The sequence below is a fragment of the Rhizobium leguminosarum genome (genome assembly GCF_004123835.1).
In the GTDB taxonomy this organism is placed as follows: domain Bacteria; phylum Pseudomonadota; class Alphaproteobacteria; order Rhizobiales; family Rhizobiaceae; genus Rhizobium; species Rhizobium leguminosarum_M.
In genome coordinates, this window is sequence record NZ_MZMU01000002.1 from 228424 (window position 1) to 342080 (window position 113657).

Here is a 113657-nt window from a genome sequence, read left to right on the forward strand (position 1 = left end):
CCGGGCTTCGATAGGGACCGACAGCCTGGGAGGAGAAGTGCTGTCCGTCGGACCGAAGCGGCTAGGAGGGGAAAGCGCTTCGGTCCATCACGAGGTAATGTCGCAAGGCGGTAAATTCAAGCCTGGCGGTTGCGCGGATGTCGCAGACGAAGTGCCAGACAATTGCAGCCTTCACTCGCACGCGATTAGGGCTAGGCGAGGGGTTGTCCGCGGACAACTTGCCGAGCAGCGATCCCGGCGAGGGAGCTCCGGACCTTCAGCGGGCCGACCTGCCCACCACGAAATGATTGATGAGGGCATAGGGGATCGCGCTGCTGCTGCGCCAAGAGCCGGACACGCGAATGGAGATTGCCGCTTGCCTACCCCTATCCCGACCAAGGGCGTGCCCCCTTGTCTCCACCTGACCGGGGCCGAGTTAGCCGAGATATCGAACAAGGCGATCGATCTGGCGCCGATGACCAACGACGGCGCCAACTCCCAACCATCCGCCGCACATGCGGACGCTGCCGTCGGCTTTCAGCCATCCGCTGCATCATTCGAGGCTTCGGCCTCTGGCCTACAAACCTCAAGAAGGAGGATGAGACGCGCCGCAGGAGCCTCGAAGCACCGAGCCGCCCGTCTACCGATCTGGCCGGACCGAAGCATTGCCGTTGGCCGACAACCTAACGCCGAGCGACGGGCGGCCTCGATTGCCGCCTCATCAAGGAGGCGCAAGACCGGCGAGGATGACGCCGCCGCGGCGCGCCACCGCCCTTGCCGCGGATCCCTTTCGGTGAGCGAAGCCGCAGCGTTGGCAGCCCCGCAGCCTCTTCGAATCGGCGGCGCTCTGCTCCTCTTTAGACGGGAGCAGTCTCTCGGCATAGCGGAACTGCCGGCAGACCGGGCGGAACTCTTGGAGCCAAATACGCCGCGCCTGTTCGGCAAGACGCATGAAAGCGCGCCTCTACGATACTAGGCAGAGCCATCGAGGCGGCATCAATGCCGCAAATCAGCACGGCGATATCAGGGATATTCTCCCGGCGCGAACCAATGCTGCGGAGATCGGTCATGCGCAAACGACCTGGCGGCTACCACGTTGATCATCCGTTGTCCGCGGACAACGGATGATCAGACAACGTTCGGCCTTGCAGCTAGGGTTTACGGATCCGCCTCGGAAAGGTCGCAGGGTCGGTTGCCCATCCGCCATGAAGCCCGGCTTCTGTGTGGTGGTCGGCCGACAGTACGGCTGCCTCGCTGCTATCCGGCTCTTCATACGACCGAGCGGAAGGATCTCGCGGAAGGGGAGGGGCCGTCCTTCTTGGAGATCGGCAGTTCACGGCCGAATTCTTCTGGCGCATCGGCCCATTGCGAACGGGTGGCCTCTGATATCGACCGGCCGGCCGTCAGCCCACCTGACGTAGCCGCGACCACCGCCGATCTGCTTGCACCAGCGAGCCGTGCATATGTGGGAACGGCAGCGTCGGGTCCGCCTTGTCCTGAGATAGCCGACCGCAGCACCAAGACTGCGCCTTCATGTCAGATGGGCCGCGCCCGTCATCGATGCACGTTATTTGATGACATGCAGCCCCTCGCTGCCAGCCAGTGTAGAAGACCAGCGTTCATCCCGGCCGATATGCCGAAAGATCTTCCTGCGCCTTATGAACGGGATGCCGGAGCAGCGCTTGCAGTGACGGCCGGGGAGGGCTGCCTACGGCAAAATAACGCCGGGCTACGAACAGGCCGACGTCCGCAGCGGCGCGTATCGTATATCCGCCTCCTCGCCGCGCAGATCTGCCCACGCGTGGCCACTGGATCGATCGCGGCGCGTTGTGCCGATTGCCGAGACGCTATCCAGCAACCACCGAAGCCATCGAGATCGCGTCCGCAGGCAGGCGGCGTCTCGGCCTCGCCGACGCTTGGTCACGACGTACACCGAACGAAAGCAATCGGCTCGCAGGGGCGGACCCGGTATTTGCCCGTTGATAACGCAAACGGCTATTGCAGGCCATTGTCACCGGCGCTATTGTTTTGCTGGGCTTTGCTGTACAGCACATCGCCTGAGGCGCCGGTCGCCGATAGGCGCCTGCTTCGGATGGCAACAGGTGGAATTCAGATCCAAGCGGCTCCTCCAATTCGGGCTGCGCACCGATCTACGCTTCGCGCGGCTGCCAAGCCACCCCATCGGTAGATTTGTTGAAAAGACCCCCAGCACTGCAGTAACGAAACTAAAGTCCGGATTTGCTTCCGTAGCGGCACGCCACTGCAGCGATATCAATAACTTATGAGCGCAGTGGCGACGCGGCCCAATCGCTCCAATCCCTGCTTCCTGACCCGATTGGAGCAACGAACGATCAGGCCTTGCATCAAATGTCCGCAGGAAAGCAACGGGTTGCATCCTTTAGCGGCACCCTGCGTTATCTCCGCACCATGCCGGAGAACATCCTCATGCCAGATGTACTTCACCTCAAGAAATTCCCCATTGCGGCGACAATGGTGGCCGCAGCGATTGGCGCATTTGTCTTGATGCAGGCAGCTGAGCGCAGGTCGGTCGCCCCGTCTGCGGATACCGGCCGCGCACCTGACGATCATGGCCGCAGCGCCAGCACGCCCGAGGCTATCCCTTTCAGCGGCCTTCGCGACGTGTTCTGGCGCGTCTTCCACGAGGTCCTCGCCGACCGGGTCACACTGATTGCCGCGGGTGTGACCTTTTATCTGCTGCTGGCGCTGTTTCCAGCCATGGCGGCTTTGGTGTCACTCTACGGGCTGGTTGCAGATCCGACCACCATATCCGACCATCTTCGCGAATTGGCTGGCCTCATGCCATCAGGAGCGTTCGATCTTCTTGCCAATCAGATCAAGGAGCTCGTCGATCGGCGCGACGCGACGCTCGGCATTACCTTCTTCGTCGGCCTCGGCATCGCCCTCTGGAGCACGCATAACGGCACGCTGGCGATCTTCGACGCGATGAACGTCGCCTATGAGGAGGAGGAGAAGCGGGGGCTTGTCCGGTTGAACCTGATCGGCCTCTGCTTTACGTTGTGCGCGATGCTTTTGACGGTTGTCATGGTGGCACTCGTCGGGGTCATGCCGGTTGTTCTCTCCTATCTCTGGCTCGATCAGTTCAAGGAGCACATGGCCCTTCTCATGCGATGGCCGGTGCTTCTGCTGGTCGTCGCGGTCGCCGTTACATCGGTCTACCGCTTCGGCCCCAGCCGCGAGCCTGCCAAGCTCCGGTGGATGACATGGGGCGCGGTTCTGACCACGATCGCCTGGGCCGCCATGTCCCTCGGCTTCTCCTTCTATCTGGATCATTTCGCCAATTACAACGCGACATACGGCACGCTCGGCGCGCTGATCGGCTTTCTCATCTGGATCTGGCTTTCCGTCGTCATTCTCATCGTCGGAGGAGAACTCAACGCCGAACTGGAGCATCAGACAGCGAAGGACACGACGACGGGAACGCCGCTGCCGATGGGATCACGCGGGGCCCATGTCGCCGACACTCTGGGCAAGACCATGAGCTGACCGCGATGATTGCTCCTCTCACATGGTTTTGATGTATTCTGCCATTTCTGCAGTCCCGACACAGGAGACGATGATGACCGCCCCGCATCCTTCCAAAACTCATATCGGCAATCATGCCCTGCATCCCGAAACACAGATGCTGAATTACGGCTACGATCCCGAACTCTCGGAAGGGGCGGTCAAGCCACCGGTGTTTCTCACCTCCACCTTCGTGTTCAAGACGGCCGAGGATGGCCGCGACTTCTTCGATTACGTGTCGGGCCGCCGCGAGCCGCCCGAGGGGAAGGGCGCCGGCCTCGTTTATTCACGCTTCAACCATCCGAACAGCGAGATCGTCGAAGACAGGCTCGCCGTCTACGAAGGGACGGAAAGCGGTGTGCTGTTTTCATCCGGCATGGCAGCGATCGCCACCACTCTGCTCGCCTTCGTCCGGCCGGGGGATGCGATCCTGCATTCGCAGCCGCTCTACGGGGGAACCGAAACATTGCTGGCAAAGACTTTTCTGAACTTCGGCGTCGCCGCTTTTGGATTTGCCGACGGCGTCAGCGAAGGATCGGTGCAAAAGGCGGCAGAAGAGGCGATGGCCAAGGGCCGCGTCTCTGTCATCCTGATCGAGACGCCTGCCAATCCGACCAACAGCCTGGTCGATGTCGCAATGATACGACGCGTGGCCGACATGATTGGAGCAAGACAGGGCCATATGCCGATCATCGTCTGCGACAACACCCTGCTCGGACCGGTCTTCCAGCGGCCGATCGAGCACGGCGCCGATATCTCGCTCTATTCGCTGACGAAATATGTCGGTGGTCATTCGGATCTGATCGCCGGCGCCGTTCTCGGTCGCAAGGCGGTGATCAAGCAGATCAAGGCCCTGCGCGGCGCGATCGGCACCCAGCTCGATCCACATTCCTGCTGGATGCTCGGCCGTTCGCTGGAAACGCTGCAGCTCCGCATGGAACGGGCAAACAGCAACGCGCGTGCCGTCGCCGACTATCTGCGCGATCACCCGAAGGTCGAGAAGGTCCACTATCTGCCCTACCACGATCCGGAATCGTCGGCCGGCCGGACCTTCATCGCGCAATGCACCGGCGCCGGCTCCACCTTCTCTTTCGACATCCGCGGCGGTCAGCCAGCCTCGTTCAAATTCCTGAACGCGCTGCAGATCTTCAAGCTCGCGGTCAGCCTCGGCGGCACGGAATCGCTTGCGAGCCATCCTGCCACCATGACGCATTCCGGCGTGCCCGCCGATGTCCGCCAGCGCATCGGCGTTCTGGAATCGACGATCCGTCTTTCGATCGGCATCGAGCATCCGGATGACCTGATCGCCGACCTGGAACTGGCGCTGCAGGCCGCCTGAGACACGGCGGGGAAATCGATGCCCGGCGCCGCTGGGCATCGAGCATGGCGTCACTTGTCGTCGATCGTCAGTTCCGTCTCGTCGGTATCCAGCACGAAGACCGCAAGCAGGCGCGCCGGCTTGGTGTCGCTGGCGTTTGCGCTGACGCTGTGGTGATCGCCGGGAAATTCGGCGAAGCTTTCTCCGGCCTTATACGTTTTCACCGGGCTGTCGTTCACCGCGCTGCGGATCGCCCCTTCGAGAACGGTGGCGTAGATGAAGGCCGAATCCGGATGGGTATGGCCGGGTGACAGGCCGCCGGGCTCATATTCCACCATCACAGCCTTCATGCTCTTGCCGGGAACATTGGGAAGCTTCTGGTCGAAAACGACGCTTACCTTCGCTTTCCCACCTCCGGCGTGAGCCTGAGTGCCGGCGGCAAGGACAACGGCGACGGCCGCTGCTGAGATCATTTTCCTGATCATGTCTGGTCTCCTCAATTGATAGAATGGGTCGACAGGCGCAGCCTCGCTGTCAGGCGCTCTTTTTCTGCGGTGGCTGACGGCTGAGCCAATCGTCGAAACGGATCCGGCCGAGCCGCGCCTTGGGGCCGGTCACGAGCGAATTGTCCTCGAGTTCGACCCCGAAATAGCGGGCATGCGGATCAGCGACCACCTGACGCGGATCGTTCGTCGCCTTGAAGAGACGCGTCACGATTTCGGTGAGGCGGATTTTTTCCGGCCCGCCGATCTCGATCGTGCCGTTGACAGGCGGGGCGAGCGCCACCTCGGCCATGACGTCGGCGACGTCGTCCGAGGCAATCGGCTGCAGATAGGCCGGCGACAGATGCGCCGTCTGGCCGACCGTGTTCGATTGAGCGATGCCGGCCATGAATTCGTGGAACTGCGTCGAGTGCACGATGGTGTAGGCTATCCCGGAGCTCTTGATCAGCTCTTCCTGGGCCATCTTGGCGCGCATGTAGCCGCTGCCCTGCAGCCGCTCCATGCCGACGATCGACAGCGCAATATGATGCTTGACGCCGGCGGCAGCCCCCGCCTTGAGCAGATTGCGGCCCGAGATCTGGAAGAATTCCAGGACGGCCTTGTCCTCGAACGAGGGCGAGTTTGCGAGATCGAGCACCACCTCAGCGCCAGCGAGCGCTTCCGCCAGACCCTTGCCGGTGATCGTGTCGACGCCCGAATTCGGCGAAGCCGCCAACACCTCGTGCCCCTTGTTGCGCAATCTTTCCACGGTCTTCGAGCCGATGAGGCCCGTGCCGCCGATAACGACGATTTTCATGGGTAGTCTCCTTGTCCTTTACGAGGAGTTTCCTCTGTTGACTTGCCTTTGTTGACTTGAATGCGAGCAAGCGACTGCTCGGCCTGGCGAAACCGCGTCCTTTATGAGCGAAGCGACTTCATCGGGACCCTCGCCGGTGCGACCGGTGTAACCGATGGGTAGGAGAATGCGCCCGATCGCGCCGCCAAACCATTCTCCCTCGGTCGCTGTCACCCTATGCGAACGCAGTAGGCTAACTGGCTCTGCGATGAGCCAGTTGGCTGAAATGGAGGAACATCACGTCAACAGGCATCGGCCGAACCTACCGTCAGGGCAGATGACCGACCCAGAAGGCAAGGCGTATTCACTGGTCTGCAAGCCGGTGACTTCCGCCATCAATCCGCACGATGGAGATAAGAATGATCAAGCGTCTGAACTTCATGGCCCATAACAACAGCGGCATCGACGGCCTGGTGGCCGTTGAAGCCTGGATTGCCAGGAGCTTCGATCCGAAGTTGCTCGAACTCGTCAAAGTGCGTGTTTCCCAGATGAACGGATGCGCTCACTGCCTGCACATGCACCGCCAGGACGCGCTGAAGCTCGGCGAAACGGATGACCGGCTGCTGCTTCTGAACGCGTGGCGGGAGTCGCAGCTCTTCACCACACGGGAGCGGGCCGCGCTCGCCTGGGCCGAGGCTCTTACTCAGATCGCGAAAAGCCATGCGCCGGATGATGTTTATGAAGAGGCGCACGCCAGCTTCTCGGATGACGAGTTCGTGGCCCTTTCGATCGGTATTGCGATGATCAACGCCTGGAACAGGCTGGCGATCGGCTTTCGGCTTCAGCATCCAGCAGATCACAAACGCGCCGCCGCCTGACGGCCTTCGCCTGGTCAGGAAAGCTGGGTAGCCTCGAACATCGCCGTAAGCCCGATGCCTCCGCCTATGCCGATCATGGCCAGGCCAGTCGCACTGGGCGCCCAGCTTCCGCGGGTGTTGCGGATCAACTGGCTGTATAGCCGGGTAACAAGGATTGCGCCGGAGGCCCCGAATGGATGGCCGAGCGCAATTGCTCCACCGTCCTTGTTGATCGCGTCGGCAGGGATAGCGAGCTGATCCAGCGATGCCAGAACCTGGGCCGCGAAAGCCTCGTTGAATTCGATGGCATCGATGTCTAAGAGAGAGAGCCCTGGCTGACGCTGCAATAGCTTCCTGGTCGAGGCGACCGGGCCGATGCCGAGTAGATTAGGATCCACACCGGCAGCGGCGCTGTCGATGAAGGCAAGGCCCTTTTCGATGCCGATACTTCTCGCCATTGCGCGGCTCATGACCAGCACCAGGCAAGAGCCGTCGTTCAGCGGGCAGGCATTGCCGGCTGTCACCGAACCATCGGCCAGGAAGACCGGCCGGAGGTTTGCGAGAGCCTCAAGAGATGTGGACGCGCGTGGGCACTCGTCCCGTTCTATCAGACCCTGGCCGGTGGAAATTTCGACAGTCTCGGGTCGAAAGATGCCCGCTTCGGCCGCCTGCACAGCGAGCCGGTGGCTGCGCAGGGCGAATTCATCCTGTCTCTGCCGCGATATGTCGAACTGCCGCGCGACGTTTTCGGCGGCAATCCCCATTTCCGGGTCGCCGATCGTTTCAGGCGAAAACCGGGCGCGCCCATAAAAACGCGGCGGCATCCCATGCGCCTTTGGTCTTTCGACGCGCCATGGCGCGGTGCTGACGCTCTCCACACCGCCAGCCAGAAAGCACGCGCCTGCTTTCGCCTGGATCAGGCGGGCTGCCATGATGATCGCTTCCAGGCCGGAGCCGCATTGCCGATCGATCGAAACACCAGGAACCGCCATGGGAAGACCTGCGGAAAGCGCCGCCAGCCGCGCGATGTTTCCGCCGCCGCCGGCGGCGTTGCCTACCAGCACGTCGTCTATCGTGTCTGGCGCAATTCCCGTTTCGGAAACAATGCGATGAATGATTGGCGCGAGCAGATCTTCCGCCGCCACAGTCGCAAGCGATCCGAAAGCCCGGCCGATCGGCGACCGGTAGGCGGCAACCACGACCGGCTGCCAATCCTCGTCAGGCTGATAGGCGTAGGACACGATCGTCTCCAGAAACCACAGATGTCTCCACTTGCCCCCTCGAGATCTTGCCGCTGCTCGTCATCGGCCAGGACCTTATATGGTAGAATTGCTTGGGGATCTTGTACTTCCCGAGCATCTGTGCGCAATGATCGGCCAGAACTTTTAGGTCCATCGTCTCTCCCGAGACCACGGCGACGATCCGTTGGCCCAAATAGGCGTCCGGCAGCCCGAAGACAACAGCGTCCTCTACGCCGGGGCAGGCTTTGAGCGCGCTCTCGACTTCCGCAGGATAAACGTTGTTGCCGCCTGATATCATCATGCCGCCGGCCCTGCCGATCACCCGCAGCATACCTTTGGCATCGAGTTCGCCGAGATCTCCAACCGTCGCTCCGGCTTCTGTGACTCGGAACGCCTGACCGTCGTCGCCCCAAAGATATCCATCCGCGATCAGGTCGCTGTCGACGAATATGGTTCCCGGCACATCGGTCCCGACATCGTTTTCATCGGGATCGCGAATGGAGATTTCCACGCCGGGATAGGCTTGTCCCACCCGGTCGATCGGAAAATCGATCTCGCCGCCGACAAGGGTAGAGACCGTCATGAAACCCAACTCGGATGCGCCGTAATATTCCCGGATACGGGCATTCGGAAACAGGCGGCGCATGGACTCGACCCCGTTCCGGTCAAGCTTTGCGCCGGCGGTCAGAACGTCGCGCAGGGAGGTCAGAGCAGGTTCGCTTGCGCGGGCCCTTGCAATGCCGGCTATATGGGTGGGTACGGCAACCAGCCGTTCGACTTGCCAGGAGGAGAGTGTGCGTGCCACCGCGCCCGGATCCCATTTCCTGACCGAATGAAAGGTCCCCCCGGCATCGAAAGCTTCGACCAGTGCATAAAGCGCCAGGCCATGCGCGAGGGCTCCCGGGCACATTGTCGACGGCGCGTCTTCGAGCTCGAAAACGACGCGTCCCCGATCGAGGCTCCGGCGCCACTGTTCCCGCGAGCGATAATAGGCTTTCGGCTCGGCCGTGGTCCCTGAGGTGAAGCCGATCAGAAAGATCTTGTCCGCATCGAGCGGCAGCTCGGCTTCCTTTCCCGCTGCGGCAAGATCGAATGCTTCCGCTCCGGCGGCGATAACGGGAATGCCGAATCTCCGGGCAATTTCCGCGCTCGGCCCGGCATCGTCGACAATCAGAACGTCAGGCGCCAGGCGCTCGATGATGCGTTCGATCCTCTCCGCCGGCATCATCGGATCGATGACCGCGCAGGCGTTCGGGAAAGCGGTCGCCGCCGCAAAATACTCGGCAAAGCCGATATGGTTGCCGAGGCTGAGAGCGACAAGCGTCTCCACACCGGGCAGATCGAGCGTGCGGCGGTTCGAGCGGGGGAGATCTCGGAGAAACCGATAGATTGCCTTGGCGCGCACATAGAGCTCGCCATAGCTGAGCGAACGCCCGTCGATCACCAGCGCCGGCTTGTCCGGTGTCTCCGTTGCATGTCGAAGAAGCTGCGCATGGATCGGCATGGACACCCGCTGGTTTGAATGATCGGTCGTCAGCCTGGAGACAGAGCGGCTCTGGTCGCTTCCGGAATCGGTGTCGGGCGGTTGTCGGAGAGGCCGACGCAAACCCAGACGAAATGCGCCGATGCGCAATGAGCGCCATCGCGTTGGCGAAAGAGTTCTATGGCAAAGGACAGGCTCGTGCGCCCGATTTTCTCCACGTCCACCTTTGCCTCGACAACATCGTCAAGGTCGATCGGGCTGTGAAAGGTGATCTCCGCCTTCTTCACGTGATAGGCGACGCCGGAGGAGGTGTGACGGAAATGGCTGAGAATTTGCCGTTGCCGCAGGAACTCGACGACCGCATCCTCGCAATAATCGAGATAACGGGAGTTGTGGACGTGACCATAGATGTCGATGTCTCGCATCGAGACCCGGAACGATGCTAAAGGCCTGTCGTCAACGCTCATTCGATCACCGAAAATTCGACGGGGTGATCTAACCGCAGTGTGTGGGGGATGCAATGCAATATCAGGCGGTCGTGCGAAAATTCGGACCAGCCCAGGACGTCGTCGAGCTCGAGCAGGCTGCGCTGCCGCCGCTGCGGCGCGACGAGGTGAGGGTGCGCCTGCTGGCGCGGGCGATCAATCCGTCCGATATCATCACCATATCAGGAGCCTATAGCGGACGCACGACATTGCCCTTCATTCCCGGCTTCGAAGCGTTCGGCGTGGTCGAACAGTGCGGTGAAGAGGTTCATGGGCTTTCCCCCGGGGCACGCGTGCTGCCGGTGCGCAGCGCCGGTGGCTGGCAGGAATTCAAGGATACCGATCCCGGCTGGTGCCTGCGTGTTCCTGACGAGCTCACCGACTTCGAGGCTGCGACGAGCTACGTCAATCCGATGACGGCCTGGTTGATGCTGCATGCCAAGATCGGGTTGAGGCCGGGCATGCGCATCGCCATCAATGCCGCCGCCTCGTCGATCGGCGCCATATTGATCGGTCTCGCCAATGCCGCAGGCGTGGAGCCGGTCGCCATCGTCCGCAGCGAGGGATCGCTCGAGCGCCTGCGTGGCCGGGTCGAGGCTGTCATCATCGATAGGGAAGAAAGCGAAAACGATCTGGCCGCCGGGCTCGCCGGCCGGCATGGGCTCGACGCCGTGCTCGATTGCGTTGGAGGAGCACGCGCAGCAGTCCTCGCCGGTGCGCTGCGGCCGGGCGGACGCTTCGTGCATTACGGTCTGCTCTCGGGGCAGAGCATCCCGAATTCATTCTGGGCGTCCCATCCCAATATCGCCTTTTCCTATTTTCACCTCCGGGAATGGGTCCATTCCGAAGCGATGGGCGACGTCCAGCACGCCTATTCCGAGGTCGCGGCGCACATCGTTTCGAAGGTCATCGAGACCGAGATACGGGAGGTGTTTCCTTTAGAAAATGTCCGGCAAGCCCTGCAGTCCGCGCTTCCCTTCCGAACGGGTGGCAAGGTTCTGCTCGCCTGACGAACACAGGTCATCGGCACTGCATGTCAATGACCCGCGCCATCAATCAATCCGGGGACGCTCCGATTTCGGCGTTGCCAGCCCGTGTTTGGCAAGCTCCAGGGTCAGGATACGGGTTTCGAGAAGGTTGAAGATGCGCAGGATGGCTTCGATCGCATCGAACGGCTTCGTCAGAAAATCCTTCGCGCCGAGAGAAAGCGCCCGCCGGCGCGTCGGCAATGTTGCATCGGCGGTCAGAACCAGGATCGGCAGATAGCTGTTGTCAGGAATGAGCCTTGCGAAGGTCTCCAGCAAAGCGAAGCCATCGAGATCGGGCATCATCAGGTCGAGAAGAACGAGATCCACCGGATGTTCGCGGAAGAGCCGCAACGCCTCGCGTGGCTCGGTGGTACTGATGAGTTCCTTGAAGCCTTCGCGTTTGAGAATGCGCTCCAGCAGCGACACATTTGCAGGCTCGTCATCGACGATGAGGATCGTCGATCGTCGCACGATATCGGTGGGGTCTGTCATGGGCCAAACATTTCGTCAAAGGCGTGGGAGGATATCAAGCGCGCAATCAATCATAGGCGACGTCTTCATGGTGGACTTTCGACGGAAAGGCCTCGTCTTCGGGTTTCCTGCGTCGCCGCGGGCGCGCGCGGCAAATCGACGTGGAAGGTGGCGCCACCTTCCGGACGGTTGCTGAAGCCGAGCGCGCCGCCCATGGCGTCGATCAGATGCCGCGACAGCGCGAGCCCGAGACCGGTCCCTTCTTGACCGATGCGTTCGGCTCCCAGCCGATCGAATGGGGTGAAGAGCCGGGCAACGCGTTCCGCCGGAATGCCGGGACCGGTATCGCTGACCTCGATCCGAATAGTGTCATCGCCAATCTCGCGGTGGCTGACGGTCACGCTTCCGAGCTGACGATTGTATTTCACCGCATTGGACAGCAGGTTCAAAAACACCTGCAGGAGACGCCGCCGGTCAGCCAGAACCGCGAGATCCCGCTCGGGCTCGACGACGTCTATCCGGATCTGCTGCTTGCCGCAGAGCGGCCGCGCAAGCGACACCGCTTCATCGATCACATCGGCGACGCGCTGCGGTTCGACGGCGAGATCCATGCGCCCGGCCTCGATCCTCGCCATGTCCAGAACCTCGTCGATCAGGCTGAGCAGATGTCTGCCGGCCCTTAGAATTTGCGCGACGCTGTCCCTGGAATCCGCATCGGTGACGTCCATTTCCAGAAGCTGCGCGAAGCCGAGGACGGAATTCAACGGCGTGCGTAGCTCGTGGCTCATTCGCGACAGGAATTCGCTCTTGGCGTTGCTCGCGCGAACCGCATCCTCGCGGGCGGCAAGCAGGGCCTCTTCGATTTGCTTGCGCTCGGTAATATCGCGCGTGATCTTGGAAAAGCCGCGCAACCGGCCCGTCTCGTCATGGAGTGCGGTCACGACGACGTGCGACCAGAATTGCGACCCGTCCTTGCGAACGCGCCAGCCTTCCGCTTCGGTGCGTCCATGAAGAGCTGCTTTGGCAAGCTCTTCCGCCGGAAATGTATCCCTGGTTTCCATGGGATAGAAGCGGGAAAAATGCTGCCCGACGATCTCCTCGGCGCCATAACCGGTGATCCGCTCGGCACCTGCATTCCAGCTTATCACCTGTCCTGAAGTATCGAGCCCGAAGATACCGTAGTCGCTGACGCCTTCGACCAGTTGCCGAAAGCGCTCCTCGCTCTCGGTCAGATCAGCCTCGCGTTTTTTCAGAAGGACGCTTGCATCTTCGAGCGCCTGTCCGAGGCTTCCGAGTTCATCGCGGAAGGGATCCGCCACCGTCACGACCTCGCCTTGCGACAGCCGATGCGCCTCAGCTTTCAGCGCATGCACACGGCGCACAATGCTTGCCGAAAACAGGAAGACGGCGACGAGGGCGCCGGCAAACCCAAGAAAGCCGGCTGCGATCATCAGGCTTCGCGACAGAGTGCGAACCCGGTCCGCGGCCTCGGTCCTCGCGTGAAGCAGATCGGCCTCCCGCCGGCTCATCGCGTCGATTTCCTGTCTCAGCACATCGAGGACCTGCTTGCCCTCGATGAGCTTGGCCGCAAGGTCCTCGCGTCCGCCGGCGCGCAGGATGTCGGCCTGTTTCAGGAGTTGGAGACGATCGACTTTCGCGACGACGAGGGTGCGGATGCGTTCGAGGCGGCTCTTTTGCTCGTCATCCCGCAATCGCCGGCCGACCTCGTCGAGCACGACGGGCAGCCTGTCTTCGGCCCGGTTGAAGGGATCGAGAAAATCGGTTCGGCCGGTCAGCAGATAACCGCGCATCGCGGTGGCCGCTTCGGCGATCGAGGCATGGATCTCCTGAATGCCCGACTGGATCTCGAGCGTGACCCGCACCTGATCCTCGGCAATCCGGCTTTGCCGGTCGGCCACGAAGACCGAGGCGAGAGCTGCGAGCAGCAGCGCCAGCGGCACGGTGATGATGACGATACCCTTCGCTCTCAGCGGCAGATCGGCGAAACGCAGGGTCATGGCTGTTCTTCGCTGGATGTTGCGAGGAGCCCGCCGCGCACGGCCATGACCGCGGCCTGCGTCCGGTCGCCTGCGCCCAGCTTGCCGATGATGCGCTCGACGTGGATCTTCACGGTACCGGGCGAGATCTTCAGGGTTCTGGCGATCTCCTTGTTGGTCAGGCCCTCGGCCACCTTCGACAGGACCTCGCGCTCCCGGATCGTCAGCGTCTCCAGAGCGCTGCTGTTGGTCTGCGGCTTGGTGGCGACGCGGCGCAACAGCTTGGCGACGAGCGGACCGTCGAAGAAGGCGTCGCCCTGAAGGACGCGCCGGATCGTGCGGAGAATGTCTTCCCGGCTGGCGTCCTTGAGCAGGTAGCCCGTGGCGCCTGCTTCGATCGCGGCTTCCAGATAGTCGAGACTGTCATGCATCGTAATGATCATGACGCGTGTTCCCGGCGAGACGCGCCGGATCTCCCTCGTCGCGGCGAGGCCGTCCATGCGCGGCATTCGGATGTCGAGGAGTGCCAGATCCGGTTTGTAGAGCGTACAGGCCTCCACCGCTTCCACGCCGTCGCGCACGTCCCAGGCAATATGAAAATCGTCTTCGCCGCCGATCATGGCGATAAGACCTGCGCGGGCGATGTCATGATCGTCGGCAACGAGAATGGAGGCGCTCATTCTGATGTCGTCTCCTGCCGAAGGGGGGCGACGGCACGGACATGAGTTCCGCCCGAAGACCCGGCCACGATTTCGAAGCGTCCGCCGAGCAGCGCCAGCCGTTCACGCATGCCGACAATGCCGAGCCGCCCGCCCCGCATCTGAACCGGAGGAGGGCACTCCTCGACGATGCCCTTTCCATCATCGATCACTTCGAGATGCGCTTCGCCCTTGCCGTCCTCGAAGAGGCGCACGACCAAGCGGCTCGCCTCGGCGTGCTTGATCACATTGGTGATCGCTTCCTGCGCGACGCGATAGAAGATGATCCCGGCTGATGTCGGCCAGCGGTCGGAGGCGGCATCGAGGTCGGCGATCACTTCGAGACCGGCGATCGCATCGAGACGCGTGCGCAACGCCGCGGCGACACCGAGATCGTCGAGCTCGGGCGGACGAAGATCGGCGATGGCCGCACGAAGATCAGCGACGGAACGGCGCGCGAGCGTTGCGAGTTGGTCGATCTCAGGCTTCAGCGCATGCTTTTCGCCGATCCGGGCCGAAAGATCCTGCAGGCGGTAGCTGAGGCCGGCGGCAAGCTGCGCCGAGCCGTCGTGCAGATCGAGCGCCACCCGCTGCCGCTCCTGCTCCTGCGCCTGGATCAGTTGCGCGACGAGGGCCGCGAGTTCGCTGCGCTGCCGTTCCAGATCGCCGAGCAGCGCCTGCTTTTCCGCCGCCTGCCGCTGGAGATTGCAGGCGTCGGCGAGCTGTCCCGCCACCACCTCCAATGTTTGGCGATCGTCGGCATCGACGCCGAGCCCTCTCGGCGGACCGATCAGCGTCAGGCAGAAACCGGAGTCGTCTTGCGAGGTGAACAAGATGCTGTCGCTTCCGGGGCTCGTCGACTTGCCGACCGTCAGTTGCACAGGCAGCTCTTCCCGCGAGGACGGGAAAACGAGCTCGGCAAAGGATGCTCCCGCGAAATCGGCGAGACGTGACAGAACCTCCAGGGCAGCCGCTTCGAAAGTTCGTGCGTCAAGCAGGTTTCGTGCCTCGATGATGAAGCGCAGACGAGCCGCGCGCGCTTCCGCTGCCCGGTAAAGGGCCCTCAATTCCGTTACGTTCGGCGAATGCGTCGCGCCTGTATCGTGGTTCATGCCTGACGGGACTGCTCCGAGATGAATGACGCGGGCACGATAGTCATTCCGGCGGGAATGTCATCTATGCCGTTCGGCAGACCCAATCGGAGCCACCCGGCAGATGGGGCGGCGGCACTGGGCACCTTAGATGTCGATCATGCGGTCGACCGATGCGATGTCCGCCGGAACCGCCACATAGGAAAGTCAAAATGCGTACCATCATTGCTACCGCCCTCGTTCTCGGTTTCGTTCAGGTCCAGTCGGCTGCGGCGGCTACCGAAACCGCAACCTGTGCGCCGACAAATGAGGCGGAAATCGCCAAGCTCTTCGACCGCTGGAATACCTCACTCGCGACGCTGAGCCCCCAGGAGGTCGCCAAGAATTACAGTGATGACTCCGTGCTTCTCGCGACCTTGTCGGACAAGCCTCGCCTGACCCAGGCGGAGCGGATCGATTATTTCGAGCACTTCCTGGCGAATGAGCCCAAGGGCGATATCGATAGCCGCGACATCAAGATCGGTTGCAACTGGGCCGTCGATACCGGCACCTACACCTTCAGCCTGAAGGATGGCTCGAAGGTTCCCGCCCGCTACACCTATACCTATGAGGCCAAGGACGGGAACTGGCTGATTACCTCGCACCACTCTTCGATGATGCCGGAGAAGTAAGGCCTCATCGTTCTGTTGGTCCGGTAGGGAGATCCCGTGTTCACCCCACGCGGGGTCTCCTGACTGCCAACCACTCGGTCGTCGTTCCCACGAGCTATTGCCTCCGGTCGATGGCAGCGATTCCTTGGCGCTGTGGTCACTTTCTTGCCGAACTAGCAGCAGTACGGGCTCGAACACGACGAAAGAGAGGGCATACCGTGTAAGCCCCCCTCTGGCCTGCCGGCCAGAGGGGGTGGCCATGGTGTCCAGCTGAAAGATGGGTAACACCCTCTCCGTGTTCCCTGCAGAGCCCTGAGTAGTCCGCGCCCGAAGCTTTGACGGCTAAGCGGGATTGGGAGTAGCATCCATGCGGCAGCGGCAAGGTGGTCAAAGCGGCCGGCCCGGTGGAGATCCAATGATGAAACACAGACCTTTCCTCCTGACGGTCGCGGCGCTGGCATTTTGTTCCGCATGGCCAATTTCTGACACCTTCGCTGCGGCGCAACCTCTCTTCTGGAGTGCTTTACGGCCGGCCGATCAGGCCAAAGCGGCAGTTCCGCTGTCGGGCAAGGCGGTGAGCGGCCCACAGGGCGAAACACTCGCCTGGCATGGCGAGGAGCATCCGATCGAATTGACGGGCTTCGTTCTGCCGATCGATCAGGACGGCGATCTCGTCTACGAATTCATGCTGGTGCCTTGGGCCGGAGCCTGCAGCCACATGCCTTCCCCTCCGCCCAACCAACTGGTTCGTGTCGTTCCGGAAGAGCCTTGGCACCTGGCAAGAATGTACGAGACTGTCACCGTGACGGGTACCCTGCGGGCTGGCCTGGATCAGGCGCAATTCTTCATGATCGACGGTGACCGTGTCCTCACCTACGGCTACAGCATAAGCCATGCCCAGGTAGCGACAGCAACGGCGACGACCGATCCCGATCTGCTGTCACTTTCGCCTTTCGGCATCCTGCCTCGCTAAAAGCCCAGAGACGGTGTCGCGATCGGGGCACACTCCTCATTCCTGTGCCTGTCACAGGAATCCAGCCACCGCACGTCTGCGCGGCAAATGACTCTTATCAAAGCAAGGAAGTCTCCCGCGCCGAAGGACTTGGACGCGCTGGATCCCTGTGACATCACTCGGGGAAAGCGCTGAGGGCACAGGGATGACGGAGGAGGGGTAGTGGCCGCCAAATCGAGCATCAGGCGTGTCGAGGACTGGACGGTCGGGCGGTAGGTCCGATCTCCGATAAAAAATGCCTGGGCGCAGCCGAAACTGCGCCCGGGCAAAATGTCGCCGATCAGACGAGGTCGAAACGATCGGCGTTCATGACCTTGGTCCAGGCGGCGACGAAGTCCTTGACGAACTTCCCCTTGGCGTCGGCCTGGCCGTAGACTTCGGCGAAGGCGCGAAGCTGCGAGTGCGAGCCGAAGATCAGGTCGACGCGGGTGCCGGTCCACTTGGCGGCGCCGGTCTTGCGGTCGCGGCCTTCATAGACGCCTTCCTTGCCGGCGAGGGGAACCCACTGCGCGCCCATGTCGAGCAGGTTGACGAAGAAGTCGTTCGTCAACGTCTCGGGACGCGAAGTGAAGACGCCGTGCTCGGGGTCGCCTGCCTTCAGCACGCGCAGGCCGCCGACGAGGACGGTCATCTCGGGCCCGGTCAGCGTCAAGAGCTGGGCGCGGTCGACGAGTGCTTCTTCCGGCTTCATGAACTGATGGCGCTTGCCGTTCACATAGTTGCGGAAGCCGTCGATGCGGGGCTCGAGTGCTGCGAATGAATGCGCATCGGTCTGGGCTTCGGAAGCATCCATGCGGCCCGGCGTGAAGGGCACGCTGACGGCGTTGCCGCCGGCCGCTGCCGCCTTCTCGACGCCGGCAGAACCAGCGAGAACGATCAGGTCGGCGAGCGAGATCTTCTTAGCCCCGGTCTGGGCGGCGTTGAAGTCCTTCTGGATGCCTTCGAGAACGCCGAGCACCTTGGCGAGCTGCGCCGGCTGGTTGGCGTCCCAGTCCTTCTGCGGGGCAAGGCGGATGCGCGCGCCATTGGCGCCGCCGCGCTTGTCGGAGCCGCGGAAGGTCGAGGCCGACGCCCAGGCGGTCGAGACCAGCTCCTGCACGGTGAGGCCGGTGGCGAGAACCTTTTCCTTCAGTTCGGCAATGTCCTTGTCGTCGACGAGCGGATGGTCGACGGCCGGGATCACATCCTGCCAGATCAGGTCTTCGGCCGGAACTTCCGGGCCGAGATAGCGTACCTTCGGTCCCATGTCGCGGTGGGTCAGCTTGAACCAGGCGCGGGCGAAAGCGTCGGCGAACTGGTCGGGATTTTCGAGGAAGCGGCGCGAGATCTTCTCGTAGGTCGGATCGAAACGCAGCGCGAGATCGCTGGTCAGCATGGTCGGCAGGTGCCTCTTCGAGGCGTCGTAGGCATCCGGAATGGAGGCTTCGGCGTTCTTGGCCTGCCACTGATGCGCGCCGGCCGGGCTCTTCGTCAGCTCCCATTCGAAGGCGAAGAGGTTTTCGAAGAAGTAGTTGCTCCACTTGGTCGGCGTCTGCGACCAGGTCACTTCGAGGCCGGCGGTGATCGCATCCTTGCCGACGCCGGTCCCGAACGAGCTCTTCCAGCCGAGGCCCTGGTCCTCGATCGCGCCGCCTTCCGGCTCGGCGCCGATCAGGGACGGGTCGCCGGCGCCATGCGTCTTGCCGAAGGTGTGACCGCCGGCGATCAGCGCCACGGTCTCTTCGTCGTTCATCGCCATCCGGCCGAAGGTTTCGCGGATGTCGCGCGCCGAGGCGATCGGATCGGGATTGCCGCCCGGGCCTTCCGGATTGACGTAGATGAGGCCCATCTGCACGGCGCCGAGCGGCTCTGCCAGTTCGCGTTCGCCGCTGTAGCGCTCGTCGCCCAGCCAGGTTCCTTCAGGACCCCAGAACAATTCCTCGGGCTCCCACACGTCGGCGCGGCCACCCGCAAAGCCGAAGGTCTTGAAGCCCATGGATTCGAGCGCGACGTTGCCCGTCAGGATCAGCAGGTCGGCCCAGGAGATACGGTTGCCGTATTTCTGCTTGATCGGCCACAGCAGGCGGCGGGCCTTGTCGAGATTGGCGTTATCAGGCCAGCTGTTGAGCGGCGCAAAACGCTGCTGGCCCTGGCCGGCGCCACCGCGGCCATCGGTGATGCGGTATGTGCCGGCGCTGTGCCAGGCCATGCGGATGAACAGGCCGCCATAATGACCGAAATCGGCTGGCCACCAATCCTGCGAATCCGTCATCAACGCGTGAAGATCCTTCTTCAGGCCGTCGAGATCGAGCTTCTTGAACTCCTCGGCATAGTCGAAGGCCTGGCCAAGCGGGTCGGCACGGCCGGAATTGTGGTGAAGAACCTGCACATTCAGTTGGTCCGGCCACCAGTCGCGATTGGATCTGCTGCGAGGCGTATTGCCGTGTGCAACAGGACATTTGCCTGCGCTGTCAGTGGGATTGTCCATGATCGTCTCCTTCATTGCTTGATCGTCTGCGCGTAAAAAAGATGAGCCGAGCTGGTGCCCCACTCTCCCCTTGCAGTCTTCATATCGGAAGCGCTTCATAAATTTAAGTTGGATTTACTGATCGTTGCGATAAGCTGAGGTTATGAAGAACCTTACCCTGAAACAGCTGCGTTATTTTGAAGCACTGGCAAGAGATGGCCGCTTCCGACGCGCTGCCGACGCCTGTGCGATCTCCCAGCCAGCATTGTCAATGCAGATCAAAGAACTTGAGCAGGAGTTGGGCGGCGAGCTTTTTGAGCGCAACGCCCGTGAGGTGAAGCTGACCGCTTTCGGTCAGACCGTCGCTCTCAGGATCCGCGATATCCTGCGTGGCGTGGACGAGTTGGCGGAACTGGCGCGCGCCGCGCGGGATCCTTTCCTGACTCGGCTGCGCATCGGCATCATCCCGACGATTGCGCCCTATCTGTTGCCTGCAATCATCAACGATCTGAACAGGAGCTTTGCGGGCATTCGGATCGAAGTACGCGAAACGCAGACGTCGAAGCTGGTTCAAGAGCTGGCGCAAGGTCAGCTGGACACGGCAATCGTTGCCTTGCCCGTGTCGGAACCCTCCCTGGCAGAACTCGAGCTCTTCAAGGAAGAGTTCGTGCTGGTTCGGCGGCCCGAGGACGAGGGTAAGCCGGTGCCCGAACGTGAGGCGCTGCGCGAAATGCGGTTGCTGCTGCTCGAGGAAGGCCACTGCTTTCGCGATCAGGCCTTGTCGTTCTGCAAGATAGGGCAGGCCCGTCCCCGGGAAGTCATGGAAGGCAGCTCTCTCTCCACCCTGGTCCAGATGGTCAGCGCCGGTATCGGCATCACCTTAATTCCCGAGATGGCCGTCCCCCTCGAAACGCGCTCGGCGCATGTTTCGATTTCGCGCTTCCAGTCTCCGCAGCCGTCGCGAACGATAGGCATGATCTGGCGCAATTCGACGCCCATGGCCAAGCAGCTCCAGCAGGTTTCCGAGGCGGTTCGCCGGTCGGCCGACAGCATGCGCGAACAGTATGCCGCCCGGTGATGGACCTTGTATGACCTCGCCTCAAGATCGCCGTTTGAACGTATGCTCCGCTGCCGGAAACTGTCGTGATCGGACTTCTTCGGCATAAGCGGCGGCGGCAGCCGCGATCCTCTTGCCGAGTTCGTCGTAGCGCTTGACGAAGCGCGGGGTGAAATCGTTGAAGAGCCCCAGAATGTCGTCGGAAACCAGAACCTGACCGTCGCAGGCGGAAGAGGCGCCGATACCGATGGCCGGGACGTGCATGGCGGCCGTCACCTCCCGGGCGAGCGGCTCCACCGTGCCCTCGATGACGACGGCAAAGGCGCCCGAGCCGCCAACAGCGTGGGCATCGCGACGGATCTTCGACGTCTCGTGTTCGGTATGGCCGACGGACCGATAACCGCCTGCGGTTTGGACCTGCTGCGGCATCAGGCCGATATGGCCCATAACCGGGATCCCCCTCTTCGCCAGAAAGGCGATGGTCTCGGCCATCTCCTCGCCGCCCTCCAGCTTGACGGCATCGCAGCCGGTTTCCTGCAGGATGCGGACAGCGTTGCGGAAGGCGATCTCCTTCGATTCCTGATAACTGCCGAACGGCATGTCGACGACGACGCAGGCCTTGCCGACGCCGCGCATCACCGCCTTGCCGTGCGCGATCATCATGTCGAGCGTCACGCCGATGGTGGACTCCATCCCGTAGAGCACCATGCCGAGCGAATCCCCGACCAGCAGCAGGTCGCAATGCTCATCGAGCAGCCGCGCCATGGGCGTCGTATAGGCAGTCAGGCAGACGATCGGCTTGCCGCCCTTCATGGCTGAGATGCGCGCTGGCGTAATGCGCTTCTGAATTCCGGCCGCGCTCATCTGGTCACTCCCTTTCCCGGCAAGCCCGGCCCGCCGATAACCCTCTTGTTCCCTACTACCCGGTTGTCTCCGACAACTCGGTTCTCACTGACGACCCTGTTGTCGAGCAGCCGTGTCGAGCCGACCCGAACGAAGAGCGCCACGACGACAGGGGCTGCGATCGACGTGACCGGCCGCAGCGTCGAGGCATCTCTGACGGCGACGACCTCGGGCTTTGCCAGAGGCTCTCGATTAAGAAATGCCGTGAGCCTTGCCTCGAGTTCCACCGGATCGGTCAGGCCGCCGGCGACCAGACGCTCGGCCTCGTCAAGGGTCTGAGGGACGATCACCGCGGCACGCCGCTCCGCCTCGCTGAGATAGACGTTGCGCGACGACAATGCGAGGCCGTCGCTGTCCCTGACCGTCGGCACCGATATCACGCGCACCGGCAAGGCCAGATCGTCCACCATGCGCTTGATGATGACGACCTGCTGGTAATCCTTCTCTCCGAAATAGGCGGTCTGCGGCTGCACGATGTTGAAAAGCTTGTTAACGACAGTGGCGACGCCGGCAAAATGCCCCGGCCGCACCGCCCCTTCGAGTTCGCGGCCGAGATCGGGAACGTCGACGACGGTCAACATCGGGCGGGGATACATGTCCTCGACGCCAGGCGAAAAAAGGAAATTGACGCCGGCTTGCCTCAGCATGGCGGCATCGCGTTCCAGATCGCGCGGATATTTGCTGAGATCTTCCGCCGGGCCGAACTGCAGCGGATTGACGAAAATCGAGACGACGACGATGTCGTTTTCGGCGCGAGCGCGCGAGACGAGGTCCATATGACCGGCATGGAGATAGCCCATCGTCGGAACAAGGCCGACGGTTCGCCCCTGCCGCCTCAGCGCGTCGAGCGTGTGGCGTAGCTCGTCAATGCTCGAGAAAACCCGCATATATCCTCCCCTGGACCGGTCACCCCATCTTGGGCGCGGATAAGAAGTGTAATCGATGCGGCAGGTCAATGCATATTCCTCGATAAAAACGATTAGATGAAACGCCAGCCGATGCCACCGGACCATATCAGCCCCGGGGAACGGATTTTCGTCACTTGGCTCCTGTTGCGCGTCTCGCCTGCTTGCAGTGGAACCGACGATGTGCGACTTCCGTTACTTGCCCTGTCCGTCAAGATACCATCACAGTCGATCGCTATGGACGTTACATGGAGGACGCATGGACAAGCCCTGGAAGATCAGCCGCGGACCGATTGCGGCAACCGAGCTCGACGTGGAGAAGGCAAACGCGATCAATGTGCTGTTGATCCGGCCGGTCGGCGTCCTTCCGGCCAAGGCGGGAGATCCGGTCCTTCCTTTTGCCGTCGGCCTTTTCAACGAACTCCGCCCGCTCCTGAAGCCCGATGCCGGCGTCACGACGCTCAGGCGGGCGACCGCGGCCTATGTCCACTGCCGGCGCTACTATTTCGCCAGCGCCCAACCCGATTCCATGCGCCATAGTCTTGACGGTGAACCTGTCGAACCACTGTCGTCCGAAGACCGGCTGGTCGCGCAAAAGCGCTTCCTGAGCCTCAAGCAGACCACCGGCAAAGCCGACGCGCCCGAAGAGACAGCACCGGTCCCCGCTCCCCTGTTGAGCAAAAGCGAACAGATCCGCGCAGCCCTCCTCGGCAAAAGGAACGCCGCCAGCTAGAGCAGGATGACATCAGCGTCTCATATCCGGCTTGCAGTCATTGCGTGGTCTTGCGTAGCGCGACCGTCATTCAAAGGACGACGTAGTCGCTCGATGAGCTTGGCCGCATCGGGGGCGCGGAAAACGCGCCCCCGGCCGGCGCCGGCCGAAGGGGAGGGGCAGTCGGCCGGGTCAGTTCAAGGGCGCTTCGCCTGATGTGATCCGCTGCTCGTCCTTTCCAAACAGGTGGACGGTATCGTGGATCGGCGCGATCCTCAGCACCTCTCCGGGGGCCGCCCTGATCCGTTCCCGGAAGACGCAGGTCAGCGTCTGCGTTCCCAGCCGGACGATGACGAGCGTTTCCGAACCCGTCGGCTCGACGACCACCGTCGTGACCTCGATGCCGCCTGGGTCGAACCGGATATGTTCGGGACGAATGCCGTATGTCACGGCTTCAGGCGGATGCCGGTCGCTCGGAAGGAGCAGGCCGTCGGCGGTTCGAAACCCGTCTTCCGTCATGTTGCCGCTGATGAAATTCATCGCCGGGGAGCCGATGAAGCCGGCGACGAAAAGATTGTTCGGGCGATCGTACAATTCCAGCGGAGAACCCGACTGCTCGATCAGGCCGTCCTTCATGACGACGATCTTGTCGGCCATGGTCATGGCTTCGATCTGGTCGTGGGTGACATAGATGGTCGTCGTCTGCAGCCGTTGATGCAGTTCCTTGATCTCCGAGCGCATCTGCACCCTGAGCTTGGCGTCGAGGTTGGACAGGGGCTCGTCGAAGAGAAAGACGGCCGGGTCCCGCACGATTGCCCGCCCCATCGCCACACGCTGTCTCTGGCCGCCCGATAGTTGCTTGGGATATCTCTCCAGGAGACTTTCGAGACCGAGGATCTTCGCGGCATTACCCACCCGCTGATCGATCTCCGTCCGCGGCATCCGTTTCAGCCGCAACGAAAAGCCCATATTCTTCGCAACCGTCATGTGCGGATAGAGCGCATAATTCTGAAACACCATCGCGATGTCCCGGTCCTTGGGCGCAAGCTCGTTGACGATATGCTTGCCTATCTGGATCTGCCCTGAGGTGATGCCCTCCAGGCCGGCAATCATCCTCAAAAGCGTGGATTTGCCGCAGCCCGAGGGGCCGACCAGAACGACGAACTCGCCGTCGCCGATGTCGACCGATACGCCTTTGATGGCTTTGAACGCGCCGTAATCCTTGCGCGCATTGTTGACCGAAACATGGGCCATTACCGTCCTCCCGAAATCGCTGTCAAAGTCCGCTCAGGACATTTCTCAAATAATCGAGGCCGAGGCGTTCGCCGTCTTTGCGCGCGGCTAAATCCTTGCCCGGCCAGCCATAGGCGGCATCCTCATGTTCGATCGACAGCGTGCCGTCGAAGCCAGCCCCGCGGGCCTGGTGCAGAAACCTCGGCCAATCGATGAGGCCGAGCCCGGGCAGCTTGTATTGCCACCAGCCCTTGCCGTGATAGCCGACAGCCTGCAGGCTCTCCCGATCGATTGCCGTATCCTTGGCATGAAGGATGGCGATGCGATCCTTCACCGCCTCCATCGCCTGATAGGGATCGACGCCGATGCGAATGAGGTGCGAGGGATCGAATTCCAGGCCGAAGCGGCGGTTCTCGATCCTTCGAAAAAGCTCCTGCCATCCTTTGGGCGTCGTTCCGATGAAATTGTCCTTCGGACCGGGCCAGTTCTCGATTGCGAAGGTCAGGCCATAGGGCTGCGTCTGCGCGATCAGCCCGCTGGCGAAATCGGCGAAGTCATCATAATTGGCTTCGTCGCTTGCGGTGTCGTCCCGGCCCGGGAAGATCACGAAGATCGGGACGCCCGCTTGCCCGATCGCGCCGGCAAATTCGGCGGTCTTTTCCCGAAGTGCCTTTCGTTTTGCCCGGTCGGCATCGAGTTGATTGCCGAAATAGGTGATCGACGACACGAAGAGGCCGCGGCTACGCACGAGCGCGACGGCGGCCTCCACCCGATCGGGCGTCTTGATATGGCCGCCGACGTCGATCTCGATGGCGTCGAAACCGGCCGATGCGGCGAAATCCACCACTTCCTCCAGGGGGCGATCGTTGAATGTCGAAGTGTAAAAGCCGATCTTCACCAAAATCCTCCCGTCTTCACCAAAATCCCTGGGGCCTTTGCCGGCCGTTTCAACTGTTCAGGCGATCCATGTTCTTGAGTGGCGAACGTGTGCGTTGAGCGGCGTCCGCCGATGCGAGCATGAGGGCTGCTGCCATCGGCATGGCCGCCGCTCCCATGGCAGAGGCATCCTCTCCGAGCGAAGCGCGATGAAGCGAGGGAAGGTTGGTGTCCTCGGCGTCGAGATGCTCGTGCACATAGCGCAGCAATTCGTCGACGATGCGGATCGGCAATCTGCCGCCGACAAGGACGGCGTCGGGGTCGACGACCATGCCGATATGTTTGACGGCGACTGCCAGATGCGCGCTCATTTCCTTCAGCCACTGCGAAACGAGGCGCCTGCCATGCGCATCCAGCGTCAGCAGATCGTGCGGAACACTCACCTCGACGCCGTGTTGCGCGAGGAAATCATAGAGGAAGAACAGCGAGAATATCTCGCCGAGAAGCTGGACCTTATGGGCCTTCCCGTCCCCGCCGTCGGCGATCGGCAGCCAGCCGATTTCGCCGCTGAGGCCCATGGCGCCACGATGACCGTTGCCATCGAGCACGAGGCCGCCGCCCGGGCATGGATTGATGGCGATGTAGAAGAAGCTGCTGCTTTCAGCACCCAGACCGTAATCGAGTTCGGCAAGGGCTGCCGCATTGGCTTCGTTTTCGATGAAGACCGGATGCTGCGTCAGGTTCTCCAGCGCCGCGCGCACATCGAATGCCGTCCATTCCTGATAGGCCTTGGGCTTGCCGAGGAGCGAAATCTCGCCAAGCCAATCCGGCATCGCCAGACCGATACCGGCGAGGCGCGCGTCGTCGATGAGGCGGCTGCGCTGGAAATGCGAAATCGCATCGGCCGTGAGCTGCAGGAATTCCGCCGGCAGGATGAAGCGTTTCTCGTGATGCACGCGGGCGCGGACGTTGCCGACGGCATCGACAGCCAGGATCGTCAGATGGTCGCGATCGATGTTGATGCCGATGGCAAAACAGGCGTCCGGATTGATTTCGAGTTCGATCGCCGGCTGGCCTCTCAGCCCATGCCGCCGGCGGGCTTCCATGATCAGGCCCTCGTCCAGCAGGCGATCGACGATCCGGGCGATTGCCGGTTTGGTAAAACCCGTCCGCCTGGCGATTTCGGCCCGCGAAATCGGCGCCTGACGGTGAATGCAGCGCAGGACGACGGCCCTGTTGTGCTCACCTGCATCTTCGACATTGGCGCCGGTCAGATCCGGGGACAGCCTGGCGCCGAGTGTCTGGTTCATGCTCGAAATCCTTCCTTGCGCATAGCCTGAACCGCTCGTCATCCCTTGACCGCGCCGCTGGTCATAGCACCGAGGATCAGCCGCTGGAGCGACAGAAAGGCGACGATCGCCGGAACAACCGCAATCAGGCAGGCGGCGGCAAGCAGCTGGATGGACGAGTCGGTTTGCATGCCGCGGAAGTTAAAGATGCCGACGCCGATCGGCATCAGGTCATTTTTCGTGAGCAACAGAAAAGGCACCAGAAATTGCGACCAGCCGGCAATCACCGTGATGATAAAGACGGAGGCTATCCCCGGCGCCGATAATGGCAAAATGATGCGCCAGAAGACCGAGAACCTGTTGCAGCCGTCGATCATGGCGGCTTCGTCGAGGCTGCGCGGGATGCCGTCGACCGAACTCTTCAAGAGCCAGGTCGCCAATGGAACGCCAAGCGCGATATAGACCATGACGACGGCAAAATGCGTATCCAGCAGGCCGAGGCGGTTCATGTAGCGGTAGAGCGGCACCATGATGACGAGCGGCGAGATCATCTGGAAAAGCAGCAGCCCCATCATCGACAGGCCCTTGCCCCGGAACTGAAAGCGGGAAAAGGCGTAAGCCGCGGGCAGTGCGACGATCAGGACGCCCAGTCCGCTGAGGGCGGCAAGCTTGAGGCCGTTCCAGAGATAGATCGGAAAATAGCTGTTGTTCAAAACGGTGATGAAATTGTCGATGGTGGGATTGTTGGGAATATACCGCGCCGCTCCGCGATAAATCTCGCGCTTGTCGCGCATCGCCATCGACAGGAGATAGGTGAGGGGACCGGCGAAGAATACGAACATTACCAGCATGAACAGATAGCTCATGGCATCGCCGAGCCGTGTTCCGGTCCGTCCGCTCATTGCTCTTCCTCCTTCGGCAGGAACGACGCATAGATAAAGGCGAGCCCGAGGCTGATGATCAGCATGAGCACAGAGAGCACGCTGCCGCCGGACAGGTCGTAGTTTCTAAAGACGATATTGAAGACGTAGAGCGAGATGACCTCGGTCGCACGCCCCGGGCCGCCGCCCGTCAGCGTAATGATCGCATCGAAGGTATTCACCGTCTGGATCGTGATGAGGATCATGTTGACGAGGATCGCCGCGCGCAGCTGCGGAAGCGTGACGAAGAAAAACTGCTGCGATGCCGTCGCACCGTCGACCTCGGCCGCTTCATAGAGCGAGGGATCGATCGACTTCAGCGCCGCATACATGACGACCATCGAAAATGCTGTGCCGCGCCATATGTTGGAGATGAGGGTGGACCACGGCGCAATAGCGGGGTCCGAGAGCCAGGCGACGGTCGGCATGTGCATCAACCGCAGAATGCTGTTCAGCGCACCATAAGGCGCTTCGGAAAAGAGCATCTGCCAGATGATGCCGCCGGCAATTCCGGGGACGACCCAGGCAACCAGCGCCGTCGTTCTGAGTATGGTGGTGCCGAACAGGCCGCGCTTTTCGCCGCGGATGACCACCACGGCGACCGCAAGACCTAAAATTTGCTGGCCGATGACGCTGCCGCCGACGAAGATCAGGGTCGCCCATAAAATGTCGGGCAGCTGCGGCGAGCTCAACGCATTGGTGATCGACCCCAGCGTATAATCCTGATTGTCGCCGATCAGCGTGGCATTGGTGAATGAAAGCCTGAAAACGTCGATGACGGGGTAAAGGTAGAAGATGCCGATGACGACGATCACAGGCATGATCCAGGGCAGGGGCGCACCGGCGAAACGGCGCATGAACGTTCTGCTTTGAGGCGGGCTGTCAGCCTCGATGGCAATGGGGCTCATTGGCTTCTCTGTCCGGGGTTGGCATTTGAGCACGACTGACCTGTTCGTGCCGGTGGCTGCCCCTCACCCTAACCTTCTCCCCGCAAGCGGGGAGAAGGTGGCGGCAGCCGGATGAGGGGCAGGTCGCGATTTAGCCGTGACATCACAGACGCTTGTAAGCCTCCAATGCTGCGTTGAAGGCGGCATTCAAAGCGTCTTCCGGCTTTTTGGTCCCTGAGAGCACGTCGCCCATCATAATCTGGATCTGGTTGGAGATTTCAGGATAGATCGGCACGCCAGGGCGTGCCTGTCCGTCGACCAGAGCCTTGGCGAAGGTCTTGTTGGCTTCGGTGGAGAAGACCTCATATTTGTCGAACAGCGACTTCCTGGTCGGCAACTGCTGCTGCAGCGCGTTTGCCGGCCCCATATAGACCTCGCGTGCGAGGTTGGCGCACATCTCGATCTTGTCCTTGTCCTTGCTGAAGGAGGCGATCGTCCAGCCGCCGGTGCCGGTCGAACGCTGATCGGCGCTGGGACCGGGGATCGGCGAGAAGGTCCAGTTGTTGAACTCGTCCTCGTCGAGCGTGGCCTTCAACTGCGCATATTGCCAGTTGCCGCCGATGAAGAGAGCCGTCGTCGCCGCTGCGGCCGCAGCATTCATATCGTCGTAATTCGCGATCGTGCTGACGCGCTTGGGCGCGGCACCCGAATCGACGAGATCCTTGAAATAATTCAGCGCCTTCAGGAATTTCTCCTTGTTCTCGCCTTCGCCGAACACTGGCTTGCCCGAGTCGTCGACGAGCTTGCCGCCGAGCGCCCAATAATTCGCGAGCCAGTCGAACGTCGTCCCTTCCCAGCGCCCGCCGTTGAAGAGAACGCCTTCCATGCCTTCTTTGGTGGAGGCGAGCGCGGCCTTTTTCAGATCGTCCCATGTCTGCGGCGCATCCGCCACGATCGACTTGTTGCGGTAGAGCACACGAAGGTCGGTATCCCACCACCAGGCGCGGACCTTCTGGTCCTTATCCGTGATGCCGCTGCGGATGAAGGGGAACAGGTCATCCACTTCCTCCTTCGAAAAATACGGTGTGAAGTCCGCAAGAACATTATTGACCATGAACTGCGAAAGAACGAACGAGTCGACCGCAGCGCAGTCAGGCGCGTTGCCGGCTTTGGCCTGCTCCAGCATCTTGGCCTGTTCGGTTCCAATGTCCGAGGACATGAATTGCAGCTGCAATTTCCAGTCCGGATGCTTTTTGATGAAATCGACGAAGAGCTTCTGGTAGCCCTCGGCGATCGCCGGATCCGAATTGTTCGGACTATCGTTCGTCAAACGGACGACGAGGGATTTTGGCGCATCGGCGAGGCCGATCCTGTCCTTAGTGGCAAGTTCCTGGGCAAATGAAACAGATGCTGAAAATAACAGTGTGCTCAGCGCAAATGCGCTGACGGTGGCGCTCTTCATGATGGGTCTCCTCCCCATTTTGAACGGATACAGCCTTGGCGGTCAGTTGACCTCTCCTCATTTCCGTGCTGCATTAATTAGATTAAGTTACTTTGATTTGATGTCAAGCCACAGCTTGGGAGGACAGAACCTGGGAGGTTGAGATGCTGGCGACAATCAACAGCAGCTAGTGCACAGTTCCGGAAAATCGAGATCGATTTTCGGAAAAGGATCCGCGCCGTGAAGTGATGAAACGTCCTGTGGGCGCGCGGCGCGTCCAAAGCAATTTTCCTGAAGAAGAGCACGAGGCAATCGCGGATGGCTGCGATGGCGTGAGTGTGGTTTTGCCCCGACTGAACTGCGGCGGGGAAGTTAATTCTATGGAGGATAGGATGCGTCTACTCATTCTCGGTACCGGCGGAATGGCCAACCAGCATGCCGCCAACTTCAGGGCAATCGAAGGCGTCAGTGTCGTCGGCGGCGTCGATGTCGTCCCGGAAAGGCTCGCGGCCTTTTGCACCGAACATGGCATCGCCAATCACTTCACGACCCTCGAGGATGCTCTCGCCTGGGGCGAGTTCGACGCAGTGGCAAACGTCACGCCGGACCGCATTCACCACCCGACGACGCTTCAGGCCATTGCCGCCGGCAAGCACGTCTTCTGCGAAAAGCCGCTCGCCACCGATGCGGTCAAGGCCATGGAGATGACCGAGGCCATCGAGCGATCGGGCAAGGTCGGCATGGTCAATTTCACCTATCGCAATTCGCCCGCCCTTCAGAAAGGCCGGCAGATGGTACTCGCCGGCGAAATCGGGGAGGTCAGGCACGTCGAGGCATCCCATCTGCAAAGCTGGCTGGTCGGTCGTCACTGGGGCGACTGGAAGAGCGAAAGCAAATGGCTGTGGCGGCTGAGCAAGAAGCATGGATCCAACGGGGCGCTCGGCGATATCGGAATTCACATTGTCGATTTTGCATCATACGGTTCAGGGCTCGACGTCGCTCATGTCTTCGCGCGGCTGAAGACCTTCGACAAGGCGCCAGGCCACAAGATCGGCGAGTATGATCTTGATGCGAATGACAGCTTCACGATGAATGTCGATTTCACCAATGGCGCGATCGGGACGATCCAGGCGACGCGCACGGCGGCCGGACAGATGGATCAGCTGCGCCTCAGGGTCTATGGCGAAACCGGCTCGATCGAGATGATCTACGACACCGGAAAATCGACGCTACGCGCCTGTCTTGGAGAAGACGTGCACACGGCGACCTGGCGCGACGTCCCCTTCGATCCGGTCGAGACCAACTACCAGCGTTTCGTCCAGGCCGTACGGGCGGGCAGGACCCAGGAACCCTCGTTCCGGCGGGCGGCCAATATCCAGAAAGTCCTGGACAAGGCGCTGGCCTCCGATCTCAGCCACGCCGATGAAGCGCTCGCCTGACCCGGCCATCAGGCCGAAGCCGGCGGCAGCAGCAAAGTGTTGAGGAAGGGCAGGAGTGCTGCCCCGAGCGCAACGCCGCCGCCGCTGAAGCTTGCGGGTTTCATCGGCGAAATCCAGGGCGTCAGCAACGGCCTCGTCGAGGTGTCGCGCCGCTCGATGGAAAGCTGATGGATCAGCGCTTCGATCACGCCCTGCGGCAGATCGCTGCCGATCATGACGACGCTCGGCGCGAGAAAACCGGCCATGGCGATGATCGGGTCGAGCAGATGGCCAGCGGCCTCCCGTATCCATTGGGACAGTGACGGCGAGGAGATTTCCTCGCCCTTCAGCAGGCGGGTGAATGCCTGGTCGCCGATCCGTGATCGCAAGGACTCGAAACCGACGACGGTATTGAGCTGGACATTGTCGGGACCGGTCAGCATTTCGCCGATGCTGCCTGCCCGGCCATGCACGCCGGAATAGGGAATACCGCGAATGAGAAAGCCGGCCTGAACGTCGTCGTCGATGATGATCATCGCAAGTCCGCCTTCCCTGCCGGAGCTGCCGATCGTGCGCTCGGCGAGAAGGCTCGCCGTGCACTCGTTCTCGACATAGGGACGCGCGATCGTCGACATCACGGCGATCTGATCGCTTTGATCCTCTGTCCAGTCGTTGGCGGCGATGCCGAGCCCCATGATCGGCAATGTCGCGTGGCGATCGACCATATCCCTGACGGCCGCATGCACCAGGCCGACTTTGTCTGCGGGGTCCAGCTGGATATAGACCCGGTCATGGACCTGGCCACTCAGATCGATGAGCACGGCCTCACCACGCCTTGGGCGAAGCTTGACGCCGATCGAGAAAGCACCTTCCGGGCGCAAGGCAAACTCGGTAGCGGTGGCCCCTCCGCCGAGGCCATTGCGACGGTTGGAGGTGACAAGTTTTTCCTCGGCCAGCCGCCGCAGAATATTGGTGATGCCGGGCCCGGTCAGGCCGCAATGCCGGCCAAGCTCCATCCGCGTCAGCGGGCCATGGCGGCGGATGGCTTCCAGGATGACGCGAATATTCCGGTCGGCGATCTCGCCCGACCTCAGACCCACCGTTTTGGCGCGCGGACCGCCCATCTCCTGGGCGTGAAGCCGACGCGGCCCTGACCGAAGATACCGCATGACCGTCTTTCCTAGAGCACTATTCGGTTGTGTATCACGCTGGCAGGTGTTCGTAACGATTTTCCAGTAGATGCTTGTAACGAAGGGCCGCGGCTCTACACAGTTAAGATGTGCTCGGAATTACTTGCGTGGAGAGTTGAATTCAACCGATGACTGATGAACATTCTCCCGCCGCCGACAGCGACCCAAACGCCACCCAGCCAATTCTCGTATTGCGAGGGAGCGTTAGATACCTCTTCATGTTCCTTGGCGTCATGGCGCTCCTTTTCGTCTACCTCTCACTTATCGCCCTTGGGCAGATCGAAATGAGCAGACCTACTAGCGGTGTTGGAGAGGGCCTGTTCGCGATCCTGTTCCTCGTCGTCATCGTTTATGTTGCGGTAAAGGCTCGGCAGGTGGACTTCCGGAAGCCCACAATGGTGATCGGGCCCGACGGTATCGCTGGTCAAAAGCTGCCGAAGCTCATCCCTTGGTCAATGATCGAACGCGTTGATATCCCTCAGGCCGGGCAGGCGGGATTTATCTACCTGACTGTGCGCAAAGATGCTGATCCGGAGATACTTGAACAGTTGCGCAAGCGGCAGCCTCTTGAAAGGACCGTCGCGATACCGCACAGATGGGTTCCGGGGTTCAGTTCAAGCGAAGTCAAGGACATCGTGAATCGCTACTTTGAACGCTCACGACAAAGCTGAAGCGGAATGAATATTTGCTTCCGACGGCTCATCTGCTGATGTCGCTCGTCGAGCAGCCATTGCCTCTAATAGCTGCAAGGACGATCGTTGCCGAAGCCGTCGCGGCAGGCAGGTCTGAGCCCATAGTCGACGCTGCTATATCCAACCGAGCCGGTTTGCATCGAGTCATTCGAGGTCGTCGTGCAGGATGACGACGATACGGCAACCACGATGACGGCTGTCGCGGCTGTCAATAATTTGCGGACGTGAAGCATCCCACCCTCCCCAGCGCTGCCTGAAATCTGCGATATCAGTGCAATTCTCGGTCAAATAGGGCCGACCGGGGTTTCGATAACTGTTGTTGTTGATCAAGATCTCGTTATTCCGTGAAGGCCCAAGCGTTTCATTCAATCATGTCGCGGCCGCAAAGCAGCGTTTCGCATACCTTTCCAGCACCCGCGTTGAAGCGGACGATGAGATTTCCAGGTAATCGGGATTGATATTCGCGTAGCCGCGACGGGTTCCACAAACAGTTCCGCCATCGGCGAAAATCTCGACGATTCCGCAATCATGAAACAGACGCAGGTCCTTTCCGTCGCCAAGCTCCGCCACGTAATGGATCGAGCCGTCGTCCTGGGCGAGCCGGATCGAGAGGATACCGCCAGCGACGCCCACCTCGAAGGCAAGTTCGCCGCCCTGCGTCGCAACGACCTTGCTGCCTTCCAGGACTCCGGAAAGGCGGATTTCAATGGGAGCCATCGGTAGCGAGAATTTGCCGCTTTGGTCCTCGACGATAGGGCCAGCGGCAAACTGATCGTCGACTTCGATCGTCGGCAGCATGCGCAGCCTCTTCCTGTCTTCACTCAAACTTAGAACACGTGGTAGGGACATCTCCCCGGAATAGGCTGAGCCCTCGGGCTTGCGATATTCCCAATTGAAAAGCCAGGCAAAGGCGATCTGGCGCCCTCCCGCTTCGAAACTCTGCATCGCGTAATAATCGGTGCCGAAATCCAGCAATTGCAGTTCCTGCATGTCGGGTACGAAGCAGTCGTCGATAAACTCGCCGATCAGGGCATAAAGGAGATTGTGGCGCCGTGTTCGTGGCTCGACATGGCCAACAAAGCCCATCACCAGAACCCACTTTTCCTCCAGCCGAAAGAAATCCGGGCATTCCACCGCACGCGCGCCTTCCTGGCGGAAGTTAACCGGCGCACGGTAGAGCGGCCCGAGATATTGCCAATCGAGGCCATCGCCGGAGCCGAACAACAACACCGCGGGATCGCCTTCGATCGATGCGCCGAGTATCATGCGATAGGCGTTGGCTGCGTCGTCCCACCAAACCTTTGGATCGCGGAAGTCGTGCTCGACCCCATCGGGACGCTCTTCCAACACAGTTACAATGCCTTCCGCCTTCATCATCAGCCGATCTGGGCGCGCTATTTTCTGAATTTCCCGATAGCCCTTGAAAAGGTCATAGGCAGGCAGACGCTCGGTGTAAAAGAACATCAAACTTCCATCTCGATCCCGAAAGGCATTGCCGGAGAATGCCCCTCCTGTGGCGCCAAGACGCCACAGGTTCTGTTCTGGATGCAGAAATACCGGCATGTGAAGCCAATTGACCAGATCGCGGCTGGTGGCATGTCCCCAGTGCATCGGTCCCCAATCACTGCCGCTCGGATGGAATTGATAAAAAAGGTGCCATAGCTCGTCGGTCTTGCAGAGACCTACGGGGTCGTTCATCCAATGCCTGATTGGCGAGAAATGAAGCGCTGGACGATCCGGATCGGACCGAAGCCAATCTTCAATTTCCGCGCCGGTACGTTGAAGTATCCCTTTTTCCGAGAATTCAAACACGGTTATACCGGTCTCGTTCACGGTTTGAGGCTGATATCCATAGGCCCACAGAACAGCGTCCGGCGCATTGGTGACAATGGTGACCTCGCAAGCTTCCCTGTGGTGATATTTGAAAAACTCCGGATGGATGGCAAATGACCGAACCTGCCAAACCGTTTTCCCGTCAATGTCTACGCGAAAAAAGCCGCCGCCCGCGGCCCAAAATTCCAAGCGGTACCCAGAGGGTAGGAACAGGTTTTGCTTCATCAACGGGTCATCTTCCCGGTCCATTTGGTTCGCCATGAACACAACTCCGAATAGTCACTGGATTTTCGACCGACGGCCTAGCTATGCTCGGTCTAGTGAAACTCTGCCGACGGTTGCCCAAGAACTGGAGTGCCCCGGAAAGCATTCGCTGTTCTGTCCATCTCGACCTGTTCGACACTTCCTGAATCCAGAACTGTATTCCGCACCGAACCCCTTTGCACCCGTACTGCCGTTACCTCGAGCACCTTCAAATTGTCCGTTGAAAGCAATGCGCCCACTTGTGTTGAAAAACAGGCGCTGTTTGGTGCGTCGTTGATCTGCGACATTTCGGTTGTGGCCACGATGTGATTGTTGGCGATGTAGTTGCCGCTGCCGGAAACGACATTGATGATCACAGGCTTTGCGGCGAGAGGCTTGATATATTGAGCATCGATCGTTTCTGAAATGTGGTTGGCGATTACCGAATTGTTGCTGCCATCAATGTGCAAAAGTCCGAACAGGTCATCCAGGCCGTTATCGTACTTCTGCATGGGCGCCCACGGCTCGCGATCTCGCAAGAAGTGATTTGAGGAGACCAGGTTTTCGCAGCAATTCGCAGCAAAAACCAGCATTCCGGGATAGAAGGAATGGAATCTGTTTCCTGTGATCGAGGAACGCATCACGCCGGAAAAATAGACGCTGCTCGCGCCTCGGGGGAAGACGTTGTTTGAAGAGACCAGGATGCCGCCGTAATTTTCAGCGTAGACGGAATGTCCCCTATATCCGGCTCCTACAAAATTATTCGCTATCCTCGAGGCCTGCCCCATACCTTTCAATTCGATACAGTTGCCGCACTCTGCAATGAAATTATTGTCTATCGCCAGCGCATCCGCGTCATGAACAGTCACTCCATGTTCCAGATAGATAAGGCCCATCCCCGTTATTCGGAATGAGTCATTGGCGCTGCCCACATAGATTCCCGTTTTGCCATTCCTGTAGGTATTTTCCGCATCATTCTGCCCCGAACCGTCGTCCATGAAGTGCAGGCCATCGATGCAAAAATCGGCAAACTCCACAGAGCTTATGCGAGGATTGCCGGTGCGCTTGACGTAGAACGCGGCTCCGGCGGCCTCACCGTCGGCGGCTTCCGGAGACATGTCCACACATATGCGACTTCCGCCCGGCCACACTTCGCGCCACTGTGCCAGTTCGTCTGCAGGTGTGTTGAAACGGATGCTCGAAGACGTAAAGCCATGTCCCGAGCCGACAATCTTCAGATAGCTCAGGTCTATCACGACCTGGGTGACAAGACGATAATCGCCTGGCGGAATATAGATCACCGCTCCAGGCTTTCCGCCGTCATTCTGGTCGCCAACCGCTTGCCTGCTTTTAATATCCGCGATGATGCTATTGATGACCGATCCAATGTCCTCATAGGGGTTGCCTACGGGATATTGTGTTACGTCGTAAAAGTTTTCACTTACCATTGCTAAGGTCTCCTCGGTCATTTCCTGCTCCACAGCGAGAGCATACCGATGTTCTTGATTGGCTTGTTGCTCGCAAGCCGCCTGGGGAAATGCGTTCAACCGGCTCTCTTGTTCGAGTTTGGAGCAAGAGCCTGAGCACCATCACCAGATGCTGGTGCGGCTGCCGGGTTGAAAGAAATGGAGTTCGTCGGCATCGACAGCGATGCGCGCGATGTCACCTGCGCGTACTGTGCTCTTCGGAGAAAAACGGGCTACAGCAGCCTTTTCGTTGCCGATGTCGGCGACGGCGTCCGGGTCGCCGGCATCAACCCGGGTGGCGTCGATATTCAGATGCACCATGGATTCAGAACCTAGCGCCTCGACAAGAGTGACCGGGGCCGAGATCTCGGCCGAAGAGGGCCGGATTGCGGCATCGTTCATGTGCTCGGGCCGGATACCGACAATGAGCTGACGGTTGGACGCACCGTTGAGCGAGGGGCGGTCTTCGAAGACCCGGTCGGGGATTTCTAGGCTGTTGCTGCCCAGGGTCAGCGTCCTCCCATTCAGAACGGCCTCGTACAAATTCATCGAGGGCGATCCGATAAAGGCGGCGACAAAGACATTGTCAGGGCGATTGTACAGGTTTTGCGGTGTGTCGACTTGCTGCAGCACACCGCCTTTCATGACAGCAACGCGGTCACCCATCGTCATCGCCTCGACCTGGTCGTGGGTCACGTAAATCGTCGTGACATTCAGTTTTCTCTGGAGGCTGGCGATCTCGGCGCGCATCTGCACGCGCAGCTTGGCATCGAGGTTCGACAGCGGTTCATCCATCAGGAAGGCCGCTGGTTTGCGGACGATCGCCCGTCCCATGGCGACACGCTGACGCTGGCCTCCTGAAAGGAGTGCCGGCCTGCGGTCGAGCAAAGTCGTCAGTTCGAGGATGCGGGCTGCTTCGTCTACGCGGCTGGCAATCTCGGTCTTCGGCAGGCCTGCCATCAGCAAGGGGAAGGCAATGTTCTCCCGCACGGTCTTGTGCGGGTAGAGCGCATAGGACTGAAAGACCATGGCGATGTCGCGATCCTTGGGATCGACATCGTTGACGAGCCTGTCACCGATCCTGAGTTCACCGCTCGTAATGCTCTCCAGGCCAGCAATCATCCTGAGCGCCGTCGATTTCCCACATCCGGACGGGCCGACGAAAACCATGAACTCGCCATCCCTGATGTCGAAGCTCAGATCGTGCAGAGCGTGAAAGCTGTTTCCGTAGACCTTGTTGATATTGCGCAGTTCTATGCCGGCCATGCCTTTGCCTCCCTCATCCCTTTACAGCGCCGAAAGTCAGGCCACCGACGATCTGTTTTTGCAGTGCGAGCGTTACGATGATGACCGGCAGCGAGTAGAGGACGGCTGCCGCGGTCATCGCCCCCCAGGCAAGCCCATAGACCGAATTGTATTCGGCGATGACGATCGGCGCCGTTTTGGTCGCCTCGGACGTTAGCAGCAGCGCGTAGAGGAACTCGTTCCAGCTTGTGATGAAGGTAAAGAGCGCGGTGACCGCTATTCCCCCTGTCATGACCGGAAGCACGATCTTTCGAAACGCCTGGAATCGTGTACAGCCATCCATGCGCGCCGCTTCTTCGAGCTCCTTCGGTATGCCCTCGAAGAACGCGGACATAAGAAGCAGTGCCAGTGGTACCGCAGCCGACGTGTGAGCGAGCACCAGGCCTGGAATGGTATCGAGCAGACCCACAGATTTCAAAAGCTGGAACAGCGGCACTCCGAGCGCCACCGACGGCACCATGCGCGTCACCAGTGCGAAGAGCAGGAAAATGGTGGTGATCCGGCGCCGGTACTGCGTGGCGACGTAAGCAGCAGGCACGGCCACCGAAAGCGAGAGAGCAGTCGTCAGCACCGCGACGGTGAGAGAATTGACGAAGGCTCTCGGCAAAGTGGAGGATCGCAGCACTTCGCGGAAGTTCTCGAACGAGACAACGGCGGGAAAGAAGCTTGGCGGGATCTGCTGGACATCAGCCGCCGGCTTGATGGAGGTCATCAGGAGATAGATGTAAGGCAGCGCGTAGGATAGCACCAACACGAGGGCTGCCGCGTTGATCAGGATTCCGCTGACATTGAGGCGGGGAGCTCTACGCATGGACCGGCCTCCATATCTTCCAATAGGCGACTGCCGCCAAGAGCATCATGACGATGAGAAACAATGTTCCGGACGCGGAAGCCTCGCCGAGATCGCCGAACCGAACCATGCGCTGGTAGATGTTCATCGAGAACACTTCGGAAGCATGACTGGGACCACCCTGCGTCTGTATCCAGATCAGGTCGAATGTCTTTGCAGCATCCACGCCCCGCACGATCACCACGACGGCGATCACCGGCCGCATGAGGGGAAGGGTGACATGCCAAAAGCGCTTGAGCGCATTCGCGCCGTCGATCCGCGCTGCCTCCAGCAGGTCTTTTGGGATGTTCGTCAGCCCGGCATAGGACACAAGGGCGACAAAGGAAGTCGTCAGCCAGATGTCGGCAAAGGAAACAGAATAGATGACGATATCTTCGCTGGACAACCATGCGATCGCTTCTGGATCGCTAATCAGACCCAAACGGACGAGCCCGTAGTTCAGGATGCCGATATTGCCGACGAGCAGAAACCGCCAGAGTAGACCCGCGACGATGGGCGGAACCATCAGCGGCAGAGCGAAGATCGTGCGATGCCACCGCGATTGACCGGCAAGCGCCGAAAAAATCAGCGCCGCACAGAAGCCAAACGTGAACTCGAAGAACAGCGCGAAAACCGAATACTGAACGGTCCGCAGAGCGCTTTCCATGACACGTTTCGACGTCAACGCATCGACATAGTTCTGCAGCCCGACCCATTCGCGAATATGGGGCGTGATCGTATCGACCTTGAAAAAGGAATCGAAGACCAGGAGCCCCACCGGGTAAGCGACCAGCACGCCGAGGATGACGACAGCAGGCGCGAGCATGCAAAGTACAAATCGGTCTTCGCCCGACATGTCCGTCTCCGAAAGCTAAGGGGTGGGGCATATTTTGCCCCACGATGTGGAGGAATGTACGAGGCTAGTTGAGAATGTCCTCGATCGTTTCCTTGGCTTCCGTCAGGACCTCGCCGACATCCGCCTTGCAGGTCAGCGCCTGCTGGATAGCTGGGAGAACAGCTTCATCGACGATTTCCTGATATTTTTTATTGATCGGCCGGCCCTGGGTGGCAGGCGCGCTCAGCGTCTCAAGAAGTGGAGGGAAGTGCTCATAGCCGGCCTTGCCTGAATAGCTGCGATAGGCGGAATTCGTCGCAGCAAGGCCGAGGGGAGCTTCGATACCCAGGGCATTATTGGCGATAGCAAACGAGATGAATTTTTTCGCTGCATCCTTGTGCTCAGATGTCGAGGGAACGACGTTGTACCAAGGCCCGGGAACAGCTGCGATCCCGGCGTCGCCGGCCAGCATCGGCACCACGCCGACCTTGCCGCTGACCTTCGAATCCGGAGGCGTCATCTTGTAGGCGTGCGCCCAGAACTTCATCATGGCTGTTTTGCCCTGGTAGAACAGGTTCTGCGCCTCGCCCCAGCCGATTTCGTTCACGTTTTCAGGAACGGAATGATCAATGCAGTGTGGCGCGATGTAGAATTCAAGCGCCTTCTTGTGCGCCTCATTGTCGATAATGACCTGCCCGTCCTTATCGAGGATCACCCCTGGCGAACCCGCCTGCAGCACATGTGCCATCCATTCCTCTGAAAACGTGCCGATGGTGTCGGTGCCCCAGAAATCGGTCTTTCCATCGCCGTCAGTGTCACGCGTGAAGAATTTCGCAATGTCGCGCCACTGCTGCCAGGTTTTTGGCGGCGCAAGAGGATAGCCATACTTGGCCTGAAAAGCCTCTCTTTCCTCAGCCTTATCAAACAGATCCTTGCGATAGAACACGATCTCGGCATTGGCCCAGGCAGGCATACCGATCAGTTTGTCACCGACCTTCGCGTCGGCAAGCAAGGAAGGCGGCAGATCTGCGCGAACCGCATCGGTGAAAAGAGCCGAGAGATCCTCGACGTGGCTCGCAAATTTCGCATTCCACACGACGTCGATCGTCACGACATCGAACGCGGAAGAGCCTGAGGCGATTTCGGCTGAGAATTTGTCAAAGACACCCTGATAGGGAACGGTCGTGAAGTTCACCTTGATGCCGGTTTCGGCAGTAAACTTCTCGGCGACCGCCTTCTGCAACATTTCCCCGCCGCCTTCGACCAAGATATTGATGGTTTCGGCATTGGCAGTGGCGGCCATGAAAACAAGCGCGAGTGCGCTGGCACCAAGCAATTTCTTCATCGATTCCTCCCTGTTGGCTCGTTGCACTTGCATTGAGCCCTCCTTCTTGTGCGAAGGTAGTCCTCGTATGACGACGTTGTCAATATGCAATGACGACGTTGTCAGAAAAATATGTCGACGTTGTCATGCGTCTGGTTTAAAACGAATCCCGACAAGGAGATTGGCGTACATGGTGAGCATAGTCAGCGTCGCGAAAGTGGCCGGAGTTTCCAACAAAACTGTGTCTCGGGTCATTAACGGCGAACCATATGTGACCGAGGAAACGAGGGAGAGGGTCGAAAGGGCAATTCGAGACCTTGGATATGTGCCTAATATGGCCGCGCGCCAAATACGCTCAAGTCGCTCCAACACATTTGGTATCATCGCTGACTACGTGTCGACGACGCCTTATTCAGTGGATATCGTTCGCGGGATCCAGGATTGGGCCAATGCAAACGGCAAAACCATTCTGATGGCAAACACCGGCGGTGCGTCCGAACAGGAAATTAAAATTTGGAAAATGTTCCAATCGCATGGCATTGACGGTGTTCTCTACGTAACGATGTACCATCGCATCATTGACCCCGAAACCGGTGACGTCGGTATCCCCACAGTCATGATCAACTGCCGACCAAAAACGAGCGAATTGTTGCCGTCGATCGAGCCCGATGATTATCAGGGTGCGCGAGATCTTACCCGCTATCTGCTTGAAAGGGGCCATCGAAAGATCGGCTACATCCGGCTTAATCCCATTTTGTTGGGGGCGGAACTGCGCCTCGATGCTTTCCGCAAAACCACCGGAGACTTTGGCCTTGCGGCGAGCGACCTAAGTATCCGTCTAGGCATGGAAGGACCGGTTGGAGCAGAGAAGAACTACGTTTTTGCCGCAGCGACCGAGATGCTTCAACAAAGAGATCGACCGACCGCAATCATGAGCGGCAACGACGAAATGGCGATCCAAATCTACATCGCGGCCATGGCATTGGGTCTCCGGATTCCCGAGGATGTCAGTATTGTCGGCTTTGACGATTTCCGGACGGTTTCCCTGGCGCTGAGGCCGGAGCTGACCACTGCCGCTTTGCCATATTACGATCTCGGTCTGCAAGGGGCGGAATTGTTGAATAGCGTGGTGGCGGGAAGCGACGTTTGCCCGAGCAGTCGGGTTATGTCCTGTAATTTGGTGGAGCGACTTTCGGTGTGCTCCTTGTAATCTAACCTCATGCACGAGAGCGTCTGGTCGAGCAAGCGGCTTTCGCAAGAACATGGCGTGACGGCGACATCTGGTAAACCCGGAGCGGTTTACTTCTTCCGGGCTTGACGCCAAATCAAAGTTACTTAATCTAAGACTCTGCAAGCCCGCTTGGAGGAGGGGGCCGGGCAATCGCGATGTCGGTCGCGCCATCTTCATCTCCCCCAAAACCATGACCACGACCCCAAAAGCATGACGACAAGATTGTCAGCCGTCGATTTTCAACAGGATAAGCCATGCCTCTGACCATTGCCCAGCGCCTCGATCGTCTGAAAGTTCGCATTGCCGAGTTGGCGCATTGGCGAGATCGACAAAGTGCCGTGATCGACGGCTGGACTTTCGAGGGCGAGCCGATCGCACATCACCAGGATTGGCCGCACCGCCAGGGGGCAGTGCATTTTGCCGCGACCGCTGAAGCGCCGGAGGCGTGGCCTCTCGCGGACATTCGCCTGCAGCTCGATCTCGGTGGCGAGAGCCTGATTACGCTGAGCTATCCCGATGGAGAAACGGAAACATTCGGTCTCGATCCCTATCATCAGGAATTCCCGGTGAAGGGTCGCCGCTTTTCGATCGCGACCGAAACCATTGCCCGCTTTCCATTCGGCGAGCCCAATCGCGCTCCGCGGTTCAACAAGGCCCGATTTATCTGGCTCGATGGCCCGGCTCACCGCCTGCATCTTCTGTTGAAGCAGGTGGCCGAGGCAATCGATGCGCTCGGTGAACATGAAGTCGTGCCGCACCTGATGGATGCCGCCGAGCATGCATTGCGCAGTCTCGATTGGCCGTCGGATACGGCGGCTTATATCTCCCGCACATCTGGCGCGGTCATGCAGCAGAAGATCTGGGAACTGCCGGAGCTCCAGGAAAATCCGGCGGGTCTCACGGAAGAGGAAAGCGCTTCGGCAGCCGCAGCCTTCGATGCCCTGATGGCAAAGCTGAAGAAACTGCAGAAGCGCTTTCCCCCGAATGGAGAACTGCTGCTGACGGGCCATGCGCATATCGATCTTGCCTGGCTTTGGCCTTATCGCGAGACACGGCGGAAAATGCGGCGCACCTTCAATACGGCCCTGTCGCTGATGGAGCGCTCCGAGGATTTCCGCTTCAATCAATCGACCGCCCATTATTACGCGCAGATGGAAGAGGAAGACCCGGAGCTTCTCGAGCGCATCAAGAAGAAGGTCGCGGACGGAAAGTGGGAAACCGTCGGCGGCATGTGGGTGGAGCCCGACACGAACATGCCGACCGGCGAAAGTCTCGCCCGTCAGGTTCTCTATGGCCAGCGTTATTTCGAAAAGACCTTCGGCACCCGCCATACGGTCTGCTGGCTGCCCGATTGCTTCGGCTTTTCAGGCGCGCTGCCGCAAATCCTGAGGCAGGGCGGCATCGACAGTTTCTTTACGATCAAGGTCAATTGGAGCGAGACCAACCATATTCCCTCCGATCTCTTCTGGTGGAAGGGTCTCGACGGCAGCCGGGTGCTGACCCATACGTTCGACAATCCGATGCAGGGTTATAACGGCTTCGTGCAACCCGATTGCTACGTGCCGACGTGGAAGAATTTCCGCGGCAAGACGCAGCACGATACTTCGCTGCTGGCCGTCGGCTACGGCGACGGCGGCGGCGGCGTCACGCCGGAGATGGTCGAGCGCGAAGTGCAGCTGCGCGATTTCCCGGCAATCCCGCAGGCGCGCTGGGGCACCGTCAAAAGCTATTACGAGCAGGCGCACCGCACCGCAGGGGAAAAGAGCCTTCCGGTGTGGGACGGTGAAATCTATCTCGAACTGCACCGCGCCACGCTGACGTCGCAAAGCGGCGTCAAGCGCAAACATCGCCAAGCCGAACGTGGCCTGATCACCGCCGAAACCATCGCTTCGCTGGCGCATATGCTCGGAGCAGACAGGCCCCGAAGCCTCGAAGCGGATTGGCGTGTGGTGCTGAAGAACGAGTTTCACGACATTCTGCCGGGTTCGAGCATCCGCGAAGTCTATCAGGATGCAGAGCAGGAGCTGGACGGCGTTATCGAACATGCCAAGGCCGAACAGGCGGGGGGATTGCAAGCGCTGTCGGCCAAGCTTCCGAAGGGCGGGGTTGGCGATGCCCTCGTCGTCGTCAATCCGTCTCTTGCGCCGAGGCCGCTCAGCGCGACACTCTCCGACGGTACGGTCGTCGCGGCCGCGGATCTCGTCGCCCCCTTGTCCGTTGCGGTCTTCGACAAGAGTTCCCTCAAGCCGGCGGGCGGGCTGAGGGCTGGCCCCGACCGTCTCGAAAACGAGTACCTCTCCGTCAGCATCGGCAAGGACGGGGCCATCGCCAGCCTCGTTCATAAGGCCACGGGCCGGGAAGCGGTCGATGGCTCGGCAAACCAGCTCTGGGTCTATCCTGCCGACAAGCCGCGCAATTGGGACGCCTGGGACATCGATGCGGATTATGCCGAAAAGGCCGTCCGCCTCGACGCGCCTGATAGTATCACCCTCGTTGAAGACGGGCCGCACCGCGCGGCGATCCGCGTCGTTTACCGCTACCGGAATTCAAGCGTCACGCAGACCTATGTGCTGACGGCCAACGCCAGGCGGCTCGACATTGAAACGACGATCGACTGGCATGACCGCCGCACCCTTTTGCGAACCCTGAACCCGGTCGCCGCACAGGCCCGCAAGGCGACCTTCGAATGCGCCTTCGGCATCGTCGAGCGGGCAACGCACACGAATACGTCCTGGGAGCAGGCGATGTTCGAGGCCGTCGCGCACCGCTTCGTCGATATCAGCGAACCGGACTTCGGGATCGCGCTGCTCAACAATGCCAAATACGGCCATAGCGCCCGCGGCAACGTGATCGGCATGAGCCTCGTGCGCGGGCCGATCTATCCGGATCCGCTGGCCGACGAAGGTGAACAGAGCTTCACCTATGCGCTGATGCCGCATGAAGGCGCCTGGCATGAAGGCGGCGTTCTCGACGAGGCGATCGATCTCAACCAACCGCTCGTCTCGGCTGAATCCAGCGGCCTCTCCGCCGGCACTTTTGCGCCGCTTGCGGTCACCGGCATCCCCGTCGCGTTCTCAGGCCTGAAGCCGGCGGAAGAGGGCGACGGCCTCATCCTGCGCCTCTATGAACCAGCCGGGCGACGCGGTGGGCTCTGCCTCGACCTGCCGTCCGGATGGGCAGCATCACAGCCGCTGAACATTCTCGAAGAGCCGATGGAGCGGAAGGGACCTGCCGACATCATGCCATTCGAAATCCGGACCTGGAAGCTGCGAAAGAGCTGATGTTCCTTTCCGCGAAGATCACGCCTCGCCGCTTCGATGTCGCGAGGCGTTACGGGTCTCGCCAATGGGACAAACTGGACAAATGGGTGATTTGAGACTATATCAGCCCCTATAAGAATGGAGATAGTTTCATGGCCGGTTCCCATGTGCAGCTGGATCGTGCTCGTCAGGCGCAGGTCGCCGATCGTGTTGCCGCCAAAGTCGCCGATGTGCTGAAAGCCGACGCTACATTCGAGTCCGGCTCGGTTGCCCTGTCCGCCAGAATTGCGGGAGCCGCGGCCGCGGCCATTGTCAATCTTCCCGTTAGCGCGCGACGCGAACTCAGTAAGCGACAGGGCGAACTTGCCCGCCGCATTCGTGGTCTAGTGGAGACCTTCACCGATGCACCTGATGGCGGCAAGATCGCGCTTGATATTCCGAAGGCCGCGGAACCCTCCAAAGGCGAAGGGCTTGGGAAGATCGCCACGGCGGCGGAAGGCGAGCGATTGCTGGGCGAGCTTGCAGTTGCCCGCAAGCTCGAGGATTGGGCGGGGCCGGTTGCCGGCGCAAGCGAACTCCAGCGCGATTTCGGAATTGCGCGCTCCACCCTCAATCGCTGGCAGCATGCCGGCGAGGTCATCGCGCTGCTGAAAGGAACGAAGAAGCACGTCTATCCGATCGAACAATTCATCGACGGGCGTCCGGCAAAGGGCATAGGAACGATTGCCGCTCTCGTTTCCAATCAGCGGGTGGCATGGCTGTGGCTCAGCCAGCCGAACCCCATGCTAGGCGGGCGAAGGCCCATAAACCTCTTGAAACAGGATAATGCGGACGAGGTCGTCGACGCGGCCCAGACCTATTTCGCCGCGCAATGACGCCGACAAGGCCGTCCTGCAGCGCCTCGCCGTTCGCGCCGACGTCACCGACTATGTCAGAATCATCTCGCGCGCTCACGCCGCGACGCCTCTCGGTATGGGCTTCGGCAAGACTCGGTTTTCGAGCCCGAGGGATAAGTTCCGGTTGCTCTATCTCGCTCAGGATCCGGCGACGGCGATCGCGGAGACGATCGTCCGTGACCGGTTTCAAGGCAAGGCCGAGCGATTGATACTGCGGGAGGAGTTCGACCGCTATTCGATCGCCGTTATCCGAAACCCCAATCCGCTTTTCCTGCTCGACCTGCGCAACGAAGGCGCAAACCTGCTCGGGGTCTCGACAGATGCCGTTCGAGCTAGGGCACAGACCAGCGGACGCCGGCTCAGTCAGGAAATCTACGATCGCACCGATTTCGACGGCATTCTCTATATGTCCCGGATCACCAACAAGCAGTGCGTTGCCGTCTATGATCGCGCTACGGCCAGCATTGAGGCCGACAGCCCCGCATGGGATCTCATCCGCTTGTCCGCGCTCGGCCGCATACTCGATGCCTTGCACCTCACGGTCATAGATAGGGGAATGATGTCCAATCGGTGAGAAAAGACGCGAGGCGCTGTCGCACCTCGGCGTTCGGCCGATCTCGATCATCGCGATAAACTTGCAAGCAGCAAGCCAAAACTCAACCCTCCAAACCGAGGCTCGCCAGCAGCCGGCCAACATAGGCTTCCAACCCGCCGACCATATCGAAGCGCGCGGGGTCGCGCAGCCAGAGCATCTGAAGGCCGTCCATCACGGCGATCAGTTCGGCCGCCATCGCTCTGCCATCGATCTTGCCGTCTATCGACCCATCGGCAACGGCCTGTTCGAAGGTCGCGGCGATGTCGTTCTGCAGCTGCGTGGCGCGATCGAGAAACCATGCCTTGGCCGGGTGATCCTTCATCAGGCTCTCGGCATTCAGGATGGCGAAGGCCCTGATGACCTCAATCATTTCGGCGTTGCGGCGGAAGACCTCGACCATGCCCTTGAGCAAGCCGCGGAGATCGGAACGATGAGGGCCGATGAAGCTTTCGCTTTCGAGATCGCGCTTGTCCAGAATGGCGAGCAGCAGATCGACCTTGGTCGGGAAGTGGTGCAGCAGGCCGGGCAGCGACAGGCCGACGTCGCGGGCCACATCGCCGATGGCGGCATTCTGGTAGCCGTTTTCGGCGAAGCGCCGCATCGCTGCCGTCAGGATTTCTGCGCGGCGCGCTTCGCCCTTGCGAGATCTGCGCCGTCGCTTTTCGTCCTGTCCGGTCTTCGATTCGAGAAATTCTGCCATCGCCTCTTCCGCCTGCCTCCTTCTCCCGCCCTCAATCCATACATCACGGCTCGACAGTTGACATCTTAAAAATACCGAGTAATCGGTAGGTTTAAGAACTGCGTGGCGCGTGGGGAAGTTGGCGCCGCCGCCGGATGAATTGGCAGCGAGCATGCTCGGCCAGCACTTCGCAATGCCCGAATTCCATTGAAGGGGAGGTTTGCATGATCGATTCCATTCTCGACAAGATGACGCTCGAGGAGCAGGTCTCCCTGCTGTCCGGCGCCGATTTCTGGACGACGGTTCCCGTCGAGCGTCTTGATGTGCCGAAGATCAAGGTGACGGACGGACCGAATGGCGCCCGCGGCGGCGGTTCGCTGGTCGGCGGCGTCAAGGCGACCTGCTTTCCTGTGGCCATCGCGCTCGGCGCCACCTGGAATCCCGATCTCGTTGAGCGCATGGGTGTGGCGCTTGCCCAGCAGACGAAGAGCAAGGGCGCCGCCGTGCTGCTCGCGCCCACGGTGAATATCCATCGTTCCGGCCTCAACGGGCGAAATTTCGAATGTTATTCCGAGGATCCGATGCTGACCGCGGAACTGGCCGTCGCCTATATCAAGGGCGTGCAGAGCCAGGGGATCGCGGCGACGATCAAGCACTTCGCCGGCAACGAATCCGAGAGCGAGCGGCAGACCATGTCTTCCGATATCGACGAACGGACGCTGCGCGAAATCTACTTTCCACCCTTCGAACAGGCGGTCCGCCGCGCCGGCGTGATGGCCGTGATGTCCTCCTACAACCGCCTCAACGGCACCTATACCAGCGAGCATCAGTGGCTGCTGACCAAGGTGCTGCGCGAGGAATGGGGATTCGACGGGATCGTCATGTCCGACTGGTTCGGATCGCATTCGACGGCCGAGACGATTAATGCCGGTCTCGATCTCGAAATGCCCGGCCCGGCGCGCGATCGCGGCGAGAAGCTGGTTGCAGCCGTGCGTGAGGGCAAGGTCGAGGCGGCGACCGTGCGGGCGGCGGCGCGACGCATCCTGCTTCTGCTAGAGCGGGTCGGCGCGTTCGAGAAGAAGCCCGACCTCGCGGAGCAGGCGATCGATCTGCCGGAAGATCGGGCGCTGATCCGGCGTCTCGGCGCCGAAGGCGCAGTTCTGCTCAAGAACGACGGCATACTGCCACTTGCCAAGACGTCGCTCGACCGGATCGCCGTCATCGGACCCAATGCCGCGAGCGCGCGCGTAATGGGCGGCGGCAGCGCCCAGATCGCGGCGCATTACACGGTCAGTCCGCTCGAAGGGATTCGAGCCGCCCTTTCCAATGCCAACAGCGTCAGCCACGCCGTCGGCTGCCGCCACAACCGTCTGATCGAGGTGGCCAAGGGAAAGATCACCGTCGAATATTTCAAGGGGCGCGGCTGCCGGGGCACTCCGCTTCACGTCGAGACCGTCGACAAGGGCGAGTTCTTCTGGTTCGAGCTGCCGTCAGGCGAACTCGACCCCACCGATTTCTCGGCGCGGATGACGATGCAATTCGTGCCGGAAGAGAGCGGCGATCATGTCTTCGGCATGACCAATGCCGGACTGGCGCGGCTCTTCGTCGATGGCAGGCTCATGGTCGATGGCCATGACGGCTGGACGCGCGGTGAAAACTATTTCGGCACGGCCAATGATGAACAGCGCGGCACGGTAGCGCTCGATGCGGGCAAGGCCCATGCCGTCACCGTCGAGTATGACCCGCCGGTGGCGAACGGGGAGGGGATCAACCTCACGGCCATTCGCTTCGGCGTCGAAAAGCCCTTGGGCGAGGCCGATATCGAGGACGCCGTCGAGACGGCGCTGAATGCCGATGTGGCGCTTCTCTTCGTCGGCCGCGACGGCGAATGGGATACCGAAGGCTTGGACCTGCCCGACATGCGGCTTCCGGGTAAGCAGGAGGAACTGATCGAGCGGGTTGCTGCCGCCAACGCCAACACCGTGGTCGTGCTACAGACCGGCGGTCCGGTGGAAATGCCCTGGCTCGGCAAGGTTCGCGCCGTGCTGGAGATCTGGTATCCGGGGCAGGAGCTGGGGAATGCCGTCGCCGATGTCCTGTTCGGCGATGTCGAGCCCGGTGGGCGCCTGCCGCAGACATTCCCGAAGGCGCTTGCCGACAATTCCGCCATGACAGGTGATCCAGCCGTCTATCCGGGTAAGGATGGACATGTGCGCTATGCCGAGGGCGTGTTCGTCGGCTACCGTCATCACGATACACGCGCTATCGAGCCGCTCTTCCCCTTCGGTTTCGGCCTTGGCTATACGCGCTTCAGCTGGGGCGAACCGCGCCTGTCGGCGAGTGAAATGGGTCCCGAAGGCGTGACCGTCAGCGTCGATCTGACCAATATCGGCGACCGGGCCGGGTCGGAACTGGTCCAGCTCTATGTGCGTTCGCCAAAGTCCAAGCTGGAGCGGCCGGACAAGGAACTGCGCGCCTTCGCAAAGCTTTCGCTGCTGCCCAATGAGACAGGGACGGCCGAAATGAAGATCCTGCCGCGCGACCTCGCCTATTTCGACGTCGAGGCCGGCGCCTTCCGCACTGAGCCCGGCGACTACCAGCTGGTCGTGGCGGCCAATGCCGCGGATATCAGGTTCGTGGTCGATCTGCCGTCACCACTCGACACTCTGCTGCCGCCCTTGCACCAAGCGACCAGCCTCATCGGATAAACCGCCTCGTTCACCGTTCCGGCCCCATCCGATTCACAAGGTTCGCGCTCGCAATCCCAGCGCGAACAATCGCTCCACTCATGTTCACCGAGCCCGGATCCGCGAAGTCATCCAAGGACGCGAGCGTCGTAGCCCTTTCCCGACGAGGCTTGCCGTGCCGCCCCCGCCATCCAGGGCTTTGAGCGCGGCGAGGATGTCGGCATAGCGAACCGGACACTGCACGCCTGGCGGCTGCCGCAGCTCCGGAACGGACTCCACCGCATAGAGGTCCGAAGCCCACGACGCCAGGATCGCTCTCTTCTCCTGCGCAGAGATGTCGGCGGCGAGAACTTCGTTCGGAGAGCTGAAATGGAGATGGGGATGAAGAATGTGCGAGGCGGAGATCGCCTCGATGACGCCATCCGGAGTGGTCGTGCTGATGCTTTTGCTGGTCATGAACTTCTCCCAAAAATTTCCACACAAGCGAAGAACATCTTCAGGCACCATTCGATTTAGGTGAAGGAAAACAGCGTTCAAGGGGCTTGCGGTCTGCCTGAAGCGTCGACCAAAAATTTTTTAGATGTCCTCTTGAATCGAAAAACGCTCGAAACCAGATCATTTTCGTCGGCAGCGCAAAGGCGGGTCGACCAGACCGGGGACGTGTTTTCGACGCGTCTCCATTCCATGTTGCTTTACGGAGGATATGGCTATGAGAAACGAACTTGACTTCGCACCCCTTTACCGGTCCAGCATCGGCTTCGACCGCGTCTTCAATCTCCTGAACAATGCGCAGCGGCTACAGGCGATCGAGACGTGGCCACCCTATGACATCGTCAAGACGAGCGAAGACGACTATCGCATTCAGATGGCAGTCGCCGGTTTCGCCGAGGGCGATCTCGAGATCACCCAGGAGCGGAACGTGCTCGTGGTGAAAGGCCAGAAGACCGAAGGGAAGGATGGCGAATATCTGCATCGCGGCATAGCCGGGCGCGCGTTCGAACGTCGCTTCGAACTCGCGGACCACGTCAGGGTCGAGAATGCGTCGCTGACGGTATTCTCTCGATCGCGCTGAAGCGTGAGGTGCCGGAAGCCATGAAGCCGCGCAAAATCGCAATCGGAGATGGCTCCTTTCAGCAGGCGCCTCTTCAGATCGAAGCCGAGCGCCAGGTGGCTTAAGGAGCGCTTCTCGATGAAGTCCCAGAAAAAGCCGTTTACCGTCGAAATCAGGAAACGCCGCGGCGGCAACGCGAAAGACGGAGGAAAGCGTGCGATCGCGAAGCTGCTGGAAAAACTCCACTCCGGAACCGAAGTTCCGGCAGCGCGATCCTGAAACGGCTAGATGCCAGGAGGGCCGGCCAAGGTGCCGGCCCTTTGTGCGTCGGGTCGCACGCTGGCTTCCACCTCACGCCAGCAATAGTGACGCCCCCTAGTCTGTCGCGCGACATCGTCCCGGCGCAAACTACGTCGCATCATTTCTCTTCAGCCTTCCTATAACGCGCGTTGCCACGAGATCAGGCGGCGTCGGGCTGCGTGCGAAGATTAGAGACGACGCGCCGGTTCTGCACTTTGCAGGAGCGCTCCTTGCAATCGCGGACTTCGCGCTCGTTCCCGTAACCCTTGGCCCACATCCGCTTTGCATCCACGCCCTTTGAGATAAGATAAGCCATTGCCGCGTCGGCACGCTTCTGCGACAGCGTCTCCATGTTGGACGCGGACCCTGAATCGTCGGCGAATCCTTGCAGCTTGAGCATCCAGGTCGGGTTGTTGTTGAGCCAGCTGGCTTGTTTATCCAACGTCGCCATGGCGACGGAATCGAGCTTGGCAGAGTCCTGCGTAAAATAGATCCGTCGGCCGACATTCAGGATAAAATCTTCCTCGCTGCCAGCCGCGACGTTTTCGAAACCAGGCGCCGGATCGTTCGTCTGGCCGGTCATTGGCACCGCCGCAGGTTCTTCCAGCGAGGCGAGTTCGGTGGTGGAGCAGGCGGCAAGCGCCAAGAGCATTGTCGCGGCGAGAAGGCGCCTGGTAAATCCGGTCGCAATAGAGATCAAGGTGATATTCCTTATTCGGCCGGTGTTGTCTGGCTGACTTGAGTGGCGCTTTCAGCCTGGTCTGCAATATGCGGCAGAACCTGCACCGCAGTGCCGATGGGGCAACGCTGGTAAAGATCAATGGCGTCTTCGTTAAACATGCGGATACAGCCGCTGGAGGCATCCTTGCCGATGCTCCAAGGCTCCAGCGTGCCGTGGAAGCGATAGCCGGTGTCGACGCCGTCGCGATGCAGGTACATGGCGCGGGGACCGAGTGGATTTTTCGGTGAGCCTCCCGCCACGAATTCGGGCAGTTCCGGATGGCGCTTGCGCATCTCCGGCGGCGGCGTCCAGCGCGGCCAAAGTGATTTGCTGTCGATCGTCGCGCGGCCAAACCATTTGAAGCCCTCGCGACCGACGCCGACGCCGTAGCGGATGGCCGTCTTGTTCTCCATGATCACGTAGAGAAAGTGGTGCCTCGTATCGACGACGACGGTGCCGATCGGCTCGCTGCTGAAATATTTGACAACCTGGCGGTGCCACTTCTTGTCGATCTTGGTGAAGTTGGTCCTTCGGAACGTCACGCCGTTGTCGACGGTAGTGCCGTCAAAATAGGAAGACGCCGCGGCAAATGCCGGTTTCCGGACTGCACCGGCACCAAGTAACGCCAATCCACCCAGCACAATATTTCTGCGAGTCCACGGCATCGGCAATATCCCCCCTTAAAGCCAAGCAGCGAAGCGTCAGTAAATCAGATTTTTCATTTGCCACAACAGAAAAATCATCTCCTCCCTAAAGGCGGAGATCGGGTCACGGGCCTCCTGTGTCTGGTATTGCCCCATCGTTACTCTGGAATACCGCGGCGCTTCGAGTTAAAGGGCCGGGCATTCGTCTCCTCTGAAGATCGGCATGTACTCTTTCCGCAACCGCCTGCGAGTCGATGCTCTTCACACGCGGCAGTTCCGTTTCTTGTGCGAATGCCTCCACAAGATCACAAAGCATCTCTCGCACCACGCCAGGGACCACATGATGGGGCAAATGCCCGACACCTTCCAGCAATCTGACGATCGGCCCCGGATGCTTCCTGCAAAGCCAATCAATATGCCAGTTCGGTGAAATCACGCGATCCGCCATCCCGAAGAGAACGTGCAGGGGAAGATCGCCACGCAGATCTGGAAGGCCCTCCATGTCTCGGTTGAAGGCGCGCAACTCGTCGGCCATCGTGCGGATGGTAATGGGATTGACCACGTGTGAGGCCGGCAGGCCCGAGAGATGAGAAGGCAGGGGATTGGGAAAAGAGGACGACCTCAGACCTCGATCAAGAAAGAATGCTGGCCAACGGCCGATGACGTGCTGGCGGATCAACGGCCCGACCACCGGAGCGACCGCCGATCTAAGCACAATCAATGGCTTCGATGGCACAGGCGCGCAACATGGGGAAATGAGAAAAAGTCCGCTGACGAGGTCTGGTCTTCTTGCAGCAAGGTGTAACGCCGCTGCGCTGCCGATCGAGTGCGCCACGATCCTCACCTTCGGCAGGTCAAGAGACGCGAGAAGGCGTTCAAGCCAGAAGGACTGTCCCTCAGGTCCACGCTCAGCCGGTGCAAGCGGCGTGCTCAGTCCATAGCCAGGCCGGTCGGGTGCAATGATCCGGAAATCGCTGTTGTCGAAGGGAAGCAAAATTTCCTGCGCAAGGCTGCCGCAGCCATGCAGGAGGACGACTGGAATGCCATGTGAGTTGCCACCGTCGAGGATGTGAACATCCTGATCTTCAACGTGAATTGTTGTTCCGAGCGTCGGCTGGAGTGGCTTCACTAACATGAACCGCATAACTGAAATCGGAAGAAGAAGTTCCGGCCGGTTGCGGAACGGCGCCTACGGCAATGAGCCGTCAGAGTAGGATGGAAGGGAGGCCCAGCGTTGCCGCCTTATCTGTGCTACCATCATCGCGGTCTCGAAGCGGAAAGATCGAATGCTCCTTCAGCGTGTCAGTTTCTATGTGCTTCTGGTCCTCGTGACCATTGCGTTCGTCGCCGTCGTGCTACCGTTCTATTTGGCGATATTCTGGGCAGTTGTCCTCGCTATCATCTTCTTCCCGCTTCACGCCCGTATCGAGGCTCGGCTGGGTGGGCGGGGAAACCTTGCTGCAGCGCTGTCTCTCTACTAGGCATCAATGGTTTCGTGATCGGGCCGCTGATAGCCGCTCTCTTCATCGCCGCTTGGGGAATATTCGTGGAGGAGGAGGGCACGTCGGATTCCTGACGATGCGGCCGGAGCATTTAACGATGGCTTCCGGAACTTTCGTCTCCCTGACTGGTTTGATAGATTCGAACCATCATCATGGGGGTGGAGCCATGAGCGCTTGGGGTGTCGCCGTCTTCGATAAGACGCTGCAAACCACAAATATGCGGTACGACGATCTGATGGCCGAGCAGGGACCTGATCGGCAGCTCGTCTGGCATGTGCTCGGCGCGGTTCTTCATACGCTGAGATATCGTCTGCCGGCTGCGCAGCAGGAGCCGCAACCACACCGTTTCTGAAACGACTCTCACCGGAACATTCGACGCCCACTAACCGCAAAAGGCAGGAGGAAAGACCATGAAAGTGTCAGAGATCATGTCGCGCGATGTAGAAATCGCTAACCCTAATCAGACGATAGCCGAGATCGCGAGATGCATGGCCGACAGGCAGATCGGCTTCCTGCCGGTCGGCGACAACGACCGGCTCGTCGGAACCATCACGGACCGCGATCTCGTCGTGCGCGGGCTTGCCGACGGACTCGGGGGCGATGCAAAGGTGCGCGAAGTCATGTCGCGCGATGTCAAATATTGCTTCGAAGACGAAGATGTCGACGACGTGACCCGCAATATGGGGCAGGTCCAGGTCCGCCGCCTTCCCGTCGTCAATCGTGACAAACGCCTTACTGGCGTCATCTCGCTCGGCGATGCGTCCCTGGCGGACACCGCTGCAGCGGGAGCCGGGTTGAAAAAAGTGTCCCGACCGGGTGGCGCTCATGCACATTAGAGCGGGATGATTTTAGGCCTGAATTAAACAGTTAGAGCATGGTGCCTCCGGCGCCATGCTCTAACAGCAGCAAGGGGCAGCATCGGATGCGCGCCGCTCTAACCGATTTTGATTTCCACCTCCGGATAACATTCGCTTCTGGCCAGGAAACGACGTTGATTTCGTGCCAAGCCCGGCGCAGACGATCTAACCTTTCGTTTTTACGCAATTATGGACGAAACACCGCTTCGCAGTTTTTCCGAAATTGCTCTCAGCAAACTCAGGGGAAAAGATCGGGGAGTTCGGAGCGTGCGATGCGTCGCAACCTGACCGCTTCTGCCATCTCTATCGAGCGATAGGGAAAGCGCAAACGGGTGCCCACGGGTCCCCAATTGCCGATCGCACTTAAAAGTTTGTCGAGGGCGGCGTTCGAATAGCCAAATTCCTGGCGAAACGGGACGATATGCGCGTCCACAAATGTGCAGATGCGTCGCTCCAGATCGAGTGCGGCGTCGACATCGTTTCGCATCGAGACCGTCCAGGCCTGAGCACCACGCGGACTAAGGCAGGCCACATTGGAAAAGGAGCCTGCTGCCACACCTTCCTTGGTGCCGGTTGCGAGATGATGGCCGGGGACGAAGAGCGAAAGCCCGGACAGATGCCGGCGTGCCTCGACATACCAGGAGGCGTCGCCATCGGCGAGCTTGATGCCGATCACCTCAGGCACTGCCGCGCAGACCATGCCGAGCTCCCTTGGCGCCAGCACGCGTTTTGCATGCGGCGGATTGTAGAGGATGAGCGGAATGCCGTCGGCAGCCTCGGCCGTGCGTGTCAGGAAGTCGACCGCTTCGGCATCGGTGAGCGGCCACCAGTCCGGCAATATGAGCTGAATGGCGCGGGGATCGAGCGCGGCGGCGCGGCGGACGCGATTGAGCATGATCAGCGGGTCGGGCTGGCAGGCGCCGATGACGAATGGCGTTGAAGATGCCTTGCAGCGCTCGGCCAGCATTGCCTGGATTCTGTCGAACTCCGCCTCCGTCTGATTGTGGAATTCGCCGGCGGTGCCATTTGAGTAAATACCATCGACGCCGGCATCGATGAGGATGTCGATCTCTTCGCCGAGCTTGTCGAATTCAATGCTGTCATCGGCCGCGATCGGCAAAAGCAGGCTCGCCCAATTTCCGCCGATGGCGGGACGCGGCGTCTTCCCATTCATCTGTTTTTCTCCGGTGGATGACGGATCAGTTGAGGTCGTCGCGAATGCAGGCCTTGAAGTGGCCCGGCGCGATTTCCCGCAATTGCGGAACAGCGTCGGCGCAGGCCTCGAGCGCGCTCGGACAGCGCGTGCGAAAAACACATCCGCTCGGCGGATTGGCCGGACTTGGAATATCGCCCTTCAGGATCTGCCTGGCACGGCGGGCGTCCGGATCGGGCGACGGAATCGCTGAGAGCAGCGCGCGCGTATAGGGATGCTGCGGTCTCGCATAGAGATCGGCACTCGGCGCGATTTCCATGATGCGGCCGAGATAGAGCACGATCACCCGGTCGCAAATATATTCGACGACGGCAAGGTCATGCGAGATGAACAGCATGGTCAAGCCAAGCCGCTGCTGCAGGTCGCGCAGCAGGTTGATCACCTGCGCCTGGATCGACACGTCGAGCGCCGAGACCGGCTCGTCGGCCACGATGAATTCGGGCGACAAGGTCAACGCCCGGGCAATCCCGATGCGCTGGCGCTGGCCACCGGAAAATTCATGCGCGTATCGATTGATTGCGTCGGCGGGCAGATCGACCTCCGCCAAGGCCGACCGCGCCCGCTCGAGCCTGTCGCGGGCGGTGCCGATCCCCTGGATCTGCAAGCCTTCCGTCAGGATCTCGCCGATGGTCATGCGCGGCGACAGGCTGGCGAAGGGGTCCTGGAAAATATACTGCATGCGCGGCCGTTGCCGTCTGAGCGCGGAAGCGGAAAGTGCCGTGAGTTCCGTCCCGTCGAAACGGACGCTGCCTGACGACGGCTCGACGAGGCGAAGGACGGAACGCCCGATCGTGGTCTTTCCGCTGCCGGATTCGCCGACAAGCCCGACGACTTCACCCTTGCCGATATCGAAGGAGATACCCTGGAGAATGTTCAGCCGCGTGCCGCGGGAGGTATAATGTTTCGAAAGGTCGCGGACGGAGAGCAGCGGTGCGCTCATCTAGATCTCCTGCCATCTGATGCAGCGGCTGCGATGCTGCGGATTGACCTGTTCGAGCGCGGGAACGGCAGCGCGACAGGCATCGATCGCGAATTTGCAGCGCGGGGAAAAGGCGCAGCCGCTCGGCATGTTCATCAGGCTCGGGACCATGCCGGGAATGGCCGCAAGCTTTTCACCGGCCAGCTTCATCCGCGCCGCATCGCCAAGGCGCGGCATGGAGGCGAGAAGGCCCATCGTGTAGGGATGCTTGGGATTGCGGAAAACCTCGCCGACCGGTCCTTCTTCGACGATCCGGCCGGCATACATCACCGCGACGCGATGGGCGATTTCGGCGACGACGCCGAGATTGTGGGTGACAAAGAGCATGGCCATGCCGCGTTCGCGCTGCAGTTTAAGGAGCAGGTCGAGAATCTGCGCCTGGATCGTCACGTCGAGCGCCGTTGTCGGCTCGTCGGCGATCAGCAGCGCCGGATCGCAGGCGAGCGCCATGGCGATCGTGGCGCGCTGCCGCATGCCGCCCGAGAGTTCGTGCGGATATTGGCCGGCACGGCGTCGAGCGTCCGGTATGCCGACGCTTTCAAGCAACGCGACGACTGCGTTCATCGCCGCCTTGCGATCGGCACCGCGATGGATGCGGATCGGCTCGCCAATCTGGTCGCCGATGGTGAAGACGGGATTGAGGCTTGACATCGGCTCCTGGAATATCATGCCGATGTCATCGCCCCTGATCCTGCGCATGCTCTCCTCGTCGAGGGAGACGAGATCGCGGACCACGCCGTCGCTCGTCGCAAGGCGGATGCTGCCTGCGGCGATCACGCCGATGTTGCGGGTGAGCAGCCGCATGACCGACAGGCTGGTGACCGACTTGCCGGAGCCGGATTCGCCGACCAGCGCAAGCGTCTCGCCGGCGGCAACGCTGAGGTCGATATCGTTGACCGCCGTGATCTCGCCGCCACGGATGCGGAAGATCGTTCGCAATCCCTTGATGTCGAGTACGGGTTCGGCGGTTTGTTCCATCAGCCTGCTCAGTTCAGCAGGCCGGTTGCACGCAGGATCTCGTCGATCCGCGCCGTTTCGGCATCGTTGAGAGAGGCACGCGGCCGCGGCATGACGGCGGAATCGATGATGCCGAGGCTGCGCATCGCCGTCTTGAAGGCGCCGATGCCGGCTGCGCCGCCGCTGACACGGCCCTGCGCGACCCAGACGATTTCGAAGAGGCGGCAGAGACGCTCCTGTTCCTTCTTCGCGGCGACCCAATCACCGCGCTGGGCAGCATCCCAAAGTCGGACATAGCCGTGCGGATCGACATTGGCGATACCGGGAACGACGCCGTCGGCGCCCATCAGCAGGGCGGTGTCGACGACGATCTCGGAGCCGGTCATCAGGAAGACGTCCTTGTGTTCGGCAAGATCGAGGAGCGCATAGCGGAAGTTGCCGTCGTCGCCGCTGGAATCCTTGAGACCGATAATGGCGCCTTCCCTGGCGAGCGTGACCACGGTCTGGCGCTGCAGCTTGACGTGAACGCAGACGGGAATGTCGTAGGCGATCAGCGGTACGTCCACCGCGTCGCGGATATAACGGAAGTGGTTGAGGATCTCGGACTGGCTGGTGACCGTATAGAATGGGGCCGTCACCACAACCGCATCGGCGCCGGCTGCCTTTGCGACCTTCGCATGGGTGATGACGCGATCCGTGGTCGGGTCAATGACGCCGACGATCAGCGGCACGCGGCCATTCACCACTCTGGCCGAATGTTCGATGATGTCTCGCCGCGTCTTTTCGTCATGGAAGATCACCTCGCTGGTCGAGCCGAGCACGAATACGCCATGGCAGCCGGCATCGATCAGATGCTCGAGCACGCGTGTATAGGATGGGTAGTCGACGGTGAGATCCGGATTGAGCGGTGTTACGACAGGGGGGACGACACCTTTGAATTTGGTCATTTTCGCTTCTTTCGATTGTCAGTTCAGTTCGGCACGCGGGTCGAAGGCATCTCTGAGGCCATCGCCAATGAAGTTGATCGCCAGAACGGCAAGGATCAGCGCGGCGCCGGGGAAGAGCCATTGCCACGGATATTGTTCGAGCACGGCGGTTGAGCGGGCCGCGTTCAGCATGTTGCCCCAGCTTGCTGCCGGCGGGGCGATACCAAGACCGAGAAAGGACAGGCCCGCCTCGAGCAGGATGGCATTGGCGATCTGCAGCGTTGCATAGACCACGAGGATATCGATCGAGTTCGGCAGACCATGGCGAAACAGCAGATGTCCGATGCCGGCGCCCATGCCGCGGGCGGCCAGGACGAAGTCGCGTTCACGCAATTCCAGCAGTCGCGAGCGGATCATGCGCGCAAGCAGCGGCCAGGAAAGCAGCGAGATGACCAGCACCGTCGGCCAGATGCCGGTACCGGCAATCGAGGCGAGCACAAGCAGGAAGATGACGGGCGGCAGGGTCATCACCAGATCGACGAAGCGCATCGAGACGGCGTCCGTCCAGCGTCCTGCAAGCGCCGAGATTGCCCCGAAAAGAAAACCGATGACCGCCGAAAGCGCGGTCGACGCGACGGCGACCAGCAGCGAAATCCGGCCACCTTCGAGCACGCGGGCGAAGACGTCGCGGCCAACGCCGTCGGCTCCGAACCAGTGCGTTGCCGTCGGGCCGCTATTCATCGCCAGAAGATCGATGTCGTTCGGCCGGAAAGCCCACCATAGCGGATAGGAGAGGATCAACAGCAGCATTGGCGTGGCAATGCAGACGCCGGCAACGGCTGCGCGGTTGAGCAGAAACCGACTGAAGGCGCGGGCAAGTGGTCCGGGGCTCCGGCGTTCGGAAGAGCGTGCCAGCATGATCAGCCCACCTTGATGCGCGGGTCGACGACCGCATAGGTAATGTCGGTCAGAAGATTGACGACGATAACGCAAGTGCCGATGACGAGCGTCGCCCCCATGATGACGGGGTAGTCGCGGGTCTGCACGGCATCGACGAGCAACAGACCCATGCCCGGCCAGTTGAAGACGCTCTCGATGAAGATGGCGCCGCCGATTGCAAGCCCGATGGTGGAGCCGATCAGCGTGACGATCGGCAGAAGCGCATTGCGCAAGGCATGCTTGGTGATGACCCAGAACTCGCGAACGCCCTTGGCACGGGCAGTGCGCACGTAATCCTGGTTCAGCACTTCGAGCAGCGAAGCGCGCATGTAACGCATGATCAATGCGGCTTGCGCGACAGACAGAAGTGCCGCCGGCAGGATCAGATGGTGGAGGAGATCGCCCACCGAGAATTCCTCGCCCGGCGTCAGCATGCCGCCTGATGGCATCCAGTGCAGGCGGACGGAGAAAATATAAAGGCCGATCAGCGCGCTGAGGAAGGCCGGGCTTGAAATGCCGGCAAGCGCAACCACCGATAAGGAGAGATCGGCAAGCGAATTGCGTCGGACGGCGCCGATCACCCCGAAGGTGATGCCCGCGACGATGGCAAAGGCAAGTGCGGTGCCCATCAAGAGTACTGTCGGGCCGATCCGTGACAGCACCAGGCCCAGAACCGGCTGATCGAGACGCTTGATCGAATAGCCGAGATTGCCGGTCAGCGCCTGCTGCAACCAGCCCAGATACTGCGCGGGCAAGGGCTGATCGAGCCCGAGGCTTCTGCGCAGATCGGCAAGGTCTGACGGCGACATCGGCAGGTTCGGATCGATATAGGCATCGATCGGATCGCCGGGCGTCAGGCGCAGCAGCAGGAAGATCAGCATGCTCAGGGCGACAAGCATGCCTATTCCTATGACCAGGCGTCTGAGACTGTATTGGAGCATGGTTCATCCGTCTTATCAGGGTGGCCGAAGCCACCCTCAAGGCTTTCCCGGAAACCGCCTATTCGGCGATCGACCATTTCTGCGGGTTGGCCTGGTAGGGGCCGCCGCCCGGCGCCGGCGTCCAGACGAAATCCTTCACCTTGGTCGAAACGACGCCGTAGCGGTTTGCCACCCAGAGCGTCGCCCAGGGCAGGTTCGTGTTCATCACCTTGCAGACGTCCTGGTAGGCGGCATCCCGCTTGGTGCTGTCCGGCTCGGCCAAGGCACTATCAAGCGCCTTGGTGAGGTCAGGCATGCGAACCCTGGCGACATTCGGTCCGGCCGGAGGGATCTGCTTTTCGTTGAGGCCGACATTGATGCTTCCGGCATCCGGCCCGTTCTGCAGCCCGGCATAGACCAACTGGAACTGGGCAATATCCGGCGTCGCATTGAGCACGATGCTGTTATAGGTCGGGGCATCGACGGCGCGCGGAACGACGTTGATGCCGACCTGGGCAAGCATCGCCTGCACTGCGGCAAGCACGTTGGTCGCCAGCGGCGTGGTGTAATAGGTCAGAAGCGTGATCGGCTTGCCGCCATTGATCTGGTCCCAGCCGGCTTCCGTCAGCAACTTCTTGGCCTTCTCGGGATCATAGGCATAGCTGTCGATGCCCTGGGGTATCAGCTGTTCGGCGACATAGGCGCAATTGGCAGGCTTGGCCGCACCGCCATAGAGGCTCTGGATGATGGCATCGCGATTGATTGCGTACATCACCGCCTGGCGGACGCGCACGTCCTTCCAGAGCGGGGAATCGTGGTTGAAGCCGAGATAGTTGACGACGAAAGAGTTGCCTTCGATGACCTGGAAGTCCTTGTTGTCCTTGAAGGTCGGCACGTCGTTGGAATCGACATAGGTAAACTGGACCTCGCCGGATCTCAGCGCCGCGATCGCCGCGGCCGGGTTGGCGAAATAGCGATTGATGACGCGTTCCAGTGCGGGCTTGCCACCGCGATAATCGGTGTTTGCGGCAAGTTCGACATATTGATCCGAGACGTATTTGGTGAATTTGAACGGGCCGGTGCCGATCGGGGTGGTAGACCACCACGTGTTCTTTGCGAGCTGGTCGGCCGGAATCGCGGAGAGCGCATGCTCGGGCAGCATCATCACCTTGGTCATCGTGTCGGGAAAACTGCTGCTCGGCGTGCTGAGCTTGATGACAACAGTGTGCTCATCCGGCGTCTCGACCGACGATATGCCCTTCAGCCGGGCAGCGAGCACCGAGCCGGTTTTCGAATCCATCGCAAGGCCCATGGTGAACTTCGCGTCCTTGGCGGTGAACGGTTTGCCGTCATGCCATTTGGCGTCTGCCAGCTTGAACGTGTAGGTCATCTGGTCCGGGCTGACCTCGTAGGAGCTTGCCAGCGCGCCGACGACCTTCTGCAGCTTCTCGTCATAGGTGATCAGCGGTTCGTAGTAGACGCTGAGCCAGGTGAAGCCGGCGGTCGCGGCAAGCGGGTTGAAGTTGCCCTGGAAGCCTCCGGGGCCGACATCGAAGCCGCCCGACAGCGTGGCTGCCTGAGCCTCAGTTGCAACGCCCGAAACGACAAGAGCCGGAACGGCAGCCGTCGACAGCAGGGCGCCAAGCGCGATAATGGATAATTTAGACAGTCTTTTCATGTGTTCCTCCCACGTTTGAACTTGTCTTGTTGTTGGCAATCACCCGGGCAATGCCCTCGTAGTGACGATCCAGGCGTCTGCGCGCCTCCTCCAGATCTTTTGCCTCGATCGCATCGACGATCGCGGCATGGTCGCGCCACGTCGCCATCGGATCGGCATTTTCAAGATTGACGAAATCCGATGCCTTGTAGAAGGCGAGCCAGAAGACATCGATCAGCCGCACGAGCGTTTCATTGTCCTGGCAGCGAAACAGCAGTCGATGGAACAGCTGGTCGTCTTCCGCAAAGGTTTCGCCCCGCTCGGCATGGGCGCGCATCCGATTGACGGTGGCGTGCAGCTCGGCGATGTCGTCCTCGCCGATCACGTCGATCGTTTTGCCGATCAATCCCACTTCCAGCGTACGCCGGATTTCGAGGACCTCCTCGATCTGCCGCAGGGCGCCGCCGAGGCCGTAAGCGAGGTTGTCGAGAAGCGGCTCGAAGGAAAAAGCCTTCACGAAGATGCCGACGCCGCGCCGCGTCTCCAGCACGCCGAGCGATTCCAACGCCTTGATGCCTTCCCTCAGCGAATTGCGGCTGACGCCGAGCTGGGTGGCGAGCTCTCCCTCAGCCGGAAGCAGGGTTCCGGGCGCAAGGCCATTTTCGTCGATATAGGCGCGCAGACTTTCCTGCACGGAGACATGCAGCAGCGGGGCGCGTGTCAGCGGCTTCATCGATTTCAATGTCATGCCCCGGTCACTTTCGCGCATCGCCGATAAGATGGATGTTAGATATCGACTTGTAGGATATCTGTCAACTGGTCAGATTGGAGAGCTGACACCGAACCCGGCTTGCAGCCGTTTGAGGCGGTCGTTTGGGGACAAACAGCTTTAGTCGGAGGCTAGATCGACCTCTGGAGAGTGGACCACCACGCGGTTGCGGCCGGTCTTTTTGGCAAGGTAGAGGGCCGCATCCGCTTGGCGCTGCATGTGCTCTGCTGACACGAGGTCACCGTTTTGCATCAATATCGCTAGTCCGATGCTGACAGTGACCCAGGGACCGACACGGGAGCTAGGATTTGGAAGAGACGCCGCTTCTACTCGGCTGCGAATTCTCTCAGCGACCTCCCCGGCCTCTTGTTCATCAGAGCCTGGGAGAAAGACAAGAAACTCTTCGCCCCCGTACCGGGCGACCTGGTCCCGCTCGTCCCTCATGCTGCTCTGAATGATGCCGGCAACTTTCACCAGGCAGCGGTCGCCTTCGGCATGTCCGAGATTATCGTTGAGATGCTTGAAGTCGTCGACATCGCACATCAGCATCGCCGCGCCGCTCGTTCGTTTCAGGTCCTCATTCCAGAAATGATTTAGCGTTTCCATCATCGAACGCCGGTTGGCGACACCCGTCAACGGGTCGGTCCGCGCCAGCAATTCCAGCTGCGAGTTGGCGTCGGTAAGCTCCGCGAGGCGACTTCGATCTCGCAACTCAAGCAAGAAAGTCTTCTGAGCGAAGATGGTAGCGGTGCGTCGGGCAACGACGGTTGCAGCCACACCGCTTGCGAAAAACAGCGTCCCGGCCAGAGCACTTCCCGCTTCGATGTCTGGATTGCGCAGTTGAAACACAAGGTAGATACCGAGGGCAGCAGGACCGATCGCCATCGCCCAACCGAGTGGAATCGGAAATATGATAATGGCAGTGACGGCCACAAAAAGCATGATGGTCAAATGCCGCTCGTAAAACTCGCCACCAGTGTTAACCCCCACCAAGGCGACCGACAGGAGGATGAGAAAAACAGCCGAAAGGAGGAAGACTCCCTGAACCCACAAAGCATGCGGCCGCAGGAAGGCTATTGCGGCGACAAGAGCCGCAGGGGGAAGGATAGACGCTGGCCAAAGCATCGACATCACGGTTTCGGTCGGCAGCAAGATCGCATTGAGGCCTAACGTCAGGACGTCGAGCACGATAACCCAAACCATCCATGCGCGGATGATCTTGGCGGTCCGCGGCCAGGAGCGTTCGCGAAAAAGCTGGGCCAGTTCCCCATTGAAGTGAATATCACGCGTGCGTCCGCCGAGCAGGCGCTCGACTTGCTCTACAATGGCCGGGCTCAACCTCTGGAGAGGTTTCCGCGAAGACGCCCTTACCGATTTGATAGGAGCTGTAGTTCGCTCGGTATCCATGTGTCGGATCTAGGGAGCAGACGACCGGAGGCAAGACGAGCCGCGAATTCCGCCCCGAAAGACGATATGCTTGCCCTAATGATTTTGTACCAGGGGACGACAGTATGTCGTTAACGTGTCATATCGGGCCAAAGTCTCATTCGTGATAGGCCGAATTCACGGTTCGATTCCGTTCGAGACCGGCAGGTTGACGGTCGTCTCGGTCCGCAGTTAGGTCCTTCCTCGACGGGACAGAACCGCCTGCGTTGGGCAATTCACCTGGCGCAGAACGTTACGAGGCCCCGATGCTACGTGCAACCCCTTCGAGAATGTGGGCACGGAAATTTTATCGATTAAAAGGTGACTAAAATAATCATCTTATGTTGACAAGGCCAATTTCGCTCCATAGGTTCCGCCCGCATCCGTGACGTAGGGACCAGGCAATGGCGCGTGTTTTTTTGAATGTTTCTAATAATCTACCAACAATTTACAGAGAGACGCTATTTGCCACGACAGCGATCCTCCTGATTGGCGTTGCGGTGCCGCCGGCCTTCGCCCAGACCGCTTCCGCAGATGCCAACGCGACTGCGCTGGAACCGATCGTCATTCAAGGTGCAGCCTCTGATAGCAAGACCGACCGGACGTCGGTGACAGCCAAAAACAGCGCCGGCGCAACCAAGATCAGCACGCCGCTCGTCGAGACGCCGCGTTCGATCTCGGTGACGACGGAGAAGGAAATCGAGCAGCGCGGCGCGCAGACGGTCATCGAGGCTGTGCGCTATTCGGCCGGCGTGACGACAGGAACGAGCGGCTTCGATCCGCGTTTCGACCAGGTCTACATTCGCGGCTACAACGCCACGACGGTCGGTGACTATCGCGACGGATTGCGCCAGCCCTATATCAATTACGGCATGTTCCGCACCGAACCCTATCAGTTGCAGCGGGTCGAAGTGATAAAGGGACCGGTTTCCGTTCTTTACGGTTCCGGTTCGCCGGGCGGCCTCGTCAACAAGATATCGAAGCTTCCGACCGAGGAGCCGATCCGCGAAGTCGGCATTAGCTACGGCACCGAGGATCGGGTGCAGGGGATGTTCGATTTCGGCGGGCCGATCAGCGAAGACAACGAGGATTTTCTCTATCGCATCGTCGGCGTCGCCCGCCGCGGCGACACCAATTTCGATATTGCCGACGACCGCTATTTGCTAGCGCCGTCCTTTACCTGGAAGCCTGACGAGGGCACATCCTTCACGGTTTACGGCTTGGCGCAGGCAGATGAGACCGACTCCAATGTCGGCGCGATCACGACCTTGGACGGCAGGATCCTCGATATCAGGGCGAGCGATCCCGACTATGATTACCAGAAGGTCAAGCAGCAGCAGGTCGGCTATCAGTTCGAGCATGAATTCGACAACGGCCTGACCTTCCGGCAGAACCTGCGCTATTCGCACCTCGATCTGGAGGCTCGCTACCTCGGCGTTACCAGCTGGACCGGGACAGTCGCGCATCGTGGCACGAATGCGATCCGGGACGACATGAACGTTTTCCAGGTCGACAATCAACTGGAGGCGAAATTCGACACAGGCCCGCTTGCGCATACGATGCTGTTCGGGCTCGACTACACGAATCTCCAGTCGAGCTTTGGCTATGGCGCCGGAGCTGCCGATCCGGCATTCGACTTCGATATCACCAATCCGACCTATGGAGTCTCGGGCGCCACGCCGGATTATAATGTCTTGGCTTCCGATGCCGACATGCGGCAGGTCGGCATTTACGTCATGGACCAAATCGAGGTCGGAAATTGGCGCTTCAACCTCGGCGGCCGGCAGACCTGGGTGAATCAGACGCGAGATGCGACCTTGCCCACGGTCAGCTCGGAGGAGGTGGACAAGAACGCCTTCTCCGTACAGGCCGGCGCGCTTTACCTCTTCGACAACGGCATCGCGCCATTCGTTTCCTACGCGACCTCCTTCGATCCGGTCACCAACCGATCGGCTACCAACACAATTCTTCCGCCGACGAAGGGCGAGCAATACGAAGTCGGCGTGAAGTACCAGCCTCCCGGCTCGGATATCCTGCTGTCGGCCGTCGCCTATCACATCGTCGAGCAGAATAAACCGAGGCTCGCCGACCCGTTGACATTTGCCTACGATTCTCAGGGAGAGGTGACCGGAAAGGGTATCGAGCTTGAAGCCCGCGCGGCGATCGCCGACGGTCTCGATATTATTGCGGCCTATACCTACAACGACTCCGAAGTGACCGGGGGCAACAACGTCGGAAATACTCCGGCCATCACCCCGACCCATATTGCGAGCCTATGGGCGAACTACACTTTCCAGGAAAGCAACCCCTTCAACGGCCTGTCGGTCGGCGCCGGCGTCCGCTACATCGGTGAGACCTGGACGGATGTCGCCAACACCTCGAAAAATCCTGCGACTTTCTACGTCGATGCATCGGCCTCCTATGATTTCGGCGCTGTCGACAAGAAATACGAGGGCCTGACAGCCGCCTTCAACATCCGCAACATAGCCGATGAGCGCGAAACAGTTTGCGAAGAGGGCTTCTGCTATCTCGGCCAGGGCCGCAACATGACCGGCACCCTGAAGTATCGGTGGTGATACATGGCGGCGGAGACGAATGGAGCGCTCCAGCCGGCGACGTTGATCGCTGAACACCCCGTCGCTCATCAGGCCGTCGATCTAGACGCCCTGGTGGGCGACGGTCCGTTCTCCTATTGCGGTGGCAAGCTCGTCAGTTCCCCACCGCCGGCCAGCACCGTCATTCCCTGCAGGGATCTTTGCGACCGAGCGATCTTCGACGAGATCGTTGACCGATATGCGCAAAAATTTTCAGGCAGCGACCGTCGTGCGATCGTCTCCATGTGGACGCTCTACTATTTCAGCATGCTGACCATCGCCCCCAGCGTCCATATGTTCGTGCACCGCATCGGACTGCCGCTGGGGATCGATCGGCTTTCGCTCGTCTGCAACGAACAGACAGGCGAACCGGAAGCATTCGTGATGTCCGGAGGGCCCAAAGTGACCACCGATCCGGCCGCTGAGCTTCACCGGCTGATGCGCGGTCACGCCGAACCTCTCGTCGCGGCGATTGCCGCCAACGCCGGCGTCGCTCCGAAGCTCCTCTGGAACAATGTTGCGGCCTATCTCTCCTGGATTCTGAAAGAGATCGCTCATCGCCATGAGCCTGACCTCGTCGAAGGCGGCCTGGCGCTGCTGGAAGACACTCAATGGCCGGGCGGCGGGCGCAACCCGATGTTCGGCATGATCCGCATGGCGCGCCAGCAATGCGGGCTCGAATTCGTGCGCCGGAAAGTCTGCTGCCTGCGCTATAATCTGCCGGGCGTCGGCGGCTGCGGCGAAGCCTGCCCGCTGCCGGAGGGGCGCCACTAGCTCCTATCGTCCGCCGCGTGCAGAGACGGGTGCCCTGCGCACCAGTTATTGCCAATGCGCGCCAAGCAGAAAGTCTCGTCGTCTCAAAGCGTAGCCTCACCTGCCTCGACGTCGGCGAGTGGCTTGACCATGAACAGGCATGGATGGTCCTCGTGCCAGAGCTTTGCAAAGACCTCCGCCCGCACAAAGCCGTTCCGGTCATAGAAGCGCCGCGTCGCCTCGAATTGCGGTTCGTCGAGGCCGCGCGGGGCGAGCGTCTTGACCGTCAGCAGCCGCGCACCCGATTCATGGCCGAAACGTTCGGCCGCATCGATGAGATGGCGTCCGGCGCCGCGACCGTGATGTTCGGGTCGTGTCGCGATCAGCGCGATCTCGACGGCGCCGGGCGGGTGCGGCTTCAAGGCCATCAACGCGGTCACGACATCCGCTTCGACATAGCCGAACACCGGCAGATCTTCGATCGCCTGGGCGCTCGCTTCGATAACCTCAGGTTCTGAAAACCAGTCGGGCAAAGCCCCCATGATCGATCGGCAGAGCTCCGCCTTGCCGGTCTGGATCTCAACTGTTCTTCCCATTTTTTCTCGCCTCCGATCGGTCGATTTAAACTTGACTCCTGTTATCACCTTAAAATAGACACTGCAATCAAATCGTGTACTTCAGCTCAAAAAAGGAGCCCAAGACCGAACCGGCCAGCAACGACAGCGCCTGATTTTCCATTTGTAAAAAGGGTACAGGACAATGCACGCATTGCATCGTGATGTGAACGGAAATGCCGTGGTCAACGCCATGATCGAAAACAAGGACAAGCTCCTTAAAACGATTGAAAGCGTTGTCAAATCAAAGTCATATTCCGAGGATATCTTTCAAGATGGAGTCATTAAAGCCTATGGGGTCAAAACCGACGACATTCGTTGCCCGATCGGCTACGCCTTCCGGATGGTCTACAATCTCGCACTCGATGAGAGCCGCCGGCGACGCCAGAAGATGAACAACCATAGGTCGATAGACCAGATTCAAGAGATCACGGCGCCCGTCCCCACCGTGCTCGACCAGCTCGTCGCTGCCGAGACCCTGCGCAATGTGCTTGCCTCGCTCGAGGCGCTGCCGAAGCGAACCAACGATGCCTTCATTCGCCATCGCCTCAACGGCGTGCCGCAGAAGGATATTGCCGCCGAACTCGGCGTCTCAAGGACCCTCGTCAACTTCATGATCAAGGCGGCAGAGGAACATTGCCATCTGGCGATCGCCGAACCTGCCTTCCGCCCCGATCATGCACACCGACAGGAGCCTAGCGTTTCGCCGCGTGCAGCGCCTGCTGCAAATCGCTCCAAAGCAGTTCCGGCTCTTCCAGGCCAACGGCGAAACGAACCGTCTGCTCGCTCACGCCGAACCGGATGAAGGAGGTCATCCGGTCGGGGATCTGCAGCGCGACCTTGGCGGGGACCACCAGCGTTTCTGGCCCCCCCCAGCTGACACCGAGGCGGATGTCGCGAAGGCTATTCACAAAACGTGCGACATCGATATCGGGATTGAGGTCGAAGGCAAACAGCCCGGCATAACCCGTCAGCGTCGCCCGCCCCGGATGGTCCTGAAATGCCGGGTGTCGAACGCGTGCGATCGCGGGATGCTCCTTCAGCCGGTCGGCCAGCAAAAGTCCGCTGCGCTCGTGCTCCTTCAGACGGACACGCAGCGTGCGCATGCCGCGCAACAGCAGCCAGGCTTCGAACGGTGACAGTTTGGCTCCGACATAGGGGTAGGATGTCGCATTGATCCTGGCGATGGCCTCTTTCGAGCCGACGACGACGCCGGCGACCGTATCGCTGTGACCGCCGAGATATTTCGAGGCGGCGTGAATGACGATATCGACACCATGCTGGATCGGTTTCTGAAACAGCGGCGTTGCCCAGGAATTGTCGATGATGGTGGTAACACCGGCCTCCTTTGCCATGGCCGACAGCGCCGCAATGTCCTGAAGCTCGAAGACGAAGGATGTGGGGTTTTCAAGGTAGAGCAGCTTGGCACCCGACAGCGCCTTGCGGACCTCGTCGTGGTCGGCGGGATCGACGAAATCCACCGCGACACCGAGCCTGGCAAGCAGTTTCACCAGAAGGCGGTAGACATCGTTATAGAGATGGCGGACCGCAACGACCCGGTCTCCCGCCTCAACAAGACTGAGAATTGTCGATGTAATGGCGGCCGTTCCGCTGGAGAAGGCACGTCCATCCTCTGCGCCCTCGAGGCGGGCGACCAGGAGTTCGAATTCGCGGACCGTCGGATTGTCGCCACGCGAATAAATGTAGTTGCGCGTGCGGCCGGCGAAAACATCCTCCATCACCTCGTAACTGTCGTAAGTGAAGAGCGACGTTTGGAAGATCGGCGGAGACACAGCGTTGAATGCCGCCGGATCGACAGGCGTAAAGAGATCGTCAGCGACCGCATGGGCGCCAAGGTCGTGCGGGTTGATCGACTGGTTCATGGGTCATCCTCTCATGGACAAAAGCTGGGATATGGACGGATGGAGGTCAGATGGTCGGCAGAGCGCTGCCGGAGCGCGCTGAGCGTCCTCGCCAGGCAGACGGCCGACAGCAGGCCGGTCAAGGCCGAGGCCAGGAACATTGCTGCCAGCAAACCTGAAAAGCCGAAGAACGGCGGCAGAAGAGCCAGCAGCGGAAAGAGAAGATAGCCATTCTGCGCCAGACCGATGACAACCGCCGCTTTCGGTCTGCCCTGGGCCTGGAAGAGGATCAGCACCGTTTGCCGCAGGCCGAACAGCAGAAGGGGAAGATGGGTCGCAATGATCGCCTGCGCTGCGATCCCGATCACCACTGCGTCGCCGGTGAAGAACGAGGCAAGCTCTTCGGAGAAAACGAGCGCCCCCAACCCGTATGCTCCACTCACCGCACTGGTGACCACTGTGAGGATACGGGCTGCCGACAGCATCCTGGCTGTGTCGCCTCGACCCCAGGCAAAGCTCAGGATCGACTGGGCTCCGAGTGAGATGCCGATGACGGGGAGGGTTCCGACCGCCAGCAGCCGCAAGGCAATCCCGACGCCGGCAATGCCGGCTTCTCCGTGATAGGTGCCGGCGAGCGATACCACGGCCGCAATCGCGCCTGCGGTTGCGAGACTGGTCAGCGTCGTCGGTGCGCCCACAGCAAGGACAGGTCTGAGATAACCGATATCTCCCCACCGCCAGCCAAACGTCAGCCGGACCGTGCCAAGTCGCCTGGCGTGGTAGGCAGCATAGATGCAAAGCGCGACGAGCTGGGACAGGATGGTTGCGATTGCAACGCCCTGCAGGCCGAGGCCGAAGCCAAAGATCATGATCGGGTCGAGGATCATGTTCAGCGCAAAGCAGGCAACCAGCGTCCACATGCTGAAGCGGGCATTGCCCTCTGCGATCGCCAGGAAATCGAGAATAATCTGCGCCATCGTCAGCGGCACCGAGACCGCAACGATCATCAGATAATGTTGTGCGAGCGGCTGAAGGGCAGGCGTGGCGCCGAACAGCAGCAAATCTGGAAATGCGACGATTGCGATGGCACTTGCCGCGCCGAAAACGACGCCGGCAGCAAGACTGATCGAGGCAATGGCGCCGGCCCGGGATCGGTTGCCGGCTCCGAGCGTGCGTCCGACCTCCGTTGCGACACCGACGCCGATCCCCTCGCCAAAGGCGGCGATGAGCATGAGGACCGGCAGGACGATCATGATCGCCGCGATCTGGTCTTCACCGATCATCCCGACGAAGATCATGTTGATCGTGTGATGGGCGGCATTGATCGACAGGCCGAACATGGCCGGCAGTCCGAGCCGAAGCAGCAGCCTGAGAAGCTCAGGACTGGCAAGGTCTTCCGGTGCGAGACGCTGCCGTCTCCGGAAGCTGCCGCTGACGTCGCTCATATCGTTCATGATGCAGGCACCCAAAGACGATCGCCGAAGAAACGCTCGCGGCCGAGCATCACCAGGAGCGCTCGCTTGTGCGGAAAATCGAAATGTTTGACCTTGGCAAAACCGGAACGATCGAGGTTGCGGATCTGCTGTTCGTGACTGGCGCGCGGCTCGCCGACGATGCGTTTCGTGCGCGGATCGTCGAGGAAGATGAAATGCATCAGCGAGGGAAGCCATGCGCTGATCCATTTCTTGCCGCGATAATCGGGCTCGCCGATCGCGACATGCCATCCGCGATCATAGTCGTCGGCATCGTAAAAGGGACCGAGCCGGTTCTCCTTGGCCCAGTAGACCTCGAAATAGCCGAAGGGGATGTCGGCGAAACTGCCGATCAGCGGCAGGACATGCGGATCGGCGATCCTCTCTTCCAGGATCTCCCGATGTTTGTCGATCGAACCCGCATCCTCCCAGATCGTGTTGACCTGTTCGTCGTTCATCCAGCGATGAAATGCTGCAAGATCGGTCTCCGGATCGGCCACCGTGAAGGTGATTTCCCGTTCCAGCCAAGGGATGAAACGCCTGTAGATCGTGCCCTTCGGCTTTGCGGGTCGACGCGGATGATACCGGCCCGCGGTCATCTCCTGCACGGGCGGCAGCGGATAGGACAGCTGCGGCAGCCACAGTGAGGGCCATTGCCACAGAATCGCCGAATCGAGCCTTCCGCCTGCATCCGCAATATGCGGCGGGAGGCTTGCCTGATGCCCTTCGAAAACGACTGAGGTGATCGAGCGATCTTCTGCCGTTAAGGCTTCGGCGGCCGCCATGAGAAGCTCCGCCGATTGCACCGGATCGCCATGGTAGAAGGTCACCGACGCGATGCCGGCCTCAACCTCGAATGTGGCTTCGTGGTGGCCGTAAGCGGTCTTGAGGTGGATGAGATTGGGGGCGAGGCTGACGTAGCTGCGCGACTGCAGAGCGCGCCTTTGTTTGACGGCGTCGAAATCCATGACGTTCTCCTTGGCCGGTCGAGGACCGGCCGGGCTTTTGGCGCTGCGAGCATGAAGCGTACTCTTGCGCCGATTTAGTAGAATGACGAACCATCTCTCGCTGGGTTTAGGGGTAAGCGAAGAAATAAATTCTCATCAATTTTCTAAACTGCAGCCTGCCGGATCCGTCACTTGCGCATGACCATCATCACCGCAGGAGCTGCGAATGGATAATCTTGAACCTCACGACGATCTCTGGATCGCCGTCATCGACACCGAGCGTCGCTACTCGGTCTGGCCGCAGGACAAGCGGATTCCCCTGGGCTGGGAGCCGGCGGGCTTTGCCGGTTCGCGCCAGAAATGCCTGGCGCATATCGCTGACGTCTGGACGGATCCGCGCGCCCTCTCCTTGCGCTCGGCAATCGCCGGCGATGCGCGTCTCTGAAAACGGCTGGATGGCACGGATGAACAAACAGATCACAAACTTCGCAGATGCCTACCCGACCGATGTCGCAACGGACGCGGTCTTCGAGAGCTTCCCGCTGACGATCGCGCAGAAGCGTATCTGGTCGCTGGAGCAGATCGGCAACGACACGGTGTTTCCCGACCAGGTCATTTCGCTGCGATTGAGCCCGGCGGTCGACGTCAAGACGATTGCCGGCGCCTGCCGGATGCTCGTGGCGCAACATCCGTCGCTTGCCACCCGGTTCCGCCGGCTGGCGGGCGGCCGCGTCGAGCAATACTGCGGCGCTTTGAACGCAGTGCCGATCGAGATTGTCGGCGAAGGCGCTGCTCTTGCGGAGGCCGATGCGTTGGCCGCCCAGAAAGCCTTCCGCGACCGGCGCTTCGATCTCCTTGCTGGTCCGCCGGCGCGTGTTCAGATTATCTTGCTTGCCGATGGGCAGTCGCTTCTGGCGATCCTGCTTCATCCTGTGATCTCGGACGACCGCGAGAAGTCTATTCTCGCCGGCTCTCTGACGCGAATTCTCGATGGCGCACCTGCCGGCGACACGCAGCCGGCCGAAATCTTGGCCGGAACGCGGGAGGCTGAGTGGCTGCAGACGGAGCAGGCGCAGGAATCCCTCTCCTATTGGCGGAACACGATCGGTCTCGATTATTCGGCCTCGACCTTTCCCACCCGCTTCAACAGCGGCGGGCTGGCAGGTGTGGCGCGCGCTCAGCATCGATTTTCGATCGAGCCCGATCTCTGGGAAAAGCTCGGGCGACATGCGCAGCAAAAGGGATATCAGGTCGAGCGCGTGCTTCACGCCGCCTTTTGCGCGCTGCTGGCGCGCTACAGCGGCAACTATGCTTTGCTGACCGGGCTCCTGATCGCGCGGCCGCAGAAGGAATACCTTGCGAACCGCGGCCGTGCCGAACAGGTTCTTCCCCTCATCCTGTCGCTGACATCAAGAAGCTCTCTCGACGATGTCATCGCGGCGATCTCATCGGCGACGGAGGAGGGCCTTGCCCGGCTCGTGCCGCTGGAGCGCATCACCCAGGAACTGGTCGTCGATGAAGCGGCTGCCCAGGAAGCTGTGGTCAAGGCGCTGTTCGAATTCCGCGAGCCGTATCCGGTCCCCAGGCACGCAACCAATCTGGAACCACTGGGTGCGCGCGCCGACAGCGAGCTTTCCCTGGTGATCGAGGCACGTCTGGATGGGGCTGCATCCGGGCTGATCGATTATGCGCAGGATCTCTATGACAGCGCGCTGATTGCCCGTGTCTCCCGGCATTTCAGCCTCGTGCTCGAGCAGATCGTCGCGCGAGACAACGTGCGGATCAAGGACATCGAACTGGTGGGGAGTGACGAGCTCGACTGGTTGTCGGCGCCTTACGAAGACGAGGTGGTCAACGATGACAGGCCGGTCCACGAGCTGATATCGGCCCAGTCGCGCCAGACGCCGGAGAAGACGGCGATCGTCTATGGTGACGAGGAGTGGAGCCATGGCTGGCTGGAAGCCAGCACCAACCGCCTCGCACATCGGTTGCGGCATCTGGGCGTTCGAGCCGAGGTGACGGTCGCCATCTTCATCAAGCGTTCGCCGGAGGCTATCGTCGGGATCCTCGCGACACTGAAGGCGGGCGGCGCCTATATCCCGGTCGAGCCCGACCATCCGCCGGTCCGCAACCATCACATTCTGCGCGATGGCGGTGTCAAAATCGTTCTGACCCATAGCTGGCTTCGCCATCGGCTGCCGGAAGAGCTCGACACCATTATCCTCGAACTCGACAAGATCGACCTCGACGGCGAGCCGGATGCGCCGCTTAATGTTCCGATCCACAAGGATCAGCTCGCCTATGTCATGTACACCTCCGGATCGACCGGATTGCCGAAGGGCGTGGCCGTCGAGCACGGTCCGCTGACGCACCATCTGCAGAACACCTCGCGTGTCTACGGTATGAGCTCGGCGTCGCGCGAGCTGCCGTTCCTGCCTTTCAGTTCGGATGGCGGGCACGAGCGATGGATGAACCCGCTGATGGAGGGTGGCAGCATCATTCTTCCCGACCAGCCGCTGTGGACGCCGGAAGAGACATTGACGGCCATGCGCAAGCACGGCGCCAACAATGCGAGCATTCCGACCACCTATCTGCAGCAACTGGCGGAATGGGCTGACATTACCGACGGCGCGCCGCCGATGCGGCTTTATTCCTTCGGCGGCGAGGGGCTGGCGCAGCCGACCTTCGATCTTCTGTCGCGGGCGCTGAAATCGGAATGGCTGATCAACGGCTACGGTCCGACCGAAACGATCATGACGCCGATGGTCTGGAAGGTGAGGGCCGGCACGAAATTTCAGGGGGTCTATGCTCCGCTCGGTCGTGCTGTCGGATTAAGGCGGGTCTATGTGCTCGACCCCGATCTCAATCCTTGCCCGATCGGCGTCACCGGCGAGCTCTATATCGGCGGCGAGGGTATCGCACGCGGCTATCTCGGCAAGCCGGACACGACAGCGGACCGCTTCATCCCCGATCCGTTCTTCACGGAGGGCGGCAGGCTTTATCGCTCCGGCGACCTGACGCGTTGGCGTGATGACGGAACCGTCGAATTCGTCGGTCGTGTCGACCATCAGGTGAAGCTTCGCGGCTACCGGATCGAGCTTGGTGAGATCGAAGCGGCTCTGCTTCAGCAACCCGGCGTCGGCGAAGCTCTGGTCGTCCTGCGCGATGACGATGCCGGCGGTGAAAAGGCGCTCGTTGCCTACGTCGTTCCGAAGAAGGACGAGACGTTGAACGTCGAGACGATCCGCGCCGGTCTCGAACGTAGCCTGCCGTCCTATATGGTGCCGGCTGCCGTGGTCGAACTGGAAAAAATGCCGACCAATCCGAACAGCAAGCTCGATCGCTTCGCGCTGCCGGCGCCGCAGCCGGTCAAGCGTGCCATCGTCGAGCCGACGACCGCGCTTGAAGAAGAGGTGCTGGATGTCTGGCGGCAGGTTCTCAAGCTGGAAGCGATCAGCGTCGAGGACAATTTCTTCGCGATCGGCGGCAATTCGCTGGGCGCGATCCGCATCCTTTCGCAGCTGCGGCAGCGCCGGCCGAAAACCCCGCTCACCGTCGCCGATATCTTCAACAACCCGACCATACGCTCCTTTGCCGGCGTGGTGGAGCAGGGCGACGAGCGGGATATCTCGGAAGTGATCGTGTTGCGTGCTTCCGGCGCCAAGCCGCGGCTCTATTGCTTTCCGGGGCTTCTCGTCAGCACCCGTGAATATGTCAAGCTCGTCGATTATCTCGGAGCCGATCAGCCGGCGACTGGCTTCATTTGCCACTCGCTTTCCGAGAAAAAGGCAGTCGGCGCTCCGGTCGAAGAGATCATCGAGAGCTATGTCGATTACATCAGGATGCATAGCCAGGGAGCGCCCTGCTATTTCCTCGGCTGGTCGTGGGGCGGGCTTCTGGCCTACGAGGCCGCCCGCGCCCTCGGTGATGAGGTCGACGTCAGGATGACGGCAATGGTCGACGTCTGCGATCTCGGATCGGAATTCGCGATCGGAGCAAAGCCGAGGTTCCGGCCGGGCGAGCGCGATGAGCTTCATCGAGACGTAGAGGCATGGCTTGGAAAAACGGCGATGCGCCCCGAATGGGACCGGCTGTTGTCGACGATGGACGCGGATACTTACGATCAGTTCCTGCGCTTTGTCGGCGACGAAAAGGACCCGCTTCCAAACGACGGGCCTGATATCAGCAGTCGCGAGCATACGTTTTGGGTGCTGATCGACAATGCCCTGATCTTCCGCAAGCACCGGCTGGTTCCCCACGATGTGCCGATCTATCCCTGGGCTGCCGACGACAGCCTCAACCGCGGCCTCAATCTGATCGACTGGCGCCGCCTGTCGCCGCGGGCGCGTGCGGCCGAAATCATCACCGGCACCAACCATCTGCACATGATCGGGTCTCCCGCCTTCCACTCAAGGCTTGCCCTGCGTCTCAAGGAAACAGAGAAGGATATCGCATGACCGTCGCTTTTGCCCGCAGGGATGCCGAGCCGCTGGATATTGCCGGCATCGGCATCGGCCCCTCCAATCTGAGCCTCGCCTGCCTGTTCGAGTCGGCACCTGAGATCAGAAGCCGTTTCTTCGAGCGGCGAGAAGCGTTCGACTGGCATCCGGGCATGATGATGCCCGGCGTCGAACTGCAATCGTCCTTTCTGAAAGACCTCGTCACCCCGGTCCTGCCGACCAGCCGCTGGTCATTCGTCTCCTATCTGGTTGCCCATAAGAGGCTCTACGCTTTCCTGAACGCCAATTATGAGGCCGTTCCCCGGCAGGAGTTTGCACGTTATCTCGCCTGGGTCGCCAACGGCCTGGACGGGTTGCGCTTTGGCACGGAGATCCGCGACGTCGAGCACCGCGACGACCGCTTCTTCCTGCGGTTCGACAACGGGCAGGAAGAAGCGCGAAACCTGGTGATCGGCACGGGATCTTCGCCCTTCGTGCCCGACTGGGCAAAACCGTTTCTGGGTGCTGATTGCTTTCACAACAGCGAGGCCAAATCGCGTCTCAGCGATCTCGGCGCTGCCCGCATCGTCGTGGTCGGCGGCGGTCAAAGCGGCGGCGAGGTCGTCGAAGCCCTGCTTGCCGATCCCGATTCCATGACGGAGCTGACATGGATCAGCCGGCGTCACAATTTCGAGCCGATCAACGACACGCCGTTTTCGAACCAGGTCTTCTCACCGGAATACGTGCAGGCCTATCTGAAGCTCGGCGGCGAGCAGAAGCAGGCCGCTTTGAAGAACTCGATCCTGACCAGCGACGGCTTGTCGATTTCGACGATTCACGCGATCTATCGACGCCTCTATGCGTTGCGTTATCTCGAGCCGAGCACGCTCAACGCATCTCTGGCCCCAAATCGTGATGTGATCCAGATGGAGCGGAACGGCAATGCCTATCGGCTCATCGTCAGGAACCAATTCGACGGTGGGATCGAGGTGCTGCATGCGGATGCGGTGGTTCTGGCAACCGGCTACCGGTTCCGATTGCCCGATGCTCTCGGCTCGCTGGGCGACAGGATAACGCTCGACAGAAACGGCTATCCGCTTCTCAATGACGACTACACGATGCAGTGGACGGGTCCGAGGGCCAACCGGCTGTTTGCGCAGAATGCAGGGCGATACTCGCACGGTATCGCCGACTCTCAGCTCAGCCTCATGGCCTGGCGCAGCGCAACCATCGTCAATGCGCTTCTCGGCCGGCAGCACTTCGATGCGGAACCCGACAATGGGCAACTCGCCTGGGCGACGGAGACAACTTCCGCACTGCCTCATCAGCTCCGAGCCGGCTATTCGGACGGCATGCTATCGTCCTGAAACAGGCGCGTCGAAATGCCGGGGGACCCGGATTGAGAGCAAGCAGCCAGCGCGACGACGTGCTGGCTGCCGCTTTCGACCAGACGGTGATGCCAGCGCCGATCGCGATCGCCGCCGACCATGACGGGGATGCCATCCTTCCAGGAAAAGGCGACATTGCGGGGATCCTCGTGCAGCCCGACGCCGAGTGCCTTCAGATGGCTCTCCTTCAGGGTCCAAAGTGCAATGGCCGCGCGCCCGCGTTCGGACGCAGGCAATTCCGCGAGCCAGCGCCGTTCGTCTGCACTGCAATAGCTATCCACTGCCGTCGCTTCGATCTCGGTGTCGGCGCGTTCGCAGTCTATTCCCAGGTGGTCACATGCTGAAGCGACAGCAACCGCCACAAGCCCGTCGGCATTGGCGAGGCTGAACTGCAGCCTGCCATCTCCCCCAAGCCTTAGCTTGCCGTGCTTGTCTGCAGACAATACGAGCTTGCTCGGCGATGTCCCGGTATGCATGCTCAACAGCCGCCGCAGGAGATACCGGCCGGCAATGAACGAGGTCCGATCTCGCTCGAACCGGTAGGTCGCGGCGCGATCCCGTTCATCCGACGAGAGCGACTGCATCCAGCGGTTCCAGTCGCCTCCGTTCTCGGAATACTGCCAGAGCGCGATTTCAATGTCGGCAGGTTGGTTTTCTGAGTGCTGCATGGATCCAGTATGTATTCCGCGGACCGATTGGCAAGCATGCAGGTGCTTGCGACGTCACAGACGGCAGGACACCTGCGTGAGCGGATCGGCGGTTCCCGCCCTGAAGGCGATTGGCATTCCAACGCTCTTTCTCCGTGGCGAAGATGACCAGATCGTGCCGATCCGAATCAATGTCGACCGATCCGTTTCTTGGTATCGAAACCTGATGGTGCTGACATTTTCGCTCGCCATGGCTCCTATTTCATTGGCTTTCCAGGAACTCTAAGTCGCAGGGTGTCTAATTGATCGCGGAAGTATGGATCTGCTCAGAAGATCTTAGGAAAGAGAGCGGGACCATTGTTTAGTTAATACTAAATTATTGAATCTGGTGCGAGATCTTGCATCAGCCGGCACGCCGGTCGTCCCAGCTACCTTCGAGGAGACCCGCATGAAGCGCCCGAGTATCAAGCAAGCCCTGATCTTAAAGCTGTCGATCATCAGCCTGTTCCTGGTTGGCCTGTCCTATGTCTCGCTGAGCACGATTTCGACACTTCGCGGCAATACTGAGCAGATCGGGACCTTCTGGATGCAGCGGCTTGTGACGGCTCGCGAGATCAAGGATGACTTCCTCGACCTGAAATTGGTCCATGCCCATTACCTCCTGGAGGATACAGCGGAGGAGCGGAATGTCGGGCAGCAACGAATCGATGCCGCCGTTGCCACGCTCGAGAAAGTTGTCGCCGAATACGAAAAAGGCGTCCGCACCGAGCGGGGGCGCGAACTGATCAATCAGATCAAGCCGGAACTCGCCAAATATCGCGCGCTGGCAGAGCAGATGATTGCGTTTGAAAATGACGGAAAGACGCCTGAAGCAATCCGCTTCTTCAAGGAAAATATGGAGCCACAAGCCGAGCTGGTGAACAAGGCGGTGGCAGATCTGGCTGCTTTTATTCTCAGCCAGGCCGAAGGCTTTGTGGCCGCGAGCGGTGCTTCCGCACAATCCGCTTTCATGCTGACGGCCACGATCGCAGCGCTGGCCGTGCTTCTTGCCGTGGCCGGCATCTTCTTTGCCATTTCGGGCATCGCCAGCCCAATCCGAAGCATCGCCTCCGCTATGAGGCGCTTGTCGGATGGCGATCTTGACAGCGATATTCCCTATGCCGGTCGCGCCGACGAAGTCGGCGAGATGGCCGGCGCGGTTGAAATCTTTCGGCAGAATGCTCTCAACGTCGTCAGGCTCGAGAAGGAAGCCGCCGAATCCCGCAGCGAGAGCGAGGCAGCGCGCGCCGCAGCCCAGCAGCGCGCCGAACGCGAGGCGGAACAATTGCGCTTCGCGACCACAACATTGGGCGAAGGCCTCCGGCGGCTTGCATCAGGTGACATATCCTTCCAGCTTTCGGAGCAATTTGCGGCCGAATACGAAGCCTTGCGCGAAGACTTTAACGCTTCGCTCCGTCAATTGGGCGCGACGATCGGCGCCGTGCTCGAGACGGTATACAGCATCGATAATGGTACCGGTGAGATTGCATCTGCCGCGCAGGATCTTTCCAAGCGTACCGAACAACAAGCCGCCTCTCTCGAGGAGACGGCCGCAGCCCTGGAAGAGATCACGTCGAATGTGACGATGGCGACCAAACGCACCGAGGAGGCGCGCAATGTCGCCAAAGAAGCCGATATCAGCGCTCAGCGGTCGGCAGCGGTCGTCTCGGAGGCGGAAGGGGCCATGCGACGCATCGAGGACAGTTCACAGCAGATTTCGAACATCATCGGTGCAATTGATGAAATCGCCTTTCAGACCAACCTCCTGGCGCTGAATGCCGGCGTTGAGGCTGCCCGTGCGGGTGAGGCGGGCAAGGGTTTTGCCGTTGTCGCCCAGGAAGTCCGTGAGCTCGCACAGCGTGCCGCTCAAGCGGCCAAGGAAATCAAAGGCTTTATTCAAAAGTCATCCGCCGATGTGGAAAATGGCGTGAAACTGGTTCTTGAAACCGGAACCTCGCTCAAGTCGATCGGTGAGCACGTTGTCCAGATCAACCAACTCATGGATGCGATTGCCACATCGGCGCGCGAGCAGTCGACTGGACTTGCCGAGATCAATACGGCCGTCAATCAAATGGACCAGGCGACCCAGCAAAATGCGGCAATGGTCGAGCAATCGACGGCTGCCGTTGCCTCATTGTCCTCCGAGGCAGGCCGCCTGCGGGATCTGGTCAACCAGTTTCAATTGGACGGCGACAAAAGCGCGGCGGACGGGCAGCGCAGCGGACGGGTCTTTGAAGGCAACAGGCCAATCCACTTGGTCGCTTCGCGGCGCGTGACGCAAAGATGAAGCACAACCGACTCCAGATCGAATACACGAGATAACTTGAATGCCGTCCTGATGATTGCCGAGCATATGCATCCAGCGGTTCCAGTCGCGTTCGTTCCCGGAGCACTGGCCAGAGAGCGATTTCACTGCCGGCAGGTTGGTTTCTGATTGCTGCATGGATCCAGTATGTGGCCGTTCCGGCTATTCGGCCGGCGTCACGCGGGTCCAGAACGCGTTGAACACGACCGAATCGAAGAAGGCCGAGGCGCGGACGATACGGCCGTCGCGCATGTCGAGGAACCAGGCATAGGTGTTGGCGTAGGGCTCCCCGTCGCGGGCGATGCCGCGGGCGTCGAAAAAGACGATCACAGTGTCGCCGTCGGCATAGACGTTGCGGATCGCGGGCTTCAGCGGCGCCTTCATGCGGGCATTAAACGGGCGGATCACTTCGCGTAAAAACGCCTCGCGACTGGGATAGGTCTTCGATGCCAGCGAATAGCCCTCGATCGTCCAGCGGGCGTCGTCGGCGAGGAGGTCATAAGGGCTGCCTGTGCCGGCCGCCCACGCTTCAAAGCCAGCCTCGACGGTCGTCTTGTTGCGGCGTTCGGTTTCGGTCAGCGTCTGCGGTGCAGCGCGCGCTTCCAGCCCACCCAGAGCCAATATGGTGGCGGCGATGCCGAGGGCAGCGTTGAAGATGCGGCGGACAAAGGATTCCTGGCTGCGGACTGTTGCGGTTGCGGTGGTGGACATGGGTTCCTCCAAGGATCGGGTTGGTGGCGCGACACCCGCTGGCCGGGTGCCGCTTGCAGCGCTCGCCGCCAAAAACGCTGATCAGATCTGGTTTTCCCAGGCTCTCAGCTGATGCTCCTTCAGCATGTCCTCGACCACCTTCGGAACCACGTTGCGGAACCTGCCGGTGTCGGCCGGGACGACGTCGATCATACGGTCGATCATTTCCTTCGGGTCCATCTTACCTTCGGGGGTGGCGAAGAAATCGTCGAAGCCCTTGCGCAGATCTGCGCGCTTGGTGAAGTTCTTGCTGTCGTCCAGCCAGCGGAACGGATTGTCGGCCATCGTTTCGTTGTAGCCGGTGTAGTAGGCGCCCGGATTGATCGTCTGGATCTTGATGCCATAAGGGGCGAGTTCCTGCTGCAGCGCTTCGGCGATCGCTTCCAAAGCGTGCTTGGTGGAGACGTAGGTGCCCCAGTTGGCCGGAGTGAAGAGGCCGCCCATCGAGGACGTGAAGACCACCTTGCCCCTCTTGCGTTCGCGCACCCATTTCTGCACGACGCCCTGGGTCAGCACCAGCGGCAGGAAAACGTTGACTTCGTAGTTCTTTCGAACGAGCTCGATCGGGATTTCCCAAACCGGGCCGGCTTCGCCCATGCCGGCATTGTTCCAGAGGACGTCAAAGTCCCAGCCCTGCGCCTGCTTGATATCGTAGGGGTCGGTCAGGTCCAGACGCTCGACGCGGAAATTCTTGAGTTCGAGGGCGGCGACTTCCTCACGCAGCGGCGTGACCTGCGACGAGACCTGCGTGGTCGCGATGATGCTGTGGCCGTTCTTGGCCATGCCGATGGCGGCAGCCTTGCCGAAGCCGGAGCCTGCACCGGTGATCAAAATGGTCTTGGTCATGCGACATTCCTTTCGATACTTTGGGGTTGGTCAAAATCAGGGACTGGCACAAGCATCACGCGACGGCTGCAGCCGCTGCCTGCGCGATTTCGAGATCCTGCGGCACCGCTCCGCCGGAAACGCCAACGGCGCCGATCACCGTGCCGTCGCGGGCGAAAAGCGAGATGCCACCAGGAAAGGGAGCCAGGCCGCCGTTGGATAATTCGAGGGCATGGGCGGGAGCGCCGGGCTTGCAATATTCCCAGACGGCCTCGCTTGTAGTTTGAAACAATACCGCCGTCCGGGCTTTGCCCATAGCAAGGTCGATCGAGCCGAGCACTGCGCCGTCCATTCGGCTGAACGCCTTGAGATGGGCTCCGGCGTCCAGGACCGTGATATTGACCGGCACGCCGATTTCTTGAGCCCGCGCCTCGCCTGCGGCGATGATCCTGCGAGCTTGGTCGGTGGTAATCATCTGCCTGCCTCCTCTTTTCGTTTGGGGATGAGTGCTCCCCGTTCGATGAGACAGCTGTAGGCCGGAAAGAGTTTTGCAGTATTTTCAGCTCTTGCTGCGCTATGTGCAAATCTTGCGCTCCTGCGTGCTCGCACGAACGGCGAACTTCTCCGGCAAGCGGATATCGCTAGAGCGGTTCAGCTTTTAACGAAAGCGCAGAACCGCTCTATCCTTTTGTTTTACGCAATTCCGGACGGAAACCCGCTTCGCACTTTTCCTGGAATTGCTCTAACCGGTGATGAGCGTGCGGTACTGGCCGGGCGTCAAGCCGGTCATCTTGCGAAAGACGCGGGTGAAATTCGCCTGCGAGCCGAAGCCGGTATCGAGCGCGATCTCCACGAGCGAGGATCGCGCAAGCCGCAGCTTTTCCTTAGCCGCCTCGATCCGTCGCTCGGTGACGTAGCGATGCGGGGTCAGGCCGGTGGCTTTGCGAAACATACGGGCAAAATGAAAGGGGCTAAGGCAGGCCTCGGCAGCAAGGTCATTCAGCGAGATCTGTGCGGCGATGCGGGCTTCGATGAAATCGAAGACGCGTTGCAGCCTTTTTGGATCGATGGTCGGCACCCGCGCGGCAGGATGCCACCGACCAGACGAATAGGTGCCGAGCAGGTGCGCCACCAGCGCCATCTGAATCCCGTCGAGGAAGAGTCGATCGGTCGCTTCTAAACTTCGATTCAACAAACCGCGAAAGAGCTGACCGATCTGCAACACCATGGGATCGGGGACGCCGCCCGCATAGGCGAGCTGCACCCGGGCCGGATCGATATCAAAGTTCGAAAGCGCGCTCTCACCGACGAGCGACGGCGGCAGGAAGATGTGCAGGGACTCGGGCATGGTGCCAATGATTTCTACATCACTCTCATGGACACCCGCCGGACATATCCAGGCGACGCCGGGGCGAGCGATAGCCTCCTGCTGGTGACCGTCACCAGTCCACCTGATCTTCGACTGACCCGAGAGCAGGACGGCTATCTCCGTGCATTCGAGTGTAAGGTCGACCTGCCAGCCCGGATCGAAACGCCGGAGCTCGACCTGCAGCGATGAGCACTCAACGAGCCCGCCCACTCGCTCGCTGGTCCGATACTTTTTGTCCCCTTGCGATTCTACGAAAGTCATGTCGCATCCATGCCGCGAAGACAGATCTAAACTCGAATTGTTCAGTCTCGGCTGGCCGATTTCCGCCGCCACGCTGCCATCAATCTGCAATCATCTTTGATTTATTAAAGGAATATTTTTCAGGCACGCCGCCCTGCTGTCAGGGGCCCGCGTATTACTATCAGGATTTTGCCTGAAATTCAGGCGAGCGCAAGTCCAATAGCCCGAAGTGATGCTGCCACGGTCTTCCTGCCTCTTTTGTCGCAAGACATCGTGGAAGACGGCGATATTCTCATATCCCGCCGCATCCTGTAGGGTCGCGGGATCTGCGGACCTATGGGAATATTTCAGAGAGATCGATGAAGAAGACCTTCAATCCGGCCTCGGTGCGCCGGCCTTTTGGAAATTACAATCACGGCCTGCTGGTGCCGCCCGGCGCATCGCTTCTGGTCACGTCGGGTCAGCTTGGTATCGGTCTCGACAATACTGTTCCGAGCGATATCAGTGCTCAGGCTGAACTCTGCTTCGAGGCGATCAAGGCGATCCTCGAAGAGGCGGAAATGAGTTTTGCCGACGTCATCCGCATTTCGGGCTTCGTCACCCGCCGTGAGGATTTCCCGGCCTATATGGCCGTGCGAGATCGCTATACGCTCGATCCGAAGCCGGTTTCCACCTTGCTCGTCATCGGCGGCTTTACGCGCCCCGAGTTCCTGGTCGAAGTCGAGGTTACGGCCGCGAAAATCTTCTAAAAGCGCTCCATCGCGCCTCCGACACGGGCGAGGAATTTTGCCCGCGTCTCCGGCGTGCAATTGTTCATGTCGTAATGGGCGAGGAACGTCACCGGCCTCACCGGATTGATCTGCGCCCTCAACACCCTCTTGACGATCTTCTTCGGCGGATTGCCGGCTGCAAAGGCGCGGAAGGGCGTTGCTCCGTAGGTCAGGACGGCTGCAAGCTTGCGGATGTGGCGCAGCCGCGATTCCACCTTGCCGTTGACCAGCTCGAAGGAAACGCCCGGCAGCCAGACTCGGTCGAAATATCCCTTGAGGATCGCCGGAAAGCCGAAGTTCCAGATCGGGGTGCAGATCACCAACCCCTCGGCCGCCTTCAACCTTTCGACATGCGATTCCACCAGCTTCAGATTTTCCGGATAGTCGTGATAGGCGAGTCGGTCGTGGCGCGAGAGCACCGGATCGAACTGCTCTTCATAGAGGTCGCAGCCATCCACCATATGCCCGGCCTTCTGCAGGCTCTCGACGGTTTGCCGGTAAAGCGCCTTGCCGTAACTTTCCTCGACCGGGTGAGAGTGGAGGACGAGAACCCTCATGAGGCCTCCATCAGGGCCGCCAGGCCGGGGAAGAGATAGTTCTTGCCGGCATTGAAATCGAAATCGGGATTTTCCCACGCAATCATCTTGCCGGGATTGAGCAGGCCCTTCGGATCGGTTTCCTGCTTGAAGGCGAGCTGCACCGCGTCGGTGCGCTTCATGCCGCCTTCTTCGAGCGTATAGCGGTGCGGGTTGAAGATCGGGCATCCATTGTCCTGGTGGATCTTGATGATCTCCTCCAGCCGCTCCTCGGTGGTATAACGCACCAGCGGCAGGCCGGAGCACTGGATCTGGCCGTCGAATTTGATGAATTCGAGATGACCCGGCACTTCGTCACCGAAGATCTCCATCATCTTCCGGACCTTGGCGACATGATCGGGTCCCGGATATTGAACCTGCAGATAGGTGAATCTCGGATCGACCTTCAGGGCACGCAATGTCGTGTGGTTCCAGGCGAGCTCATAGGCATGCGGGATGCCGCGCATGCTTTCCACCTTGTCGGAGCGGAACATGATCTCGCCCTTCTGCGCCGCCGTGAAAGCCAGAAAGGCATCCATGGAATGTGGCGCGATCATCAGTACGACGATCGACTGGTCCTGACGGATATAGGGCTTGTGGCGGGTGAAATAGTCGTAAGGGATGGGAGCTGCGATCGGCGCGATCTCCTTGACGAGAATGCCATTGCATTTCGCCAGCGCGTCGGAGAAGCGCACCGCCTCCATGAAATCGTCATAACCGACAAGCACATCGACCCAGTCATAGGCGGGTGCAAGCGGCATCTCGATCTCGGTGATGATGCCGTTCGTGCCGTAGGCGTGGCTCACCTTCTGGAGATCCCAGCCGGTGAGATCGAGCACGCGCGGTTCGGCTTCCATGGTGACGACGCGCAGGCGCAATATATTTCCGAGGTCGCGCAAGCCGCCCCAGGTGATCGAGCCGACGCCGCCGGAACCGCCGGCGATGAAGCCGCCGACCGTCGCCGTCTGCGCGGTGGAGGGGTGGAAGCGCAGCTCCTGGCCGGAATGGGCCTTGGTCTGCTTGTCGAGTTGGGCAAGTACGATGCCCGGTTCGCAGACGACACGGCCGGGATGGATCTCCTTGATCTTGTCCATCGCCGCAAGGTTCAGCACGATACCGCCGGAAAGCGGCATGGCCTGGCCGTAATTGCCGGTGCCGGCGCCGCGCGGCGTGACCGGCACGCCATGCGCATAGGCGACCTTCAGCGTCCGGATGACCTCGTCCTCGGTCTTCGGCGTGACAACGAGATCGGCGGAAACATTGTCGAGCTGCGCCTTCAGGATCGGCGAGTACCAATAGAAATCCCGGCTCTTCTGGCGCACCAGCGCCGGGTTGTCCTCAACGGCGATGCCCTCGAGTTCTTTTTTGATCTTCTGATAATCGGCCATGTCAGGCTCCAACGACGCTATCGAGTTCACGGTAATCCGGCAGGCTGCGGTCGATTACCTTGCCGCGGCGAAGCACGACGCGGTCAGCCTGAGGACGGGACAGGAATTCACTCCAGCGCCGCGCGCTGAAGAGCACGAGATCGGCCGGATCGCCGGCGGCGATACGGCCCTTGTCCGGTCGTCCGACGATGGCGGCGGGCGAGGTGGTGACGACACGGGCGGCGGTATCGAGCGGATGGTCGAGATGCAGGATCCGGACGGCCTCACGGAAGACCTCGACCGGATCGAGATCACCATAAGCATAGAAGGGGTCACGAGTATTGTCGGATGCGACCGCAGTCGCGACGCCGGCGGCGGCCAATTCCTTGAATAGCGTGACGCCGCGCCAGCGCGGGGTGCGGTCGGGATGGCGGTCCTGCAGATACATGTTGCACATCGGCAGCGCGATGACCGCGATCCCTGCCTTGGCGACCAATTCGACGGTGCGCGCGGCGGTGTCTTCGTCCTGGCGGGCGAGCGAGCAGCAATGGCCGGCGGTCACCTTGCCCCCGAACCCGTTGCGCAGCACGGCCTCGGCAATTGCCTTCAGCGTCTCGGCGCCGCGGTCATCCGTCTCGTCGACATGCAGATCGATATTTAGGCCATGCTCCGCGGCAGTCCTGAAGAGCGTGTCGAGCTGCCAGACAAGCTCCGGCCCCATCCGTGTGACGCCGCCAAGCAGGCCGCCGCTCTGCCGGATTGTTGTGACGAGATCGGTAAAGAAGGCGCTGTCTGCCATGGCATCCAGCGGGAAGAGGGCGACCGCCTGCAGTGCGATCCTGTCTTTCCAGGCATCCCGGATTTCGGCAAAGACCTCGAAGGAGATGCGATGCTGCGGCGCAAGCGAATCCAGGTGCGTGCGGATCAGGCTGGTGCCATGGGCATAGGCGGAGCGGAGCGAGAATTCCATCCGCCGCTTGACGTCTGCTGCCGACCAGTTGGCTTCACGGTCGGCCCTGACGGCATCGAGCGCGCCCATGAAGCTGCCGTCGGGATTGGCCTGGCGCGGCCAGATATGGCCCTTGTCGAGATGGGTATGGATATCGGCAAAACACGGCCAGACCATGCCGTCCTTGAGATCGATCCTGGCATAATCGGCGGGTGCGGCGCCGGCCGGCCGGATGGCGGCAATCATGCCGTCGCTGATGACGATATCGACCGTGGCCAGTCCTTCCGTGACCGGCACGCCGACATGTTCGACGGTGATGGCGGGCACTGTCGCATTGCTCAGCACGAAGCGGGCCGCATTTGGCGGGGATATGAAGGAATAGGTCATCAGTTTTCCCGTTTGATGCTGCTTTCATGCCAGCGGTGAAGGCTCAGCCAGGCAATGAGGGTGGTGAGGCCGAAGATCGCTACGCCAAGCATGGAGAGCATCAACAGCGCCGCGAAGAGCCGCGGGATGTTCATCCGGTACTGCGCTTCCAGCAGGCGGAAGGCGAGGCCGGAGCCGGCACCAGCGGAGCCCGCGGCAAATTCAGCGACGACGGCGGCGATCAGCGCAAGCCCGCCACCGATGCGAAGACCGGTCATGAAATAGGGCTGGGCGGCCGGGATCTTCAGATGGATCAGCGTCTGCCAGCGCGAGGCACCATAGAGCTCGAAGAGGTTGATGAGGTTATGGTCGACGCTCTTCAGGCCCTGCACCATGTTCGAAAGGATCGGGAAGAATGCGACGAGGAAGGCGCAGATGAGCAGCGCGACCTGCGTGGAGGGAGCGTAGATCAGGATCAGCGGCGAGATCGCCACGATCGGCGTCACCTGCAGGATAACGGCGAGCGGATAGAAGGCGATCTCGATCCAGCGCGATTGCACCAGGAAGATTGCAAACCCCACGCCGCCAATCAGCGCCAGCATCAGCGAGATGAAGGTGATCTTGGTCGTGACCCAGAGGGCCGGCGCAAGCGTGCCCCAATCATTGACGAAGGCAGCGGCCACCGCGCCGGGACCGGGCAGAATGTATGGCGGAACGCCCGAGAGCACCACGTAAAGCTCCCAAGCGATGATGAGCACGGTGATGACCAGGAAAGGCACGGCGATGCGCAGCGCCAGCTCACGCCGCCGGGCGTTCGCCGGTTGGGAGGCGGGCGGGGATACGGCTTCGGCGGCTTCGATGCTTTCGACGCTCATCAGTGCTCCTCCGATCCGCCCATCGCCTCGATCAGCGAACGGGACGCCTTTTCGCAGGCCTGCCGATATTGTTCCGAGGTTCGATAATGCGAATCCCGCTCGAGGCTGGTGGTCAGCGGAAAATCGGCATGCACGCGGCCGGGTCTCGCCTTCATCACCACGATCCGGTTCGAGAGATAAGCGGATTCGAAGACCGAATGCGTCACGAAGATCACCGTAATCCCGGTCGTCTTCCACAGCCGCAGTACGTCGTCGTTGAGCTTCTGGCGGGTGATCTCGTCGAGCGCGGCAAAAGGCTCGTCCATCAGCAGCAGCTTCGGCTCTGTCACCAGCGCGCGGGCGATCGACACGCGCATCTTCATGCCCCCGGAGAGTTCGCGCGGATAGGCATCGGCGAAATCCTGAAGATTGACGGTCGCCAGCGCTTCGGTGATCCGGTCGCGGGCTTCCGCCTTGGAGATCCCGCGCAGTTTCAGCGGCAGGTAGACGTTGCCGAAAACGGTCTTCCACGGCATCAGCGTCGGCTCCTGGAAGACGAAGCCGATATCGCCTTCAGGCAGGCCCTTCGAATTGATGCGTGAACTTGGCCAGTCGATCTTGCCCGCGGTGATGTCGCCAAGGCCTGCGATGATGCGCAGCGCCGTGGACTTGCCGCAGCCGGAGGGGCCAAGCAGGCTGATGAATTCGCCGCTTTCGACCGTCAGCGACATGCCCGAAAGCGCTGTCGTGCCGCTGGAAAAGACCTTCGACACCGACTGCATGACGACCAGTGGCCGCTTTCTCGCCTCCTTGGAAGGCGCCGCCTTGGTTTCGGCTAGGGACATTTTCTCGCTCATTTATCGAAGGAGTGCGGTCCGCCGCCAGACGAGCGGCGGACCTGGCCTGGGAGGCTTATTTCTTCAGCGCCATTCCGGTGCCCTTGCAGACGAACTTCGTCGTGAAGGCCTTGGTATAGTCGGTGTCGGTCTTGAAGACCTTGATAGCGGTCATCTCGTCGAAGAACTTCTTGTAATGGGCGTCGGTGATGCAGCCGATGCCCTTGTCCAGGCTGTCGCCGGATTCGATGATGCCGTATTCCTTCATCTTGGTGACCGAATAGGCGATCTGGCCGTCCGTTATTTCAGGATTGTCCTTCTTGATCAGCGCGTTCGCCTTGGTGTTGTCGCCGTAGAGGTAATTGTACCAGCCCTCGATCGAGGCATCGACAAAGCGCTGCACGACATCGGGCTTGCCATCGATCATCGCCTGCGTTGTCGTGATCATCGTCGAATAGGGTGAGTAGCCGTTGTCGGCGAGCAGGAAGACCTTTGGCTCGAAGCCTGCCTGCTTCTGGATCTCGTAGGGTTCGGAGGTCAGGTATCCCTGCTGGGCAGACTCCTTGTCTGCGAGGAAGGGGGCGGGACTGAAGTTATAGGGCTTGTACTGCTCGTCCTTGAAGCCTTTGAAGTTGGCTTTCATCCATTCGAAATAGGTGAGGTAGCCGTCCTTGCTGAGGAACAGCGTTTTCAGCTTGGCGAGATCCTCGAACTTGTCGACGCCGTTATCCGGATGGGCGATCAGTACCTGTGGATCCTTTTGGAAGATCGCGGCCACATCGACCAGCGGAATGCCCTGCTCGACGGCGGATATTTCTCCCTGAGGACCGCCCATGTAGAAATCGAGCTTGCCGGAGATCAGCAGCGCGCTGTTTGCAGCATTCGGGCCGCCCTGGACGATGGTGACGTCGAGGCCGTATTTTGCATAGGTACCGTCGGCAACGGCTTGGTAGAAGCCGCCATGTTCCGCCTGGGCAAGCCAGTTCGTCCCGTAGCTCACCTTATCGAGGGCAAGCGCCGGCGAGGCGGCGGCAAGCATCGAGGCAAGGCCGAGGCAGCTCAGAAATTGCATCTTCGTCTGTGCTTTCAACATGGTCGGCAGTTCCCCTTTTTGACCGAGGGAGGCCTTGGTCGGCCTCCTTTTGAGGGAATTTGAGCCATTGCCATGCGCTTTGAAAAGCATCAAAATTCGTGCGCATTGATGCCTTTTCGGCATCTGTCGGAAAGCTGAAGATAATTTGTGCGCCCTGCGCAAAATTTATGCATCGGAGAGACCATGCTGCACTCCAGACGCCTTCTTTACATCAACGAGATCGCCCGTTGCGGTTCGATCCGCAAGGCGGCGGCGCGCCTCAATGTTGCGTCTTCGGCGGTCAACAGGCAGATTTTGGCGCTGGAGGAGGAGATCGGGGCGCCGCTTTTCGAGCGGCTGCCGCGTGGCTTGCGGCTGACGGCTGCCGGCGAACTCTGCATCGAGCATATTCGCGACGTGCTGAAGAATTACGAGCGCCTGGAGGGGCGCATCCGCAGCCTCAAGATGCAGCAGGCGGGCAAGGTACGCATGGTGACGACCGTTGGGCTTGCCGCCGGGCCGCTGCCCGAAATCATCGCGCGCTTTCTTTCAGAGCATCCGCGCGTCTTCGTCCAGCTGCGCAACGATACCGGCGGCACGACGGCCAGCCCCGTTGTATCAGGCGAAGTGGATATCGGTCTCGGCTTCAACATCCCCGCCACGCCCGGCATCCGCACGCTCGGAAATTTCGATATCCCGATCGGTGTCGTGCTGCCGCCGGGGCATCACCTGATTGGTCCCGGGCCGATCAACCTCGCCGATGTCACCCAGGAAAAACTGGTTCTGGCGCAGCCGGGCACCAGCCTGCGCGAAGTGATCAACCTTGCTTTTGCGCGCCTGCCCATCTCGGTCGAGCCGGTGCTGGAAACCAATGCATCGGAGATGCTGAAGCAGCTCGTCAAATGCGGCACCGGGCTGACGCTGCTCAATCCGCTCGACGTCATCACCGAATGCCGGCGCGGTGAGCTCGTCTTCCGGCCGATCGCCGAGCCGCATGCACGTTACCAGCAGATGAAGCTGTTTGCGCGCGCCCGCGCGCCCCTCGACGCGGCCACCAGCCTTTTCGTCGAATATCTGCTCGCCGAACTGCTCGGCCTGGTGCAGGAATTGCAGGCCAAGGGTCATATCCCACCGGATGTGAAACCCGTGGCTGAACCTATTTCACATAGAGATTCGAAAGCGGATAGGCCTTGAGATCCTGGAGCAGCTCGACGAACCCCTTGACCTGATGGCGGCAGATCGCCTCGCCCTTTTCGGCTGTGGCGATCGAGGCATCGCCGACCACGCCGAGGGGATTGAGGTCGTGCGCGATCCAGGCCAGCGAATGCGGCGGCAGAGGCTGAAGATATTTGGATTGCTCCCGCATCCTTTCGGCCTTCGAGGCGAAGTTTTGAGCCTTGTCCATCCGCACCAGCTCGGGGCGGAAGTGCAGCATCAATGACGTCTCGACATCGCCGCCGTGGATGCCGTATTTGCTCTCGTGATCGCTGACCATGCCTTCCGGATGACCGAAACGGCCCCATTGCGTGGAGACCACTGCCATTTGATGGCGCACGCGCAGTTCGCGCGCGACGATGCTCATGATGTCGACATTGCCGCCGTGGGAATTGACGATCACCATCTTCCGCACGCCGGCTTCGGCAACCTTTGCGCCAATCGCCGTCCAGACGGGGATGAGCAGCTCGGCACTGAGCGACAGCGTGCCGGGGCCGTGGATGTGTTCGTTGGCCTTGCCGATCTCCTGTGTCGGAAGGACCAGCATGTCCAGATCCTCCGGCCGCTGCCTCTTCAGCTCCGCCAGCATGCCGGTCGCGATGGCGACATCCGTTGCGATCGGCAGATGCGGGCCGTGCTGTTCCGTCGAGGCGATGGGCAGAACGGCAATCGTGGTCTCGGGGGAGAGGCCGGCAAAATCATATGTATTGAGCTCGTTCCAGTAAAACGGCCTGGGCATGCGGTCTTCCCCTTTCGTCACCTGCTTCGATAGGGAGTAGGGAATAATGATGAGCCCGAAAAGCATCATTTTTTGCGCATGGCGCTGCTTTTTTTCGCGCGCATCGTCGGGCGTTACTCCGGCGACGCTTCCGGGTCCAAGGCAACGTCATTGAAGTAGTGGCTCGGGGAATTCATGAGCCAGATCGATAACCGTATGCAACGGAAGGGGTCTAATCAGGCGGCGGAGTTGCACTACCTCAGCAGACGGCGTTGACGCGCGCCCATGTCCAACGAGCAAAGTGGAACAGTTCATGCCAAGCCAGATACAACTGGAACTTTCCCGTCGAGATCTACTTATCTCGTCGGCCGCAACGATTGCGGTCACCGGAGCCGTCGCGCCCGCGGCGGCACAGTCCCCAGGAAATGACATGGCCTATACATCCAAAGTTTCCTTCGCGGTTAACGGTGAGAAGCGCGATCTCGAGGTCGACAACAGAACGTCGCTGCTCGACGCGTTGCGCGAGCACCTGCATCTCACAGGCACGAAGAAGGGATGCGACCACGGCCAATGCGGTGCATGCACCGTCATGGTCGACGGCCACCGCATCAATTCCTGCCTGACGCTGGCGGTCATGCACGAAGGCGATCACATCACCACGATCGAGGGCCTCGGCCAGCCTGAAAACCTTCATCCGATGCAGGCGGCCTTCGTCAAGCATGACGGCTTCCAGTGCGGCTACTGCACGCCGGGACAGATCTGTTCCTCCGTGGCGGTGCTCGAGGAGATCAAGGCGAACATACCGAGCCACGTCACCGGCGATCTTACGGCCGAGGCGGCCGTCACTGCGGCCGAGATCCGCGAACGCATGAGCGGCAATATCTGTCGATGCGGCGCCTATTCCAACATTGTCGATGCCATTTCGGAAGTCGCGGGGATTAAAGCATGAGAGCCTTCACCTATGAACGTGCCTCATCTGTCGAGGCTGCGGCCAAAGCAGCCGCCTCAAATCCTGAAACCAAGTTCATCGCCGGCGGCACCAACCTCCTCGACCTGATGAAGCTCGAGATCGAAACGCCAACGCATCTGATCGATGTCAACGGTGTCGGCCTCGACAAGATCGAACCCACGCCGGAGGGTGGGCTACGCATCGGCGCCCTGGTCCGCAACACCGATCTTGCAGCTCACGAAACCGTTCGCCGCGACTACGGCCTGATCTCCAGGGCGCTTGTCGCGGGCGCCTCCGGGCAACTGCGCAACAAGGCGACGACGGCCGGCAATCTTCTGCAGCGCACGCGCTGTCCCTATTTCTATGATCCGAACCAGCCGTGCAACAAGCGGCAGCCGGGCAGCGGCTGTTCCGCCATCGGCGGCTTCAGCCGCCAGCATGCCGTCGTAGGCACCAGCGAAGCTTGTATCGCCACTCATCCGAGTGACATGGCGATCGCCATGCGGGCGCTTGATGCTGTTGTGGAAACGGTCAAGGCCGACGGCAGTCGTCGCGCGATTGCGATCGCCGACTTTCATCGGTTGCCCGGCGACACGCCTGATATCGAAACCGTTCTCGAGCGCGGCGAGTTCATCACGGCGGTCCTGCTGCCGCCCCCGATCGGCGGCAAGCACATCTATCGCAAGGTGCGAGACCGCGCCTCCTACGCCTTCGCACTCGTCTCGATCGGAGCCGTGATCCAGCCGGATGGCACAGGACGTGTCGCCGTCGGCGGCATCGCCCATAAGCCATGGCGCATCGAGGCAGCCGAAGCCGAGCTGCCGAAGGGCGCGCGGGCGGCGGCAGGCGTCCTTCTTGCCGACGCCCGTCCGACCGAACAGAACCGTTTCAAGGTGGACCTCGTCGAGCGCACGCTCGGCGCGGTCATTGCCGAAGCAAGGGGTTGAGCCATGCAGTTCGATACGCCAGCGACAACCAACCCGATCGACAATCTGAAGATCGTCGGCCAGCCGATCCACCGCATCGACGGTCAGCTCAAGACGACCGGCCGCGCGATGTACGCCTATGAGTGGCACGATCCGAATATGCGCTACGCCTATGGTTATCCGGTCGGCGCGGCCATCGCCAAGGGCCGCATCACGTCCATGGACGTTTCCGCCGCCAAAAAGGCTCCGGGTGTGCTTGCCGTTGTGACGACGCTCGACATCGGCGAGCGGAAGAAGGGCAAGTTCAACACCGCCAAGCTTTTCGGTGGCGACGAGGTTCAGCACTATCACCAGGCAATCGCGGTCGTCGTCGCCGAGACCTTCGAGCAGGCGCGCGCCGCAGCCTCCCTGGTCAAGGTCGACTATACCGAAGAAAAGGGTGCATTCGACCTCGGCCAGGCAAAGGATTCAGCCGTCAAGCCGGATGATTCGCAACAGCCCGATACCGCGGTCGGCGACTTCGAGGCTGCCTTCAGATCAGCTCCCGTCACTGTTGACGCGTCTTACACGACACCCGACCAGTCGCATGCGATGATGGAGCCGCACGCATCGATCGCAGCCTGGAACGGCGACGAAGTGACCGTCTGGACCTCCAGCCAGATGATCGACTGGTGGCGCTCCGACCTTGCCACGACGCTCGACATCGACAAGGAGAAGATCCACCTCATGTCGCCCTTCATCGGCGGCGGCTTCGGCGGCAAGCTGTTCCTGCGGGCGGATGCCGTGCTGGCCGTTGTCGGCGCGCGTGCGGTAAAGCGGCCCGTCAAAGTCGCCTTGCCCCGCCCGTTCATGATGAACAACACCACCCACCGGCCGGCAACGATCCAGCGGATCCGCATTGGAACTGAGCGTGACGGCAAGATCACCGCCATTGCCCACGAAAGCTGGTCCGGCGACCTTCCGGGCGGCGGACTGGAGACCGCCGTCAACCAAACGCGGCTCCTCTATGCGGGTGCAAACCGCATGACCACGATGCGGCTGGCGACGCTCAACCTCCCGGAGGGCAATGCCATGCGCGCTCCGGGCGAAGCCCCTGGACTGATGGCGCTCGAAATCGCCATCGACGAGATTGCGGAAAAAGTTGGGATCGATCCTGTGCAGTTTCGGATCGTCAACGACACCCAGGTCGATCCGGAGAAGCCGCAGCGGCCTTTTTCCCAGCGCAATCTCATCGGCTGCCTCACGCTCGGTGCGGAGCGGTTTGGCTGGCGTGAAAGAGGAAGGCCGGGTTCCAGGCGAGACGGCAACTGGCTGGTCGGCATGGGCGTCGCCGTCGCCTTCCGCAACAACCTCGTCCTTCCCTCCGGAGCGCGGGTAAAGCTCGACCGGGAAGGCGTCGTGACGGTCGAAACCGACATGACCGACATCGGGACGGGCAGCTACACGATCATCGCCCAGACGGCCGCCGAGATGATGGGAGTTACGATCGACAAGGTCGCCGTCCAACTCGGCGACTCGCGTTTTCCGGTTTCTGCGGGTTCCGGCGGACAGTTCGGTGCGAACTCTTCCACGTCCGGTGTCTATGCAGCCTGTGTCAAGCTGCGTGAGGCCATTGCCAAGAAGCTCGGCTTCAACTCCGAAGACATCGTCTTCGAGAATGGCGAGGTCCGCTCGGGCAATCGTTCGGTGCCTCTTGCCGAGGCCGCCGGTCCGGATGGTCTTGTCGGCGAAGATACCATCAAGTGGGGTGAGCTTACCGAAACGCATCAGCAATCGACATTCGGAGCGCACTTCGTGGAGGTTGGCGTCGACATTGCCACAGGAGAAAGCCGCATTCGCAGGATGCTCGCAGTCTGCGCGGCAGGTCGGATCCTCAACCCGATCACCGCCCGCAGCCAGGTCATCGGCGCGATGACGATGGGGGCCGGCGGCGCGCTGTCCGAGGAATTGGCGGTCGACACCCGCCGCGGCTTCTTCGTCAACCACGATCTCGCCAGCTACGAAGTGGCGGTGCATGCCGACATTCCGCACCAGGAGGTGATCTTCATGGACGAGACCGATCCGATGTCGTCGCCGATGAAGGCGAAGGGCGTCGGCGAGCTCGGCCTTTGCGGCGTCGCCGCCGCGATTGCTAACGCCGTCTACAACGCAACCGGCGTCAGGGTTCGGCACTATCCGCTGACGCTTGACAAGCTCATCGGCGGTTTGCCGGACGTGGCCTGATGATCTCGACGGCGGTCTCGAAACCGGACCGCCGTCGCTTTCCTGTAGGATTTCCAATGGATCAGACACTTGCGCCCATCACGGCGCCAATTCCCGTCAGGGCCTCGTCCACCGACGATCCTGCGGAACTGCTTCGCTTCGCGATAGACGCCCATGGTCTTGGCGCGGCGGCACTTGCCACCCTCGTCGAAATCCGGGGCGGGGCCGCGCGCGCGCTTGGCGCTCATATGGCGGTTGCCGCAGACGGGCGGTTCTGCGGGTATGTCTCCGGCGGATGCGTCGAGGCCGCCGTCGCTTCCGAAGCGCTTCTGGCAATGGCGGAAGGACGGGACCGCACGGTCAAGTTCGGCGACGGCTCTCCCTTCTTCGACATCGTCCTTCCCTGCGGCGGCGGAATCTCAGTTGCAATCCACGTCCTGAAAGATGTCGGAGCTTTGCGGCATGTCCTGGAGCGTCTCGAGCGGCGGCAGGCAGCCGGCCTTGCCTATTCGCCAGAACATCAGACGCTCGAGCCGGTGGACCCACTGCCACGGGCGTGCTGGCTCGATCGAGATTTCCTGAGCGTCTACCGCCCCAGCACGCGCGTCGTCCTTTCCGGCCAGACGATCGAAGCGCAGGCCGTCGCACGACTGGCCGAAGCTTCCGGTTACGACGTGATCGTCGGGAGACAGGGCGAGGGGGGCAGGGTCGCAGCCGACACCATCGATCCCTTCACAGCCGTCGTGCTCCTGCATCATGACCTCGACGCCGAAGCCGCCATTCTCGAGACCGCACTTCACTCGCCTGGGTTCTACATCGGCGCGCTCGGCAGCACCCGGACGCATCGTCGACGTGTCGAGCGGTTGACAGTCATGGGTTTCAGACGCGACGACATCGGTCGTATCAAGGCGCCCATCGGGATGTTCGGCCCGACGCGGGATGCGACCTCGCTCGCCCTGTCGGTTCTGGCTGATATCGCCGCGGCAAGACTGGTGGCTTATGCGTAAGGCGTCAGTCGCGATCGTCATTCTCGCTGCCGGCAAGGCAAGCCGGATGGGTGAGGGTGGGAAGCACAAGCTGCTGGCCGAGTTCGACGGCGTACCGCTCGTGCGGCGGTCAGCATTGACCGCGCTCGGTGCGGATGCAGCGTCCGTTATTGTCGTCACGGGCCATCGCAGGAGCGAGATCGAGGCCGCGCTCGATGGGCTTGCTCTGACTTTCATCGATAATCCCGATTACGCCAGCGGCATGGCGAGCTCGCTCATCGCAGGATTCTCATCGATGGACGCTGACAGCGCCGACGGCATTCTCGTCATGCTCGCCGATATGCCCGGCATTTCCACGACGCATCTCGATGCCCTGATTTCCGCATTTCGCAACGTGGACGGCAAGGCCGTCGTGCGCGCCGTCTCACGCGGCAAGCCGGGCAATCCCGTTATCCTGCCCCATTCTCTCAATCAGGCAATCCTCAGACTTGGAGGCGATGTCGGCGCGCGCGATATCGTCACGGCATCAGGCTTGCCCGTGCTCGATGTCGATGTTGGCGACGCAGCCTTGCTCGATGTCGATACGCCGGACGAGGTATTGGCGGCCGGTGGCGCATTGAACTGACCCCAGGAAAATACAGTGAGATGAGGATGATTTGATGAAACAGTTCGAGCTGGATTCTCCGCGGCTTTGAATTCGCCACTCTCAGCCGCGGATTTGCCAAGCCGTCATTCTGCAGCCGATGTCATCAACGCACCGACCTGAATGCCTCTCGCAGTTCCTCAGCGAAAAGCTGGGGCTGTTCCCAGGCGGCGAAGTGACCGCCCATATCGACACGGTGGTAGTAATGCAGCGTCGGGTAGGCCTTCTTGCTCCAACTCTCCGGCGCCTGGTAGATCTCCTTTGGGAACACGCTGATTGCTACCGGGATCTTGATCTCTTTGGTCTTCTGCGCGTCTGAGCTGAAGTTGTTGTTGTTGTTTTCCCAATAGAACCGCGACGAGGATGCGCCAGTGTTGGTCAGCCAGTACAATGTGATGTCATTCAGCATTTCGTCCTTGGAAAAAACACGCTCGGGAATGCCCTCGCTGTCGCTCCATTGAGCAAATTTTTCGTAGATCCAGGCAGCCAGACCGGACGGCGAGTCGGAAAGCGAGTAGCCGATCGTCTGCGGACGCGTCACCATCATGGCCCCATACGCCGCATTCCGGCCGAAGAAGGTGCTCAACGATTCATAGGCTTCCCGCTCGGGCGCCGAGAGCCCCTCAGGAGCCGGGTCTCCACTGTTGATCGCCTTGGTGAGGTGGCCAGGAATGGTCGCCGGCATATTGAGATGGATACCAAGCAAGCCCTTGGGTGCCTGGCGCGCCAGCGCGTCGGAGATAACGGAACCATGGTCGCCACCCTGGGAAACGTAGTGCGCGTAGCCGAGCCGTTTCATTAGGATATCCCATGCTCGCGCGACGCGGTCGGGACCCCAGCCAAGTTCCGTCGGCTTACCCGAAAAGCCGTAGCCGGGTATGGAAGGGATGACGACATCAAATGCGTCCTCCGCTTTTCCGCCATAAGCAGTCGGATCTGTAAGAGGGCCGATCGCCTTGATGAACTCGAAGGTCGAACCCGGCCAACCATGGGTCAGAATGACCGGAAGGGCGTTGGGATGACGCGATCGTACATGAATAAACTGGATATCGACCCCGTCGATCGTCGTGATGAATTCCGGAAGTGCATTGAGCTTAGCCTCGGCTTTGCGCCAGTCGTAATCAGTGCCCCAGTAACGGACCAGATCCTGGACGCGCGAAAGCTGAATGCCTTGCGAGGCGTCGCTCACCGTCTCCTTGTCTGGCCAACGCGTTTCGGCAATACGCTTGCGCAGGTCGTCAAGCTGTGACTGCGGAACGTGGATCTGGAACGGGCGGATCGTTTCGTCGGCCTCGATCGGCGTCGCCGGCCCATCCGATGTGACGTCGGCGGCACTCGCTGGCACAAGGTAACCGGCTGGGAACAGTAACATTGGTCCAACCGCCATCACCATTGCTCCGCGGGCAAGCCGGCGCCGGGCGAGAATATTGTCAAACTTCTTCATGAGGCACTCCATGTTCTTGTCGCCCAGGGCGACATTTCGTGACGGAGTGATGTCTGACGGGTCTGCGTATCTGGCATGTTTCAAGAAATGCCAAAAACGTATCAGAGTGTGGAGTGGCGGCTACAGAGGGGCCGGAACGCGATCGTCGAGGACCGACTTGGTCCCACGGCGCCTGAACAGGAAATCAAACACCTCATTGCTGCCTGCGGAGGCTGCCCAGCATAGCCTTGAATCCCGCAACCGCCCGCTTCGAAACCGCCCCCGGATTCTCGGCATTGGCGATCCAAAGCGCCATGTGGCTGCTGGCGCCATTGATGAGGCGAGCGGCGGTTTCGGTGTCGATGTCGATGATCTCGCCATCGACCTTGAGACGGTCGAGGCTGCGGGAGAGGGCGGCGATACAGCCGGGGGTGTTCTGCCATTGCGAGATATCGCCGAGTACGGCCGGGCCATCGCGAAACATGATGCGCTGGATTTCGGGCTCAAGCGCCATTTCGATATAAGCGGAGCACTCATCGACAAAGCCCTGCCAGCGCGTAGGAGCGGCGGCCGAGACCTCGTTCAGCCGTTCAGTCATTTCCGCGTCGATTTCCATGATGACGGCCTGGAGCAGGCCCCTCTTGTCACCGAAATGGTGATAGAGGGCCCCGCGCGTCAGTCCCGCTTCGCCGGTGAAATCGTCCATCGAGGCTTCCGCATAGCCGATCGCGCCAAAGGCACGCCGCCCGGCTGCGATAAGTTTGCCGCGGGTCTCTGCGATCATCTCCTGGCGCGGTTTGCGCATTGCTTCTCCATTGGCATACGCCGCGTATCTTTTTCGTTGACATACGGGACGTATGCATTATCTAAACACATACGCTCCGTATATAAGTGTTCTATTCGATAACTGGAAGGATCGTCCCATGTCAAATCCGTATAAACAGATATTCGCGGCACCTGGGGCCAAGGGCTTCTCCGCAGCCGGCTTTTTCGCACGCCTTCCCATCGCCATGGCGCCGATCGGCATCGTCGCCATGCTCTCCCAGGCACATGGCGAATATTGGCTGGCAGGCGCCGTGTCGGCGACCTATGCGCTCACCAATGCGGTGATCTCGCCGCAGATTTCGAGAGCGGTCGACCGGCTGGGCCAGACGGCAGTCGTCGTTCCCACAACTATCGTATCGGTGCTGGCATTCATCGCGCTGATCACCGCGACCAACCAGAACTGGCCGGTGTGGACGCTGTTCGCCTCAGCCTTCCTCGCGGCAGCCATGCCGAGCATTCCGGCGCTGATGCGGGCGCGCTGGACGGAACTCTTTCGCAACCGGCCCGAGCTCAACACGGCCTTCGCGTTCGAAAGTGCCGCGGACGAACTGGTCTATATCGCCGGCGCCTCGCTGTCGGTCGGGCTGGCCGTGGCCCTATTCCCGGAAGCCGGCATGATGGTGAGCACAGCTTTTCTGGCGCTCGGGACGGCCGCCTTCATCGTGCAGCGCGGCACCGAGCCGAAGGTGCGTCATGTCGCCGGCGCGGCTTCGGTTGGCTCCGCGATCCGCCAGCGTCCGGTGCAGATCATCACGCTCGCGCTGATCTTCGTCGGCGCGATCTTCGCAACCGCTGAAGTGAGTGTTGTCGCCATCACCAAGGAGCTTGGTCAACCGAATGCGGCAAGCCTGGTCATCGGTGTCTATGCCCTCGGTTCCTTCCTAGTGGGTTTGACCCTCGGCGCGCTTAATCTGCGCATTCCCTTGCACCGTCAGTTGCTGATCGCTGTTGCAGCCCTCGCACTGACCTCGCTGCCGCTGCTCGTCGCCAGCAGCTCGGTAACCCTGCTTGCTATCGCCGTCTTCGTCAGCGGCATCGCGATCTCGCCGACCTTTATAACTGCCTTCGGACTGATTGAGCGTCGCGTGCCGGAATCGGTGCTGACGGAGGGCGTCACCTGGGTGATGACCGGCATCGGCATCGGTATGGCGCTCGGCGCCTTCGTCTCGGGCTGGGTCGTCGATAGCTACGGTCCCCAGAGCGGATTCTGGGTGTCTGCGGCGGCCGGGGCCGCGACCGTCCTTATCATTGCCCTCGGTCAGCGCACCCTCTCGGGCGAGTGCACCGGCGGGGAAGATTGCGCGATGCTGGAGCCGGCTCAGTAGCAGGGCGGGCGGTAGACAGGAAGGTGGGTTCACCGGCCAACGGTTCGAAACCGTTCAAGGCGAAGGCAGTGGGTTAAGCCGCTTTTCGGGAGAACTCACGAGCTAAGTCGAGGAATGCTCTGATGCCAGCCGACAGATTTCGGCGTCCAGGATAGTATAGGCATAGCCCCGGATACGGCGGTGTCCAATCTTCCAGAACACGAACAACGCGCCCCGCCTCTATGTCCGAGAGAATGTCCTGTTCAAAGAGGTAGCCCACGCCGGCGCTTTCGAGCACGGCAGTCCGCGTAAGGCTGGCCTCATCGAGTGCGATTGGCCCCCGCACGTCTATCTGCACCGGCTCGCCGTCTTTTTCGAACCGCCATCGAAACAAGGAGCCGTCAGGCAGCCGCACGCGGATGCATCTGTGATTGAGAAGATCCGAAGGCACCATAGGCCTACCGTGCTTCTTGAAATACTCAGGAGACCCGACGACAGCGTGTCGTTGAGGCCGCCCGAGCGAAACGGCAATCATGTCGCTGGGAACGAGGCCTTCAACCCTGACGCCCAGATCGAACCCCTCCTTGACGATATCGACCATTTTCCCCTCGGTAACGATATCGACATTCATGTCCGGATAGCGGCGCAGGAACTCCAGCACGAGCGGTGAGATGATGGCGCGCGCCGCAAACGGCGCTGCGTTGATCCGTATTGTTCCGGAAGGAGTCTCGCGATGGGAGCGTACCAGATCCAGAGCAGCATGGAGATCCTGAAGCGAGGGCGCGACCTGCTGCACAAACAACCGGCCGGCGTCCGTCAGCGACACACTGCGGGTGGTGCGGTTGAACAACCGCACGCCAAGTCCCGCCTCGAGCCTGCTTATCGTGTGGCTCAACGCGGTCGTGGACATGCCGAGATCAATGGCCGCTGCTCGAAAAGTCCCGCGCCTAGCAATTGCAATGGCCGCTTCAAGTTCCTTCAGGCTGGCTAGCTCCATTGTCCCGACCTGTGCATCATCGCATGCCGGTTTATCCCACTTATTTATGCAATGGTCGAGGGATAAGTATCGGTTAGGTTATGAGGAGAACACAATGAATATGCCCGGTATCGTAAACACGTACTTTGAAGCAGACCGTCGCAATGACGCGGAGGCGCTGCTGGACACCTTTGCGGTCGAAGCCGTCGTCGAAGACGAAGGAGCGCGCCATCAAGGCGTCGCCGCAATCCGAGAATGGTGGGTGGCTGCGAAGAAGGCGGCTCAGTACGTTGCTGAACCTTTGGAATGCACGGTCGACGGTGACAAGGCGCTCATCCGAGCCAAGGTGAGCGGCCAGTTTCCCGGTAGCCCGGTGACCCTCGCCTACGACTTTGCCATCAAAGACGGCAAGATCGTCAGCCTGGAGATCCAATAATGACTGACTTTCTCAATTTGGAAGGCAAACGCATCCTCATTACGGCTGGGACCAAGGGCGCCGGCGCTGCGACCGTCAGTTTGTTTCGGGAACTCGGCGCGAAGGTGCTGACGACAGCGCGGGCGCGTCCGGAAGCCTTGCCGGATGAATTGTTCGTTGAAGCGGACCTGACCACCGAGGAAGGCTGTGCAATCGTCGCGGATGCCGCGTACCAACGTCTCGGCGGCGTTGATCTCATTGTGCACATGCTCGGCGGTTCGTCAGCGGCCGGCGGTGGATTTTCCGCTTTAACAGACGACGAATGGCAAAAGGAGCTGTCTCTCAATCTGTTTCCAGCTGTTCGACTGGATCGGCTGCTCGTCCCGGACATGGTCGCCCAAGGGAGCGGCGTGGTCGTGCATGTCACTTCCATACAGAGGGTGCTGCCGCTTCCAGAATCGACGACCGCCTATGCTGCAGCCAAGGCAGCACTTTCCACCTACAGCAAGGCGATGTCGAAGGAAGTGGCGCCTAAAGGTGTTCGGGTCGTTCGGGTGTCGCCGGGCTGGATCGAAACGGAAGCCTCCGTTCGCCTTGCTGAGCGCCTGGCGAAGCAGGCCGGAACTGACCTTGAAGGCGGCAAAAAGATCATCATGGATGGGCTTGGCGGCATTCCGCTCGGTCGTCCGGCCAAACCGGAAGAGGTTGCAAATCTGATCGCATTCCTCGCCTCCGACCGCGCTGCTTCGATCACCGGTAGCGAATACACGATTGATGGGGGGACGGTGCCCACTGCATAGGCGCTGCCATGCACGTGCAGATCAGGCGGGTGCTTCCCACCCGCCGATTTGGGAATAGATTGCGTTGCGGAGATGCCGTACGTCGCGGTTCAGCGCGGCCAACTCCTGCGGTGTTTGGGTCGAGGCTGCAAGCAAAGTGTCGCTGAGACAACCTGCCTTGTGCTGCAAGGCGCGGCCTTCTTCGGTCAACGCGATCATCACTTGCCGCTCGTTGTTTAGGTTTCTGGTCCTGCGCAGCAGGCCGGATGCCTCGAGGCGCTTCAGAAGCGGCGTCAGCGTGCTGGATTCCAAAGCAAGGGCGTTGGCAATTGCGCCCACCGTTTGCCCATCTTCGCTCCACAGCACGTTGAGCACGAGATACTGCGGGTAAGTCAGACTCAACTCGTCGAGAAGGGGCTTGTAGGCACGCTGGACGGCGATGCCGGCGGTGTAAATCGCGTAGCACAATTGGTCGTGCAATGGCGGTGGATCGTTGTGGCGTTTGGTCATTCTAAGCTCCTGTCCACATCCATATAACCCCGGTTACGGCGAAAACCAATATCGCGATAAGAATTATCTTGACGCAGGGATTGGGATCTGGCAGCTTACATATATCGCGATAATAGTTATCGCAATAACACAAAAGAAAGAAAAGGCCATGACAAGCAAGACCACGACTACCGTTGCTGCAATCGCAGCTGCCGCCGCATTGTCTGCCGCACTGCCGACGAACGCCGCCGACACCATCCCACAGAACCAGTCCGTTAAAAACGTTGTGCTTGTCCATGGCGCTTTTGCTGATGGCTCGGGCTGGAAGGGTGTCCACGACATTCTCACGAAGCGCGGCTATCGCGTCACCATCGTGCAGAACCCGCTGACCTCGCTCGAAGACGATGTCGCCGCCACCAAACGTGCGCTTGAGCGGCAGGACGGTCCGGTCATTCTCGTCGGACATTCCTGGGGCGGCACGGTCATCACGGAAGCTGGCATCGATACAAAGGTCGCAGGCCTCGTTTATGTCTCTGCTCTCTCCCCGGATGCCGGCGAGACGACGGCTCAGCAATACGAAGGATTTGCTCCCCGATCGGAATTCGTCATCGAGACCACGAAGGATGGTTTCGGATATGTCAGCCCGGAAAAGTTCAAGGCCGGGTTCGCTCATGACGTCAGCGATGCCGATGTTGCGTTGATGAGAGACGCACAGGTCCCGATCAACATGTCGGCGTTCGGCACGAAGCTCGAAAATGCTGCCTGGCGCATCAAGCCGAGCTGGGCCGTCATCGCCACCGAGGATAAGGCATTCGACCAGTCCATGTTGATCCACATGGCAGAGCGCATCAAGGCGAAAATCACCAAGGTGTCTGCGAGCCACGCCCTGTTCATGACGCAGCCGAAAGTCGTGGCGGATACCATTGATGAGGCCGCCAAGGCTGTCTCGGCGAAGAAGCAATGATGGACGCTGCGTCATCGGGACAGTCTTCACTGTCCCGATGACGCTGAGCAGGGCACTCGAACCAGGCGCGGTAGCGGCACGATCGCTGAATTAGAACTATTGCGCGCCTTCGCCGTGAGATCCCCAGCACTTTCACAATTTCTTTGAATTCATTCACCGAGGTAATCACGTGAAGCTGAATAGTCATGACCAAAATGCACCCGAAAATCCGCCCATTCCTCAGCGCGAGGTCGGTGATGTTTTCGACTTCATCGTCTGCGGCGCCGGGTCCAGCGGCTCCGTTGTCGCTGCGCGACTGGCAGAGGATGGGAACGCGAGCGTTCTGCTGCTCGAGGCGGGTGGGGACGATGCGGCCGAGACCGTTACGAACCCTGCGCAGTGGCCGCTCAATCTCGGATCGAGCCGGGACTGGGGCTTTGTTGGACAACCGACCCCCGGCCTAGATGGTCGACGTCTTCCTCTCAGCATGGGCAAGGGGCTCGGTGGCGGTTCGAGCATCAATGTCATGGTGTGGGCCAGAGGACACAGGGGAGATTGGGACCACTTTGCCGCTGAAGCCGGCGATGACGCGTGGGGCTACCAGTCGATCCTCGGCTACTATCGCCGGATCGAAGACTGGCGCGGCGCTCCGGACCCAACGCGTCGCGGCGTGGGAGGACCGGCCTACGTAGCGCAGCCGCAGGCGCCCCAACCGATCGCAGAGGCCCTGTTGCGTGCGGCATCCACTATCGGCATTCCCGTCTACGATAGCCCGAACGGTGAAATGATGGAGGGGCCAGGAGGGGCATCGATCGCTGAACTGCGGATCCGGGATGGCAAGCGCGAATCGATATTCGGATCCTATGTTCGTCCCCTCCTGTCGCGGCCGAACCTTACGGTGCTGACCGATGCGCTGGTCACACGTCTCATCTTCGACGGCAAGCGCGTGATCGGGGTCTACGTTCTTGTCAATGGTCAGCGACGTCGGTTCACGGTGCGTTGCGAGACGGTGCTATCGCTTGGCGCGATCAACACGCCGAAAGTTTTGATGCAGTCGGGTATAGGCCCGGAAGACGAGTTACACGCTCATGGCATTCCTGTCGTTCAGCACTTACCTGGTGTCGGTCGCAATCATCAGGATCACCTCGCATTCGGCTGCACCTGGGCATATCGAAAACCTGAAGCAATCGGTGGTAGCGGCTGCGAAGCAAAACTATATTGGAAGAGCGACTCGCGTCTTGCCCAGCCGGACATTCTTCAGTGCCAGTTGGAGTTCGCAGTGCCATCGCCGATCGAGACGGGTCTCGAAACGCCCGAACATGGCTGGACGATGTTTAACGGTCTCGCCCAACCGCAAAGCCGTGGCCGACTACGGCTTTCCGGGCCGGATACAAACGATCCCATCCTGATCGAACCCAACTCTTTGAGTGAACCAGAAGACATGGCTGCTGCCCTGGCAGCGGTGGAGCTATGCCGGGAATTGGGAAATAGCGACGCTTTCAAGCCCTTGGTAACGACCGAGACTGCTCCGGGTGCGCGCGACCGATCGGGGACGATCGACTTTATACGGCGTTCGGCCGTCACCTATTGGCATCAATCCTGCACAGCCAAGATGGGACGAGACAGCATGTCGGTGGTCGATAACAAGCTCAAAGTGTATGGTATTGATGGCCTTCGCATCGCAGACTCTTCGATCATGCCTCGCATCACCACCGGCAACACGATGGCGCCTTGTGTTGTCATCGGAGAGCGGGCGGCCGATCTGATCCGGGAAATGCATGGCCTTACGGACTCGAGCGGAGGGTTCAATCAGCTCATATGATGAAGAGATTTATGTGGAGCTCGGCGGCGCATGCGTGGGCCGCCGAGCTTTTTTAGCAACGGGTTTGTACTGGTTCAACGCGACCAACCTCACGGCACCTGCGCCCCACTCACCGCGACATAGACCGAATAAACCGACCGCGTCGCCGCAATGAACAGCCGGTTGCGTTGGGGGCCGCCGAAGGTGAGGTTGGCGACGGTCTGCGGTACGCGGATCTTGCCGACCAGTTTGCCGGTCGGGTCGAAGCAATGCACGCCATCGGCCGCGCTCGACCAGAGGTTTCCGTTCACGTCTGTGCGGATGCCGTCGGGAATGCCGTTGTCGATGAGGCAAAAGACGCGGCCGTTCGTCAGCCTGTTGCCATCGACCACGTCGAAAGCGCGGATGTGACGCGGCAGGCTTTCGTCATGGCTGGCGGCCGAATCCGCCACATAGAGGATTGTCTCGTCGGGAGAAAAGGCGAGACCGTTCGGCTGAGTGAAATCCGTGACGACAGCCGCAAGCTCGCCGCTCGTTGGATCGAGCCGGTAGACGTTGCGGGTCGGCTGCTCCGGTTCGGCGCGATAGCCTTCATAGTCCGACACGATGCCGTAGGTGGGATCGGTGAACCAGATCGTGCCGTCTGATTTCACCACCACGTCGTTCGGCGAATTGAGCCTGGCTCCCTCGAAACGGTCGGCGAGCACGGTGATCGAGCCGTCAACCTCGGTGCGGGTGACGCGGCGCGGACCATGCTCGCAGGAGATCAGCCGTCCCTGCCGGTCGCGCGTATGGCCGTTGGTGAAATTGGACGGTTGGCGATAGACGGAGACGCCGCTCTCAGGCGTCCATCGCAGCATGCGCTGGTTGGGAATATCGCTCCAGAGCAGCTGGTTCGCATCGTTGAACCAGACGGGACCCTCCGCCCAGCGGCAGCCGGAATAGAGTTCGTCGAGACCGGCGCTGGTTACGATCATCTGCCGGAAGCGCGGGTCGTGGATTTCGTAAATGCTGGCCTCGGCCATGGCGGTCTTCCCAATTATCGCATGCCGGCCCGGCGACCGCCGGCGAGCATGATGACGCTGATGATGATGAGGCCGGTCATGATCAGGCGGATGCCCGCGCCGAGCCCGTAAGTGTTGAGCATGGAGACGACCAGGAACATGAAGAGCGATGCGCCCCAGATGCCCGGCACGTTGGAATCGCCGCCGGCCACCGCCGTGCCGCCGATCACGACGACAGCGATCGACATCAGCAGATATTCCGAACCCATGTTGAGCGCCGCGCCGCCGGAGAAGCAGGCGAGCAGATAGCCTGCGACCGATGCGAGCACGGCGCAGAACAAGTAGGTGACGAAACGTGTGCCGTCGACCGGAATGCCCGCCATGCGCGCGGCCGGCATGCTCTGGCCGATCGCCGAGATCCAGCGCCCGTAGATCGTCTTCTCGAGCAGGAACCAGGCAAGGAGCGAGATGAGGAGTGCGACGATCGCCACGTTCGGCACGCCGAGCGTGGTCGACGTGGTGAATTCCGCCAGCACGCTCGGAGGCTTGATGCGCAATCCCCGGTTTGTCCAGATCGCCGCGGACTGGACGATGAAGCTCATGGAGAGTGTCGCTATGATCGGCGGAATGCGCAGCGCCTTGATGAGCGCATAATTGCCGAGGCCGACGACAAGGCCGATGACGATGGCGACGAGAAGGCCCGGCAGGATCAGGCCGTTTTCGACATTCATCAGCTTCAGCGCCACCGTGCCGGCGAGCGTCATGGTGGCGGGAACCGAGAGATCGATATTGCCGGGGCCGAGCGTGATGACGAACATCTGGCCGATGCCGACGATGACCGAGAAGGCCGCGAAGGTGAGTGCTGCCTGCGACAGGCCAAGCGCGCTGGCGCCGAGCGTCACCATGATCGTCAGGAACCAGACGACAAAGGCGGCAAGCCACGACCAGATCCAGGGTTTGCGGAATAGACGCAGGAGCGGGGTCATCGGCGTTTCTCCCGCTTTTCCAGGCGGTTCAGCATCAGGCGGAGTGCCAGGACGATGATCAGGATCGCGCCCTGAGCCCCGATCTGCCAGTCCGGCGAGATGCGCAGGAAGGACAGGAACGAGCCGGCAAGCGTCAGCGTCAGCGCACCGATGACGGCGCCGATCGGGGAGACGCGGCCGCCGATGAACTCGCCGCCGCCGAGGATCACGCCGGCGATCGACAGCAGCGTGTAGCGCAGCGCGATATTGGCATCGGCCGAGGTGGTCAGTCCGACGAGGGCGATGCCGGCGAGGACGGCAAAGAGGCCGGCAAGACCATAGGCGGCAGCGCGCGCCCCGACAATCGACCAGCCCGCGCGCTCGACCGAACGCTGGTTGCCGCCGATGCCGCGCATCAGCACGCCGAGCGACGACCGCATGACGAGAAGGTGGGCGACCAAGGCGATGACGATGCTGGCGACGATCGCCATCGGCGCCAGCGGCGGCTTGACGGTCATCAGCCAGCGCACCCAGTCCGGCGCCTGTCCGCCCGGTGCCGGCAGCAGCAATACGGCAAGGCCGCCCCAGACGAAACTCATGCCGAGGGTCACGACAATGGACGGCAGGTTGCGCAGATAGATGACGACGCCGAGCGCCGCATAGGTTGCGATCGCGCCGGCCAGGATCAGGACGCCGATCGCCGGGGCATCCCGCAGAAAGGTCGCGGTGACGCAGGCGACGAAGCTGACGAAGGCGCCCATCGAGAGATCGAGATCGTTGACCGCCATCACGATCATCTGGGCGATCGTCGCAAGCGCGATCGGCACAGCCAGATTGAACAGCAGGTTGAGGCCGACATAGCTCATGGCGCGCGGCTGCAGCCAGAAGACGGCGGCGAGCAGCAGCGTCAGCGATAAGGCAGGAATGGCAAGACGCATGGCGTCGGACGACAGCCGGAACGTCATGCGGCGACCCCTTCGAAGGAGGCGGCGATGATATTCGTCTCATTGACGGCATCACCGGCAAGTTCGGCGGTGATGCGGCCTTCGCGGAAGACGTAGACGCGGTCGCAGAGGCGGACCTCGTCCATCTCCGTCGAGTACCAGATGAAGGTACGGCCGCGCGCCGCTTCCTCGCGGATGATCGCATAGACCTCCTGCTTTGTCCCGACGTCGACACCGCGCATCGGATCGTCCATCAGGACGATCGGCGCGCGCGTCGCAAGCGCGCGGGCAAAGAGCACCTTCTGCTGGTTGCCGCCGGAAAGCGACAGGATGCGGTTGCCCATATCGGGCGTGCGGATCTCGATCCGCCGCTTCCAGTCGGCGCCTTTCGTCTCCTCCTCGTTTGCGAGGATCAGCCCGCGCCGGGAGAGGTCACCGAGCGAGGCGATAGAGAAGTTGCGCAGGATGCTCCACAGCTCGAAGACGCCGTTGAGGCGGCGGTCGCCGGCGACGAAGGTGACGAGCGGATCGCGCTCAGGCAGCCAGTTGCCGGACTGGGCGGCATGCAGGGCGAGCAGGAGTTCGGTCTGCCCATGGCCCGCCAGACCCGCCAGCCCGATAATCTCGCCCTTGCGGGCCGCAAAGGAAAGGCCTTTCGCCTGATGGGACAGAATGAGCGGAGCGGTGGATTGTTCGCGCGCCGAGCGCTGCTTGGTCTCCTCTTTGGCAACGGTGCCCATCGCTTCCACGAGGCCGTGATGGTCAAAGCCCTGCGCTAGGCGCTCGGCGACGACGCGGCCGTCCTTCATGACGATGATGCGGTCGGCGGTTTCGAGGATCTCGTGCAGGATATGCGAGATGAAGATAACAGACCCGCCCGCGGCGATGAAGCGGCGGACATGGTCGAGCATCTGCCGGGCAAGGCTTGCATCGAGCGACGAGGTCGGTTCGTCGAGGATCACCAGCCGCGGCGCAATGCCGGCGTCGGAAAAGGCCATGGCGATTTCGACCATCTGCCGTTCGGCGATCGAAAGATCCCCCACGGTCCGGCTGCTGTCGATGCCGTGGCCGGGAAAGACGGCGTCGAGGCTCTTCTCGATGATTTTTGCGGCGCGCCTGCGCCAGCCGAAGCCACCGAGATGGCGATGCATGATGCGCGTGTTCTCGACGATCGAAAGGTTGGGGCAGAGCGAAAGCTCCTGGAAGACGCAGCGCACGCCGCGGGCACGCGCGGCATTGATGCCATAGCGCTCCAGCCGTTCGCCGTCGCTCGCCAGACTTCCTTCGTGCGGTGTGAGGCCGCCGTTGATCACGCTGACGATGGTGGACTTGCCGGCTCCATTGTGGCCGACAAGCCCGACGCATTCGCCCGGCATGACGCGGAGGGTCACGCCATCGAGTGCCCTGACCGCGCCGAAGCTCACCTTGGCGCCATCGACCGCGATCACCGCCTTCAAAACGTCATCCATGCTGCCCGCCATGCCTGCTTCACAAAGAATCCCGCGCGGCCATTTGCGGCCGCGCGGCAGTCGCCGGGAGATTTACTTTGCCTGCTCGATGACCTTGATTGCGTCTGCCTGCGAGTATTCCACGTTGGCGACGCCGCCGGCCTGGGTATTGGCGAGGTTGGTTTCTAGATTGTCCTGGTCGATGCGCAGGAAGGGCACGACGAGGTCCTTCTTGACTTCCTTGCCGTCGAGGATCTGCTGGGCCACCCAGAAAGCGAGCGTGGAGACACCCGGCGCGATGGAGACGGACATGGTCTCGTAACCCTTCGCGTCCTTCTGCTCCTTCCACCACTTCAGTTCGTCTTCGCGGTTGCCCATGATAATGATCGGCATCTTCCGGTCGGTCGCGGCAATCGCCTGTGCGGCACCATAACCGTCACCGCCCTGCGTTACCACGCCGGCGATGTCGGGCAGGCTCGGCAGGATGCCGGCAACAGCCTTCTGCGCCACGTCCTGCGCCCAGTCG

104 protein-coding genes and 3 pseudogenes (1 of these 107 running past the window's edge) are annotated in these 113657 nt (G+C 60.7%); 40 read left to right on the plus strand and 67 right to left on the minus strand.

All coding sequences use genetic code 11. The features are described 5' to 3' along the window. Nucleotides 1–1248: 1248 nt before the first annotated feature. The gene (locus B5P46_RS34250) at nt 1249–1410 is read right to left on the minus strand and encodes a hypothetical protein (protein ID WP_164986437.1); all 162 of its coding nucleotides are present in this window, start codon (nt 1408–1410) and stop codon (nt 1249–1251) included. A gap of 1014 nt (nt 1411–2424) precedes the next feature. Here B5P46_RS34250 and B5P46_RS02525 point away from each other — a divergent pair. Together B5P46_RS02525 and B5P46_RS02530 are read left to right on the plus strand one after the other, a co-directional pair. After that, nucleotides 2425–3504 (plus strand): YihY/virulence factor BrkB family protein, encoded by a 1080-nt coding sequence (locus B5P46_RS02525; RefSeq protein ID WP_129417316.1) that lies wholly within the window; start codon nt 2425–2427, stop codon nt 3502–3504. 73 nt (nt 3505–3577) lie between these two features. After that, entirely contained in the window at nt 3578–4861 is a 1284-nt protein-coding gene (locus B5P46_RS02530) for a cystathionine gamma-synthase family protein (RefSeq protein WP_129417525.1), read from the plus strand. A 50-nt stretch (nt 4862–4911) separates the two neighbouring features. On the opposite strand, the gene B5P46_RS02535 is transcribed toward B5P46_RS02530, so the two are convergent. Both B5P46_RS02535 and B5P46_RS02540 read right to left on the minus strand, forming a co-directional pair. Further along, complete coding sequence (locus B5P46_RS02535) at nt 4912–5325, minus strand: cupin domain-containing protein (RefSeq protein ID WP_129417317.1); 414 nt, start codon at nt 5323–5325, stop codon at nt 4912–4914. A gap of 49 nt (nt 5326–5374) precedes the next feature. After that, complete coding sequence (locus B5P46_RS02540) at nt 5375–6139, minus strand: SDR family oxidoreductase (RefSeq protein WP_129417318.1); 765 nt, start codon at nt 6137–6139, stop codon at nt 5375–5377. A gap of 398 nt (nt 6140–6537) precedes the next feature. Between B5P46_RS02540 and B5P46_RS02545 the strand changes: the two genes are divergently transcribed. Continuing rightward, entirely contained in the window at nt 6538–6996 is a 459-nt protein-coding gene (locus B5P46_RS02545) for a carboxymuconolactone decarboxylase family protein (RefSeq protein WP_129417319.1), read from the plus strand. Between the two features lie 14 nt (nt 6997–7010). Here the strand turns inward: B5P46_RS02545 and B5P46_RS02550 are convergent, their stop codons facing one another. From B5P46_RS02550 to B5P46_RS02560, 3 genes are read right to left on the minus strand one after another with little or no spacing between them, the layout of a single operon-like run. Next, the gene (locus B5P46_RS02550; RefSeq protein ID WP_129417320.1) at nt 7011–8216 is read right to left on the minus strand and encodes a thiolase family protein; all 1206 of its coding nucleotides are present in this window, start codon (nt 8214–8216) and stop codon (nt 7011–7013) included. Next, nucleotides 8194–9720 (minus strand): class I adenylate-forming enzyme family protein, encoded by a 1527-nt coding sequence (locus B5P46_RS02555; RefSeq protein WP_129417321.1) that lies wholly within the window; start codon nt 9718–9720, stop codon nt 8194–8196. Before B5P46_RS02555 ends, B5P46_RS02550 begins: the two co-directional genes overlap by 23 nt. 29 nt (nt 9721–9749) lie before the next feature. Beyond that, entirely contained in the window at nt 9750–10166 is a 417-nt protein-coding gene (locus B5P46_RS02560; protein WP_129417322.1) for an acyl-CoA thioesterase, read from the minus strand. A 53-nt stretch (nt 10167–10219) separates the two neighbouring features. On the opposite strand from B5P46_RS02560, the gene B5P46_RS02565 reads away from it, so the two are divergent. Beyond that, on the plus strand, nt 10220–11194 hold the full coding sequence (locus B5P46_RS02565) for a zinc-dependent alcohol dehydrogenase family protein (protein ID WP_129417323.1): 975 nt from the start codon (nt 10220–10222) through the stop codon (nt 11192–11194). 42 nt (nt 11195–11236) lie between these two features. Here the strand turns inward: B5P46_RS02565 and B5P46_RS02570 are convergent, their stop codons facing one another. From B5P46_RS02570 to B5P46_RS02585, 4 genes are all read right to left on the minus strand, one after another. Beyond that, complete coding sequence (locus B5P46_RS02570; RefSeq protein WP_129417324.1) at nt 11237–11704, minus strand: response regulator; 468 nt, start codon at nt 11702–11704, stop codon at nt 11237–11239. Nucleotides 11705–11769: 65 nt separating this feature from the next. Next, nucleotides 11770–13701 carry a sensor histidine kinase gene (locus B5P46_RS02575; protein WP_129417325.1) on the minus strand — a complete coding sequence of 644 codons (1932 nt, stop codon included), beginning with the start codon at nt 13699–13701 and terminating at the stop codon, nt 11770–11772. Next, nucleotides 13698–14360, minus strand: coding sequence for a response regulator (locus tag B5P46_RS02580; RefSeq protein ID WP_129417326.1), 663 nt, complete (start codon nt 14358–14360; stop codon nt 13698–13700). Before B5P46_RS02580 ends, B5P46_RS02575 begins: the two co-directional genes overlap by 4 nt. Beyond that, nucleotides 14357–15490 carry a sensor histidine kinase gene (locus B5P46_RS02585; RefSeq protein WP_129417327.1) on the minus strand — a complete coding sequence of 378 codons (1134 nt, stop codon included), beginning with the start codon at nt 15488–15490 and terminating at the stop codon, nt 14357–14359. The genes B5P46_RS02580 and B5P46_RS02585 overlap by 4 nt, the downstream gene beginning before the upstream one ends. Before the next feature lie 191 nt (nt 15491–15681). Here B5P46_RS02585 and B5P46_RS02590 point away from each other — a divergent pair, with 191 nt between their 5' ends. Both B5P46_RS02590 and B5P46_RS02595 read left to right on the plus strand, forming a co-directional pair. After that, nucleotides 15682–16140, plus strand: coding sequence for an SgcJ/EcaC family oxidoreductase (locus B5P46_RS02590; RefSeq protein WP_129417328.1), 459 nt, complete (start codon nt 15682–15684; stop codon nt 16138–16140). 394 nt (nt 16141–16534) lie between these two features. After that, entirely contained in the window at nt 16535–17092 is a 558-nt protein-coding gene (locus B5P46_RS02595) for a DUF3299 domain-containing protein (protein ID WP_129417329.1), read from the plus strand. 319 nt (nt 17093–17411) lie between these two features. On the opposite strand, the gene katG is transcribed toward B5P46_RS02595, so the two are convergent. Further along, a complete protein-coding gene (gene katG / locus B5P46_RS02600) occupies nt 17412–19598 on the minus strand; it encodes a catalase/peroxidase HPI (RefSeq protein ID WP_129417330.1) in 2187 nt (728 codons plus the stop codon). Between the two features lie 142 nt (nt 19599–19740). On the opposite strand from katG, the gene B5P46_RS02605 reads away from it, so the two are divergent. Beyond that, a complete protein-coding gene (locus B5P46_RS02605) occupies nt 19741–20655 on the plus strand; it encodes a hydrogen peroxide-inducible genes activator (RefSeq protein WP_129417331.1) in 915 nt (304 codons plus the stop codon). Between the two features lie 21 nt (nt 20656–20676). Here the strand turns inward: B5P46_RS02605 and panB are convergent, their stop codons facing one another. Together panB and panC are read right to left on the minus strand one after the other, a co-directional pair. Continuing rightward, the gene (gene panB, locus B5P46_RS02610; RefSeq protein ID WP_129417332.1) at nt 20677–21498 is read right to left on the minus strand and encodes a 3-methyl-2-oxobutanoate hydroxymethyltransferase; all 822 of its coding nucleotides are present in this window, start codon (nt 21496–21498) and stop codon (nt 20677–20679) included. Further along, a complete protein-coding gene (panC, locus tag B5P46_RS02615; protein ID WP_129417333.1) occupies nt 21495–22424 on the minus strand; it encodes a pantoate--beta-alanine ligase in 930 nt (309 codons plus the stop codon). Before panC ends, panB begins: the two co-directional genes overlap by 4 nt. A gap of 277 nt (nt 22425–22701) precedes the next feature. On the opposite strand from panC, the gene B5P46_RS02620 reads away from it, so the two are divergent. Continuing rightward, entirely contained in the window at nt 22702–23175 is a 474-nt protein-coding gene (locus B5P46_RS02620) for a ProQ/FINO family protein (protein ID WP_129417334.1), read from the plus strand. Between the two features lie 171 nt (nt 23176–23346). Here B5P46_RS02620 and B5P46_RS02625 read toward each other — a convergent pair whose 3' ends face one another. The 6 genes from B5P46_RS02625 to B5P46_RS02650 form a co-directional block, all read right to left on the minus strand. Further along, a complete protein-coding gene (locus B5P46_RS02625) occupies nt 23347–24408 on the minus strand; it encodes an ABC transporter ATP-binding protein (RefSeq protein WP_129417335.1) in 1062 nt (353 codons plus the stop codon). A gap of 22 nt (nt 24409–24430) precedes the next feature. Further along, nucleotides 24431–25285, minus strand: coding sequence for a sugar phosphate isomerase/epimerase family protein (locus B5P46_RS02630; RefSeq protein ID WP_129417336.1), 855 nt, complete (start codon nt 25283–25285; stop codon nt 24431–24433). Nucleotides 25286–25334: 49 nt separating this feature from the next. Beyond that, the gene (locus tag B5P46_RS02635; protein ID WP_129417337.1) at nt 25335–26573 is read right to left on the minus strand and encodes an ROK family transcriptional regulator; all 1239 of its coding nucleotides are present in this window, start codon (nt 26571–26573) and stop codon (nt 25335–25337) included. Between the two features lie 38 nt (nt 26574–26611). After that, nucleotides 26612–27454: a carbohydrate ABC transporter permease gene (locus B5P46_RS02640; protein ID WP_011649125.1), complete on the minus strand. Its 843-nt coding sequence runs from the start codon at nt 27452–27454 to the stop codon at nt 26612–26614. Then, nucleotides 27451–28380 (minus strand): carbohydrate ABC transporter permease, encoded by a 930-nt coding sequence (locus B5P46_RS02645; RefSeq protein ID WP_020047456.1) that lies wholly within the window; start codon nt 28378–28380, stop codon nt 27451–27453. The genes B5P46_RS02640 and B5P46_RS02645 overlap by 4 nt, the downstream gene beginning before the upstream one ends. 142 nt (nt 28381–28522) lie before the next feature. After that, nucleotides 28523–29821, minus strand: a complete 1299-nt coding sequence (locus B5P46_RS02650) for an extracellular solute-binding protein (protein ID WP_129417338.1) — start codon at nt 29819–29821, stop codon at nt 28523–28525. A gap of 371 nt (nt 29822–30192) precedes the next feature. On the opposite strand from B5P46_RS02650, the gene B5P46_RS02655 reads away from it, so the two are divergent. Further along, nucleotides 30193–31239: a Gfo/Idh/MocA family protein gene (locus B5P46_RS02655; RefSeq protein ID WP_129417339.1), complete on the plus strand. Its 1047-nt coding sequence runs from the start codon at nt 30193–30195 to the stop codon at nt 31237–31239. 8 nt (nt 31240–31247) lie between these two features. Here the strand turns inward: B5P46_RS02655 and B5P46_RS02660 are convergent, their stop codons facing one another. Beyond that, the gene (locus B5P46_RS02660; RefSeq protein ID WP_129417340.1) at nt 31248–32387 is read right to left on the minus strand and encodes an ROK family transcriptional regulator; all 1140 of its coding nucleotides are present in this window, start codon (nt 32385–32387) and stop codon (nt 31248–31250) included. Nucleotides 32388–32536: 149 nt separating this feature from the next. On the opposite strand from B5P46_RS02660, the gene B5P46_RS02665 reads away from it, so the two are divergent. Next, the gene (locus B5P46_RS02665) at nt 32537–33079 is read left to right on the plus strand and encodes a hypothetical protein (RefSeq protein ID WP_129417341.1); all 543 of its coding nucleotides are present in this window, start codon (nt 32537–32539) and stop codon (nt 33077–33079) included. A gap of 65 nt (nt 33080–33144) precedes the next feature. Here the strand turns inward: B5P46_RS02665 and B5P46_RS34795 are convergent, their stop codons facing one another. The 8 genes from B5P46_RS34795 to B5P46_RS02700 form a co-directional block, all read right to left on the minus strand. Next, on the minus strand, nt 33145–33333 hold the full coding sequence (locus B5P46_RS34795; protein WP_129417342.1) for a hypothetical protein: 189 nt from the start codon (nt 33331–33333) through the stop codon (nt 33145–33147). Continuing rightward, on the minus strand, nt 33245–33430 hold the full coding sequence (locus B5P46_RS34255; RefSeq protein ID WP_164986420.1) for a hypothetical protein: 186 nt from the start codon (nt 33428–33430) through the stop codon (nt 33245–33247). The genes B5P46_RS34795 and B5P46_RS34255 overlap by 89 nt, the downstream gene beginning before the upstream one ends. 39 nt (nt 33431–33469) lie before the next feature. Further along, the gene (locus B5P46_RS02675; RefSeq protein WP_129417526.1) at nt 33470–35158 is read right to left on the minus strand and encodes a glycoside hydrolase family 32 protein; all 1689 of its coding nucleotides are present in this window, start codon (nt 35156–35158) and stop codon (nt 33470–33472) included. A 92-nt stretch (nt 35159–35250) separates the two neighbouring features. Further along, nucleotides 35251–36624 (minus strand): NosD domain-containing protein, encoded by a 1374-nt coding sequence (locus B5P46_RS02680; RefSeq protein WP_129417527.1) that lies wholly within the window; start codon nt 36622–36624, stop codon nt 35251–35253. Nucleotides 36625–36765: 141 nt separating this feature from the next. Then, nucleotides 36766–37908 carry an ABC transporter ATP-binding protein gene (locus B5P46_RS02685; RefSeq protein ID WP_129417343.1) on the minus strand — a complete coding sequence of 381 codons (1143 nt, stop codon included), beginning with the start codon at nt 37906–37908 and terminating at the stop codon, nt 36766–36768. 13 nt (nt 37909–37921) lie between these two features. Continuing rightward, a complete protein-coding gene (locus B5P46_RS02690; protein ID WP_129417344.1) occupies nt 37922–38758 on the minus strand; it encodes a carbohydrate ABC transporter permease in 837 nt (278 codons plus the stop codon). Next, complete coding sequence (locus tag B5P46_RS02695; RefSeq protein ID WP_129417345.1) at nt 38751–39632, minus strand: carbohydrate ABC transporter permease; 882 nt, start codon at nt 39630–39632, stop codon at nt 38751–38753. Before B5P46_RS02695 ends, B5P46_RS02690 begins: the two co-directional genes overlap by 8 nt. A gap of 64 nt (nt 39633–39696) precedes the next feature. After that, nucleotides 39697–40956 carry an ABC transporter substrate-binding protein gene (locus tag B5P46_RS02700; protein WP_129417346.1) on the minus strand — a complete coding sequence of 420 codons (1260 nt, stop codon included), beginning with the start codon at nt 40954–40956 and terminating at the stop codon, nt 39697–39699. 169 nt (nt 40957–41125) lie between these two features. On the opposite strand from B5P46_RS02700, the gene B5P46_RS02705 reads away from it, so the two are divergent. The 4 genes from B5P46_RS02705 (at nt 41126) to B5P46_RS02720 (ending at nt 46896) form a co-directional block, all read left to right on the plus strand. Further along, nucleotides 41126–42145 (plus strand): LacI family DNA-binding transcriptional regulator, encoded by a 1020-nt coding sequence (locus tag B5P46_RS02705; RefSeq protein WP_129417347.1) that lies wholly within the window; start codon nt 41126–41128, stop codon nt 42143–42145. Nucleotides 42146–42420: 275 nt separating this feature from the next. After that, nucleotides 42421–45447, plus strand: coding sequence for an alpha-mannosidase (locus B5P46_RS02710; RefSeq protein ID WP_129417348.1), 3027 nt, complete (start codon nt 42421–42423; stop codon nt 45445–45447). Nucleotides 45448–45578: 131 nt separating this feature from the next. Beyond that, complete coding sequence (locus B5P46_RS02715; RefSeq protein ID WP_129417349.1) at nt 45579–46301, plus strand: antitoxin Xre/MbcA/ParS toxin-binding domain-containing protein; 723 nt, start codon at nt 45579–45581, stop codon at nt 46299–46301. Next, nucleotides 46252–46896 carry an RES family NAD+ phosphorylase gene (locus tag B5P46_RS02720; RefSeq protein WP_129417350.1) on the plus strand — a complete coding sequence of 215 codons (645 nt, stop codon included), beginning with the start codon at nt 46252–46254 and terminating at the stop codon, nt 46894–46896. The genes B5P46_RS02715 and B5P46_RS02720 overlap by 50 nt, the downstream gene beginning before the upstream one ends. Nucleotides 46897–46978: 82 nt before the next feature. On the opposite strand, the gene B5P46_RS02725 is transcribed toward B5P46_RS02720, so the two are convergent. After that, entirely contained in the window at nt 46979–47617 is a 639-nt protein-coding gene (locus B5P46_RS02725) for a TetR/AcrR family transcriptional regulator (RefSeq protein WP_129417351.1), read from the minus strand. 203 nt (nt 47618–47820) lie between these two features. Here B5P46_RS02725 and B5P46_RS02730 point away from each other — a divergent pair, with 203 nt between their 5' ends. Continuing rightward, nucleotides 47821–50304: a glycoside hydrolase family 3 C-terminal domain-containing protein gene (locus B5P46_RS02730; RefSeq protein ID WP_129417352.1), complete on the plus strand. Its 2484-nt coding sequence runs from the start codon at nt 47821–47823 to the stop codon at nt 50302–50304. 84 nt (nt 50305–50388) lie between these two features. Here the strand turns inward: B5P46_RS02730 and B5P46_RS02735 are convergent, their stop codons facing one another. Next, complete coding sequence (locus B5P46_RS02735; RefSeq protein WP_129417353.1) at nt 50389–50739, minus strand: hypothetical protein; 351 nt, start codon at nt 50737–50739, stop codon at nt 50389–50391. Between the two features lie 253 nt (nt 50740–50992). On the opposite strand from B5P46_RS02735, the pseudogene B5P46_RS02740 reads away from it, so the two are divergent. Both B5P46_RS02740 and B5P46_RS34260 read left to right on the plus strand, forming a co-directional pair. Beyond that, nucleotides 50993–51459, plus strand: a pseudogene (locus B5P46_RS02740) (Hsp20 family protein). A 13-nt stretch (nt 51460–51472) separates the two neighbouring features. Then, nucleotides 51473–51613 carry a hypothetical protein gene (locus B5P46_RS34260; protein ID WP_164986438.1) on the plus strand — a complete coding sequence of 47 codons (141 nt, stop codon included), beginning with the start codon at nt 51473–51475 and terminating at the stop codon, nt 51611–51613. A 181-nt stretch (nt 51614–51794) separates the two neighbouring features. Here B5P46_RS34260 and B5P46_RS02745 read toward each other — a convergent pair whose 3' ends face one another. The 3 genes from B5P46_RS02745 to B5P46_RS02755 all read right to left on the minus strand — a co-directional run bounded on the left by B5P46_RS02745 (nt 51795) and on the right by B5P46_RS02755 (nt 54134). Next, the gene (locus tag B5P46_RS02745) at nt 51795–52331 is read right to left on the minus strand and encodes an OmpA family protein (RefSeq protein WP_129417528.1); all 537 of its coding nucleotides are present in this window, start codon (nt 52329–52331) and stop codon (nt 51795–51797) included. A 14-nt stretch (nt 52332–52345) separates the two neighbouring features. Further along, nucleotides 52346–53020, minus strand: coding sequence for a L,D-transpeptidase (locus tag B5P46_RS02750; RefSeq protein WP_129417529.1), 675 nt, complete (start codon nt 53018–53020; stop codon nt 52346–52348). 103 nt (nt 53021–53123) lie between these two features. Next, nucleotides 53124–54134 (minus strand): alpha/beta fold hydrolase, encoded by a 1011-nt coding sequence (locus B5P46_RS02755; RefSeq protein WP_245456092.1) that lies wholly within the window; start codon nt 54132–54134, stop codon nt 53124–53126. A gap of 151 nt (nt 54135–54285) precedes the next feature. Between B5P46_RS02755 and B5P46_RS02760 the strand changes: the two are divergent. The 3 genes and pseudogenes from B5P46_RS02760 to B5P46_RS02770 form a co-directional block, all read left to right on the plus strand. Continuing rightward, a pseudogene (locus B5P46_RS02760) lies at nt 54286–54474 on the plus strand (AI-2E family transporter); the annotation flags it as partial. Nucleotides 54475–54667: 193 nt separating this feature from the next. Beyond that, nucleotides 54668–54817 (plus strand): annotated as a pseudogene (locus B5P46_RS02765) (DUF2267 domain-containing protein); the annotation flags it as partial. A 94-nt stretch (nt 54818–54911) separates the two neighbouring features. Next, complete coding sequence (locus B5P46_RS02770) at nt 54912–55337, plus strand: CBS domain-containing protein (protein WP_017957358.1); 426 nt, start codon at nt 54912–54914, stop codon at nt 55335–55337. Nucleotides 55338–55596: 259 nt separating this feature from the next. Here the strand turns inward: B5P46_RS02770 and B5P46_RS02775 are convergent, their stop codons facing one another. The 9 genes from B5P46_RS02775 to B5P46_RS02815 form a co-directional block, all read right to left on the minus strand. Further along, on the minus strand, nt 55597–56532 hold the full coding sequence (locus B5P46_RS02775) for a dihydrodipicolinate synthase family protein (RefSeq protein ID WP_129417354.1): 936 nt from the start codon (nt 56530–56532) through the stop codon (nt 55597–55599). A 25-nt stretch (nt 56533–56557) separates the two neighbouring features. Next, complete coding sequence (locus tag B5P46_RS02780) at nt 56558–57511, minus strand: ABC transporter ATP-binding protein (RefSeq protein ID WP_129417355.1); 954 nt, start codon at nt 57509–57511, stop codon at nt 56558–56560. Then, nucleotides 57512–58528, minus strand: coding sequence for an ABC transporter ATP-binding protein (locus B5P46_RS02785; protein WP_129417356.1), 1017 nt, complete (start codon nt 58526–58528; stop codon nt 57512–57514). It lies immediately after the preceding gene. 8 nt (nt 58529–58536) lie between these two features. Continuing rightward, nucleotides 58537–59454 (minus strand): dihydrodipicolinate synthase family protein, encoded by a 918-nt coding sequence (locus B5P46_RS02790; protein WP_129417357.1) that lies wholly within the window; start codon nt 59452–59454, stop codon nt 58537–58539. A gap of 18 nt (nt 59455–59472) precedes the next feature. Then, a complete protein-coding gene (locus B5P46_RS02795) occupies nt 59473–60351 on the minus strand; it encodes an ABC transporter permease (protein WP_129417358.1) in 879 nt (292 codons plus the stop codon). A gap of 2 nt (nt 60352–60353) precedes the next feature. After that, nucleotides 60354–61313 carry an ABC transporter permease gene (locus B5P46_RS02800; protein WP_129417359.1) on the minus strand — a complete coding sequence of 320 codons (960 nt, stop codon included), beginning with the start codon at nt 61311–61313 and terminating at the stop codon, nt 60354–60356. 58 nt (nt 61314–61371) lie between these two features. Continuing rightward, entirely contained in the window at nt 61372–62970 is a 1599-nt protein-coding gene (locus tag B5P46_RS02805) for an ABC transporter substrate-binding protein (protein WP_129417360.1), read from the minus strand. Beyond that, nucleotides 62954–63697, minus strand: a complete 744-nt coding sequence (locus tag B5P46_RS02810) for a FadR/GntR family transcriptional regulator (protein ID WP_129417361.1) — start codon at nt 63695–63697, stop codon at nt 62954–62956. The genes B5P46_RS02805 and B5P46_RS02810 overlap by 17 nt, the downstream gene beginning before the upstream one ends. Nucleotides 63698–63838: 141 nt before the next feature. Next, the gene (locus B5P46_RS02815; protein ID WP_129417362.1) at nt 63839–65125 is read right to left on the minus strand and encodes a GGDEF domain-containing protein; all 1287 of its coding nucleotides are present in this window, start codon (nt 65123–65125) and stop codon (nt 63839–63841) included. Nucleotides 65126–65547: 422 nt separating this feature from the next. Between B5P46_RS02815 and B5P46_RS02820 the strand changes: the two genes are divergently transcribed. Then, on the plus strand, nt 65548–67719 hold the full coding sequence (locus B5P46_RS02820) for a TonB-dependent siderophore receptor (RefSeq protein ID WP_129417363.1): 2172 nt from the start codon (nt 65548–65550) through the stop codon (nt 67717–67719). A gap of 3 nt (nt 67720–67722) precedes the next feature. Continuing rightward, on the plus strand, nt 67723–68511 hold the full coding sequence (gene fhuF / locus B5P46_RS02825; protein WP_129417364.1) for a siderophore-iron reductase FhuF: 789 nt from the start codon (nt 67723–67725) through the stop codon (nt 68509–68511). Between the two features lie 83 nt (nt 68512–68594). Here fhuF and B5P46_RS02830 read toward each other — a convergent pair whose 3' ends face one another. Further along, nucleotides 68595–69086: a GNAT family N-acetyltransferase gene (locus B5P46_RS02830; RefSeq protein ID WP_129417365.1), complete on the minus strand. Its 492-nt coding sequence runs from the start codon at nt 69084–69086 to the stop codon at nt 68595–68597. 163 nt (nt 69087–69249) lie between these two features. Between B5P46_RS02830 and B5P46_RS02835 the strand changes: the two genes are divergently transcribed. Next, the gene (locus B5P46_RS02835; RefSeq protein WP_129417366.1) at nt 69250–69909 is read left to right on the plus strand and encodes a sigma-70 family RNA polymerase sigma factor; all 660 of its coding nucleotides are present in this window, start codon (nt 69250–69252) and stop codon (nt 69907–69909) included. Here B5P46_RS02835 and B5P46_RS02840 read toward each other — a convergent pair. Genes B5P46_RS02840 through B5P46_RS02850 form a run of 3 tightly spaced genes read right to left on the minus strand, consistent with a single transcriptional unit; the run spans nt 69800 to nt 73406 of the window. Continuing rightward, nucleotides 69800–70987: a PLP-dependent transferase gene (locus tag B5P46_RS02840; protein ID WP_129417367.1), complete on the minus strand. Its 1188-nt coding sequence runs from the start codon at nt 70985–70987 to the stop codon at nt 69800–69802. The two genes, B5P46_RS02835 and B5P46_RS02840, sit on opposite strands and share 110 nt — an antisense overlap. A gap of 11 nt (nt 70988–70998) precedes the next feature. Then, on the minus strand, nt 70999–72420 hold the full coding sequence (locus tag B5P46_RS02845; RefSeq protein ID WP_129417368.1) for an MATE family efflux transporter: 1422 nt from the start codon (nt 72418–72420) through the stop codon (nt 70999–71001). After that, nucleotides 72417–73406 (minus strand): GNAT family N-acetyltransferase, encoded by a 990-nt coding sequence (locus B5P46_RS02850; protein WP_129417369.1) that lies wholly within the window; start codon nt 73404–73406, stop codon nt 72417–72419. Before B5P46_RS02850 ends, B5P46_RS02845 begins: the two co-directional genes overlap by 4 nt. A gap of 205 nt (nt 73407–73611) precedes the next feature. Between B5P46_RS02850 and B5P46_RS02855 the strand changes: the two genes are divergently transcribed. Genes B5P46_RS02855 through B5P46_RS02865 form a run of 3 tightly spaced genes read left to right on the plus strand, consistent with a single transcriptional unit; the run spans nt 73612 to nt 79191 of the window. Then, on the plus strand, nt 73612–73830 hold the full coding sequence (locus B5P46_RS02855; protein WP_129417370.1) for an MbtH family protein: 219 nt from the start codon (nt 73612–73614) through the stop codon (nt 73828–73830). Between the two features lie 19 nt (nt 73831–73849). Continuing rightward, complete coding sequence (locus B5P46_RS02860; protein WP_129417371.1) at nt 73850–77842, plus strand: non-ribosomal peptide synthetase; 3993 nt, start codon at nt 73850–73852, stop codon at nt 77840–77842. Then, nucleotides 77839–79191: a lysine N(6)-hydroxylase/L-ornithine N(5)-oxygenase family protein gene (locus B5P46_RS02865; RefSeq protein ID WP_129417372.1), complete on the plus strand. Its 1353-nt coding sequence runs from the start codon at nt 77839–77841 to the stop codon at nt 79189–79191. Before B5P46_RS02860 ends, B5P46_RS02865 begins: the two co-directional genes overlap by 4 nt. Here B5P46_RS02865 and B5P46_RS02870 read toward each other — a convergent pair. Further along, the gene (locus B5P46_RS02870) at nt 79164–79880 is read right to left on the minus strand and encodes a 4'-phosphopantetheinyl transferase family protein (protein ID WP_129417373.1); all 717 of its coding nucleotides are present in this window, start codon (nt 79878–79880) and stop codon (nt 79164–79166) included. The two genes, B5P46_RS02865 and B5P46_RS02870, sit on opposite strands and share 28 nt — an antisense overlap. 76 nt (nt 79881–79956) lie before the next feature. Between B5P46_RS02870 and B5P46_RS02875 the strand changes: the two genes are divergently transcribed. Both B5P46_RS02875 and B5P46_RS02880 read left to right on the plus strand, forming a co-directional pair. After that, nucleotides 79957–80145, plus strand: a complete 189-nt coding sequence (locus B5P46_RS02875; RefSeq protein ID WP_129417374.1) for a hypothetical protein — start codon at nt 79957–79959, stop codon at nt 80143–80145. Nucleotides 80146–80307: 162 nt separating this feature from the next. Further along, nucleotides 80308–82185, plus strand: coding sequence for a HAMP domain-containing methyl-accepting chemotaxis protein (locus B5P46_RS02880; protein WP_129417375.1), 1878 nt, complete (start codon nt 80308–80310; stop codon nt 82183–82185). 180 nt (nt 82186–82365) lie between these two features. Here the strand turns inward: B5P46_RS02880 and B5P46_RS02885 are convergent, their stop codons facing one another. The 4 genes from B5P46_RS02885 to B5P46_RS02900 form a co-directional block, all read right to left on the minus strand. Next, complete coding sequence (locus B5P46_RS02885; protein WP_129417376.1) at nt 82366–82914, minus strand: nuclear transport factor 2 family protein; 549 nt, start codon at nt 82912–82914, stop codon at nt 82366–82368. A gap of 81 nt (nt 82915–82995) precedes the next feature. Beyond that, a complete protein-coding gene (locus B5P46_RS02890) occupies nt 82996–83799 on the minus strand; it encodes an SDR family oxidoreductase (RefSeq protein ID WP_129417377.1) in 804 nt (267 codons plus the stop codon). Nucleotides 83800–83854: 55 nt separating this feature from the next. Further along, on the minus strand, nt 83855–84253 hold the full coding sequence (locus tag B5P46_RS02895) for a GlcG/HbpS family heme-binding protein (protein WP_129417378.1): 399 nt from the start codon (nt 84251–84253) through the stop codon (nt 83855–83857). A gap of 267 nt (nt 84254–84520) precedes the next feature. Beyond that, nucleotides 84521–85408 (minus strand): AraC family transcriptional regulator, encoded by an 888-nt coding sequence (locus B5P46_RS02900; protein WP_129417379.1) that lies wholly within the window; start codon nt 85406–85408, stop codon nt 84521–84523. 338 nt (nt 85409–85746) lie between these two features. On the opposite strand from B5P46_RS02900, the gene B5P46_RS02905 reads away from it, so the two are divergent. Then, complete coding sequence (locus tag B5P46_RS02905; RefSeq protein WP_129417380.1) at nt 85747–86136, plus strand: RidA family protein; 390 nt, start codon at nt 85747–85749, stop codon at nt 86134–86136. Here B5P46_RS02905 and B5P46_RS02910 read toward each other — a convergent pair. The 6 genes from B5P46_RS02910 to B5P46_RS02935 form a co-directional block, all read right to left on the minus strand. Next, nucleotides 86133–86714, minus strand: coding sequence for an NAD(P)H-dependent oxidoreductase (locus tag B5P46_RS02910; RefSeq protein WP_129417381.1), 582 nt, complete (start codon nt 86712–86714; stop codon nt 86133–86135). The genes B5P46_RS02905 and B5P46_RS02910 overlap by 4 nt on opposite strands. Next, complete coding sequence (locus tag B5P46_RS02915; RefSeq protein WP_129417382.1) at nt 86711–88120, minus strand: FAD-binding oxidoreductase; 1410 nt, start codon at nt 88118–88120, stop codon at nt 86711–86713. The genes B5P46_RS02910 and B5P46_RS02915 overlap by 4 nt, the downstream gene beginning before the upstream one ends. Nucleotide 88121: 1 nt before the next feature. After that, the gene (locus B5P46_RS02920) at nt 88122–89435 is read right to left on the minus strand and encodes a cytosine deaminase (RefSeq protein WP_129417383.1); all 1314 of its coding nucleotides are present in this window, start codon (nt 89433–89435) and stop codon (nt 88122–88124) included. Beyond that, nucleotides 89435–90289, minus strand: a complete 855-nt coding sequence (locus tag B5P46_RS02925) for an ABC transporter permease (protein ID WP_129417384.1) — start codon at nt 90287–90289, stop codon at nt 89435–89437. Before B5P46_RS02925 ends, B5P46_RS02920 begins: the two co-directional genes overlap by 1 nt. Beyond that, a complete protein-coding gene (locus B5P46_RS02930) occupies nt 90289–91113 on the minus strand; it encodes an ABC transporter ATP-binding protein (protein WP_129417385.1) in 825 nt (274 codons plus the stop codon). The genes B5P46_RS02925 and B5P46_RS02930 overlap by 1 nt, the downstream gene beginning before the upstream one ends. 67 nt (nt 91114–91180) lie before the next feature. Beyond that, the gene (locus B5P46_RS02935) at nt 91181–92197 is read right to left on the minus strand and encodes an ABC transporter substrate-binding protein (protein ID WP_129417386.1); all 1017 of its coding nucleotides are present in this window, start codon (nt 92195–92197) and stop codon (nt 91181–91183) included. A gap of 183 nt (nt 92198–92380) precedes the next feature. Between B5P46_RS02935 and B5P46_RS02940 the strand changes: the two genes are divergently transcribed. Beyond that, complete coding sequence (locus tag B5P46_RS02940) at nt 92381–93370, plus strand: LysR family transcriptional regulator (protein WP_129417387.1); 990 nt, start codon at nt 92381–92383, stop codon at nt 93368–93370. Here the strand turns inward: B5P46_RS02940 and B5P46_RS02945 are convergent. Continuing rightward, a complete protein-coding gene (locus B5P46_RS02945) occupies nt 93333–94199 on the minus strand; it encodes a creatininase family protein (RefSeq protein WP_206735299.1) in 867 nt (288 codons plus the stop codon). The two genes, B5P46_RS02940 and B5P46_RS02945, sit on opposite strands and share 38 nt — an antisense overlap. Nucleotides 94200–94410: 211 nt before the next feature. On the opposite strand from B5P46_RS02945, the gene paoA reads away from it, so the two are divergent. From paoA to B5P46_RS02970, 5 genes are read left to right on the plus strand one after another with little or no spacing between them, the layout of a single operon-like run. After that, nucleotides 94411–95058 (plus strand): aldehyde dehydrogenase iron-sulfur subunit PaoA, encoded by a 648-nt coding sequence (gene paoA, locus B5P46_RS02950; protein WP_206735300.1) that lies wholly within the window; start codon nt 94411–94413, stop codon nt 95056–95058. Continuing rightward, nucleotides 95055–96005 (plus strand): FAD binding domain-containing protein, encoded by a 951-nt coding sequence (locus tag B5P46_RS02955; protein ID WP_129417390.1) that lies wholly within the window; start codon nt 95055–95057, stop codon nt 96003–96005. The genes paoA and B5P46_RS02955 overlap by 4 nt, the downstream gene beginning before the upstream one ends. A gap of 3 nt (nt 96006–96008) precedes the next feature. Continuing rightward, nucleotides 96009–98207, plus strand: coding sequence for an aldehyde oxidoreductase molybdenum-binding subunit PaoC (gene paoC / locus B5P46_RS02960; RefSeq protein WP_129417391.1), 2199 nt, complete (start codon nt 96009–96011; stop codon nt 98205–98207). Nucleotides 98208–98263: 56 nt separating this feature from the next. Then, nucleotides 98264–99193 carry an XdhC family protein gene (locus B5P46_RS02965; RefSeq protein WP_129417392.1) on the plus strand — a complete coding sequence of 310 codons (930 nt, stop codon included), beginning with the start codon at nt 98264–98266 and terminating at the stop codon, nt 99191–99193. Beyond that, complete coding sequence (locus B5P46_RS02970) at nt 99186–99797, plus strand: nucleotidyltransferase family protein (protein ID WP_129417393.1); 612 nt, start codon at nt 99186–99188, stop codon at nt 99795–99797. Before B5P46_RS02965 ends, B5P46_RS02970 begins: the two co-directional genes overlap by 8 nt. A gap of 124 nt (nt 99798–99921) precedes the next feature. Here the strand turns inward: B5P46_RS02970 and B5P46_RS02975 are convergent, their stop codons facing one another. Together B5P46_RS02975 and B5P46_RS02980 are read right to left on the minus strand one after the other, a co-directional pair. Next, on the minus strand, nt 99922–101259 hold the full coding sequence (locus tag B5P46_RS02975; protein WP_129417394.1) for an epoxide hydrolase family protein: 1338 nt from the start codon (nt 101257–101259) through the stop codon (nt 99922–99924). A gap of 193 nt (nt 101260–101452) precedes the next feature. Beyond that, complete coding sequence (locus B5P46_RS02980) at nt 101453–102043, minus strand: TetR/AcrR family transcriptional regulator (protein ID WP_129417395.1); 591 nt, start codon at nt 102041–102043, stop codon at nt 101453–101455. 118 nt (nt 102044–102161) lie between these two features. Between B5P46_RS02980 and B5P46_RS02985 the strand changes: the two genes are divergently transcribed. Continuing rightward, nucleotides 102162–103388, plus strand: a complete 1227-nt coding sequence (locus tag B5P46_RS02985) for an MFS transporter (protein ID WP_129417396.1) — start codon at nt 102162–102164, stop codon at nt 103386–103388. Between the two features lie 73 nt (nt 103389–103461). On the opposite strand, the gene B5P46_RS02990 is transcribed toward B5P46_RS02985, so the two are convergent. Further along, entirely contained in the window at nt 103462–104364 is a 903-nt protein-coding gene (locus B5P46_RS02990) for a LysR family transcriptional regulator (protein WP_164986440.1), read from the minus strand. A 94-nt stretch (nt 104365–104458) separates the two neighbouring features. Here B5P46_RS02990 and B5P46_RS02995 point away from each other — a divergent pair, with 94 nt between their 5' ends. Continuing rightward, nucleotides 104459–104779 carry a nuclear transport factor 2 family protein gene (locus B5P46_RS02995; RefSeq protein ID WP_129417398.1) on the plus strand — a complete coding sequence of 107 codons (321 nt, stop codon included), beginning with the start codon at nt 104459–104461 and terminating at the stop codon, nt 104777–104779. Then, the gene (locus tag B5P46_RS03000) at nt 104779–105558 is read left to right on the plus strand and encodes an SDR family oxidoreductase (protein ID WP_129417399.1); all 780 of its coding nucleotides are present in this window, start codon (nt 104779–104781) and stop codon (nt 105556–105558) included. Before B5P46_RS02995 ends, B5P46_RS03000 begins: the two co-directional genes overlap by 1 nt. A gap of 21 nt (nt 105559–105579) precedes the next feature. Here B5P46_RS03000 and B5P46_RS03005 read toward each other — a convergent pair whose 3' ends face one another. Continuing rightward, complete coding sequence (locus tag B5P46_RS03005; protein WP_129417400.1) at nt 105580–106047, minus strand: MarR family winged helix-turn-helix transcriptional regulator; 468 nt, start codon at nt 106045–106047, stop codon at nt 105580–105582. A 148-nt stretch (nt 106048–106195) separates the two neighbouring features. Between B5P46_RS03005 and B5P46_RS03010 the strand changes: the two genes are divergently transcribed. Next, nucleotides 106196–106990 (plus strand): alpha/beta fold hydrolase, encoded by a 795-nt coding sequence (locus tag B5P46_RS03010; RefSeq protein WP_129417401.1) that lies wholly within the window; start codon nt 106196–106198, stop codon nt 106988–106990. A 169-nt stretch (nt 106991–107159) separates the two neighbouring features. Then, a complete protein-coding gene (locus B5P46_RS03015) occupies nt 107160–108791 on the plus strand; it encodes a GMC family oxidoreductase (protein WP_129417402.1) in 1632 nt (543 codons plus the stop codon). Between the two features lie 89 nt (nt 108792–108880). Here the strand turns inward: B5P46_RS03015 and B5P46_RS03020 are convergent, their stop codons facing one another. The 5 genes from B5P46_RS03020 to B5P46_RS03040 form a co-directional block, all read right to left on the minus strand. Next, nucleotides 108881–109795, minus strand: coding sequence for an SMP-30/gluconolactonase/LRE family protein (locus B5P46_RS03020; RefSeq protein ID WP_129417403.1), 915 nt, complete (start codon nt 109793–109795; stop codon nt 108881–108883). Nucleotides 109796–109809: 14 nt separating this feature from the next. Beyond that, nucleotides 109810–110760, minus strand: a complete 951-nt coding sequence (locus B5P46_RS03025) for an ABC transporter permease (RefSeq protein ID WP_129417404.1) — start codon at nt 110758–110760, stop codon at nt 109810–109812. Further along, entirely contained in the window at nt 110757–111704 is a 948-nt protein-coding gene (locus B5P46_RS03030) for an ABC transporter permease (RefSeq protein WP_129417405.1), read from the minus strand. The genes B5P46_RS03025 and B5P46_RS03030 overlap by 4 nt, the downstream gene beginning before the upstream one ends. Then, complete coding sequence (locus B5P46_RS03035; RefSeq protein WP_129417406.1) at nt 111701–113152, minus strand: sugar ABC transporter ATP-binding protein; 1452 nt, start codon at nt 113150–113152, stop codon at nt 111701–111703. The genes B5P46_RS03030 and B5P46_RS03035 overlap by 4 nt, the downstream gene beginning before the upstream one ends. Before the next feature lie 72 nt (nt 113153–113224). Then, a protein-coding gene (locus B5P46_RS03040; protein ID WP_129417407.1) for an ABC transporter substrate-binding protein crosses the window boundary here: on the minus strand, nt 113225–113657 show its 3' portion. Its footprint extends 584 nt past the window's final position; 433 of the gene's 1017 nt are visible here — the last part of the coding sequence; the start codon falls outside the window, past its right edge — the gene reads right to left on this strand; the stop codon is at nt 113225–113227.

Coding starts and splice junctions, on each gene's coding strand:
- B5P46_RS02525 (WP_129417316.1), top strand. CDS start 2,425: ATGCCAGATGTACTTCACCTCAAGAAATTCCCCATTGCGGCGACAATG.
- B5P46_RS02530 (WP_129417525.1), top strand. CDS start 3,578: ATGACCGCCCCGCATCCTTCCAAAACTCATATCGGCAATCATGCCCTG.
- B5P46_RS02535 (WP_129417317.1), bottom strand. CDS start 5,325: ATGATCAGGAAAATGATCTCAGCAGCGGCCGTCGCCGTTGTCCTTGCC.
- B5P46_RS02540 (WP_129417318.1), bottom strand. CDS start 6,139: ATGAAAATCGTCGTTATCGGCGGCACGGGCCTCATCGGCTCGAAGACC.
- B5P46_RS02545 (WP_129417319.1), top strand. CDS start 6,538: ATGATCAAGCGTCTGAACTTCATGGCCCATAACAACAGCGGCATCGAC.
- B5P46_RS02555 (WP_129417321.1), bottom strand. CDS start 9,720: ATGCCGATCCATGCGCAGCTTCTTCGACATGCAACGGAGACACCGGAC.
- B5P46_RS02560 (WP_129417322.1), bottom strand. CDS start 10,166: ATGAGCGTTGACGACAGGCCTTTAGCATCGTTCCGGGTCTCGATGCGA.
- B5P46_RS02565 (WP_129417323.1), top strand. CDS start 10,220: ATGCAATATCAGGCGGTCGTGCGAAAATTCGGACCAGCCCAGGACGTC.
- B5P46_RS02570 (WP_129417324.1), bottom strand. CDS start 11,704: ATGACAGACCCCACCGATATCGTGCGACGATCGACGATCCTCATCGTC.
- B5P46_RS02575 (WP_129417325.1), bottom strand. CDS start 13,701: ATGACCCTGCGTTTCGCCGATCTGCCGCTGAGAGCGAAGGGTATCGTC.
- B5P46_RS02580 (WP_129417326.1), bottom strand. CDS start 14,360: ATGAGCGCCTCCATTCTCGTTGCCGACGATCATGACATCGCCCGCGCA.
- B5P46_RS02585 (WP_129417327.1), bottom strand. CDS start 15,490: ATGAACCACGATACAGGCGCGACGCATTCGCCGAACGTAACGGAATTG.
- B5P46_RS02590 (WP_129417328.1), top strand. CDS start 15,682: ATGCGTACCATCATTGCTACCGCCCTCGTTCTCGGTTTCGTTCAGGTC.
- B5P46_RS02595 (WP_129417329.1), top strand. CDS start 16,535: ATGATGAAACACAGACCTTTCCTCCTGACGGTCGCGGCGCTGGCATTT.
- katG (WP_129417330.1), bottom strand. CDS start 19,598: ATGGACAATCCCACTGACAGCGCAGGCAAATGTCCTGTTGCACACGGC.
- B5P46_RS02605 (WP_129417331.1), top strand. CDS start 19,741: ATGAAGAACCTTACCCTGAAACAGCTGCGTTATTTTGAAGCACTGGCA.
- panB (WP_129417332.1), bottom strand. CDS start 21,498: ATGAGCGCGGCCGGAATTCAGAAGCGCATTACGCCAGCGCGCATCTCA.
- panC (WP_129417333.1), bottom strand. CDS start 22,424: ATGCGGGTTTTCTCGAGCATTGACGAGCTACGCCACACGCTCGACGCG.
- B5P46_RS02620 (WP_129417334.1), top strand. CDS start 22,702: ATGGACAAGCCCTGGAAGATCAGCCGCGGACCGATTGCGGCAACCGAG.
- B5P46_RS02625 (WP_129417335.1), bottom strand. CDS start 24,408: ATGGCCCATGTTTCGGTCAACAATGCGCGCAAGGATTACGGCGCGTTC.
- B5P46_RS02635 (WP_129417337.1), bottom strand. CDS start 26,573: ATGAACCAGACACTCGGCGCCAGGCTGTCCCCGGATCTGACCGGCGCC.
- B5P46_RS02640 (WP_011649125.1), bottom strand. CDS start 27,454: ATGAGCGGACGGACCGGAACACGGCTCGGCGATGCCATGAGCTATCTG.
- B5P46_RS02645 (WP_020047456.1), bottom strand. CDS start 28,380: ATGAGCCCCATTGCCATCGAGGCTGACAGCCCGCCTCAAAGCAGAACG.
- B5P46_RS02650 (WP_129417338.1), bottom strand. CDS start 29,821: ATGAAGAGCGCCACCGTCAGCGCATTTGCGCTGAGCACACTGTTATTT.
- B5P46_RS02655 (WP_129417339.1), top strand. CDS start 30,193: ATGCGTCTACTCATTCTCGGTACCGGCGGAATGGCCAACCAGCATGCC.
- B5P46_RS02660 (WP_129417340.1), bottom strand. CDS start 32,387: ATGCGGTATCTTCGGTCAGGGCCGCGTCGGCTTCACGCCCAGGAGATG.
- B5P46_RS02665 (WP_129417341.1), top strand. CDS start 32,537: ATGACTGATGAACATTCTCCCGCCGCCGACAGCGACCCAAACGCCACC.
- B5P46_RS34795 (WP_129417342.1), bottom strand. CDS start 33,333: ATGCTTCACGTCCGCAAATTATTGACAGCCGCGACAGCCGTCATCGTG.
- B5P46_RS02675 (WP_129417526.1), bottom strand. CDS start 35,158: ATGAAGCAAAACCTGTTCCTACCCTCTGGGTACCGCTTGGAATTTTGG.
- B5P46_RS02680 (WP_129417527.1), bottom strand. CDS start 36,624: ATGGTAAGTGAAAACTTTTACGACGTAACACAATATCCCGTAGGCAAC.
- B5P46_RS02685 (WP_129417343.1), bottom strand. CDS start 37,908: ATGGCCGGCATAGAACTGCGCAATATCAACAAGGTCTACGGAAACAGC.
- B5P46_RS02690 (WP_129417344.1), bottom strand. CDS start 38,758: ATGCGTAGAGCTCCCCGCCTCAATGTCAGCGGAATCCTGATCAACGCG.
- B5P46_RS02695 (WP_129417345.1), bottom strand. CDS start 39,632: ATGTCGGGCGAAGACCGATTTGTACTTTGCATGCTCGCGCCTGCTGTC.
- B5P46_RS02700 (WP_129417346.1), bottom strand. CDS start 40,956: ATGAAGAAATTGCTTGGTGCCAGCGCACTCGCGCTTGTTTTCATGGCC.
- B5P46_RS02705 (WP_129417347.1), top strand. CDS start 41,126: ATGGTGAGCATAGTCAGCGTCGCGAAAGTGGCCGGAGTTTCCAACAAA.
- B5P46_RS02710 (WP_129417348.1), top strand. CDS start 42,421: ATGCCTCTGACCATTGCCCAGCGCCTCGATCGTCTGAAAGTTCGCATT.
- B5P46_RS02715 (WP_129417349.1), top strand. CDS start 45,579: ATGGCCGGTTCCCATGTGCAGCTGGATCGTGCTCGTCAGGCGCAGGTC.
- B5P46_RS02720 (WP_129417350.1), top strand. CDS start 46,252: ATGCGGACGAGGTCGTCGACGCGGCCCAGACCTATTTCGCCGCGCAAT.
- B5P46_RS02725 (WP_129417351.1), bottom strand. CDS start 47,617: ATGGCAGAATTTCTCGAATCGAAGACCGGACAGGACGAAAAGCGACGG.
- B5P46_RS02730 (WP_129417352.1), top strand. CDS start 47,821: ATGATCGATTCCATTCTCGACAAGATGACGCTCGAGGAGCAGGTCTCC.
- B5P46_RS02735 (WP_129417353.1), bottom strand. CDS start 50,739: ATGACCAGCAAAAGCATCAGCACGACCACTCCGGATGGCGTCATCGAG.
- B5P46_RS34260 (WP_164986438.1), top strand. CDS start 51,473: ATGAAGTCCCAGAAAAAGCCGTTTACCGTCGAAATCAGGAAACGCCGC.
- B5P46_RS02750 (WP_129417529.1), bottom strand. CDS start 53,020: ATGCCGTGGACTCGCAGAAATATTGTGCTGGGTGGATTGGCGTTACTT.
- B5P46_RS02755 (WP_245456092.1), bottom strand. CDS start 54,134: ATGTTAGTGAAGCCACTCCAGCCGACGCTCGGAACAACAATTCACGTT.
- B5P46_RS02770 (WP_017957358.1), top strand. CDS start 54,912: ATGAAAGTGTCAGAGATCATGTCGCGCGATGTAGAAATCGCTAACCCT.
- B5P46_RS02775 (WP_129417354.1), bottom strand. CDS start 56,532: ATGAATGGGAAGACGCCGCGTCCCGCCATCGGCGGAAATTGGGCGAGC.
- B5P46_RS02780 (WP_129417355.1), bottom strand. CDS start 57,511: ATGAGCGCACCGCTGCTCTCCGTCCGCGACCTTTCGAAACATTATACC.
- B5P46_RS02785 (WP_129417356.1), bottom strand. CDS start 58,528: ATGGAACAAACCGCCGAACCCGTACTCGACATCAAGGGATTGCGAACG.
- B5P46_RS02790 (WP_129417357.1), bottom strand. CDS start 59,454: ATGACCAAATTCAAAGGTGTCGTCCCCCCTGTCGTAACACCGCTCAAT.
- B5P46_RS02795 (WP_129417358.1), bottom strand. CDS start 60,351: ATGCTGGCACGCTCTTCCGAACGCCGGAGCCCCGGACCACTTGCCCGC.
- B5P46_RS02800 (WP_129417359.1), bottom strand. CDS start 61,313: ATGCTCCAATACAGTCTCAGACGCCTGGTCATAGGAATAGGCATGCTT.
- B5P46_RS02805 (WP_129417360.1), bottom strand. CDS start 62,970: ATGAAAAGACTGTCTAAATTATCCATTATCGCGCTTGGCGCCCTGCTG.
- B5P46_RS02810 (WP_129417361.1), bottom strand. CDS start 63,697: ATGACATTGAAATCGATGAAGCCGCTGACACGCGCCCCGCTGCTGCAT.
- B5P46_RS02815 (WP_129417362.1), bottom strand. CDS start 65,125: ATGGATACCGAGCGAACTACAGCTCCTATCAAATCGGTAAGGGCGTCT.
- B5P46_RS02820 (WP_129417363.1), top strand. CDS start 65,548: ATGGCGCGTGTTTTTTTGAATGTTTCTAATAATCTACCAACAATTTAC.
- fhuF (WP_129417364.1), top strand. CDS start 67,723: ATGGCGGCGGAGACGAATGGAGCGCTCCAGCCGGCGACGTTGATCGCT.
- B5P46_RS02830 (WP_129417365.1), bottom strand. CDS start 69,086: ATGGGAAGAACAGTTGAGATCCAGACCGGCAAGGCGGAGCTCTGCCGA.
- B5P46_RS02835 (WP_129417366.1), top strand. CDS start 69,250: ATGCACGCATTGCATCGTGATGTGAACGGAAATGCCGTGGTCAACGCC.
- B5P46_RS02840 (WP_129417367.1), bottom strand. CDS start 70,987: ATGAACCAGTCGATCAACCCGCACGACCTTGGCGCCCATGCGGTCGCT.
- B5P46_RS02845 (WP_129417368.1), bottom strand. CDS start 72,420: ATGAACGATATGAGCGACGTCAGCGGCAGCTTCCGGAGACGGCAGCGT.
- B5P46_RS02850 (WP_129417369.1), bottom strand. CDS start 73,406: ATGGATTTCGACGCCGTCAAACAAAGGCGCGCTCTGCAGTCGCGCAGC.
- B5P46_RS02855 (WP_129417370.1), top strand. CDS start 73,612: ATGGATAATCTTGAACCTCACGACGATCTCTGGATCGCCGTCATCGAC.
- B5P46_RS02860 (WP_129417371.1), top strand. CDS start 73,850: ATGAACAAACAGATCACAAACTTCGCAGATGCCTACCCGACCGATGTC.
- B5P46_RS02865 (WP_129417372.1), top strand. CDS start 77,839: ATGACCGTCGCTTTTGCCCGCAGGGATGCCGAGCCGCTGGATATTGCC.
- B5P46_RS02870 (WP_129417373.1), bottom strand. CDS start 79,880: ATGCAGCACTCAGAAAACCAACCTGCCGACATTGAAATCGCGCTCTGG.
- B5P46_RS02880 (WP_129417375.1), top strand. CDS start 80,308: ATGAAGCGCCCGAGTATCAAGCAAGCCCTGATCTTAAAGCTGTCGATC.
- B5P46_RS02885 (WP_129417376.1), bottom strand. CDS start 82,914: ATGTCCACCACCGCAACCGCAACAGTCCGCAGCCAGGAATCCTTTGTC.
- B5P46_RS02890 (WP_129417377.1), bottom strand. CDS start 83,799: ATGACCAAGACCATTTTGATCACCGGTGCAGGCTCCGGCTTCGGCAAG.
- B5P46_RS02895 (WP_129417378.1), bottom strand. CDS start 84,253: ATGATTACCACCGACCAAGCTCGCAGGATCATCGCCGCAGGCGAGGCG.
- B5P46_RS02900 (WP_129417379.1), bottom strand. CDS start 85,408: ATGACTTTCGTAGAATCGCAAGGGGACAAAAAGTATCGGACCAGCGAG.
- B5P46_RS02905 (WP_129417380.1), top strand. CDS start 85,747: ATGAAGAAGACCTTCAATCCGGCCTCGGTGCGCCGGCCTTTTGGAAAT.
- B5P46_RS02910 (WP_129417381.1), bottom strand. CDS start 86,714: ATGAGGGTTCTCGTCCTCCACTCTCACCCGGTCGAGGAAAGTTACGGC.
- B5P46_RS02915 (WP_129417382.1), bottom strand. CDS start 88,120: ATGGCCGATTATCAGAAGATCAAAAAAGAACTCGAGGGCATCGCCGTT.
- B5P46_RS02920 (WP_129417383.1), bottom strand. CDS start 89,435: ATGACCTATTCCTTCATATCCCCGCCAAATGCGGCCCGCTTCGTGCTG.
- B5P46_RS02925 (WP_129417384.1), bottom strand. CDS start 90,289: ATGAGCGTCGAAAGCATCGAAGCCGCCGAAGCCGTATCCCCGCCCGCC.
- B5P46_RS02930 (WP_129417385.1), bottom strand. CDS start 91,113: ATGTCCCTAGCCGAAACCAAGGCGGCGCCTTCCAAGGAGGCGAGAAAG.
- B5P46_RS02935 (WP_129417386.1), bottom strand. CDS start 92,197: ATGTTGAAAGCACAGACGAAGATGCAATTTCTGAGCTGCCTCGGCCTT.
- B5P46_RS02940 (WP_129417387.1), top strand. CDS start 92,381: ATGCTGCACTCCAGACGCCTTCTTTACATCAACGAGATCGCCCGTTGC.
- B5P46_RS02945 (WP_206735299.1), bottom strand. CDS start 94,199: ATGATGCTTTTCGGGCTCATCATTATTCCCTACTCCCTATCGAAGCAG.
- B5P46_RS02955 (WP_129417390.1), top strand. CDS start 95,055: ATGAGAGCCTTCACCTATGAACGTGCCTCATCTGTCGAGGCTGCGGCC.
- paoC (WP_129417391.1), top strand. CDS start 96,009: ATGCAGTTCGATACGCCAGCGACAACCAACCCGATCGACAATCTGAAG.
- B5P46_RS02965 (WP_129417392.1), top strand. CDS start 98,264: ATGGATCAGACACTTGCGCCCATCACGGCGCCAATTCCCGTCAGGGCC.
- B5P46_RS02970 (WP_129417393.1), top strand. CDS start 99,186: ATGCGTAAGGCGTCAGTCGCGATCGTCATTCTCGCTGCCGGCAAGGCA.
- B5P46_RS02975 (WP_129417394.1), bottom strand. CDS start 101,259: ATGAAGAAGTTTGACAATATTCTCGCCCGGCGCCGGCTTGCCCGCGGA.
- B5P46_RS02980 (WP_129417395.1), bottom strand. CDS start 102,043: ATGCGCAAACCGCGCCAGGAGATGATCGCAGAGACCCGCGGCAAACTT.
- B5P46_RS02985 (WP_129417396.1), top strand. CDS start 102,162: ATGTCAAATCCGTATAAACAGATATTCGCGGCACCTGGGGCCAAGGGC.
- B5P46_RS02990 (WP_164986440.1), bottom strand. CDS start 104,364: ATGGAGCTAGCCAGCCTGAAGGAACTTGAAGCGGCCATTGCAATTGCT.
- B5P46_RS02995 (WP_129417398.1), top strand. CDS start 104,459: ATGAATATGCCCGGTATCGTAAACACGTACTTTGAAGCAGACCGTCGC.
- B5P46_RS03000 (WP_129417399.1), top strand. CDS start 104,779: ATGACTGACTTTCTCAATTTGGAAGGCAAACGCATCCTCATTACGGCT.
- B5P46_RS03005 (WP_129417400.1), bottom strand. CDS start 106,047: ATGACCAAACGCCACAACGATCCACCGCCATTGCACGACCAATTGTGC.
- B5P46_RS03010 (WP_129417401.1), top strand. CDS start 106,196: ATGACAAGCAAGACCACGACTACCGTTGCTGCAATCGCAGCTGCCGCC.
- B5P46_RS03020 (WP_129417403.1), bottom strand. CDS start 109,795: ATGGCCGAGGCCAGCATTTACGAAATCCACGACCCGCGCTTCCGGCAG.
- B5P46_RS03025 (WP_129417404.1), bottom strand. CDS start 110,760: ATGACCCCGCTCCTGCGTCTATTCCGCAAACCCTGGATCTGGTCGTGG.
- B5P46_RS03030 (WP_129417405.1), bottom strand. CDS start 111,704: ATGACGTTCCGGCTGTCGTCCGACGCCATGCGTCTTGCCATTCCTGCC.
- B5P46_RS03035 (WP_129417406.1), bottom strand. CDS start 113,152: ATGGATGACGTTTTGAAGGCGGTGATCGCGGTCGATGGCGCCAAGGTG.